General features: G+C 62.4%; 99 protein-coding genes, 4 tRNA genes and 2 pseudogenes (1 of these 105 only partly in view). 56 read left to right on the top strand and 49 right to left on the bottom strand.

The genetic code is table 11. The annotated features are described in order from the left end of the window. Window positions 1-118 (top strand): DNA translocase FtsK (locus VB618_RS19830; RefSeq protein ID WP_442931833.1); only part of this gene is annotated, 118 nt, incomplete at its 5' end. Between the two features lie 80 nt (window positions 119-198). On the opposite strand, the gene VB618_RS16785 is transcribed toward VB618_RS19830, so the two are convergent. Further along, window positions 199-606 (bottom strand): DUF1236 domain-containing protein, encoded by a 408-nt coding sequence (locus VB618_RS16785; protein WP_329797862.1) that lies wholly within the window; start codon window positions 604-606, stop codon window positions 199-201. Between the two features lie 183 nt (window positions 607-789). Between VB618_RS16785 and VB618_RS16780 the strand changes: the two genes are divergently transcribed. The 8 genes from VB618_RS16780 to VB618_RS16745 all read left to right on the top strand — a co-directional run bounded on the left by VB618_RS16780 (window position 790) and on the right by VB618_RS16745 (window position 8,198). After that, window positions 790-1,548 (top strand): SDR family oxidoreductase, encoded by a 759-nt coding sequence (locus VB618_RS16780; protein WP_329797861.1) that lies wholly within the window; start codon window positions 790-792, stop codon window positions 1,546-1,548. Between the two features lie 203 nt (window positions 1,549-1,751). Then, a complete protein-coding gene (locus VB618_RS16775; RefSeq protein ID WP_329797860.1) occupies window positions 1,752-4,652 on the top strand; it encodes a penicillin-binding protein 1A in 2,901 nt (966 codons plus the stop codon). Then, window positions 4,652-5,692: a hypothetical protein gene (locus tag VB618_RS16770; protein ID WP_329797859.1), complete on the top strand. Its 1,041-nt coding sequence runs from the start codon at window positions 4,652-4,654 to the stop codon at window positions 5,690-5,692. Before VB618_RS16775 ends, VB618_RS16770 begins: the two co-directional genes overlap by 1 nt. Before the next feature lie 531 nt (window positions 5,693-6,223). Beyond that, window positions 6,224-6,727: a peptide deformylase gene (locus tag VB618_RS16765; protein ID WP_329797858.1), complete on the top strand. Its 504-nt coding sequence runs from the start codon at window positions 6,224-6,226 to the stop codon at window positions 6,725-6,727. Between the two features lie 35 nt (window positions 6,728-6,762). Continuing rightward, window positions 6,763-6,987: a hypothetical protein gene (locus tag VB618_RS16760; protein ID WP_329797857.1), complete on the top strand. Its 225-nt coding sequence runs from the start codon at window positions 6,763-6,765 to the stop codon at window positions 6,985-6,987. A 149-nt stretch (window positions 6,988-7,136) separates the two neighbouring features. Further along, a tRNA-Asp gene (locus tag VB618_RS16755) sits at window positions 7,137-7,213 on the top strand. Window positions 7,214-7,347: 134 nt separating this feature from the next. Further along, the gene (locus tag VB618_RS16750; protein ID WP_329797856.1) at window positions 7,348-7,605 is read left to right on the top strand and encodes a hypothetical protein; all 258 of its coding nucleotides are present in this window, start codon (window positions 7,348-7,350) and stop codon (window positions 7,603-7,605) included. Window positions 7,606-7,766: 161 nt separating this feature from the next. Then, window positions 7,767-8,198, top strand: a complete 432-nt coding sequence (locus VB618_RS16745; RefSeq protein ID WP_329797855.1) for an RNA polymerase sigma factor region1.1 domain-containing protein — start codon at window positions 7,767-7,769, stop codon at window positions 8,196-8,198. Window positions 8,199-8,219: 21 nt separating this feature from the next. On the opposite strand, the gene VB618_RS16740 is transcribed toward VB618_RS16745, so the two are convergent. Together VB618_RS16740 and VB618_RS16735 are read right to left on the bottom strand one after the other, a co-directional pair. Further along, complete coding sequence (locus tag VB618_RS16740; protein WP_329797854.1) at window positions 8,220-9,362, bottom strand: DUF882 domain-containing protein; 1,143 nt, start codon at window positions 9,360-9,362, stop codon at window positions 8,220-8,222. A 160-nt stretch (window positions 9,363-9,522) separates the two neighbouring features. Next, on the bottom strand, window positions 9,523-10,230 hold the full coding sequence (locus VB618_RS16735; RefSeq protein WP_329797853.1) for a L,D-transpeptidase: 708 nt from the start codon (window positions 10,228-10,230) through the stop codon (window positions 9,523-9,525). A gap of 143 nt (window positions 10,231-10,373) precedes the next feature. Between VB618_RS16735 and VB618_RS16730 the strand changes: the two genes are divergently transcribed. Then, entirely contained in the window at window positions 10,374-10,838 is a 465-nt protein-coding gene (locus tag VB618_RS16730; RefSeq protein ID WP_329797852.1) for a DUF2726 domain-containing protein, read from the top strand. A 2-nt stretch (window positions 10,839-10,840) separates the two neighbouring features. Here VB618_RS16730 and VB618_RS16725 read toward each other — a convergent pair whose 3' ends face one another. From VB618_RS16725 to VB618_RS16700, 6 genes are all read right to left on the bottom strand, one after another. After that, window positions 10,841-11,851, bottom strand: a complete 1,011-nt coding sequence (locus VB618_RS16725) for a ribonuclease Z (protein ID WP_329797851.1) — start codon at window positions 11,849-11,851, stop codon at window positions 10,841-10,843. 40 nt (window positions 11,852-11,891) lie between these two features. Beyond that, window positions 11,892-12,377 carry a DUF411 domain-containing protein gene (locus VB618_RS16720; RefSeq protein ID WP_329797850.1) on the bottom strand — a complete coding sequence of 162 codons (486 nt, stop codon included), beginning with the start codon at window positions 12,375-12,377 and terminating at the stop codon, window positions 11,892-11,894. Between the two features lie 91 nt (window positions 12,378-12,468). Next, window positions 12,469-12,768 carry a hypothetical protein gene (locus tag VB618_RS16715; RefSeq protein WP_329797849.1) on the bottom strand — a complete coding sequence of 100 codons (300 nt, stop codon included), beginning with the start codon at window positions 12,766-12,768 and terminating at the stop codon, window positions 12,469-12,471. A 125-nt stretch (window positions 12,769-12,893) separates the two neighbouring features. Then, window positions 12,894-13,277 carry a CopM family metallochaperone gene (gene copM / locus VB618_RS16710; protein ID WP_442931828.1) on the bottom strand — a complete coding sequence of 128 codons (384 nt, stop codon included), beginning with the start codon at window positions 13,275-13,277 and terminating at the stop codon, window positions 12,894-12,896. Between the two features lie 34 nt (window positions 13,278-13,311). Further along, the gene (locus VB618_RS16705) at window positions 13,312-13,809 is read right to left on the bottom strand and encodes a DUF4396 domain-containing protein (protein WP_329797848.1); all 498 of its coding nucleotides are present in this window, start codon (window positions 13,807-13,809) and stop codon (window positions 13,312-13,314) included. 10 nt (window positions 13,810-13,819) lie between these two features. Then, window positions 13,820-14,032 (bottom strand): heavy-metal-associated domain-containing protein, encoded by a 213-nt coding sequence (locus tag VB618_RS16700; protein ID WP_329797847.1) that lies wholly within the window; start codon window positions 14,030-14,032, stop codon window positions 13,820-13,822. A 207-nt stretch (window positions 14,033-14,239) separates the two neighbouring features. On the opposite strand from VB618_RS16700, the gene VB618_RS16695 reads away from it, so the two are divergent. Together VB618_RS16695 and VB618_RS16690 are read left to right on the top strand one after the other, a co-directional pair. Further along, window positions 14,240-15,130 (top strand): MYG1 family protein, encoded by an 891-nt coding sequence (locus VB618_RS16695; RefSeq protein ID WP_329797846.1) that lies wholly within the window; start codon window positions 14,240-14,242, stop codon window positions 15,128-15,130. Window positions 15,131-15,158: 28 nt separating this feature from the next. Further along, on the top strand, window positions 15,159-16,073 hold the full coding sequence (locus VB618_RS16690; RefSeq protein WP_329797845.1) for a histone deacetylase family protein: 915 nt from the start codon (window positions 15,159-15,161) through the stop codon (window positions 16,071-16,073). Between the two features lie 3 nt (window positions 16,074-16,076). On the opposite strand, the gene VB618_RS16685 is transcribed toward VB618_RS16690, so the two are convergent. The 5 genes from VB618_RS16685 to VB618_RS16665 form a co-directional block, all read right to left on the bottom strand. Beyond that, window positions 16,077-17,009, bottom strand: a complete 933-nt coding sequence (locus VB618_RS16685) for a pseudouridine-5'-phosphate glycosidase (RefSeq protein WP_329797844.1) — start codon at window positions 17,007-17,009, stop codon at window positions 16,077-16,079. After that, entirely contained in the window at window positions 17,006-17,959 is a 954-nt protein-coding gene (locus VB618_RS16680; RefSeq protein WP_329797843.1) for a carbohydrate kinase family protein, read from the bottom strand. The genes VB618_RS16685 and VB618_RS16680 overlap by 4 nt, the downstream gene beginning before the upstream one ends. Window positions 17,960-18,035: 76 nt before the next feature. After that, a complete protein-coding gene (locus VB618_RS16675; protein ID WP_329797842.1) occupies window positions 18,036-19,478 on the bottom strand; it encodes a family 43 glycosylhydrolase in 1,443 nt (480 codons plus the stop codon). Between the two features lie 66 nt (window positions 19,479-19,544). Further along, window positions 19,545-20,645, bottom strand: a complete 1,101-nt coding sequence (locus VB618_RS16670) for an alginate lyase family protein (protein ID WP_329797841.1) — start codon at window positions 20,643-20,645, stop codon at window positions 19,545-19,547. Window positions 20,646-20,738: 93 nt separating this feature from the next. Further along, a complete protein-coding gene (locus VB618_RS16665) occupies window positions 20,739-21,854 on the bottom strand; it encodes a tlde1 domain-containing protein (protein WP_329797840.1) in 1,116 nt (371 codons plus the stop codon). A 155-nt stretch (window positions 21,855-22,009) separates the two neighbouring features. Between VB618_RS16665 and VB618_RS16660 the strand changes: the two genes are divergently transcribed. From VB618_RS16660 to VB618_RS16650, 3 genes are read left to right on the top strand one after another with little or no spacing between them, the layout of a single operon-like run. Then, complete coding sequence (locus tag VB618_RS16660) at window positions 22,010-22,435, top strand: YeeE/YedE family protein (RefSeq protein ID WP_329797839.1); 426 nt, start codon at window positions 22,010-22,012, stop codon at window positions 22,433-22,435. A gap of 3 nt (window positions 22,436-22,438) precedes the next feature. Further along, window positions 22,439-22,897: a YeeE/YedE family protein gene (locus tag VB618_RS16655; RefSeq protein WP_329797838.1), complete on the top strand. Its 459-nt coding sequence runs from the start codon at window positions 22,439-22,441 to the stop codon at window positions 22,895-22,897. Between the two features lie 43 nt (window positions 22,898-22,940). Beyond that, window positions 22,941-23,852, top strand: coding sequence for an MBL fold metallo-hydrolase (locus VB618_RS16650; protein ID WP_329797837.1), 912 nt, complete (start codon window positions 22,941-22,943; stop codon window positions 23,850-23,852). A gap of 328 nt (window positions 23,853-24,180) precedes the next feature. On the opposite strand, the gene VB618_RS16645 is transcribed toward VB618_RS16650, so the two are convergent. Next, window positions 24,181-24,660, bottom strand: coding sequence for a cupin domain-containing protein (locus tag VB618_RS16645; RefSeq protein ID WP_329797836.1), 480 nt, complete (start codon window positions 24,658-24,660; stop codon window positions 24,181-24,183). Window positions 24,661-24,942: 282 nt separating this feature from the next. Between VB618_RS16645 and VB618_RS16640 the strand changes: the two genes are divergently transcribed. Then, on the top strand, window positions 24,943-25,683 hold the full coding sequence (locus tag VB618_RS16640) for a hypothetical protein (protein ID WP_329797835.1): 741 nt from the start codon (window positions 24,943-24,945) through the stop codon (window positions 25,681-25,683). An 872-nt stretch (window positions 25,684-26,555) separates the two neighbouring features. Here VB618_RS16640 and VB618_RS16635 read toward each other — a convergent pair. Next, complete coding sequence (locus VB618_RS16635) at window positions 26,556-28,022, bottom strand: calcium-binding protein (protein ID WP_329797834.1); 1,467 nt, start codon at window positions 28,020-28,022, stop codon at window positions 26,556-26,558. Between the two features lie 180 nt (window positions 28,023-28,202). Then, entirely contained in the window at window positions 28,203-28,643 is a 441-nt protein-coding gene (locus tag VB618_RS16630; RefSeq protein ID WP_329797833.1) for a DUF1801 domain-containing protein, read from the bottom strand. A gap of 223 nt (window positions 28,644-28,866) precedes the next feature. Between VB618_RS16630 and VB618_RS16625 the strand changes: the two genes are divergently transcribed. Then, window positions 28,867-29,610, top strand: coding sequence for a hypothetical protein (locus VB618_RS16625; protein ID WP_329797832.1), 744 nt, complete (start codon window positions 28,867-28,869; stop codon window positions 29,608-29,610). On the opposite strand, the gene VB618_RS19825 is transcribed toward VB618_RS16625, so the two are convergent. From VB618_RS19825 to VB618_RS16610, 4 genes are all read right to left on the bottom strand, one after another. Further along, window positions 29,561-30,040, bottom strand: coding sequence for a DUF488 domain-containing protein (locus tag VB618_RS19825; protein WP_442931832.1), 480 nt, complete (start codon window positions 30,038-30,040; stop codon window positions 29,561-29,563). The genes VB618_RS16625 and VB618_RS19825 overlap by 50 nt on opposite strands. A gap of 75 nt (window positions 30,041-30,115) precedes the next feature. After that, entirely contained in the window at window positions 30,116-30,541 is a 426-nt protein-coding gene (locus VB618_RS16620; RefSeq protein WP_329797831.1) for a hypothetical protein, read from the bottom strand. A 51-nt stretch (window positions 30,542-30,592) separates the two neighbouring features. Beyond that, window positions 30,593-31,540, bottom strand: a complete 948-nt coding sequence (locus VB618_RS16615; protein WP_329797830.1) for a toll/interleukin-1 receptor domain-containing protein — start codon at window positions 31,538-31,540, stop codon at window positions 30,593-30,595. A gap of 361 nt (window positions 31,541-31,901) precedes the next feature. Continuing rightward, on the bottom strand, window positions 31,902-35,600 hold the full coding sequence (locus tag VB618_RS16610) for a vitamin B12-dependent ribonucleotide reductase (RefSeq protein ID WP_329797828.1): 3,699 nt from the start codon (window positions 35,598-35,600) through the stop codon (window positions 31,902-31,904). Window positions 35,601-36,291: 691 nt separating this feature from the next. Between VB618_RS16610 and VB618_RS16605 the strand changes: the two genes are divergently transcribed. Both VB618_RS16605 and VB618_RS16600 read left to right on the top strand, forming a co-directional pair. Then, on the top strand, window positions 36,292-36,705 hold the full coding sequence (locus VB618_RS16605) for an NADH:ubiquinone oxidoreductase subunit NDUFA12 (protein WP_329797827.1): 414 nt from the start codon (window positions 36,292-36,294) through the stop codon (window positions 36,703-36,705). A 26-nt stretch (window positions 36,706-36,731) separates the two neighbouring features. After that, complete coding sequence (locus VB618_RS16600) at window positions 36,732-36,959, top strand: hypothetical protein (RefSeq protein ID WP_329797826.1); 228 nt, start codon at window positions 36,732-36,734, stop codon at window positions 36,957-36,959. Window positions 36,960-37,014: 55 nt separating this feature from the next. Here the strand turns inward: VB618_RS16600 and VB618_RS16595 are convergent, their stop codons facing one another. From VB618_RS16595 to VB618_RS16575, 5 genes and pseudogenes are all read right to left on the bottom strand, one after another. Next, window positions 37,015-37,935, bottom strand: a complete 921-nt coding sequence (locus VB618_RS16595; RefSeq protein ID WP_329797825.1) for an aldo/keto reductase — start codon at window positions 37,933-37,935, stop codon at window positions 37,015-37,017. Between the two features lie 5 nt (window positions 37,936-37,940). Further along, window positions 37,941-38,564, bottom strand: coding sequence for a hypothetical protein (locus tag VB618_RS16590; protein ID WP_329797824.1), 624 nt, complete (start codon window positions 38,562-38,564; stop codon window positions 37,941-37,943). Window positions 38,565-38,672: 108 nt separating this feature from the next. Beyond that, window positions 38,673-39,227: pseudogene (locus VB618_RS16585) on the bottom strand (DUF899 family protein); the annotation flags it as partial. A 48-nt stretch (window positions 39,228-39,275) separates the two neighbouring features. Then, window positions 39,276-40,052 carry a VOC family protein gene (locus tag VB618_RS16580; protein ID WP_329797823.1) on the bottom strand — a complete coding sequence of 259 codons (777 nt, stop codon included), beginning with the start codon at window positions 40,050-40,052 and terminating at the stop codon, window positions 39,276-39,278. Between the two features lie 11 nt (window positions 40,053-40,063). Further along, a complete protein-coding gene (locus VB618_RS16575) occupies window positions 40,064-40,417 on the bottom strand; it encodes a DUF1428 domain-containing protein (protein ID WP_329797822.1) in 354 nt (117 codons plus the stop codon). 72 nt (window positions 40,418-40,489) lie between these two features. Between VB618_RS16575 and VB618_RS16570 the strand changes: the two genes are divergently transcribed. Continuing rightward, on the top strand, window positions 40,490-40,945 hold the full coding sequence (locus tag VB618_RS16570) for a MarR family winged helix-turn-helix transcriptional regulator (RefSeq protein WP_329797821.1): 456 nt from the start codon (window positions 40,490-40,492) through the stop codon (window positions 40,943-40,945). Between the two features lie 137 nt (window positions 40,946-41,082). After that, window positions 41,083-41,697, top strand: coding sequence for a DUF2155 domain-containing protein (locus tag VB618_RS16565; protein ID WP_442931823.1), 615 nt, complete (start codon window positions 41,083-41,085; stop codon window positions 41,695-41,697). Here the strand turns inward: VB618_RS16565 and aat are convergent. From aat to VB618_RS16535, 6 genes are all read right to left on the bottom strand, one after another. Then, the gene (gene aat, locus VB618_RS16560) at window positions 41,694-42,368 is read right to left on the bottom strand and encodes a leucyl/phenylalanyl-tRNA--protein transferase (protein WP_329797820.1); all 675 of its coding nucleotides are present in this window, start codon (window positions 42,366-42,368) and stop codon (window positions 41,694-41,696) included. The two genes, VB618_RS16565 and aat, sit on opposite strands and share 4 nt — an antisense overlap. A gap of 58 nt (window positions 42,369-42,426) precedes the next feature. Further along, window positions 42,427-43,029, bottom strand: a complete 603-nt coding sequence (locus tag VB618_RS16555) for a class I SAM-dependent methyltransferase (RefSeq protein WP_329797819.1) — start codon at window positions 43,027-43,029, stop codon at window positions 42,427-42,429. 83 nt (window positions 43,030-43,112) lie between these two features. Then, entirely contained in the window at window positions 43,113-44,474 is a 1,362-nt protein-coding gene (gene accC / locus VB618_RS16550; RefSeq protein WP_329797818.1) for an acetyl-CoA carboxylase biotin carboxylase subunit, read from the bottom strand. Window positions 44,475-44,482: 8 nt separating this feature from the next. Next, window positions 44,483-44,965 carry an acetyl-CoA carboxylase biotin carboxyl carrier protein gene (accB, locus tag VB618_RS16545; protein WP_329797817.1) on the bottom strand — a complete coding sequence of 161 codons (483 nt, stop codon included), beginning with the start codon at window positions 44,963-44,965 and terminating at the stop codon, window positions 44,483-44,485. A gap of 27 nt (window positions 44,966-44,992) precedes the next feature. Then, the gene (gene aroQ / locus VB618_RS16540) at window positions 44,993-45,460 is read right to left on the bottom strand and encodes a type II 3-dehydroquinate dehydratase (RefSeq protein WP_329797816.1); all 468 of its coding nucleotides are present in this window, start codon (window positions 45,458-45,460) and stop codon (window positions 44,993-44,995) included. Window positions 45,461-45,670: 210 nt separating this feature from the next. Then, on the bottom strand, window positions 45,671-46,450 hold the full coding sequence (locus VB618_RS16535) for a DsbA family protein (protein WP_329797815.1): 780 nt from the start codon (window positions 46,448-46,450) through the stop codon (window positions 45,671-45,673). A gap of 276 nt (window positions 46,451-46,726) precedes the next feature. Between VB618_RS16535 and VB618_RS16530 the strand changes: the two genes are divergently transcribed. After that, complete coding sequence (locus tag VB618_RS16530) at window positions 46,727-47,908, top strand: pyridoxal phosphate-dependent aminotransferase (RefSeq protein WP_329797814.1); 1,182 nt, start codon at window positions 46,727-46,729, stop codon at window positions 47,906-47,908. A gap of 128 nt (window positions 47,909-48,036) precedes the next feature. On the opposite strand, the gene VB618_RS16525 is transcribed toward VB618_RS16530, so the two are convergent. Next, the gene (locus tag VB618_RS16525) at window positions 48,037-50,712 is read right to left on the bottom strand and encodes an Rne/Rng family ribonuclease (RefSeq protein WP_329797813.1); all 2,676 of its coding nucleotides are present in this window, start codon (window positions 50,710-50,712) and stop codon (window positions 48,037-48,039) included. 651 nt (window positions 50,713-51,363) lie between these two features. Between VB618_RS16525 and VB618_RS16520 the strand changes: the two genes are divergently transcribed. The 4 genes from VB618_RS16520 (at window position 51,364) to VB618_RS16505 (ending at window position 57,154) form a co-directional block, all read left to right on the top strand. After that, entirely contained in the window at window positions 51,364-52,566 is a 1,203-nt protein-coding gene (locus VB618_RS16520) for an N-acetylmuramoyl-L-alanine amidase (protein WP_329797812.1), read from the top strand. A 110-nt stretch (window positions 52,567-52,676) separates the two neighbouring features. Beyond that, a complete protein-coding gene (locus tag VB618_RS16515; protein ID WP_329797874.1) occupies window positions 52,677-55,121 on the top strand; it encodes a penicillin-binding protein 1A in 2,445 nt (814 codons plus the stop codon). A gap of 176 nt (window positions 55,122-55,297) precedes the next feature. Then, window positions 55,298-56,426, top strand: a protein-coding gene (prfB, locus tag VB618_RS16510; protein ID WP_329797811.1) for a peptide chain release factor 2 whose coding sequence is annotated in 2 segments (ribosomal slippage) — window positions 55,298-55,366 and window positions 55,368-56,426 — 1,128 coding nt in all. Because the reading frame shifts where the segments join, the coding sequence is not laid out codon by codon here. 65 nt (window positions 56,427-56,491) lie between these two features. Further along, window positions 56,492-57,154 (top strand): hypothetical protein, encoded by a 663-nt coding sequence (locus tag VB618_RS16505; protein ID WP_329797810.1) that lies wholly within the window; start codon window positions 56,492-56,494, stop codon window positions 57,152-57,154. Between the two features lie 109 nt (window positions 57,155-57,263). On the opposite strand, the gene VB618_RS16500 is transcribed toward VB618_RS16505, so the two are convergent. Both VB618_RS16500 and VB618_RS16495 read right to left on the bottom strand, forming a co-directional pair. Then, complete coding sequence (locus VB618_RS16500) at window positions 57,264-58,775, bottom strand: matrixin family metalloprotease (protein WP_329797809.1); 1,512 nt, start codon at window positions 58,773-58,775, stop codon at window positions 57,264-57,266. 87 nt (window positions 58,776-58,862) lie between these two features. Continuing rightward, window positions 58,863-59,330 carry a peroxiredoxin gene (locus tag VB618_RS16495; RefSeq protein WP_329797808.1) on the bottom strand — a complete coding sequence of 156 codons (468 nt, stop codon included), beginning with the start codon at window positions 59,328-59,330 and terminating at the stop codon, window positions 58,863-58,865. 228 nt (window positions 59,331-59,558) lie between these two features. On the opposite strand from VB618_RS16495, the gene VB618_RS16490 reads away from it, so the two are divergent. Further along, window positions 59,559-62,957 carry a YhdP family protein gene (locus VB618_RS16490; protein WP_329797807.1) on the top strand — a complete coding sequence of 1,133 codons (3,399 nt, stop codon included), beginning with the start codon at window positions 59,559-59,561 and terminating at the stop codon, window positions 62,955-62,957. 4 nt (window positions 62,958-62,961) lie between these two features. Here VB618_RS16490 and tyrS read toward each other — a convergent pair whose 3' ends face one another. Then, the gene (tyrS, locus tag VB618_RS16485; protein WP_329797806.1) at window positions 62,962-64,224 is read right to left on the bottom strand and encodes a tyrosine--tRNA ligase; all 1,263 of its coding nucleotides are present in this window, start codon (window positions 64,222-64,224) and stop codon (window positions 62,962-62,964) included. A 281-nt stretch (window positions 64,225-64,505) separates the two neighbouring features. On the opposite strand from tyrS, the pseudogene VB618_RS19820 reads away from it, so the two are divergent. Together VB618_RS19820 and VB618_RS16480 are read left to right on the top strand one after the other, a co-directional pair. Beyond that, a pseudogene (locus VB618_RS19820) lies at window positions 64,506-65,138 on the top strand (matrixin family metalloprotease); the annotation flags it as partial. Window positions 65,139-65,192: 54 nt separating this feature from the next. Beyond that, window positions 65,193-67,178, top strand: a complete 1,986-nt coding sequence (locus VB618_RS16480) for a calcium-binding protein (protein WP_329797873.1) — start codon at window positions 65,193-65,195, stop codon at window positions 67,176-67,178. Window positions 67,179-67,279: 101 nt separating this feature from the next. On the opposite strand, the gene VB618_RS16475 is transcribed toward VB618_RS16480, so the two are convergent. Next, window positions 67,280-67,936, bottom strand: coding sequence for an alpha/beta hydrolase (locus tag VB618_RS16475; RefSeq protein WP_329797805.1), 657 nt, complete (start codon window positions 67,934-67,936; stop codon window positions 67,280-67,282). A 234-nt stretch (window positions 67,937-68,170) separates the two neighbouring features. Between VB618_RS16475 and VB618_RS16470 the strand changes: the two genes are divergently transcribed. The 6 genes from VB618_RS16470 to VB618_RS16445 all read left to right on the top strand — a co-directional run bounded on the left by VB618_RS16470 (window position 68,171) and on the right by VB618_RS16445 (window position 74,812). Further along, window positions 68,171-69,343: a cysteine desulfurase family protein gene (locus tag VB618_RS16470; RefSeq protein ID WP_329797872.1), complete on the top strand. Its 1,173-nt coding sequence runs from the start codon at window positions 68,171-68,173 to the stop codon at window positions 69,341-69,343. Between the two features lie 69 nt (window positions 69,344-69,412). After that, complete coding sequence (gene sufB, locus VB618_RS16465) at window positions 69,413-70,885, top strand: Fe-S cluster assembly protein SufB (RefSeq protein WP_329797804.1); 1,473 nt, start codon at window positions 69,413-69,415, stop codon at window positions 70,883-70,885. Between the two features lie 122 nt (window positions 70,886-71,007). Beyond that, entirely contained in the window at window positions 71,008-71,760 is a 753-nt protein-coding gene (gene sufC, locus VB618_RS16460) for a Fe-S cluster assembly ATPase SufC (RefSeq protein ID WP_329797802.1), read from the top strand. Window position 71,761: 1 nt separating this feature from the next. Next, complete coding sequence (gene sufD, locus VB618_RS16455) at window positions 71,762-73,075, top strand: Fe-S cluster assembly protein SufD (protein WP_329797801.1); 1,314 nt, start codon at window positions 71,762-71,764, stop codon at window positions 73,073-73,075. A gap of 118 nt (window positions 73,076-73,193) precedes the next feature. Further along, window positions 73,194-74,429 carry a cysteine desulfurase gene (locus tag VB618_RS16450; protein WP_329797800.1) on the top strand — a complete coding sequence of 412 codons (1,236 nt, stop codon included), beginning with the start codon at window positions 73,194-73,196 and terminating at the stop codon, window positions 74,427-74,429. An 86-nt stretch (window positions 74,430-74,515) separates the two neighbouring features. Then, the gene (locus VB618_RS16445; protein ID WP_329797870.1) at window positions 74,516-74,812 is read left to right on the top strand and encodes an SUF system Fe-S cluster assembly protein; all 297 of its coding nucleotides are present in this window, start codon (window positions 74,516-74,518) and stop codon (window positions 74,810-74,812) included. A 139-nt stretch (window positions 74,813-74,951) separates the two neighbouring features. On the opposite strand, the gene VB618_RS16440 is transcribed toward VB618_RS16445, so the two are convergent. Further along, the gene (locus VB618_RS16440; RefSeq protein WP_329797799.1) at window positions 74,952-75,716 is read right to left on the bottom strand and encodes an SDR family oxidoreductase; all 765 of its coding nucleotides are present in this window, start codon (window positions 75,714-75,716) and stop codon (window positions 74,952-74,954) included. 218 nt (window positions 75,717-75,934) lie between these two features. Between VB618_RS16440 and VB618_RS16435 the strand changes: the two genes are divergently transcribed. Continuing rightward, the gene (locus tag VB618_RS16435) at window positions 75,935-77,149 is read left to right on the top strand and encodes an FAD-dependent oxidoreductase (protein WP_329797798.1); all 1,215 of its coding nucleotides are present in this window, start codon (window positions 75,935-75,937) and stop codon (window positions 77,147-77,149) included. On the opposite strand, the gene ybaL is transcribed toward VB618_RS16435, so the two are convergent. Continuing rightward, window positions 77,048-78,943 carry a YbaL family putative K(+) efflux transporter gene (gene ybaL / locus VB618_RS16430; protein WP_329797869.1) on the bottom strand — a complete coding sequence of 632 codons (1,896 nt, stop codon included), beginning with the start codon at window positions 78,941-78,943 and terminating at the stop codon, window positions 77,048-77,050. The genes VB618_RS16435 and ybaL overlap by 102 nt on opposite strands. A gap of 172 nt (window positions 78,944-79,115) precedes the next feature. Between ybaL and VB618_RS16425 the strand changes: the two genes are divergently transcribed. Next, window positions 79,116-79,496 (top strand): HesB/IscA family protein, encoded by a 381-nt coding sequence (locus tag VB618_RS16425; RefSeq protein WP_329797796.1) that lies wholly within the window; start codon window positions 79,116-79,118, stop codon window positions 79,494-79,496. A gap of 3 nt (window positions 79,497-79,499) precedes the next feature. Then, on the top strand, window positions 79,500-79,895 hold the full coding sequence (locus VB618_RS16420) for a TfoX/Sxy family protein (protein WP_329797795.1): 396 nt from the start codon (window positions 79,500-79,502) through the stop codon (window positions 79,893-79,895). Here VB618_RS16420 and VB618_RS16415 read toward each other — a convergent pair. Beyond that, the gene (locus VB618_RS16415; RefSeq protein ID WP_329797794.1) at window positions 79,888-81,393 is read right to left on the bottom strand and encodes a DEAD/DEAH box helicase; all 1,506 of its coding nucleotides are present in this window, start codon (window positions 81,391-81,393) and stop codon (window positions 79,888-79,890) included. The two genes, VB618_RS16420 and VB618_RS16415, sit on opposite strands and share 8 nt — an antisense overlap. Window positions 81,394-81,579: 186 nt before the next feature. Here VB618_RS16415 and VB618_RS16410 point away from each other — a divergent pair, with 186 nt between their 5' ends. Together VB618_RS16410 and VB618_RS16405 are read left to right on the top strand one after the other, a co-directional pair. Then, a complete protein-coding gene (locus VB618_RS16410; protein ID WP_329797793.1) occupies window positions 81,580-82,278 on the top strand; it encodes an alpha/beta fold hydrolase in 699 nt (232 codons plus the stop codon). Between the two features lie 310 nt (window positions 82,279-82,588). Further along, window positions 82,589-83,227 carry an outer membrane protein gene (locus tag VB618_RS16405; protein ID WP_329797792.1) on the top strand — a complete coding sequence of 213 codons (639 nt, stop codon included), beginning with the start codon at window positions 82,589-82,591 and terminating at the stop codon, window positions 83,225-83,227. 637 nt (window positions 83,228-83,864) lie between these two features. Here the strand turns inward: VB618_RS16405 and glnA are convergent. Together glnA and VB618_RS16395 are read right to left on the bottom strand one after the other, a co-directional pair. Further along, on the bottom strand, window positions 83,865-85,274 hold the full coding sequence (gene glnA / locus VB618_RS16400; protein WP_329797791.1) for a type I glutamate--ammonia ligase: 1,410 nt from the start codon (window positions 85,272-85,274) through the stop codon (window positions 83,865-83,867). A 69-nt stretch (window positions 85,275-85,343) separates the two neighbouring features. Next, window positions 85,344-85,682 (bottom strand): P-II family nitrogen regulator, encoded by a 339-nt coding sequence (locus tag VB618_RS16395; protein WP_036352735.1) that lies wholly within the window; start codon window positions 85,680-85,682, stop codon window positions 85,344-85,346. Between the two features lie 180 nt (window positions 85,683-85,862). Here VB618_RS16395 and VB618_RS16390 point away from each other — a divergent pair, with 180 nt between their 5' ends. Beyond that, the gene (locus VB618_RS16390; RefSeq protein WP_329797790.1) at window positions 85,863-87,350 is read left to right on the top strand and encodes an NAD(P)H-hydrate dehydratase; all 1,488 of its coding nucleotides are present in this window, start codon (window positions 85,863-85,865) and stop codon (window positions 87,348-87,350) included. On the opposite strand, the gene VB618_RS16385 is transcribed toward VB618_RS16390, so the two are convergent. Next, window positions 87,343-88,689, bottom strand: a complete 1,347-nt coding sequence (locus VB618_RS16385; protein ID WP_329797789.1) for a multicopper oxidase family protein — start codon at window positions 88,687-88,689, stop codon at window positions 87,343-87,345. The genes VB618_RS16390 and VB618_RS16385 overlap by 8 nt on opposite strands. A gap of 170 nt (window positions 88,690-88,859) precedes the next feature. Here VB618_RS16385 and VB618_RS16380 point away from each other — a divergent pair. From VB618_RS16380 to VB618_RS16350, 7 genes are all read left to right on the top strand, one after another. Continuing rightward, a tRNA-Leu gene (locus VB618_RS16380) sits at window positions 88,860-88,944 on the top strand. Between the two features lie 115 nt (window positions 88,945-89,059). After that, window positions 89,060-90,427, top strand: coding sequence for a trigger factor (tig, locus tag VB618_RS16375; protein ID WP_329797868.1), 1,368 nt, complete (start codon window positions 89,060-89,062; stop codon window positions 90,425-90,427). A 77-nt stretch (window positions 90,428-90,504) separates the two neighbouring features. Beyond that, entirely contained in the window at window positions 90,505-91,137 is a 633-nt protein-coding gene (locus tag VB618_RS16370) for an ATP-dependent Clp protease proteolytic subunit (RefSeq protein ID WP_329797788.1), read from the top strand. A 225-nt stretch (window positions 91,138-91,362) separates the two neighbouring features. Continuing rightward, the gene (gene clpX, locus VB618_RS16365) at window positions 91,363-92,631 is read left to right on the top strand and encodes an ATP-dependent Clp protease ATP-binding subunit ClpX (RefSeq protein ID WP_329797787.1); all 1,269 of its coding nucleotides are present in this window, start codon (window positions 91,363-91,365) and stop codon (window positions 92,629-92,631) included. 227 nt (window positions 92,632-92,858) lie between these two features. Continuing rightward, on the top strand, window positions 92,859-95,288 hold the full coding sequence (gene lon / locus VB618_RS16360; RefSeq protein WP_329797786.1) for an endopeptidase La: 2,430 nt from the start codon (window positions 92,859-92,861) through the stop codon (window positions 95,286-95,288). Between the two features lie 193 nt (window positions 95,289-95,481). Further along, window positions 95,482-95,760: an HU family DNA-binding protein gene (locus tag VB618_RS16355; protein WP_329797785.1), complete on the top strand. Its 279-nt coding sequence runs from the start codon at window positions 95,482-95,484 to the stop codon at window positions 95,758-95,760. A gap of 81 nt (window positions 95,761-95,841) precedes the next feature. Further along, window positions 95,842-95,917 (top strand) — tRNA-Val (locus VB618_RS16350). A 36-nt stretch (window positions 95,918-95,953) separates the two neighbouring features. On the opposite strand, the gene VB618_RS16345 is transcribed toward VB618_RS16350, so the two are convergent. The 4 genes from VB618_RS16345 to VB618_RS16330 all read right to left on the bottom strand — a co-directional run bounded on the left by VB618_RS16345 (window position 95,954) and on the right by VB618_RS16330 (window position 98,219). After that, the gene (locus VB618_RS16345; protein ID WP_329797866.1) at window positions 95,954-96,460 is read right to left on the bottom strand and encodes a DUF1003 domain-containing protein; all 507 of its coding nucleotides are present in this window, start codon (window positions 96,458-96,460) and stop codon (window positions 95,954-95,956) included. 297 nt (window positions 96,461-96,757) lie between these two features. After that, window positions 96,758-97,369, bottom strand: a complete 612-nt coding sequence (locus VB618_RS16340) for a DUF4142 domain-containing protein (protein ID WP_329797784.1) — start codon at window positions 97,367-97,369, stop codon at window positions 96,758-96,760. Window positions 97,370-97,618: 249 nt separating this feature from the next. After that, window positions 97,619-97,696, bottom strand: a tRNA-Pro gene (locus VB618_RS16335). Between the two features lie 100 nt (window positions 97,697-97,796). Beyond that, window positions 97,797-98,219 (bottom strand): DUF2141 domain-containing protein, encoded by a 423-nt coding sequence (locus tag VB618_RS16330; protein WP_329797783.1) that lies wholly within the window; start codon window positions 98,217-98,219, stop codon window positions 97,797-97,799. 221 nt (window positions 98,220-98,440) lie between these two features. Here VB618_RS16330 and VB618_RS16325 point away from each other — a divergent pair, with 221 nt between their 5' ends. Both VB618_RS16325 and VB618_RS16320 read left to right on the top strand, forming a co-directional pair. Beyond that, window positions 98,441-99,391: an ABC transporter ATP-binding protein gene (locus VB618_RS16325; protein WP_329797782.1), complete on the top strand. Its 951-nt coding sequence runs from the start codon at window positions 98,441-98,443 to the stop codon at window positions 99,389-99,391. Continuing rightward, the gene (locus tag VB618_RS16320; RefSeq protein ID WP_329797780.1) at window positions 99,388-100,593 is read left to right on the top strand and encodes an ABC transporter permease; all 1,206 of its coding nucleotides are present in this window, start codon (window positions 99,388-99,390) and stop codon (window positions 100,591-100,593) included. Before VB618_RS16325 ends, VB618_RS16320 begins: the two co-directional genes overlap by 4 nt. A gap of 24 nt (window positions 100,594-100,617) precedes the next feature. Here the strand turns inward: VB618_RS16320 and VB618_RS16315 are convergent, their stop codons facing one another. Together VB618_RS16315 and VB618_RS16310 are read right to left on the bottom strand one after the other, a co-directional pair. Beyond that, entirely contained in the window at window positions 100,618-103,002 is a 2,385-nt protein-coding gene (locus tag VB618_RS16315; RefSeq protein WP_329797779.1) for an AI-2E family transporter, read from the bottom strand. A gap of 148 nt (window positions 103,003-103,150) precedes the next feature. Beyond that, window positions 103,151-104,122 carry a threonine ammonia-lyase gene (locus VB618_RS16310; RefSeq protein ID WP_329797778.1) on the bottom strand — a complete coding sequence of 324 codons (972 nt, stop codon included), beginning with the start codon at window positions 104,120-104,122 and terminating at the stop codon, window positions 103,151-103,153. A gap of 160 nt (window positions 104,123-104,282) precedes the next feature. On the opposite strand from VB618_RS16310, the gene argE reads away from it, so the two are divergent. The 6 genes from argE to VB618_RS16280 form a co-directional block, all read left to right on the top strand. After that, a complete protein-coding gene (argE, locus tag VB618_RS16305; protein ID WP_329797777.1) occupies window positions 104,283-105,437 on the top strand; it encodes an acetylornithine deacetylase in 1,155 nt (384 codons plus the stop codon). 150 nt (window positions 105,438-105,587) lie between these two features. Next, entirely contained in the window at window positions 105,588-107,186 is a 1,599-nt protein-coding gene (locus VB618_RS16300; RefSeq protein WP_329797776.1) for an ABC transporter substrate-binding protein, read from the top strand. A 104-nt stretch (window positions 107,187-107,290) separates the two neighbouring features. Beyond that, window positions 107,291-108,271 carry an ABC transporter permease gene (locus VB618_RS16295; protein WP_329797775.1) on the top strand — a complete coding sequence of 327 codons (981 nt, stop codon included), beginning with the start codon at window positions 107,291-107,293 and terminating at the stop codon, window positions 108,269-108,271. A 10-nt stretch (window positions 108,272-108,281) separates the two neighbouring features. Further along, window positions 108,282-109,238: an ABC transporter permease gene (locus VB618_RS16290; RefSeq protein ID WP_329797774.1), complete on the top strand. Its 957-nt coding sequence runs from the start codon at window positions 108,282-108,284 to the stop codon at window positions 109,236-109,238. A 14-nt stretch (window positions 109,239-109,252) separates the two neighbouring features. Beyond that, window positions 109,253-110,245, top strand: a complete 993-nt coding sequence (locus tag VB618_RS16285) for an ABC transporter ATP-binding protein (protein WP_329797773.1) — start codon at window positions 109,253-109,255, stop codon at window positions 110,243-110,245. Then, window positions 110,242-110,318, top strand: the 5' end (the start) of a protein-coding gene (locus tag VB618_RS16280; RefSeq protein WP_329797772.1) for an ABC transporter ATP-binding protein. Its footprint extends 928 nt past the window's final position; 77 of the gene's 1,005 nt are visible here — the first part of the coding sequence; the start codon lies at window positions 110,242-110,244; its stop codon lies off the right edge, out of view. The genes VB618_RS16285 and VB618_RS16280 overlap by 4 nt, the downstream gene beginning before the upstream one ends.

The following is a 110,318-nucleotide window of genomic DNA, read 5'->3' as shown; positions in this document are numbered from 1 at the left end:
CGGCTACAACCGGGCGGCTTCGCTCATGGAGAGGATGGAGCAGGAGGGCATCGTCGGACCCGCAAACCACGCCGGCAAACGCGAAATCCTGATGACCCACCTGGATATGGACGACTGATCCGGAAAAAGATCGAAATCAAAAGAAAAGGCGGCTCGCGAGAGCCGCCTTTTCTGGTTTTCTGAGGATGTTTTGTCTGATCACTCGATGACCTGAACCACCGTCCGGGTCTGCGGATCGACCAGCACGGTCTGATCGTTCACGACCGTGTAGCTGTAGTTGGTCCGCAGGCCGACTGTCGGCGGAACGGAATAGAGCCTGACGCGCGGCGGCAGAGGCTGGCCGACGACCACCTCCTCGGAAACGCGGATCGAGGGGCGACGCTCGGCGACCACATAGCTGCGGACGCGGGTCGATTCATCGGCACTGAGGACGCTTCCCGCCGCCGCACCGGCGACACCGCCGACCACGGCGCCAACCGGGCCGCCAACGATGGCACCCGTGACGGCGCCGCCTGCGGCGCCCGCAGTCGTGCCGCTCTGGCAGGCAGCGAGGGGGAGAGCCAGAAGAGTCAAGAGAGCAGCCGAGTTTAGGACATGATTGCGCATGACGGATTCCTTTCCGAGTAGCACCATGCGAACGCGGGACAGCTTAGCTGGTTCCCTTAAAGCTTAGGGGCGGTACCAGGCATGAGGTCGAAAACTGTGCTTAGCTCCTGGGTGTGTCCTTGCCGATCCTGCCTCCAGATGCATCTCTCATGTCAGACGTGGCCGTAGATTAAGGAGAGCATGATGGCGGAACGCTCCAGCATTGCAATCGTGACGGGAGCCGGAACCGGCGTGGGCAGAGCCATCTGTGAAGGCCTCGTAAAGGCCGGCTACACCGTCGTGATGGCGGGGCGGCGGCGGGAGGCTCTCGAAGATGCCGCGCGCGGGATCGGTGGCAATGATCGCTCCGTCCTTATCGTGCCGACCGACGTAACGGATCCTGCCTCCGTTGCAGCTCTCTTTACCGCCACGAAAAAGGCTTTCAGCAGGCTCGATCTTCTCGTCAACAATGCCGGCATCGGCTCACCCGCCGTACCGCTAGAGGAGATTCCCTTCGAGCAGTGGCAGGCGGTGGTGGCTACCAACCTCACCGGCACGTTCCTCTGCACGCAGGAGGCCTTCCGGATCATGAAAGACCAGAGCCCGAGGGGCGGGCGGATCATCAATAACGGCTCGGTTTCGGCCTATGCTCCGCGCCCGCTCTCGGCACCCTATACGGCGACGAAGCATGCGGTCCTCGGGCTGACGAAATCGACCTCCCTCGATGGACGTGCATATGACATCGCCTGCGGCCAGATCGACATCGGCAATGCGGCGACCGACATGACCGCGAGAATGACCGAGGGCGTCCTGCAGCCGAACGGCACGGTGGCGCCGGAGCCCAGGATCGACCCCAAGCACGTGGCCGATGCGGTGGTCTACATGGCCGGCCTGCCGCTCGATGCCAATGTTCTCACCATGACCGTCATGGCGACGAAGATGCCCTTCGTCGGGCGTGGGTGAGACACATTGCCGTGACCGCAACGGCTGCATCTGGGATGTAAGCTCGGCCGCCCCATTTCCTTCGTATGGCCGGTCTAAAAGAGCCGCGATGTACGGCTTCCATTCATCTGGGCTCGGGCAGGGTTCGTCCCGGCAGCCGAGGCGCGGATCGTTTGTGTGCGCCGATGATCTTCTCGTGGGGTGAATGATCCGATGATGGCGGAATGAGCGCAATCCTCGTCAAGATTTTTGCAACGGCCCTGACCTTGAGCCAGGTTCTCGTCGATCCGGAGACGGTCAAGACGAGCTTCGATCCTATTCGGGATCAGGGTGAAGTGGTGCAGATCCTCAAGAGCGGCTGCACCCACATGCGCCGGGCCTTCGACATCGAGGACATTAATCTCGACGATCTCATCGCCACTGCCATGGATGACCCGCAGGCGGTCACGGGGGACCTGAAGGTCCTGCAGGGGCTGAGCTTCAACGATCTGCACGCGAGCTACCGTCAGTTCTGTAAGGGCGAGACGGTCGAGCCTTCGCCGGTCGATCTTGGCGAGGTGATCTCCTATTACAATGCCGCCGTGGCCGGGCTGCCCGATGCCGGGAAGCTGAAGGGTCTCAAGCTTCCAGGGGTCAGCGTGGTCCTGGACGCGAATGGCAAGCGCTTCGCCGAAGTCTTCGAGCCGGACCACCGCCGCATCTGGGTCTCCTTGGCGGATATTCCGCAAAGCGTGCGGCAAGCCTTCGTGTCGGCAGAGGACAAGCGCTTTCACCAGCATCGGGGCATCGACGAGCGCGGCGTGATCCGCGCCTTCATGGGCAATATGGCCAATCCCGGACGTCCTGCGGGTGGTTCGACCATCACCCAGCAGGTGGCGAAAAACCTGCTCGTGGGCGACGACGTCACCTACGACCGCAAGATGCGAGAGATGATCGTGGCCTCGCGCATCGAGCGGGTGCTGAGCAAGGCGGAGATCCTCGAAATCTACCTCAACTCGATTTATCTCGGTCGCTCTTCCTGGGGTATCGAGATGGCGGCGCAGAGTTATTTCGGGAAGAGCGCCAAGGCTCTCTCAGTATCCGAGGGGGCTCTACTCGCAGGCCTTGCCAAGGGACCGAACTACTACAATCCCGACACGAAACCCGAGCGCGCCCAGGAGCGGATGGCCTATGTGCTGAGCCGCATGCAGGAAGACGGCTTCCTGAAGCCTGAGCAGGTGCAGCAGGCGGTCGCCTCCCTGCCTAGCCGGCTGGCCCATGAGCGCACCAGGCGCACGATGGGCTTCCACTTCGTCGACCATGTCAGTCGCGATGCCCGCACGCTTGCCGGTATCGAGAGCCTCACTGCAGGCGGCTATACGGTGCGCACCACCATCAACGTGGCCCTGCAGCAGGAGACGGAAGCCGCCCTACAGGAAGGGCTTGCCCGCTATGAACTGAACATCGGGCGGCAGCGCTACCAAGGTCCTGAGGCCAATATCGCCGAGGCGGTGAAGACGCTCGAAGGCAGCAAGGATCCGGCTGCTACGACACCTGCTTGGAGGCGTACCCTGGAGGCAGTGCGCCTGCCGCTCTACGACATACGCTGGCATGCAGCCGTGGTGATCGAGAAGGGTAAGGATCGGAAGACCGGCACGAACGTCCTGCGAGTAGGGCTCGCTGATGGACGTGTCCTGCCGCTGAATGCCTGGGAAGCGGCCCGACGGGAACTCAAGCTCTACGATGTGGTGCGCGTTCAACCCGTCGAGCAGAAGGGCAAGGGGACCGTTCGTGCCGACCTGAGGGCGCCACCCTCCGTGCAGGGCGGGGCCGTCGTTCTGGAAAACAGGACCGGCCGCATCCTCGCCATGACGGGCGGTTTCTCCTATCCCCTGAGCCAGCTCAACCGGGCGACCCAGGCTCACCGTCAGCCGGGTTCCGCCTTCAAGCCGCTCACCTATCTTGCGGCTCTGTCGAAGGGATTGCAGCCCAATACGCTCATCTGGGATGCCCCTCTGACCCTGCCGCCTGTGAGTGGTGAGGCGGGCGCGAGAGCGGGCGATTCTTGGAGCCCGAAGAACTTCGATGGCGGACGTTCCGGCATCATGACCCTGAGAAGGGCGCTTGAGAACTCGAAGAACCTGGTTACGGCGCGACTTCTCGACGGCGCTATCGAGCCCTCACCGGAGGAGAGCCTCAAGCGGGTCTGCGAACTCGCCATGGAGGCGCAGCTCTATCTGGAATGCACGCCGCATTATCCGTTCGTGCTCGGTGCGCAGCCTGTGCGGATGCTCGATCTCGCAGCTTTCTATGCGGCGATTGCCAACGAGGGCGCCATGCCGGTGCCCCATGCCATCGAGGCGGTGGAGCAAGGTGGGCAGATTGTCTACAGCCGCAAGGCGCGCCAGCTGACGCGACTGGGTTCTGCCGACGCTGCCGCCTTCTATCAGTTGAAGACGATGCTTCAAGGTGTGCTGGAGCGCGGCACGGCGCGTTCCCTGAAAGCGCTCGCGCCCTATGCCGCCGGCAAGACGGGTACCTCCGACAACGAGAACGATGCGTGGTTCGTGGGCTTCACCAACGACGTCACGATTGCCGTGTGGGTTGGGCATGACAATGCCGAGGGCAAGCGCCGCACGCTCGGGCGTGGACAGACGGGCGGCAAGGTAGCGGCTCCCATTTTCCAGTCGATCCTCCAGGCGGCCTGGGACCACCATGCACCGAAGGCTGCCCTCAGCCCGCCCTCGCCGCAGGCGGCCAAGCAGCTCATCGCCATGCCGATCGATCTCAACACCGGCGACCGGCTGACAGATGGACGCAAAGGCTTCATGGAGCATTTCCGCCTGAACTGGTTCGGGCGCCTTGCCGAGACGCAGTTCCGCCTCGTTCCGCAATCGGAAGTCTATGCTTTCCGTAACCCGGATCCCTGGAGCGACGGGGAGGAGCGGGGGGGACCGGATTATTATGAGGACGGTCCTTACGCTCAGGGCCCCGGCTGGCTCGAAGCTCCGCGCCAGCATGCTCCTCCCGCACGCCGCCAAATCGAGCCGGAACGCGGCTTCCGCTGGTGGTGGGAGGACGAGGCGCCCCGCAGACCCAGGCGCGTCGATCCGGATTATCTCTGGCGCAACGGACAGGTTTACTGATGGCATTGCAGGTTTTCGTCAGGCGATCGCTGATTGCCGCTGCGGCTCTTTTTGTATCCGTTGGAGGATTGGCGGCGGAGGAGTTCCGGATCGAGGAGGTGCCGTCCGTCACAGTCATTGCTCCGACAAAGCTGAAGCCCAAGACCATCGTGTTCAGCGATCACCGGGACGACAAGCTGACCGATGCCGGAACCGGCTTGATCCGCTTCGAGGATTGGGGCCGTGAGAGGTCCGTGCAGAAGCAGTTCCTGAGCCTCTTTCCCGGCTATGCAGAGCCGGCCATCAAGGTCTCGGTGCACGGCATTCCGAAAACCTACACCGAGAAGCTCCACATGTATGTGGTGGAAGCCCGCTTCCTGATCGGCAAGGCGCCGGGTTCCGTCGACCTCGCTCGGTTCGCGCGTCTCGACACGCTGGAAAAGATCGACCCGTCGATCAAGCACCGGCGCATCTCGGCCGAGCAGGCGGCGCCGCAGGTGGATCCACAGAGCGCCCATAACCGCCACCAGAGTCGCCGCTGGTGCGAGGCTCCTGCGAGCCTCTGCATCGAGTCCCGCTATCCGCTCGAAGGCAAGCTGCCGGTCGGGATCCGGCTGGCCAACAAGCTGGAGGAGGGCGGCAAGAAGATCTCGGAATTCATGGAGTTCCAGACCGAGATCCGTGTGCTGCCGGCGGAGGAGGTCGACCGTGCCGGTCTCACCAAGCTTACAGCATTGGAAGCGCCCATTGCCGGGGTGCTGGAGCAGACGATCTTCAGCGTGAACCAAGTGATGCAATTCGGAAAGCTGCTCGCGATCCTTCAGGAGCATCCTGCCGATCCGAGCAGAACCGTCGCGACGGTTTTCATGGCGCTGGCCGTCGAGACGGATGTGCTGGAGCGCAAGAAAGAGTTCGAGAACGTTCCCGTGCTGCGCAATCTCATCCCGGCTCAGGTGCTGATGGGCAAGAGCTCGTTCAATTCCGGCAATTCCATCAGCGCCGGCCTTCCCGACTATGCCCGAAACCGCATCCGCTCCATTGCCGACCTGATCGAGCGGTAAGCTGGATTTGGTAGGCCCCAGGACAGAAAAAGCCCCGTTCGAAACAGGCTGAACGGGGCTGCAAGTGTGCGGAGGCGACAAGGGGTTGCGGGGAATGGTGCCTCCGTACCAAAACAAGCGTTCATCTTGTTCAAGGTTCCTTGCCGTTCCTCATTCTCGAACCTTGGCGGGCATCAAATTTCCTTGATTGCGCCACGATTGAGGCTCTGACTGACTTTCCTGGCTCTCCTGGGAAGGTGTGGTCGAACGCCGCAGGCGCGTAACAACCTCGTCCCGCGGATGTTTGAGCCGGGCAGTCTGCGTTTCTTCCTCCCGAACTTGCCTTCCTCGGCTCCAACCGGGGAAGGCTTTTTGCTGAGATCTGAGGACAGCGCTGCTGTCTCACCTCCTGCAAGTCTCGACGGCAGGCTCCAGCTTGGTTCTTCTTCGTGCAAGGCCCAGGACGTCTACAAAATCGAGGTGCTTTGGCACGGCGGTCGCTATAAGTAGCTGAGCGTCGACCTTCCCCTGTTGCGTTTCGAGAGCTATTGCGTGGCTGTCCGTCAGATCATTCGCTTCCCCCATCCCTGTCTGCGCCAAAAGGCCGAACCGATCGTCCATATCGACGACGAGGTCCGGGTGCTGGCAACGGATCTGACGGAGACGATGCATGCCGCACCCGGCATCGGCATCACGGCTGTTCATATCGGGGTGCTGCGACGGCTCGTGGTGATCCAGCTGCAAGGCCATGCCGAGCCCCACATTTCCGTCAATCCGGAGATCGTCTGGTCCTCCCCGGAGATGATCCGGCATATGGAGGGAAGCGTCTCCATGCCGGGTGTCAACGACGAGATCGAGCGTCATGCCCGCGTGAGGGTGAGATATAGGGGGCTGGACGATCAGGAGCGCGAGGAGGAAGCGGAGGACCTGATGGCTGTCTGCTTCCAGCACGAAATCGATCAGCTCGATGGCATCTTCTGGGTCGACCGTCTATCGAAGTTGAAGCGGGACCGTTTGATCAAGCGGTTCGACAAGCTGCAGCGCACCAGGCCTTGATGGTGGGGCCGCGCCGATAATGGAGTTCTGGGTACGTGGTTGAAGTCTATCGCATCGAATCCGTCGCCTCCGAAGAGGCCGGCGGCGGCACCATCCGCCGGATCCTGGTCCGCACCGATTCCCTCGAAAAGGCGAAAGAGCGGGCGCTGAAGGTGTTTTCCCTCGCGCGGCGGCCTCAATCCCGCGATCCCGAGATCGAATCCGTCCGCGTGCTCAATGGAGCCGGCTACGAGGTCTTCTCGATCAGCACCAGGGACTGACGTCTCCCGCGAAGGAAGCCGTTCCCAGCGTGGCGCCGTGCCTCCTGGGGATAAGACAAACACCATTTGACAGCATGCCCGATCATCGGTACGAGCGCGCCTCCATCGCGAGAAACGCCCCTCTTGGGCATGTGATGGATGAGAAATGCGCGGGCGTAGCTCAGTCGGTTAGAGTGCCGGCCTGTCACGCCGGAGGTCGCGGGTTCGAGCCCCGTCGCCCGCGCCACTCTCCCTCAGGCTGCAGCAGACGGCCTGTCATCCCGTCGGTTAAAATGCCTGCTTCATCTCGGTTGGCTAGCCTTCCGAACAGCTACACGAGCAGCGCGGGACAACCAGTTCAGGATCTTGTATGGTCTCGGCATGAGCAATGATATTTCCGAAATCCGCGAGCAGCTGTCCGACCAATGGCAGAAGGTCGCCATCGACCTGATCCGCAAAGGGCTTCCCGCCGACACAGTCTTCGAGACCCTCCTGACCGTGGGATTGGCAGGTCAGGTGGAACTGCATGGCAAACACTTCATGGCCGGCAAGCTCGTTGCGATCGCCGAGCAACTGTCCGAACAGGTCAGGCGTGAGAAGGAGGCTCTCGAGGAAGCCTCCATGGCGACGAAAAACTAGATTCTGTCGTTCCTGACGGCTCGCTGGGGCAGCTTCTTCAAAATTCCACCAGAGACGTTTTCCCATTGCAACGTCTAAGGCTATTGCCGCGTTAGCTCAGCGAACCTTCGAAGCGGCCTCGGCTGCTTCTCCGCCCAACAACCATAATGGGGTGGTGCCTCATGCAGCAGGCGCTCGACAGCAATACCCTAGACCGCTTGATCACCCTGGGACGCCAACAGGGACAACTGACAACTCTGGATCTTGAGGCGAATCTGCCCATCCATTCCATGAGCGCGGAAGATATCGCCTTGATCGTGGTTCATCTCGAGGAATCCGGTGTCCCGGTTGAGCTGGACGACAGCCTGATGGCGCCAAATCCAAAGCCAGCGGCGGCTCCAACGAGGAGCGCCGAGATTATTCCGTTTCCGGATCGCGCCGCCGCCAGCCAGATAAAGAAGCGGACTGCTCCCCTTCAGAAAGCAGCCGCCGTCCAGGCGGCGGAGCCCGCCTTCGTCCAGCAGGAGAAGTGTGCAGCCCATTGGGCAGTCGCCATGGGGGGGCTTCTCGTTCTGGCCCTGATGGTCGGGGCTCTTACCCTCTTCGGCATTTGATAGGCTCGAAGAATTCGGCTCCTAGAGCTCGGCTTCCGTCTGCCCGACAATGGGCAGCGGCTTGACGGCCGGCCCAGTGAACTGCGTCACAGTCAGCTCATGTCGGCTGCGGGCGGTGAAGCCCAAATCCAGGAAGGCCGTGCGAGGGTCGAACAGGGCCTTGACTGCCGCCTTCTCATCATAGCCCAGGATGGGTTCCGGTCCGGGAACTCTTGCCGGAGGCGGAAGGATCGCCGAGATCGCATCCGATATCTGATCGGGCAGGGTGGCACTGGCGAGCCTGATCTCCTTCGGACGCTGTGGCGGAAGAGGTGCAGGCGCTATAGGGGTGGCGATGCTCTCAGGATCGGCGGAAGCCACCAGGGTAACCGGGCTCTCTTGCGAAGGCGGCTGCTGCGGCACCGGCTGAGCATCCTTCCGACCGAACAGATTGGCCAGAACACTACCGATGGACGGGCCACTTCCCGCCGAGGCTTGCGTCGCCAAGGCGCCATTACGAGCCAAGACCTCGGCCTTCGCCATCTCATAACCGGGAAGCGGTTTGCCATTCGAAGGCAGGTGCAAGGTCTTCCCGTCCGGGAACAGCTGCACCAATTGCTGCTGCGTCATGCGCGGCCAGGCGCGCACACTGCCTGTATCCACATGAACGAAGGCGGAGGAGGCGTAATAGCCCACGCCGCCATACTGCATCTTCATGGCAATCGCCCTTAGGCGACCGGTCTCCACGTCGGGCAGTCGGATGTCCATGGCTTTGCCAAGCATATGCTGGCTGTGCTCCGCCACGCCGCTGGACCGGCGGCGGAGAGCCCCGTTGGTTTCCGGTGAGCGATAGGCGGAAATGATGTTGATGGGCTGCGAAGAGCCGGATTCCCGGTAAACCTCCCAGAGAATGTCGAACAGGCGGGCGTCCATCTGTGCCGGCTTTTCGACCCGCCAGTCGCGCAGGAACCAGTTGAGCTGACTCAACGCGCCCTCGTCGATCCGGCCATTCCGACGGAAGGTGACGGTCAGGCTCTCCTTTGTATGGGTATGGAAGAAGCTGAGCGTGCGGGTTTCGCCAAACGCAGCCGCCCCCTGCATGGGGGCCGAGGCAAATGTCAGGAGGGCAGAGGCTGCGGCCGAGAGGCCGATGATGGAACGAAGGGCGTTCCCACGTTCGGACAAGCGGCCGTACTTCGGCCCAGTGACCGTTTTCCATCCGCCAGCCGACCGCCTAGATCGGGCGAAGATTCCCGCCATGGTTCGTAAGTTCCCGCGTCCCCAAGCGACGTGTGATCGTTAACCATGGCAAAAATAGGCACAATGAGTGCCTATTTGCTTAATCTCAGGAGCGGGCGGCGGTTTGATCGCGCCTCCCTCGTCCGGATGGCGCGTTCAGAACGACGACCTTTGTGCCCGCTGGCGTGTGGTCGTAGAGATCGATCACGTCCTGGTTGATCATGCGGATGCAGCCGGACGAGACATTGGTGCCGATGGTCCACGGCTCGAAGGTGCCGTGGATGCGGTAGAGTGTATCCTTGTTGCCCTGCCAGAGGTAGAGGGCGCGGGCACCCAGCGGATTCCCCGGCCCGCCGGGCATGCCGGGGCCACCTTGCAGTTCGCCCATCTGCTCCAACAGCTCAGGCTCGCGTGCGAACATCTCTTTAGGCGGGTACCAGTCGGGCCATTCCTGCTTGTTCTTGATGGTGGCAGCACCCGACCAACCGAAGCCTGAACGACCCACACCGACACCGTAGCGCACCGCCATGCCGTCACGCATGACGAGATAGAGATACCGGCTGCGGGGATCGACCACGATGGTCCCAGGGGCTTCCGTGGTGTCGTACTGCACCACCCGCCGGAGGTAGGCCGGATTGATCCGCGAGAGCTCGATGCCGGGAATAGGATAGAGATCGTCGTCGACGGGTCCGTACATGCGCTGATAAGCGGACATGTCACGCAGCGACTGAGCGAAGGTGCGGCTGGACTGCAGAGTGACTCCTGCGGCAGCGGCTGACGCTCCAAGCAGGAAGGTTCGGCGGCTGAGGTCCATTGTGCTCTCCCCTATGTTCTTTAACTCGACAATAAGAAGACGCAGGAACATGCATGCCGGTTTCATGCTAGCTGCTATGCTTCACCGGCAGACGAACCTTAACCGTTCAGGTTTGAGCGAGTGCGGGGCAGGGGCAGAGCGGAATGAGGATCGAAGATATCTCGTGGTCATGGCTGGCAGGCGTTGCCGTGCTCGGCATCGTGCTGGTGTTCGTCCTATTCCTGACCCGGAAGCCGCGCTATCGCCGCGCTGCGATCATGACCGAGAACGAGCGGGAGTTTTACGGGCGCCTTCTCGCCGCCTGTCCCGACTGCCAGATCTGGCCGCAGGTCCCGATCCTCGCGCTGGTTCGACCCGATGCCAAGGAGGGCAGCCGCGCCTTCTGGATGGCGTTCAAGCGGATCTCGAACACCCGCGTCGACTGGGCAATCGTCCAGGACATGGAGGTGATTGCGATCGTCGAGCTGGACGACCGCTCCCATGACGCCCGCAAGGATGCGCAGCGCGACAGGATCCTAAAGTCCTGCGGCTATCGCGTCGTCCGCTTCAGTTCCAGCCGCAGACCCGATCCACGGCAGATCCATGAGGCGATCTTTCCTGCCGATTAAGCTCAGGTCGGAATAGCCGAACTGTCCGCCGCGCCGAAGCTCTCGAACAATTCGGTGCGCAAAACATCGGGTTCGGACAAGTAGCGTGCCGAATGGTGGAAAGGCGTGACATGCCGGACGCCAGCCTCGCGGGCGAGCACTCCGGCCTCCAGAGCCGTTAGGTGGCGGGACGCCACGGCCAATGAGCGGTCGCATTCCAGAAACACCGCTTCGATGAAGAGTTGATCGGCTTTGTCCGCCAGGCGGAGGATCTTGGACCGGTTGTCTGCATGGGGAGCAGCGTCGGTCACGTAGGCGACTACCTGACCGGGAGCCACCCGCAAGGCGCGATGCTTCAGATCCCCCAAACAGATGGTTCTGCCGTCCGAATTTTCGACAACGTGATCATCTGGCAGCCCAAGACGCACTGCCCGTTTCGCCTCGTTCAACCACGGACCCGGGGCGAGATCCATTTCGGTCAGCACGCCTCGCCAGACATTCACCTGCAGCACCTCTCGCAGGGCGAAGGCCAGGGACGGGATGCCGTGGTCGAGAGCAACGGCTTCGATTTTGAACTCATCCTCCATCCAGGCCATGCCGTCCGGAAATGCGGGTGGCTCGATCTTGCGGCGAGTAAAAGCCTCACGGGCATGGAACTCGGCAGCCTCCGTCAGGCGCGAGCCATCGTAATCCATTGCACGCAGGCAGAAATCGACCGAGTTCTCGTCGAGGAGATTCCACGTGAAGCTTCGGATGCGATGTTCGACCTGCTCCGCAAAGCCCGGTGGGCCGATGAGTGTCAGCGGGGATGTGCGGTGAAGGCAGAGGCGGAACAACCGGTCGAAACCGGCGATGTGGTCCACATGGGTATGCGACACGAAGACGTGGCTCACCCGCAGTAACTCGCGGGACGAGAGGTGGCTGACATCGCCCAGGTCGAACAGAATGGCGCGGCGGCCATAGCGGAAGTCGAGGTAAAGGCCCGGATCGCTGAAGGGATCGTTCACGAGGCGGGGTTGAACAAGCCAACTCATGCCGGGCCAACGGCGCGAATCTCGGAGTGTTCCCGATCCGTCAGGCTTCGCGACCGCCGGTGTAGCGTGCGTAGGTCCGCTGCCCGGAGGGGCCGAACAGGACCACCTCGTAGGTGTCCGGCTCCACGCCCTCGACCTCCATGCCGGGTGATCCGACAGGCATCCCGGGAACGGCCAAGCCCCTGCCATCCGGCTTCTCAGCCAGCAGACGCTTGATCACGGCTGGCGGGACATGCCCCTCGATCACATAGCCGCCGATCTCCGCCGTATGGCATGAGGCCAGGGCCTCGGGTACGCCGAGGCGAATTTTCAGACGGTTGATCTCAGAGGATTCGACCACCTCAACGTCGAAGCCGGCCGCCCGGACATGCTTGACCCATCCGGTGCAGCAGCCGCAGTTCGGGTCCTTGGTCACCACCATCTTCTGCAGGGTTTCAGCCGCGAGAGGAGTTCGTGTCATCACCAAGGTAGACGTGGCGAGGCCTGCAAGCAGCGCCCGTCGGCTGATCGGCAGGTTTGGACCCATGGAAGTCTCCTCCTGTGGGTCGGTCCGGAGCATCCGGACCGACAATTCTTAGGCCTTACCGTATCAGCAGAGCTGTCGAACCTTCAGGGGTTTAGCCCTCATCGTCCTCATCGGGATCGGTCACATCGACCAGGAACATGATGTAGGGACCTTCCTCCTCATCATCATCCTCCTCGTCCTCGTCAAAATCGGCTCCCTCGAACTCAGTCTTTTCCTCTTCCGTCGCCGGCCTGATGTTCAGGCTGGCAATGCCGTCCCAAAGAGGAGCGCCTTCGCTCTCGAGCACCTTGAGGTCGTCCTTGAACTCCTCGCTCATGAGGAGTTCGCGGGCTCCTTCCTCATTGGCATTGGTAATGGCAACAGGCTTGTCGCTGATCGTAAGCGTGAACATCGTTCTTCCTTTCCATTCGCCCGCAGGGGATCTTCACTAACGCTTCACCTGCTTGTTCGTGGCAGCACCCTGATACAGGGGATCGGGAGAAAAGCCATCGCCGGCCATCGTGGATCTGGGCGAAACTACTGAACGCCCTTGCTTTTGAGCCAAGTCTGCATCTCGGCAATCTCCCGCTCCTGCTCGCGGATGACGTCCTGGGCCCATTTGCGGACCTGCTCGTCCTTCGCGTGCTGGAGAGCGACCTTCGCCATGTCGATGGCACCTTCATGATGAGGGATCATGCTGCGCACGAAGTCGATATCGGCATTGCCGCTGAAGGCGATGTCCATGTTCTTGTGCATCTTCTCGTTGGCCTGCCGGTAGCCCTGGGTTGCGGGCATATCGGGCGTCCTCGCCGCCTGGGCGGGAGTGGAGTGGCCGAAATGGCCGCCGTGGGCGCCCTGGGCGGCTGCAAGGGTTGGCAGGACTACGATGGCTGTGGCCAGCGCGATAGTGCGATGATTCATGATGTTCTCCTGAAGTTGGATCTACGATGTAGGATCAATGTCCGTGAAAGGAATGCACGACGGCATGGCCCCGCCCGCGGGCAATCAGCCAGCGGTTGAGCGGGAAGGCGAAGGCGCCGGCGATCAGCAGGGCCACGGCAAGGCTCCCCCAGAAGAGAAGGCTCATGAGGCCCGCATCCATCGCGCCCGGAATGACCAGCATGATCAGATTGTCCACAATTTCCATGATGGTGATGGAGGCCGTATCGGCCGCAAGGGCCAAGCCCAGCGACGTGCGGAAGGGCAGACCACTGCGGAGCAGGGGCAGCATGGTCAGTCCGTAACCGAACAGGAACGCAAGGGCGACAGCTAGGATGATCGTCTGGGCCGTTCCCCAGCCGAGAGCAGTTCCGATCACGAAGCCGAGGACCTCGCCAATGGCACAGCCTGTCAGGCAATGGATCGTTGCGCTTAGAGCAGTCCGGTTCAACGTGCTCCGGGTTGATGCAGCATGATGTTGATTGTGGTGGTGGACGTGAGCTTCGGCGTTCATCGTCGCCTCCTCACAGGTTGGAATGGGCAAGAGGCTGAGCCGGGTAGCCACCATGGCTCAGAGCGTCCAAAAGCGACGTTTCGCTCTTCGTGGAGGCCACTCTGATGGTCCAGGTCTCTAGATCGGCCTCGACCTGGGCCTGAGGGTCCAGGGCCAGGATTGATCGAGTAATGGCGCGAATGCAGCCGCCGCAATTCATACCTGGAATGTTGAAAACGAACATGATCGGGGTCCTTTCGTCTCAGGGTCCCAAGATCTGTAGGCGTTCCCACGATGGTAAGGTCAAGCGGCTTGGACAGGCTCGTTCGAGATTTATCCTGAATGAGCATAAAGGATTGGTCTGGAACGGCTTATCTTCAGCGAACAGCTCTGCTATCGCGGGTTTATTCACGATTGATATAGAGTAGCCGACGCTGGTCGGAGGAGAGCGATGCGGATAGTCACCCATAGCGGCACGTTCCATGCCGATGATGTTTTCGCCTATTCCGTGCTGCGCGATGCCCTGGGTGCATTCGAGTTTGCCCGGACCCGCGACATGGCGCTGATCGATTCAGCCGACATCGTCTTCGACGTGGGTGGGATCTATGATCCTGCCCAGGGCCGTTACGACCACCACATGCGGGATCTCCCGCGACGGGACGACGGGACGCCCTACAGCTCGGTTGGCCTGATCTGGCGCGACTATGGGCGCAAGGCCCTGCCTCGGCTTGTGCCGGGGATCAGCGAAGACATGCTGGATTCAGTCTGGCAGGACATCGATGCGGCCTTCATCCTGACCATCGACCAGGCCGACAACGGGGTTGCCACAGCGAGTCAGGGCCATCTTGGGCTGCTGGTCGAAGCCTTCAACCCGACTTGGGACAGTGGGCAATCCTATGAGGACGCTTTTCTCGAGGCCGCGGCTTTCGCCTGGGGAATCGTGGTCGGGGCGGCCGGCCAGGCCCATGCCGAGGCCAAGGCTCTTTCCCTTGTAATGGCCGCTGCCAGGCAGGCGCGGGACCCCCGCGTAATCGTTCTCGACCGGAAGCTGCCTTGGGAGAAGGCAGTATTCGAAGGCGACCTGAGTGATCTCCTCTTTGTGATCTATCCGAACGAGGATCTGACCGCCTGGTACTGCCGCACCATCCCGCCCGAACCGAACTCATTCGGTCAGCGACTATCGCTGCCCGAGGCTTGGCGCGGCCTGCAGGAGGCGGAGTTCTCAAAAGCCGCAGGGATCGACGACGGCGTCTTCTGCCACCCGAGCGGCTTCATCTGCGGGGCGCGCTCCCATGAATCGGCGGTGCGGCTTGCGGAGAAAGCCCTCAGCGGCGGCCGCTAGCCGGCACCTCATCAGCAGAGGCTAAGCCATGAAGCAGGTGCCTATCGTCTCCCATACGGCATACGTGGCCTCGCTTCCCGACGATCATCGCTTCCCGATGCTGAAATATGGGCGCTTGGCGGAAGTGCTGGCACAGAAGGGCCTTGCTCCCAACGGTTTCGTTGTGCCGGAGGAGGCCTCTGCGGATCTGATCGCCCTGACCCATACGCGCGCTTACGTGGGTCAGGTTTTCGCCTGCTCGGTGCCGCGCGAGATCGAGCGGCGCATCGGTCTCCCAGTGAGTGAAAGCGTCGTCCGCCGCGCCCGCGCGTCCGCTGCCGGGACGCTGCTTGCGGCGCAGCTTGCGCTCCAGCATGGCCTTGCCGGCAGCACCGCCGGAGGCTCCCATCACGGGCAGAGGGAAACCGGAGCGGGCTTTTGCGTCTTCAACGATGTCGCCATCGCGGCCAAGGCGCTGAGGGCGGACCGCGCGATCCAGCGGGCGCTCGTCGTGGACCTCGATGTCCATCAGGGCGATGGCACCGCGGACTGCCTGCGCGACGAGCCGGATCTCTTCACCTTCTCCATGCATGCGGAGAAGAACTATCCCGTGCGCAAGATCCCGAGCGATCTGGATATCGGCCTCCCGGACCACATGGAGGACGATGCCTATCTTGAGGTCCTGACGGCCCATCTGCCGCGCCTTCTCGATGCGCTTGAGCCGGATCTCGTCTTTCTGAATGCCGGCGTCGACCCGCATCGCGACGACAAGCTGGGACGGCTCGATCTCACAGACGAGGGTCTGCGCCGCCGGGACTCTTACGTGATCGAGCAGGTACGCAGCCGCGACATCCCCATGGTTGCCGTGATCGGCGGCGGGTACTCCAGGGACATCGACATCCTAGCCCGGCGGCACGCCATCGTGTTCGAGGCGATGGCGGCATGGAGCGAGGTGAACGGGTGATCCTTACGCTTCCGGACGAGCGAGGGACGCGGCCAGCCGCGCGGCGAGCGCCGCGTTGTTCTTGACCAGCGCAATGTTGGTAGCGAGGCTTCGCCCGCCGGTTTGTTCGAAGAGGTACGACAGGAGGAAAGGCGTCACGGCCTTCCCGGAAACGCCGCGGGTCTTCGCCTCCGCAATTGCGGCATTGATGAAGGCGCTCATTTCGCCTGCCGGAATCTCGTCGGTACTCGGCACGGGATTGGCCACGAGAACGCCGCCGCCGAGGCCGAGCGCCTCCTTGGTGCGGATCAGGTCGGCGATGGCCTCGTGCGTGTCGAGGCGCAGGGGAACGGGCAGCTCGCTCGTGCGGCTCCAGAAGGCCGGGAAGCGATCCGTTCCATAGCCTACCACCGGCACGCCGCGCGTCTCGAGGTATTCGAGCGTCCGCGGCAGGTCGAGGATGGCCTTCGCGCCAGCGCAGACCACCGCCACGGGAGTGCGTGCGAGTTCATCGAGATCGGCCGAGATGTCCATGGTGGCCTCGACGCCCTGATGGACTCCGCCGATGCCGCCGGTCGCAAAGACCCGGATGCCGGCAAGATGGGCGCAGATCATGGTCGCAGCAACGGTCGTCGCGCCATGGCGCCTGGAAGCAACCGCATAGGGGAGATCGGCCCGGCTCAGCTTCATCACGTCCTTGGCGGTTCCGAGCCAGTCGAGTTCCGCATCCGAAAGCCCGATCTTGATGCGTCCCTCGATGATCGCGATCGTTGCCGGCACGGCTCCGTTCTCGCGCACCACCGCCTCCACCTCACGCGCTGTGGCGACGTTCTGAGGGTGGGGCATGCCATGGGTGATGATCGTGGATTCGAGCGCGACGACGGCCTCACCCGCAGCCAGAGCCGATTGAATGTTGGGAGCGATATCGAGAAGACGGCTGGCGATGTCGCGGTTCATGAGGGCTCCCGTTCAAACGTTGGGTCGGCTCTAAGGGACAAAGTGGTTTCCAGCAAGACGAAGGACAGGTCGGGCCGGACGCTCGCCGTGCTCTCCACTGTGAGCGCCGCGGCCGCCGTGCCGAGGCGGGCGGCATCGGTGAGAGAATAGCCCTTCAGGAGCGCCACGAGCGTGGCAGCAATCAGAGCGTCTCCAGCACCTGTCGCATCGCTGATCTTCGCACGGACGGCGCCGACCTGACGGGTTCCCGATTGGTCCGCCGCAATGAGGCCGGCTTCGCCGAGAGTCAGGACGACACACTCGGCGCCGTAGGCACGAAGACGCACGGCAGCCTCCTCTGAGGTTGCTTCGGGTTCGCCGAGATAAGCGCGAGCTTCGTCGAGGTTGAGGAACAGCAATCCGACACTGGTGAGATCCCGCGGAAGGCGCGCGACCTTTGGTGTCGAAACGGCGTCAATGGCTAGCGTGAGCGACTGCTTGCGAGCGATGTCGACAAGGGCGTGCAGGGTCTCGGACGGCAGGTTGCAATCGGCAAAGAGCCAGCCTGTCTGAGAATCGAGTTTTATCTTGCTCAGCAGGGCAGGGGTCAGCTCATCGAAGATTGCCATGTTGGCCAAGCCGAGTGCCAATTCACCATCGGGCTGCAGGACGGCCACGTACTCCGCCGTGGCATGCGCGTTTGAGGTCGCCATGAATTGCGTCCCGACGCCGAGGCGTTCGAGGTCGTCGAGCAGTGAGCGCCCGTTATCGTCCTTCCCAAGGATCGAGGCCAGTGAGACCATCACGCCAAGCCGGGCGATATTCTCCGCGACATTGCGGGCCACGCCGCCGAAAGAGCGTTCGGATATGACAGGATTGGAGGTTCCCGGCCGGATCGCGCCCAGCGCCTGGTATTTCCGGTCGACGGCCGCACCACCGATGCAGAGCACCCTGCCGATCCCCGTCTCCATGCCTCGACCTCGTGCTTTCGCTACATGCCAGGCAGACGATATGCCGAATTGCGGACGGAGCCGCAATGGCATGGGATCATTGTGTAGAAGTGGGTCTCAGGCCCACGCTCCCCTCGCTGAAGGCGAGCGGCACCGTGAGCAGGGCACGGAACTTCTTGTAGCCCGCCTCTCCCGGAAAGAAGGCGTGGAGGAAGAGCCAGGGTGCTCCGTCAGGCCCCCGAGCAACGGAAGGATGGCCCGGACCGAGCCATTCTGCCGATGAGCGCAGGAGCGGCTGCTCCACCTTCCGGTAGGGCCCGAGAGGCGAGGCGGCCATGGCGACGCCGGTGCCATATTCCGGCGTCGAGAAATCATTCCCTGAGTAGAACATGTAGAAGGATCCTTCATGCTCCAGCACCCAGATTCCCTCGATCAGATGCGCCTCCCAGGCCTGATCGTTTTCAAGTAAGACCACCCGCTCGCCCATGAGGCGGCGCGTGCGAGGGTCGAACTCCTGGGCGAAGACCGGCGTGCGCAGCGCTGCGAGAATCTCGCGGCCTGGCTGTTTGATCTCGTCAGGAGCATCACCGGTGAGCAGAGCCTGAAGCCGCTGCCGGAAACCCGAAAAGTCCTCCACCACTGCCTCGATCAGCACCTGCTGCACGAGAAACCGCTCCATGGGCTCCAGCGTCTGCACCCAGGGCCAGAGCGTGAGCGCGAGCGACGCGGTGCGCTGATCCTCTACTGAGGGCAGCAACGATGCGACATGGCTTGGGTGCTCATGGAAAAAGGCGCTGAGCAGCGCCGGCCAGACGTCGTTCGAATCCTCTTTCCAGAACAGGAAGGTGCGACCCTCCCGTGTGACGAAGAGATGGGCATCGATCACGCCGCCGCCGATGAGGGGGGCATCGTCGGTCTCGAATGGCCCCTCCGGCCGGGCGGACCATGCAAGACCGATGGCGAGCGATCCATTCTTTTCCCGCGCAGAGAAACACACGAGATACTGATCGCCGGCGATATGCATTTCCGGGGCCCAGTAGTCGCTGACGTTCAGCCCGTCCGCAGCCCACGAAGGCTTTCGCCCTTCCGGGAAAACGAAGCTCACGGGCTCCCAGGATTCCAGGCTTCGAGAGCGCAGGATCGGAAAGGAGTTGGGTGCATCGTTGGAGGTGGCAAACAGATAATACCAGTCGCCGTCCCCCGTGCGCTGCGCCGGTACGAAGGTGACAGCCGGATCGCCATAGCCATACCAGATGTCGGGTGAGATGTTCCTGTCGAGGAGCACCCGATAGGGCGCCTTGAAAGCCGGTGCCATGCTTTCCTGGCGATTGCGGGGAAGGCGGGTGCCGAAATCACGAGCGATCCTCTCGAAAAGGTCGAGATAGTCGCTCTGCTCCCACCCTGACAGCTCGTAGCGGCGGGTGATCCGTGCTTGCGTGGCATGATCGGCTCCAGCTATCTCAAAGGCGGATCCTGCTGTTCGCGGCGTGAGGCGGACACTGAATGAGTAGGGTGCTGCCGGTGAGGACTTAAGGATCATGTCATACCCAGCGCTGTTCATCCTGCAGGGATTTGATGGCCGTCAGATCATGAAGGCATAAAACCCTCACTCAGCACCATGAAACAGCAGCGTCGTGTTGCCGCCGATTTCGCTCGAGCTTGTCGGGCGCTTCCTCGTCAGCACGGCCTCGGCCTCGGGTGAGGGGCGGTGGCTCTGATGGATTTCGAGCCAGGCAATGCGCGATGACGGCACTCCACCGTCGCCCGGATAGGCCTCCTGCTTGGTGCCGGTGGCCTTCTCGAAGAAGGCTGGATCATCAAGAGAGGTCAGCACCCTGTCTACCAGCCGCTGCAGGGCTCCGCCATGCTCGGCGTAAAGATCGATCCCCTGGCTGCGCGCCAGCTCGGCAGTGGCCACCAGAGGATCGGCGGCGAAGATATGATAGTCGCGGGCTCGTTTGCCACGTTTCATTTCGAGCGGCAGGGTGCCGTCGGGCGTGATCTGCGCAAGGCCGATGCGGGCGCTGTCGAAGCCCCATCGGGTGAGTTGCTTGTCGTTTGAAGCCACGCCGGCAGCCGCAGCGCCCAATCCAGCCCAGTAACGGTGATTGTTCCGGCCGGACGTCCCCTTGTTCTTGTCCATGGGCCCGACGAGCTGCTGGCCCAGAGTCTTCAGCCAGCTTTCGACCCTCATCTTCTGATCGTTCGCGAGGCCCGGCGCGTTGCGGATCTGCATATAGGCCAGTGCGAAGCCACTGAGAGCTCGGCTCAGATTGAACTGCGCCTGCTTCGAGCGCATGTCGGTCATGGCGTTCACCGAGGCCCAGGCGTCGAGCCAGGTGAGTGCGCAGGCCGCGGCGGCGGGGTTCTTCGGGTTCGACCTCACATAGGCGTTCGCAACCTTGACTAGGTTGCGTCCATAGGCGCGCAGCGGCTCGACGGCTTCCGAGTAGCTTTCCTCCGCATCCTCATCGATCATCGCACGCTGGGTGTCGTCCTGCTTATACTTGCTCTGTGTGTCGAGGGTGATCACGGGTGCGTCCGGTGTGTCGCACTCGTATTTGGGTTTGGACTGAACATTATCCTTGCCAGGTGCCGGCACGAAGTAGCCTGGACTCTGAGCCTGGGTGGTGCTCATGGATGCGGCAAGCAGGAACGTGGCAACGAAGGATGGCCGCAGCACATATTGCGCGGCAACCCGCCTCATTGCTGATCTCATATCCCGCATCAACCCGCTCCTCCTATACTGCCGTCCGTTCAGGAACTAGGCGCATAGGGCCACAAGGCCAGAGGCGAGCTCTCAGATCGCGCGGGCGAAGCGGCGAGGCTGGGCAGTGCGGTTGCCGGCCATCGGAGGCAGCAGATCCTGTCCGCGGCCCGCGGTCACGATCAGGCGCTTCACTTCTCCCCTGAGATAGGCCTGCAGGAATTTGTCGTAATCCTTGAAGGAGACGCAGCCGTTCGAATCTCCGCGCGGGCCGAGCAGGTAAGTGTGAGCGAGGATGCCGTCGCGGCCATAGATGGCAGGGCTGCCGCCCACCGGGTTCAAGCGGATGGCGCGCACGCCATGGAAGAGCGCCTCACGCTCTGTGAGGATGTAGGTTCCCGGCGGCGTCGAGCCTTTCATGCGGACGTTCACGTGGCGCGGATTGTCCATCATGTTGCCGAGGCCGGAATGCGCCTCGAGCTTCTCACCGTTCGGCATGTGGACCGTCTGGGCAACGATGTCATAGACGGCGGTGCCTGGGCTCGCGAGATTAGTGCCGGGGCCGAAGCGCGCGGTCGGCGCGATGCTGCCCGTACCGCGATCCAAAGCCGCATAGCTGAGAGCCGCATCCGGCGGGCTGGCCGGGCGGATGCCGAAGAGCTTTTCGATGAAATTGCGATTGTCAGCCGACGCAACGGCCGGCGCTGCCAAAACGCGAGGCGTCATGGCGGTCGGCGCGCTCGCCACCTGGGAGGATGCAGAAGGCTTCGGAGTCCGCCGGTCCGCCGGTCGCGGGACCGGCAGGGGGGCCATCATGGGTATTGGGGCGACCGCCTGGGCGATCTCCAAGGGCGGAGCCGGGATCGTCACAGGCTCCGGAGGAGCGATGCTGGCCTCACGCTGCACGGGCGAGCGGAATCCCGGCTGGATTGGAGAGCTCTGCTTGAAGGCGAGGGCACCCTGGCTCAAGGTGGGCTTCGGATTGATCAGAGCCGGGTCTAAGGACAAAGCGGTCTTCAGGGGCTCAGGCGCTGGACTTGCAGCAATGCCAGCCACTTGCGCGTCAGGTGCTGTGCCGCCGGACCGTTCGAAGTCGACGAAGAGGGCCACGGGGCTGAGCGAAATCGCCACGAGGAGAGCCGTCGGTAGCAGGCTGCGGTTCCGGCGGAGCGGGGCGCGGCGAAGGGACTGATAAGGCTTATGCGCCATGATAAACTCTACGCAACAACTCGCGCTTCGCACGATGCACCAGAGACCAGTGATCAAATTCAGAGGTGCAACGTGAAGGCGATACTCTCACTGACACTGATTGAACGACATTCTGGTTAAGATCAGGATAATCCGCAGATTGACCGGAGGCCGCCATGGAAAACTTCACCCCCGCATCCGCCCTCATCGGCGGACTTTTGATCGGCGTATCGGCTGCCCTGCTCCTGGTGCTGAACGGGCGTATTGCCGGCATCAGCGGCATCCTCGCAGGGCTGCTCCAGCCTGCTTCCGGCGAGACCGGCTGGCGCATGGCTTTCCTTGCCGGAACGCTCGCTGCGCCCTTCGCCTATCTCGCCTTCGGGGGCGCTTTGCCGGCTGTTGCGATTGAGGCATCCCTGCCTGTCGTGGTTGTCGCGGGGTTGATCGTCGGCTTCGGCACACGCCTCGGGGGAGGCTGCACCAGCGGGCATGGTGTCTGCGGCGTCAGTCGGGTGTCGCCGCGCTCCGTCGTGGCGACCCTGGTCTTCCTGACAACCGCCATTGCGACCGTTTTCATCGCCCGTCATGTCATTGGGATGTGAGCCATGCCACTGATCCTCTCCACCTTCGCGTCAGGTCTCCTCTTCGGCCTAGGGCTCATCGTTTCACAGATGGTGAACCCGGCCAAAGTGCTGGCCTTTCTCGATGTTTTCGGCAACTGGGATCCGAGCCTCGCCTTCGTCATGGGCGGTGCGGTTGCCGTCTCGGCTCTGGGCTATTGGATCGCGCGGCGCCGGGGCGCTCCCGTCTTGGCGCCGCGCTTGGAGATCCCGACCCGCCGTGATCTCGATCTCCGTTTGGTCACAGGTGCCGCATTGTTCGGCATCGGCTGGGGCCTTGTGGGATTGTGTCCGGGCCCGGCTTTGGTCGGGTTGACGTTCGGCCCTGTCGCGATCTTCGCCTTCGTTGCCGCGATGATCGCCGGAATGGCACTTTTCCGCGTCTTGCCGGCCCGATGGCCACAGGTCACTTTCCGCAAGGCCGTTCCCGATCTAGACGGTTGAGACCCCGGTCCTATCATCTGCACCATGCTGAGGAGTTCCTGCCATGCCAGCCGTGACCGCGTTCTCCCTGCACGGGCGTCCCATTGTCAAAGGGTTCTATGAAAGGCGCACCGGCAGCGTGCAGTACGTGGTCGCGGATCCCGCTACGAAACGCTGCGCCATCATCGATCCGGTTCTCGATTTCGAACCGAAGTCCGGTGCGACGGCAACGGCCTCGGCAGACGAGCTTCTCGCCTATATCGAGCAGCAGGGCTACAGGCTGGAATGGATTCTCGACACGCATCCGCACGCCGACCATTTTTCGGCCGCCGGATACCTAAAGGATAAGACAGGCGCACCCACTGCCATCGGTGAAAAGGTGGTGGAGGTCCAGAAGCTCTGGAAGGAATTCTACAACTGGCCCGACAGCTTCCCGACGGACGGTTCGCAATGGGACCGCCTGTTCGCGGATGGCGAGCGGTTCAAGATCGGCAACCTGGACGTGGAGGTGATGTTCTCCCCTGGCCATACGCTGTGCTCGATCACTTATCTGGTGGGCGATGCCGCCTTCATTCACGATACGCTCTTCATGCCTGACAGCGGGACGGCTCGGGCCGATTTTCCAGGCGGTTCGGCTAAGGCACTCTGGCACAGCATCCAGCGCATCATGGCGCTTCCCGACGACACGCGCCTCTTCACGGGCCATGACTACATGCCGAACGGGCGGGCGCCGCTGTGGGAGAGCGCGGTGGCTGAGCAGCGCCGGGAGAACAGGCATTTGATGAGCGCGACGACAGAGGAGGAATTCGTGGCCCTGCGCCAAGGACGTGATCACGAGCTGCCCATGCCGAAGCTCATCCTGAATGCCCTGCAGGTGAATATCCGCGGCGGCCGCCTGCCGGAGCCGGAGAGCAATGGCAGGCGCTACCTCAAGATCCCGCTCGATGCCCTGCCGCATGCGCCATGGGGCGATTGAGGCTCAAGACGTCGCAGGTTGAAAGGTGGCGGATGACTGCGTTTCCACCCCTTGCGGACGGCATTTCAATCACCATATTAGACTGACCCAGCGGACATTGTTGTGGACTTCGAAACGCGGCGGGCGTCACCGCCTGCTTTCGATGAGGCCGTGTCAGGACGGATGTAATCCGGCATGACCTGTTCCTGCGCTCGCCTGACGATGCGAGTGCCCGTCTGGACCCGATCAGCCCAGGCCCGTAGCAGGCGAGGCGAGAGATGCGAAGGCATCCCACCCGTTCGCCCCGGAGCCTGGGCTTTTTCATGTCTCCTGTTGGCCGCCGCTGTCTCTATTGCGACTTGCGCGGATCGTCTGCCGGATTGACATAGGCGATGCCCCAAGGGCCGCGCGTGCTCAGCTGCACCACTGTTTCCTGGTTGACGTGCACGTAATGCTGGGTTCCCGGCGCCATGGCGATAACGCCGCCGGCATTGATGGCTTTCATCTGCGCAGGGGCGGCGCTCGCCCCCATGCCGATGTTGAACTCGCCGCTGACGACGGTAACCACTTCATCGACCGGATGGGTATGGGCCGGGATCTTGTAGTTCGCTGGGAATTTCAGCCGCATCACGAACATGCCATCCTTCGCAGGATCCCCGTAGAGGACCGACATCTGTGCCCCTTTGGGAAGGGACGGAGGTCCATCCTTCCAGGTGATATCGCCGGGATTGGCCATGACATGTTGGTGTTGCTGCTGCGCGAAGGCGGGTGTGAGGATGAGGAGAAGAGCCGAAGCGCAAGTGACTGCTTTTAGTGTGAAGAGCTGCATCGCGACCTCCCGAAAAGGGTGATGTGGCGAACGCATACAAGGCGGCCAGGAACGGATATCCGCCGCTGGGGAAAGGCTCTGCCTCTCGTGGCCTGTTGTCAAGAAAATGCGTGCAATCTCAGGTGCCCACGGTGAGTTCGGATGTCAGCCGATCGTTGACCTGCCCTTCGACAGTCGCTCGGCTCCGACGCCGCCTGCAACATCTTCACGCGGGACGGTTCACCTCGACGCGTCTTGCCGCTACAGACCTGAGAGCGATTCACACGAGGCGGCCGATACGGAATGTCTACCTGGCGAGACGAGAAAAATCAGAAGGCCCAAGCCCGGCTCGAAAAACGCCTCTCTGCGCTCTTTCCACCTTTCGTGCTCGCCCACGCGCTGCGGCAGCCGCTCACTCCGCCGACCCAGCGCCGTGCGGTGGAATCCTACTGGCGGCATCGGCCGCTCCTGGCCGACCGGCTGGCGCGGGCGCTCGCCGCGAAGAGCGGCCAGCCTGCGGGCTGGCAGTGGCGCCTCGGGTCCGACAAGGAGACCGGCCTGCCGCTCACCTTCCGCATGCCGCCGGCACCGTACCGGGAGGCGGCTTTCTCGCGCGGGCCGGGGCATTGCTGCGTGTGCGGGCAGCCGGTCTACCGGCTGGGGTGGCACCGCGACCTCTGGGACGATGGCAAGCCGAACCGGAACGCCACTTGGCATGCGGCCTGCGTGGTGGCCTGGCAGCTCTGGAGTGCTCCGCCAGATCATCTGCGGGCGCTCAAGTTGCGCCAGAAGCGCAAGTGCACCACCACCGGCCGCCGGCTGCTGAAGACCGCCGAGGTGGACCATCGGGTCCCGCTCTTCGCCGTCTGGTCAGAGCATCGCTCGAAGCCCTGGCCGGAACTGCTCGCCTTCTGGGGCGCGCCCAATCTCCAGGTGATCAACAAGGCGGCGCATCTGGAGAAATGCGCCGATGAGGCGGCCGAGCGGGCGACCCGGCGCGCCGCTCCCGGGACGGGGAGCGGCGTTGAGGAGACGGGGCCTTAAGGCACAGGTCCGGTCGTTGTGCCGGAAGCAGGCAGACAGGGCAGCGGACGTCCGATCCAGTTCATGATGAAACCTCGTGCAATGAATGGCTGAAAAGAAACGCTTTGGGATAAAGGCATGGCCTTGCGGGCTCAGGAGCCGTCGCGGCTCCGAGCCTTCTCAAGGCAATCGAGGGTGGCGCGAATGGCAGCCCGGCTCGATGATGGATGGTGATAGGGAAGAGCCGGAGTGCCTCTTCGCGCACGGCTTCTTTAGGCGTTCAAGCGGTGCCCGCCCGGTGACCGTTCAAGGCGTGATCCGTCTGCTCGACGGGGGCCTTGAACCGATTCCGACCACCGGCACACAGCCTGGGCCTCTCGTCGGCACGGCGTGCGAGGCCATGCCACGAGACCGTGTCTGCTCCCACACTGCGACGCCTCGCGAGCGCGCCCCTCGATAGGAACAGATCTACCAAACCTTATAGCCGAGCTTGCCGCAACTGTCAAGAACAAAAAGAGAACATTCACCCATCGCATCATGGCCTGACTTGTGCCGGCCATCCGCGTCTCTGGAATACAGGAAGCTCAACTCACCGTTTAGGTGCGATGCCTCAATGACTCTTGATCATCAGAACATAGACCGCGAGAACCACGCCGATCAGCATGACGGCGTACAGGGACTGGGAGAGCATCAGAGGATTCCCAGGATCACGCCTGCGCAGAACAGGAATGCCAGACTGGCCACAGCAAGCGCTTCGCTCTCATAGGAGATGTAGGACTTGATCCTCAGCATCATGGCACCCTCCTGGGTTCCCCTCACTATGCGCGCATGGGAGCGGGAAAGATACGTCGATCCTTGAGAGCCGGCCTATGCAGGCCTTGCGGGGCGAAGCCTCAGACCACGAAGAAGTCCTTGTAGGTCAGCGAGGCCTTGATCCGTAGGCTGGCAATCTCCACCGCCTTGCCCGCACCCGAGCCGTCGGCGTCGTAGAAGAGCACGCCCTTCTTCTGGTCATAGACGACGTAGTCGTTCGCATCCTTGGCCTTGTCACCCACGGTGAAGTAGTCTTTCTTCAGAGCCGCGGGCTTGTCCTTGGTGCCTGCCTTGCCGAGCTTCTTGAACACCTTGTTGTCGAGCCAGATCGAGTCGTATTTCGTGCTGAAATCCGAGATCGTGTCCATGCTGGCCTTGCTCGGCTTCGTGTCGAACACGAAAGTGTCCCGGCCGCCAAAGCCCACGAGCATGTCCTGGCCGGCCTTGCCGTAGAGAATGTCGTTGCCGCCGAGGCCCCAGATCACGTCCCGTCCGCCAGCGCCGATGAGAACGTCCGCCATGGGGCCGCCCGTCGTGCCGCGGCCATTCGCGTCGTAGACGTTGTAGAACTTCGTGTAGGCGCTTGTCGTCCGCCCGCCTTCATCGACGGCCGTGAACTTCAGGGTCTCGATGCCGCTCCGGGGAAGCATATGGTCCTGGAGATCCACCGTGACGGCCTTCAGAACGGCGCTGATCACATCCTGCGTGACGGAGCCGTAGAACTTGATGCCCAGCCCATCGGGCTCGTTCTCCGTATAGCCGACCTGTACGCCGTCGACCGCGATGGTGATCCTGCCGAAGTCGCCGAAGACCATGACTCGGTCGGTGTTGGCGATGGCGAACTTGCCGGCTCCAGATAGAGGATCGGTATTTTCGATTCTGACCTCGCGGATCGGGCCGAAATCGTCCGCGAGCTGGATCGAGCCCGTCGGGTCGAGCGACACGGGTTTGCTGTTGCGGATCTCGCGCGGGCCTGGATCGACGCCGCTGACCGTCGGGGCGTTGTCCACGCTGGTGCGACCGCTCGCGTCCGTCACGCGGTCGAAGCCCTGTTTGTGGAACGCGCGAATCTCGGCATCCGTCAGGGTGTGCCCTTGAACGACCAGATGGTCGTTCTTCGTGATCTTCGCATCGAGCAGCATGGCGACGGCGAGGTCGTCCACTGTGACGGTCACATCGCTGTCGTAGAGATGGATCCCGGTGATGTTCGCGAACGAGACGTTGCGCGTGTCGATGGCCGTGCCGGTGAGGAAGAGGAAGTTGCGGTCGCCCACGCCGCCGTCGATCAGGCTCAGGCTCTGGAGCTGAGCCGCGCTGAGATGGATCCGGTCGAGAGCTACCGAGCCCATGACCGTCTCGAAATTGATGAACCGAGCGGGAGCCGCGTTGTTGCCCCAGCCGTTCATCACCCGCGTGAGATAAAAATCGCCGCCGCCGTTCAGGTACAGCGTATCATTGCCGGCAAGGCCGTCGAGCGTGGCGCCCGGCAGCTCGGCTGCCGTGACCGTGATGATGTCGTTTCCGTTGGTTGCGGCAGTCAGTGCCATGATGGAAGCCCCGGCAATAGTATTGGTTGTGTCCCGTTCAGGACATTTGTCCTTGACGTTGTAACGAAATCACAGGCGTTCTGCCAAGGGGCTGCGCCCGTTTACCGCAGCGTCTCACGTCGGATGAGTTTCAGGGGAGGCCGAGGCGGGGAGGGGCGCCTGTCACGGCCAGCTTGGCGCTCAGGCGCCGGCGCTCTTCGGGCGCTTGGCGGTGTTCAGGGCAGCGGCGGCCTGGATGAGGGTTTTGAAGGCTTGCTCGTCGAGGGCTGCGCCCTCGTGGATGTCGATGGCGCGGCGGGTGTTGCCCTCGAGGCTGGCGTTGAAGAGGCGGGACGGGTCGTTCAGCGAAGTGCCCTTGGGGAAGGTCAGCTTCACGGCGCTTTTGTAGGTCTCGCCCGTGCAGATGATCCCGGCCTTCTCCCATACCGGAACCCCGCGCCACTTCACCGCCTCGACCACATCGGGCAATGCCTGCCGGATGAGCGCCCGGACCCGCGCCAGCGTCTCGCCGCGCCAGTCGTTCAGGTGCTGGATGTGCGCGTCGATCTGTTGGGAGGGGGAGGGTGGTTCGTTCTGTGATGCGCTGGATATCGTCTGCATGGTTACTAAGGTCTTTGTCATGCTGTCGCGCCCTGGAGAATGCCGATCCTTAGCACTAACAAAATGGTGGGGACAAAGCCAACTTCTACAATGCAATTACATTTCTTGATCGTACAATCAGAAGTGGATCGGCGGCGTAATTGGCACTACTACAATGGCTTCGAGACAAACACGCATCCTCATTCTTTGTAAAACTTATCCCTCGCCAAGTGGGAAGTACTCTGAGACATCGTGCGTTGCTGGCATGGAGGAGGATGGCCAGCTCATCCGGCTCTTTCCTGTTCCCTTTCGGCTTATCGGCGATGGTAAGCAGTTCAAGAAATGGCAGTGGATTAGCGCTCGGGTAGAAAACGCCCGCAAGGACCGAAGACCTGAAAGCCACAATATATATGTCGACACCATCTCTTTCGACGGTGATCCCTTGCCGACCAAGTATGAATGGCAAGCCAGAAGGGAATACCTAGATAAGCTTCACATCTTCGATGATTTTGCGGCATTAGATAACGCACGCGAGACTAGTGGGTTGACTCTGGGCCTATTGCGTCCTTCACGGATCTTAGGTCTCGATATCACCCCTGTAGATAATCCCGACTGGACGGATGAAGAAAAACAGAAGCTGATCCAACATCAGCAACAAGGTGGGTTGTTTGATGCCACCGACTCCAAGAGCATATCAATGCTCAACAAGTTGCCGTTTGATTTCCATTATCGGTATGCCTGCGAAGTTGACGGAATCTTACGCGAGTACCGGCACAAAATTGCAGATTGGGAGGCGGGCGCACTTTTTTGGAACTGCTACTATGCAGACCGTCAAAATTGGGAGGGGGCCTTTCGTGCCAAGATGGAGAAAGCTCTGCCTGCCGCTGACTTGATGTTCTTGATGGGTACAATCCATCGCTTTCCGAGTCAGTGGCTAATCGTGAGCCTCATCTATCCACCTAAGCTGCAGCCCCATGCACCACGTCAGGGATCGTTGTTCGACTTGTAAGATGGATGACCCGGAGATCGCTGATTTTTGCAGCCGCGCGCGCGACGTAAGTGCGATGGCACCGGGCGTGATCAGTTTCAAAACAGATTAGGCATGACGTTGAGCTTTTTGCTATCTCTACAAGCTCGCTTACAGCGTTCTTCTGGCTTTTGAGATGACTGAGAAAGCCACGAGTATAGTTCATCCAGTCTCCATCAGCCTTATAAAGATCACGTACAGGTTTTGGGCATCCCAGCTGTGGCATGTGGATATAAATCATTCCGGCATTCTGCAGAGCTGTAGAGAATGCAGTTTTCGAGAATCCCGGTTTTCGCGACAGGGGATTGGCTCGGACATCAAGGATCGTATCAACGCCCACAGATTTGAGACGCGCAATGAATACTTCTAAGGACAACCCCTCGTAGCCGAAAGTGAAGATTCGTTTCCCCATTGTGGGTCCGTTCATAGAAACTCGATTATCGGCCTAATAATCTATAATTGTGGCTTAGTTCAAGCGTGCGAGCATCTAAACCCATTGATTGCTATAGATTGTTTGTCTCAACACCCGAACGGCAAAGATCGCCATTCTTTCAAGCTCACATTCATAATTTTCAGGCCGACTCAGAAGCTCTTGATCATCTAATGGGTCTGAAATGTGCACCCATTTATTTCGGTACCGTCGGAGGATTTGAAGATCGTTCTTTAGGGAAGCCTGCAAAGGAGCCCCCTCAATCAACTGGTACAACGTGCCCTTGGGTGATGCAGCGTACTCAGCTCGAAGATATGTTTCTATGCCAGCTACTGCAGTGATGATTGTAGCAAGATGGGCACCTGCCGCAAACGCGATGTCAGCATCTCGAACGATAAAGGTGCACCATTCGGAAAATGTTGCCCCTCCCTTCAGGATCTCGTCATCTAAATCATTGAGGAATTGCCAGCGATCTTCTTCCACAGTCAGAAATCCTCGATGTCGATGGCCAGTACGCACCCAGCCATAAAAGCTTCAGCGCGATTTATCTTGCAGGGGTCTCATGAGCATCGACCAAAAATACTCGGCAGCACCTTCATACGTTAGGTGGCGTTCTCCTCGCGAACTCCAATCCCCCATGCCGAGAGCCTTGAAGTAGAGGCCTTGCTCATCCATCTCGACATCCAGACTTTCATTGTAGCTGCCATCATCAATGCGATCATTCGAGGAAAATGAAATCCCCGTTTCAAACCGCCCGCCGAGCTGAATCTTGCATCGCGAAACTGCTTCGCCTTGACGGTAGATAACAGCTGTGAACCTGTTCGCGTCGATTTTCCGAAAGGTTGTTTCTATTCCTTCGTTTCTGCGTTCAAGTTCCTGAAGAGAGTTTTCAAAGAACTTCGACATGAAGGAAAAACCTTCATCCAAGAAGCGGTCCTTGTCCGCTTCTGTGAAAGTTTTTGCTAGACGCAAGTTGCTAGAGCGTGTTGCTTGGGTGGCGGATTTTGTGATGAGTTTCTCACGTATTGGCGCGTCAGGAGTAGATTTTACCTTCGGAAGAGCATCCTTAATTTTCTGCACAACATCAAGAAAGGCTTCATCTAGATCTGGCCATTTCTTGACAGGCAGCGCATCCTTTGGCGCCACAAGCAGCTTTCCAAAAGGTGCAGACTTCCAGTCGCAATGACGTAGAATGACGGGAATTACCTTGGCTTCTCCGGCAGCATGACGTTCCATCGCGCGCTTCACTTCAACATCGTAGCAATAGTCAGATGCGAGGAAATCAGGCGAGACAAGGAGCAGGATCACGTCTGCCTTCTCGAGTTCGGAGCGTATGCTGTTATCGAGCTCGCTACCGACGACGATACGCCTATCGTGCCAGGCGTCGATTAGACCCTGCCGCTTAAGCATTGCGAGGTGAACCTCAAGGCGGTCACGAAGATCTTCATCTTTATGAGAATAAGAAAAGAATACGGTCGACAAACTGCTCTCCTAGGATGCGGGTCTGCTTAGCTATTTCCGAGTGGGCTCCTCAATGAGGAGCCCGCGTGATCACCAATCCTTATCAAGATCAGTCCGGTTGCATTTGGGGCAATGTGCTCTCCCAACATGCTCGCCTCGACGCTGAGCATCGCGAACCTCAGCATCGGTAAGGATTGTGACTTCGAACTTATTACCGCAGTTACTGCAGCGGTACTGAATGCGCATCGACATTGGAGGAGGTCCTATGGTTGGTATCCAGGTTGTGGGTTTATCAAGTTCAACCTAAACCTGGTGGTGATTCATCATTTGTTCCTTGCGTAAGAAAAACCCCGGAAGCGCATGGCTTCCGGGGCTCTTTATTTTACGAGCACCCCGTCGTCGATCCGCAGGTATCGCACTTCAGGCACGTCCCGTTGCGCACCAGCGTGAAGTTCGCACACTCAGGGCAGGATTCGCCGACATAGCCCTTCATCTTGGCCTCGGCGCGCCGGTCGGCGACGGACGGGGCCGTGAAGGCGAGCTTGGACATTTCGGCTTCGCCGACCGGCTGCTCCTGCGCGGCGGGCTGCGCGAGTTCAGCCTTGAGCGCGTTCGCACCAACGGTCATCCCACCCGTGCGCTGAGTAATGCCTGTGCCGCCGGCACCGCCGCCGGGGATGAGCATGAGGCGGTCGGAGTTGCCGCGCACGAAGCCGCGGGACACGACGGCGGTGGCCGGCGCGGGCTCTGGGGCCTTCGACTGGGCTTCGCCCTGGCCGATGGTGGTGGGGCCTGCTTCCGATGGGTCCACGTGGGCGAGGTCGTTGCGGCCGAGATAGGACACGGCGAGCTCGCGGAACACGTAGTCGAGGATCGAGGTGGCGGACTTGATGCGCTCGTTGCCCTGGACGAAGCCGGCGGGCTCGAAGCGCGTGAAGGTGAAGGCCTCCACGTATTCCTCCAGCGGCACGCCGTATTGCAGGCCGAGCGAGATCGCGATGGCGAAGTTGTTCATCATGGCCCGGAAGGCGGCGCCTTCCTTGTGCATATCGATGAAGATCTCGCCGAGGCGCCCGTCGTCGTACTCGCCGGTGTGGAGATACACCTTGTGGCCGCCGACCACGGCCTTCTGGATGTAGCCCTTGCGGCGATCCGGGATCTTCTCGCGGTCGCGGATCCGCTCGACACGCTCGACGATCCGCTCCACGATCTTCTCCGACACGTGGGCGGCCTTGGCGGCAGCCGGCATGGCGGCCAGCGCCTCGGCGGCGTCGTCCGCATCCTCGTCCTCATCGGCAATGAGGGCGGAGTTGAGCGGCTGCGAGAGCTTGGAGCCGTCGCGGTAGAGGGCGTTCGCTTTGAGCGCCAGCTTCCAGGACAGCATGTAGGCGTTCTTGCAATCCTCGACGGTGGCGTCGTTGGGCATGTTGATGGTCTTGGAGATCGCGCCCGAGATGAAGGGCTGCGACGCCGCCATCATGCGGATGTGGCTTTCCACCGAGAGATAGCGCTTGCCGATCTTGCCGCAGGGATTGGCGCAGTCGAAGACCGGGTAATGCTCCACTTTAAGGAAGGGCGCGCCTTCGAGAGTCATCGCTCCGCAGATGTGGATGTTCGCGGCCTCGATGTCGGCCTTCGAGAAGCCGAGGTGCGTGAGCAGGTCGAAGGACGGATCGTTGAGCTTTTCCGCCGGCACTTTGAGCGTGCCCGTGAGGAAGTCCTCGCCCAGCGTCCAGCGGTTGAACACAAACTTGATGTCGAAGGCCGATTTCAGGCCCTTTTCCACCGCGTCGATCTTGTCGTCCGTGAAGCCCTTGGAGCGCAGCGAGCCGGGGTTGACGGCGGGCGCCTGCTTCATAGAGCCGTGGCCGACCGCATAGGCCTCGATCTCGGCGATCTCGTGTTCGCGGTAGCCCAGCGCGCGCAACGCATCCGGCACGGCGCGGTTGATGATCTTGAAGTAGCCGCCGCCGGCGAGCTTCTTGAACTTCACCAGGGCGAAGTCGGGCTCGATGCCGGTGGTGTCGCAATCCATCACAAGGCCGATCGTGCCCGTGGGGGCGATCACGGTGGATTGCGCGTTGCGGTAGCCGTTCTTCTCGCCGAGCTCGAGCGCCTTGTCCCAGGCGGACTTGGCGTGAGCGACGAGGTCCTGGTCGGGGCAGGAGGCGTGATCGAGCGGGACCGGGTTGACGGCCAGGCCCTCATAGCCCTGAGCCTCGCCATGCGCCGCGCGGCGATGGTTGCGGATCACGCGCAGCATGTGCTTCGCGTTGGCCTTGTAGTTCGGGAACGGCCCGAGCTCACCGGCCATCTCGGCCGAGGTCGCATAGGACACGCCGGTCATGATCGCGGTGAGCGCGCCGCCGAGCGCACGGCCGGCGTCGGAGTCGTAGGGCAGGCCCATGGTCATGAGCAGGCCGCCGATGTTCGCGAAGCCGAGGCCCAGCGTGCGGTACTCGTAGGATAGCTGCGCGATCTCCTTGGACGGGAACTGCGCCATCATGACGGAGATTTCGAGCACCACCGTCCAGAGGCGGCAGGCATGCTCGAAGGATTCCGCGTCGAACTTGTGGTTCTTGCGGTCGAAGAACTGGAGCAGGTTGGCGGAAGCGAGATTACACGCCGTGTCATCCAGGAACATGTATTCCGAGCAGGGGTTCGACGCCCGGATGCGGCCACCGGCAGGGCTGGTGTGCCAGTCGTTCATGGTGGTGTTGAAGTGCAGGCCGGGATCGGCGGACGCCCAGGCGGCATGGCCGATCTGCTCCCACAGGTCGCGGGCCTTCAGGGTCTTGATGACCTTGCCGTCCTTGCGGGCGGTGAGGTGCCAGTCCGCGTCGTTTTCCACCGCGCGCAAAAAGTCGTCGGTGAGCGAGACGGAGTTGTTGGAGTTCTGGCCCGAGACCGTGAGATAGGCTTCCGAGTCCCAATCCGTGTCGTAGACCGGGAAGTCGATGTCCGTGTAGCCCTGCTTGGCGAACTGGATGACGCGCTTGATGGAATTGTCCGGGATCATGACCCGGCGCGCCATCTTGATTTCCTTCTTCAGAGCCGGGTTCTTCTCCGGATCGAAGCAGGCATCGCCCTCGGCCTCGCAGTTCACGCAGGCCTTCATGATGGCCTTGAGGTGCTTGGCGGCGAGCTTGGAGCCGGTCACAAGCGCGGCGACCTTCTGCTCCTCCTTCACCTTCCAGTCGATGTAGCTCTCGATATCCGGGTGATCGACATCGACCACCACCATCTTGGCGGCGCGGCGCGTGGTGCCGCCCGACTTGATCGCGCCGGCAGCCCGGTCGCCGATCTTGAGGAAGCTCATGAGGCCGCTTGAGCGGCCGCCGCCGGAGAGCTTTTCGCCCTCGCCGCGCAGCTTGGAGAAGTTAGAGCCGGTGCCGGAGCCGTACTTGAACAGGCGCGCCTCGCGGACCCACAGGTCCATGATGCCGCCCTCGTTGACCAGATCGTCCTCGACGCCCTGGATGAAGCAGGCATGCGGCTGCGGGTGCTCGTAGGACGACTTGGACTTGGTCAGCTTGCCGGTCTTGTAATCCACGTAATAATGGCCCTGGCCGGGACCGTCGATGCCATAGGCCCAGTGCAGGCCGGTGTTGAACCATTGCGGGGAGTTCGGCGCCACCATCTGGTTGGCGAGCATGAAGCGCAGCTCGTCATAGAAAGCCTGGGCGTCTTCCTCGGACGAGAAATAGCCGCCCTTCCAACCCCAATAGGTCCAGCAGCCGGCGAGGCGGTCGAAGACCTGCTTGGAGGAGATCTCGGAGCCGATGCGCTGATCCTCAGGCAGAGAGGCGAGAGCGGCCTCGTCGGGCACGGAGCGCCACAGCCAGGACGGGACGTCGTTCTCCTCCACCTTCTTCAGGCGGGCCGGGACGCCGGCCTTGCGGAAGTACTTCTGGGCCAGCACGTCTGACGCCACCTGGCTCCAGGTCTCCGGCACCTCGATGTTCTCGAGCTTAAAGACCACCGAGCCATCCGGATTGCGGATCTCGCTCGTGGCGAGCCGGAAGGCGAGGGAGGAATAAGGCGATTGGCCGGTTTTCGTATAACGCCGCTCGATCCGCATAGGTCACATCCTAAGTATCAGGGACAAACGTCCCCGTGGCCGCGATTTGCCCCGCAGCTCATCAGCCCACAATTATTGTTCGACGCCCCAACGATCCGCTCTTTCGGATCGCCCACGCAACACGCCTGAGTTACGGCCCCGGTCGGGCGTCACAGGTGGCGCGGCAACGGAGTTGCCACGGGCTCTGACGCCTGCTCTGGGGAATGTTCAACCGGCCCTTTCAGGCTGGTCGCCGGTCTCTGGTCGGCACCCCGGCAAGCTAGTCGTGTTGCGAGCCTCACGTCAAGAACTAGTGTCGTGGCTTACAGTTCCGAACTACATGTTGTGTGTAGCTGTGGGAATTGTGGATAACAATTGGCCCTCCGGCTAAGCCTCTCAGACTCCTCTGAGAATCCGTTCCCGATTTTTGCAATGGCCAAGCTTCGCCGGCTTAAGACCACACTTCGAGTCATGCTTAACAGGTGGTCGATGTTGTGCCGGCGCATCAATCCCCAGTCGTCCCTCGGAGCGGCCGCCGGGGCCCCAGCTGAGCCCGAAATGGCCTGATTGCGCGAAATTCGGCGCCCGCCGCTGGGGAAGGGGTGAGTCGGAGAATCAGTGCGGGTTTTCGCGCCCGGGAAGGCTGGACTTCGCGGAACTCAGCGGCCATATTCCGCGCAACCTCACGAACCCCTCCGGCGGCGGCAGTAGCATGAAAGAGTTTTTCACCCAGTTCTTCACCTGGTGGAACGGACAGACCCTCGGCACCCGGTTCTTCACCTGGCGCAAGGGGCAGTTCGTGGGCACGGACGAGTTCGGCAACACATACTACCGCTACACGCAGGCGCAGGCGATCGACTCCAATGTGGGCGCCGAGCGCCGTTGGGTTGTCTATAACGGCGATGCCGATGCCTCGAAGGTACCGCCCGGCTGGCGCGCCTGGATGTGCCATAATGGCGACGTGCCCCCGAGCGAGGAGAGCTACCGGCCGCACTCCTGGGAAAAGCCCTATGTGCCGAACATGACCGGCACGACTCAGGCCTACCGGCCGCAGGGGTCTCAGCTCGGGACCGGACAGCGCCCCGCCGCCACCGGCGATTACGTGCCGTGGACGCCGGGGGAGTGAGGCCGTCAGAGGCCTCCTGACCCGTTATGCTCAAGAGAACCCAAGCCCGCACTTGCATCGAGTGTGGCCTGCCTTATGACCACCCGGATTTCGTCTATCATGCCGGTCGGGTCGAGAGCGGCCCGGCCTATTGGTCGGAACGCGGGCTTCTCTGCTCGCATGCCTGCTCGACGGCGCATTTCGAGAGGCGTGTGAAGGCAGGCGATCCGATGATAGAGCCGGCGCCCAATCCGCTCGAGCAGGATTGGTCCTGAGAGACTGGCCGATAACGGATCTGGCGCATGTTTCCCTCCCCCTTGTGGGGAGGGATTAAGGGTGGGGGTGTAAGCGCCATCCTGGTTTGGGTTCTGCGCCGACACCCCCACCTCCAACTCCTCCCCACAAGGGGGAGGAGGGTTCGCGCGCTTTATGAGCCAGACTCTTGAGGCCCCTCAGGAGGACGAGATGTCGAGCCTTGGCCGACCGATTCCGGAAGGCACTCACGTTCTGCGCAAGATGCGCGACCTTTCCGGTTCCACTGAGGATCACGGCCCTGGGCAGTCGTTCTTCGATGTACCGGAACGCGGCCGCTGCCGCCTCCTCGAAGGGCTGCCCCGCCAGCAGGCTGCCCATGGCGAAGGGACGGTTGACGATTGCGGTGCGGCCGCTCGCTTCCAGTTTGGGAAGCAATGGGGCCATGTTCGTGCTCGACATGTTCAGGGGAAACTGCAGGGCATCGTATAATCCGCTTTCCAGCGCGAGCCGCCCTGCTTCCACATCGCTGACGCTTGCACCGAAGACCGTGACCCCGCAGCGCCTCGCATAATCCATTGCGGCGATCACATCAGGATGGGTGACGACATCGCTCGTCGCCTTGTGGATCTGCAGAACATCAATGGTTCCGAGAAGCGAGAGAGAGCGGTCGATGCTTCGGACCAGCGCATCGCGGCTGTGATCGACAAAGCTGGAATTGCGCTCGAAGTCCCAATGCTCTCCCGCTTTCGTCATGATGGTCAGCCCATGCCTGACAGATGGCTCAAGGGTGGAGAGAAAGCGGCCCAACCGGGCTTCGCTCTCCGCATAGGCCGGGGCTGTGTCAAAAATAGAGATGCCTAGTTCCACAGCTTTGGCGAGGAGAGTTTGTGCCTCGTTTTCGTCCGGCGGCGCACTTTGGGTGACACCCCATGCGCGGCCAATCGAGAGCAGGCCAAGGCCAAGCTTGAGGCCAGGTTCGGTGAGTTTGTGCAGCATCCGATCTACCCGGCTGGCTTCGGATGGAAATAGGATTGTTGCCTGATGACCCCTTCCGAGAAGAGCCCAAAAGCCTGGATGACGCAGCCGGTTGGAACATCGATATTGCGAGCGACGCCCGAGCCTTTGAGGACCGCGCCGCGCTCGTCCGGTTCAGGATCGCGATAGGTCCCGCCGTCACCCAGGGTGCAGTTCTGGCAGCGGATGGGTCCGACGATCTGCGCACCGCGACCGACCCGATTGGACAGGATGAGAGATCCTCCGCCCAGAAGGCGCGCCCCGTCACCGATCTCGATCAGATCTCTCGCTTCAGCCTTGAGGGTAAAGCCGCCTTCTTCGCCGATCTCGGCACAAGCTCCGACCTTGATCGATCCGCCAGAGGCAACAAGCCGGCTTCCTGGGAAAAGCTGCGTGTCATCGCCGATGACGATATCGCCGCCTTCCAGAACCTGAAGAATGACGCCGGGCCAGAGGATCACTCCCTTTTCGAGTCGGGTATCCGATGACACCAGGACCGAGGCTGGATCCGGGATTACAACACCGCGATGCGCAAGAGCGGCGGTTTCGGCGATCGGCAGAAAGCCCAGCCGCTGACGGGCCTCATCGCTTGGAATCTGGACGTCTCTCATGCAGATATCTTGGCTCCCATGTCGCTCGCACGCCTGGAAGCTTAGCCGATCAATTCTGATCCTGAACAGCCCAACGAAATATTAGAGCGTTGATGCTTTTGTGAGAGGCTACGCCCCGTAATTCAGCTTCGGATACCAGTCCGTGTCGCGACCCTCGGGCGTCATGTCGAGCACGTTCCACAGAGGGGCGAGGTCCGGGGCGCCCCGGGGATCCTGGCCGGGATCGGCGGAATCGCCGGTCATCTCGCCGCTCCAGAAGTGGCGGATGGTGCCGTCGCGGCGGGTGAAGACGTTGAAGCTCGGGATCTCCGATCCATCGTCCAGCACGCCGTGATAGTCGCGCGAGTAATTGCCGTTGAGATCGGTGTAGAGCCGCAGGTTCGTCCAGCCCCGTTCCCGCTTCCAGGCGATCAGCCGCTCGATCGGGGAGCGCGCCACGACGGCGAGCGCCATGCGCTGCTGGATGTCGGCACCGTTGCCTTCGAGTGCACCGAGCAGGTTGGTGCACATGGGGCAGGGCCGCTCGCGCTGCGGGCCGAACATGTAGCTGTAGACGGCGAGCGACTGCTTGCCGCCGAAGAGGTCGGCGAAGCTCACTGGGCCGTTCTCGCCCTGGAAGCGATAGTCGCCGATCACCTCGCCGCCGAGCGGCGCGCGAGTTCTTCCGCGGGGACAAGCGTATCGGACATGGGATGCTCCTCGGGGATCGGCTTATGACTTACGCGGGCCGACGAGGCCGAACAGGGCGCCCTGCGGATCGCTGCCGACGATGATGAAGACGTTGCCCGGCACTTCGGCAGGTCCGTAGTGGATCGCGCCGCCGTTGCCCGAGACAGCCTGTGCGGCAGCATCGATATCCTCGACGCCGAAATAGAACGTCCACAGGGGCGGCGGCCCATCGGGCGTGCGTTTCATCACGGCCCCGATGGTGCGGCCGCCATGATCGATGAACTGGTAGTCGCCCATCTCGCCCATGGGCATGGCGTCACCCTTCTCCCAGCCGAAGCGGGAACGGTAGAAGGCCAGCGCCGCTGCCGGATCGCTGGTGGCGAGTTCGTTCCAGTTGCAGTGTCCGAACTTGCTCTGGTCGAATGCCGTGCTCGTGCCGTCCACCGCGCCACGCATGATGTAGAACATCACCCCTTGCGGATCGGAGAGCATGGCGAAGCGTCCGACGCCGGGAATGTCGGTGGACGGCATATGCTGTGTGCCGCCATCCCGAACGATGTCGGCAGCCGCCGCATCGACGTTCTCGACGGCCACGTAGCCGAGCCACATGGGGCGCATTCCTGCGCTCTCAGCACCTGCAGGGAAGGGCATGAGCCCGCCCACATCCGCGCCGTCGATGCCGAAGATCCGGTAACCCCGGTCGGAGCCTTCCATCGACCGGCTCTGCCAGCCGATCACCGCGCCGTAGAAGCGGGCAGCCGCGTCGGTATCGTTGGTGAGCAGTTCGTACCAGATAAAGTCGCCGTGCTGATTGGCCATGGCATCGCTCCTTATACGTCGAGGATCGGCATGAAGCCGCCGAAGATCATGCGCTTGCCGTCAAAGGACATCTGCTGGCCCATCGCCTCCATGCGCGGATCGGTCATGATCTTCTGTTGGGCAGCGTCGCGAACTTCCTTGGACGGGTACTCGATCCAGCTGAACACCACGACCTCGTCGTCCTTGGCCTGCACGGCGCGCCGGAAGTCGGTGAGCTTGCCGTCCGGCACGTCGTCACCCCAGCACTCGACCATGCGGGTGGCGCCGAACTCCTTGAACAGGGGCGCGGCCTCGGCCGCATGCTTGCGATAAACTTCCTTCTTGTCGGCCGGAACGGCCAGCACGAATCCATCGACATAAGCCATCGCATTTCTCCCTTGCCCTGAGGCGCTCTCATGTTCTCTTGACAAATAAGTTGATATCAACATAAATGGGGCATGTCAAATGAGCGAGAGACCTCTTTTGAAACTACCCATCTGGTGCGTGACACCTGCCTGTGCCTGCATGCGCAGCGGGCGGCCCGTGCCCTGTCGCGACGCTTCGATGAAGCCCTGCGCCCGGCAGGGATCACCTCCGGCCAGTTCTCCCTGCTGAACGCCCTCAACCGTCCCAATCCCCCGCCGATCGGCCCTGTCGCGCAGTTGCTGGCAATGGACCGGACCACCCTGACCGCCGCCCTGAAGCCGCTCGAGCGGGATGGGCTCGTAACCATTACCCGCGATCCGGACGACCGCCGCAGCCGGCTGCTCGGCCTTACAGATAAGGGGCGGGAGGTGCTGGCCGCGGCCGTGCCGATCTGGCGCGATCTCCATGCCGCCATCGAGGCAGGTCTGCCGGTGCTGGAGCCGGAGGCCCTTCGCGGCGCCCTCAGGTCGCTCTCGCAGGCGGGCTGAATTTCGGGGCAGGGCCCTATCTTCCGGCTTGCCCTTTTTCCATCATGGTTCACGTGCTATCGCGTTGCCGAACTGACAGCGGGTGCGGCCAGGCTCGGCCGGACGGGAAACGCCAAATCGAACTTGGCTTGGACAGCATGATGAAACTCGGATGGACGCGGGCGGCCCTGGTGTTCGCATCGCTTATCGGCGGCCTCGGTGCGGCGCAGGCGGACAGGATCAAGAATCCCACGGCCGTTTTCTCCGGCTTGGACAAGATCACCGGGCGAATCGTATCGTTCGAGGTGGCTGTGGATGAGACCGTCCAGTTCGGCGCGCTCCAGGTGACGGCGCGAGTCTGCTTCACCAAGCCGCCCACGGAAACCCCGAACACCACATCCTTCATCGAGGTGGACGAACCCGGATCCGAGGGGAAAGGCAAGCGGGTCTTCTCGGGCTGGCTGTTTGCCGCAAGCCCAGGCCTGCACGGCCTCGAGCACCCGGTCTACGACATCTGGCTCGTAGACTGCAAAGGCGGCACCGAGGTGATCGCGGAGCCCAGGGAAACACCCGAAGAACTGCCCCCGATCCAGGATGCAGCCCGCGGCCCGAACGATCCGGCGCGGCCCGGCGACATCACGGCCCCGGCCGGAGGCACTGCCCCGCGTCCGCCTGCTGTCGAGACAGCACCGCTGCGCCAGCCCGCCCCTCAGCGCCAGCAGCCCGCCCGGCGTCCGGCAGCCCCGATCATCAATTCAGATCGTCCGAACTAAGGGGCGGCAATTGCGGCGAGCACTTCCTCGCCGCTGATGCTCCTGTCCAGCGGCCAGGCATTCCAGTCGGCCGCATGCTCCATCGCGTTGCGCAGCATCTGCTTGTAGACCCGCCGGGGGACCTCGGTGGCGCCGAACTGCGCCAGGTGCGAGGTCACGAACTGCGTGTCCAGCAGCGAGAAGCCGCCTCGGCGCAGACGTGCCACGAGATGCACGAGCGCAACCTTCGAGGCATCGCGCTCCTTATGGAACATGCTCTCGCCGAAGAAGGCGCCGTTCAGCCTGACCCCGTAAAGGCCGCCGACAAGGCGGCCCTCCTGATAGACCTCCACCGTGTGGCAGTAGCCGGCATCGAAGAGTTCGCCATAGAGCTCCCGGATCCGCCGGCTGATCCAGGTCTTCTCCCGGTCCGCGGCAGGCGCGGCGCAACCGGCGATCACAGCGTCGAAGTCCTGGTCCACCCGAATCTGGAAGACATCGGAACGGACGGTGCGGGCGAGGCGCTTTGAGATGTGAAAGCCATTGAGGGGAATGACCCCCCGCTCGCGGGGTTCGACCCAGAACAGGGACGGATCGTCCGCATCCTCCGCCATGGGAAAGATCCCAGCCGCATAGGCTTTCAGCAGGATGTCGGGCGTAATCTCGTTTGCGTGGTCGGGGGAGTGGGACATTCACCAACTTGTCTGACGTTCGGGCTGTCCTTCAAAATAGGATACGCGGAACGCTAAGTCAGACCGGTGTCAGATAGATTCTGCCGAGTTCCTTCATCTCGTCATCGGTTTTGGGCATTTTTGTCGCCAAGCCCCACAGATCGTACCTTTTCGGACGTCTCAGTCCGACGAAGTTGGCGAAGCCGGCTCTGACACAGGCATCTCCGAGAGATTTCAGCGTGAAGCCCGTGTGGTGGGCCATGTAGAGATTGCCATCGGCCATCGCAGGCCTGAATCCGTACAGCATGTCGAGGGGCGCGACCGGTCCTCTGCCGCTGGTATACATGGGCGTCTCGATGTCCCCTGAGGCCAAGCGCTCGCCGATGGTTTGAAGATCCGGACAGGTGAGGATCACGAACCCGTCGGGCTTGAGGACACGGCGCATCGCATTCAGGGCCAATGGCACTTCGTGCGGGTAGAGATGCTCGATGTTGTGAGCCGAATAGACGGCGTCGAAGCTGTTCGATTCGACCTGAGACAGCTCAGGAAGCTTGTCGACGAGATCCGGCTTCACGCTCTCGTCGATGTCGAGCGTTACCTCCTCCCATTCGGACGAGGCGAAAGCCTTGACGGTCTGATGTTTACGCTTCGGGCCGCAGCCCACATGAAGAAAGCGAGGCATGATTTCCATGACCTCGCCTTCAATGACGGGGCCCCTGTTCTGTTGCAGCCAGAATAGCGGGCCCGATATCTTATAACAAGCCGTTACGCCTGCTCGTCTCCGAGCCCGCCGGTCTTCAGGAAGTTCTCCAGCCAGTGGATGTCGTACTGGCCGTTCTGAATCTCCGAGTTGCGCACGAGGGTGCGGAAGAGCGGGAGCGTGGTGTCGATGCCGTCGACCACGAACTCGTCGAGAGCCCGGCGCAGGCGCATGAGGCACTCGTTGCGGGTGCGGCCATGGACGATGAGCTTGCCTACGAGAGAATCGTAATACGGAGGGATGCGGTAGCCCTGGTAGGCCGCCGAGTCGACGCGCACGCCGAGGCCGCCCGGTGGGTGGAAGTAGCTGATCGTGCCGGGCGAGGGACGGAAGGTCGAGGGATGCTCGGCATTGACGCGGCACTCGATGGCGTGGCCATCGATCCTGACATCTTCCTGCCTCACCGAGAGCGGGTGGCCTGCCGCCACGCGGATCTGCTCGTTCACCAGGTCGATGCCGGTGATCATTTCGGTCACCGGATGCTCAACCTGGATGCGGGTGTTCATCTCGATGAAGTAGAACTCGCCGTCCTCGTAGAGAAACTCGATGGTGCCGGCACCGGCATATTGCAGTTCCTGCATGGCCTTGGCCACGACGCCGCCGATGCGTTCGCGCATTTCGCCATTGAGTGCAGGCGAGGGGCCTTCCTCCCAGACCTTCTGGTGGCGGCGCTGCAAGGAGCAGTCGCGTTCGCCCAGATGAATGGCATTGCCCTTGCCGTCGCCGAGCACCTGGATCTCGATGTGGCGCGGCTTCTCGAGATACTTCTCGATATAGACCGCATCGTCGCCGAAGGCCGCCTTGGCCTCGGTCTTGGCGGTCTGAAGCGCATGGATGAGATCCTCCTCCGTGCGCGCCACCTTCATGCCGCGCCCGCCGCCGCCGGCGGCAGCCTTGATGATGACGGGGTAGCCGATCTCCTTGGCGACGCGCTTGGCCTCGTCGTCATCGGTGATGCCGCCCTCGGAACCGGGCACGCAAGGGATGCCGAGGCGCTTGGCTGTGCGCTTGGCCTCGATCTTGTCGCCCATGATGCGGATGTGTTCCGCCTTGGGGCCGATGAATGCGATGCGGTGATGCTCCAGCACCTCCGCGAAGCGCGCGTTCTCGGACAGGAATCCGTAGCCGGGGTGGATGGCATCGGCGCCGGTGATCTCGCAGGCGGCGATCAGGGCCGGGATGTTGAGATAGCTGTCGCGGGCGGCCGGCGGGCCGATGCAGACGCTCTCGTCGGCAAGGCGCACATGCATGGCGTCCGCATCGGCGGTGGAATGCACCGCCACGGTGGCAATGCCGAGCTCCTTCGCGGCGCGCAGGATGCGCAGGGCGATCTCGCCTCGGTTGGCAATGAGGATCTTATCGAACATATCGCGCCTTACTCGATGACGAGGAGGGGTTCGCCGTATTCAACAGGGGTTCCGTCTTCGACATAGATGGCCGTCACGGTGCCGGCGCGGGGCGCCACGATCTCGTTGAAGGTCTTCATGGCCTCGATGAGCAGAACCTTGTCGCCGGCTTGAACCTTGGAGCCGATCTCGACGAAGTCCTTCGCATCGGGGGAAGGCTTGCGATAGGCGGTGCCGACCATGGGCGAGAGCACGGCGCCCGGATGGGCTGCGGAGGCCTTCGTGGCGGCCTCGGCAGCAGCTGCGGCGGACGGCGGCGGTGCCACGACCGGGGCGGGGGCATGATGAGCCGCAGGGTGCGCCACCGGAACGGTGACAGCGGCGGTGACCATGCGTGCCACGCGGATGCGAAGGTCGCCCTTCTCCACTTCGATCTCGCTGAGATCCGTGTCGGCGATCAAATTCGCCAGCTCGCGGACGAGATCAGGATCGAAAGGGTTTTCCTTGGCCATGGGGCTTACCTCTGCTTTTTTGAGGAATTAGTGCTGGGAGGGTTTCGCCGGGCGGGCCCGCTCGGCCATCACCCGGTGAACCGCTTCCAGGCCGAGCAGATAGCTCATGGGCCCGAAACCACAGATCACGCCGACGGAGACGGGCGCTATGAGCGAGCGATGGCGAAAGCCCTCGCGAGCATGAACATTCGAAAGATGAATCTCGACCGTCGGAGCGCCGCTGCCGGAGATGGCGTCGCGGAGCGCGATCGAGGTGTGGGTGTAGGCGCCGGCATTGATGACGATGCCAGCACCCTGAGCTCCGGCCTCCTGGATCCAGTCGACCAGATGTCCCTCATGGTTCGACTGGCGGAAGGTGACCGCTGTCCCTAAGGCCTCGGCCTTCTCGCGCACGAGCTTCTCGACGTCGGCAAGCGTGGTGCTGCCATAGATCTGAGGCTCCCTGCGGCCGAGCAGGTTGAGGTTGGGTCCGTTGAGGACGAAGACGGTGGTCATCGGATAAGGAGCATTCCTTGAAGCTCCGTCAGGCGGAGCCGAAACGCCCTCTTAGCCAAAAGGCGGGCAGGGGGGAAGGGGAAAACCGGGGCTTTCCCAAGCTTGGCGGGGGTTCCTGAGGGGAAGAGGGGACTGTTTGGGTTCGGAGCAGCGGGTTTCACTGTCATTCCGGGCCGCGCAGCGGAGCCCGGAATGACAGGGTGAGTTGGACTAACCGCAACTCGCCTTGCCGCACTGGCGGACATTGTCCACGAGCTGCTTCAAGGGCTCCAGGCCAACAGCGCCCGGAATAATCGTCTCGCCCACAACGAATGCGGGGGTCCCTGAGAGGCTCAGCTTGTCGCCCAGAGCCATGTTCTCCTGGAGCGCGTTGCGGATCTCAGTGCTCTCCACGTCCTTCTGCAGGCGTCCCATGTCCACGCCCATCTCCTTGGCGACCGTCATGGCGCGCTCGCCGTTGACGCGGCCGCGGGTGTCCATGACCTTCACATGGTAGTCCAAGAGCTTCTGGCCCTGGAGCTGGTTCTTGACCGCGAGCGCCACGCGGCTCGCCTCGACGGAATCGGGCCCGAGAACCGGGAAGTCCTTCAGGACCACGCGGAGCTTGGGATCACTCTTCATGAGGGTCTGGACGTCCGCCAGCGCCTTCTTGCAGTAGCCGCAATTGTAGTCGAAGAACTCGACCAGGGTGACGTCGCCGGATGGGTTGCCGACTACATAGGAGTGCGAGGCGTTGAGGAGCGACTGCCTGGTTTCCTTGACGGCGCCGGCCTGGGCCACCTGCTGCGCCTCCGACTGCCGCTTCTCGAGCTCGGCGATCACCTCGGTCAGGACCTCCGGGTTCTTCAGCAGATAGTCCTTCACGATCTCGCCGATGGCCTGCTTCTGCTGGTCGTTGAAGACCGCGCCCTGCGCCATTGCGGCGGGAGCCATGGCCAACGTGCCGAGCAGGGCCACAGCCTGGCCGATTTTGAGAAGCGAAGAGCGCATATCCGGTCCTTTGCGGAGAATTCTTCAAGACAAGTCCGGTCCTTAAGCTTGGTTCAAGGCGGAGTTGAGACTCGTCTGTTCGTCCGCGAGTTAGCGGCTTGGGATGCGCGGCGTCAAATCACGGGTTTGTATTGCATCTCTCCTCGTCATCCTCGGGCTTGTCCCGGGGATCCACGTCTTTGCCGCCCTAGGGACGTGGGTGGCCGCAACAAGTGCGGCCATGACGGGAGAAGTTGGTTCTTGAGACCGCTCCTCCAACGCGATACGAGCCTGCCTATGACCAAATTACCCGCTAATCTCCACCAGCCCCTCATCGCGCGCCGTATGGACCGCGTGGCCTCGTTCCTCGCCATGGACGTGCTGAGCGCGGCCGCCGCCAAGGAGCGGCGCGGGGACAGTGTGATCCACATGGAGGTGGGGCAGCCCTCGGCGCCTGCGCCACGGGCTGCCCGCGAGGCTGCGAAGGCAGCCCTCGATCTTGGCCGCATCGGCTATACGGAGGCTCTCGGCATTTCGGCCCTGCGGGAGCGGATTGCCCTGCATTACCGAGACACCTATGGCGTGAGCATCGCGCCGGAGCGGGTGGTGGTGACCACCGGCTCCTCAGCGGGCTTCGTGCTGGCTTTTTTAAGCCTGTTCGATCCAGGACAGCGGGTGGCGATCACGGCGCCGGGCTATCCGGCCTATCGCAACATCCTGGAGGCGCTGGGCATCGAGCCGGTGACGATCCCACTCACCAAGGCGGACGGCTGGAGCATGACCGCCGAGTCCATCGCAAAAGCCCATGCGGAGAAGCCCCTGCACGGCATTCTGGCCATGAGCCCGGCCAACCCGTCCGGCACCATGATCGGCCGCAAGGCGCTGGCCGAGCTGGGTGAAACCTGCCGCCGCCTGGGATTGTGGTTCTTGTCCGACGAGATCTATCACGGCTTGACCTATGGCGAGCCGGCTTCGACGGCGCTCGCCTCGGACGAGGATGCGGTCGTGATCAACTCGTTCTCCAAGTATTACTGCATGACCGGCTGGCGTGTCGGTTGGATCGTGGTGCCCGACCGGCTGGTGCGGCCGATCGAGCGGCTGGCCCAGAACCTCTACATCTCGCCGCCCTACCTGTCGCAGGTGGCGGCACTCGCCGCCTTCGATGCCATGGAGGAGCTTGAAGCCGTCAAGGCAGGCTATGCCCGCAACCGCGCCTATCTCCTGGAGGAGCTGCCTAAGATCGGCATCACCGAGATGCATCCGGTCGACGGGGCCTTCTACATCTATGCCGACATCGCCCGCTTCACGAACGATTCCATCGGCTTCTCGAAGCGCATGCTGGAGGAGGCGGGCGTCGCCGCGACCCCGGGCCTCGACTTTGACCCGCTTGAGGGCTCGCACTACCTGCGCCTGTCCTTCGCCGGCTCCGAGAACGATTGCCGCGAGACCGTGGCGCGGCTGAAGGGGTGGTTGAAGTAGAGGATACGTTCCCTCCGCCGTCATGCCCGCACTTGTTGCGGGCATCCACGTTCTAGGACGGCAAAGACGGTGAACACACCAGTCCATAAGAAAAATGCCCGGCGTTGAGCCGGGCATTTCTTATTATCTTACGATCCGCTCAGGACCGACTTGGCCTTGGACCACCAGCCGGCGCGCTTCGGGCGCTCCGGGTCGGGCGGGGTCAGCACGACGGCGACCGGCTCAGGCTCGGGGATGACCGGTGCGGGGGCGGCAGGTTCCTCAGCCGCAGGCTGCGGCGGAGCCACGATGCGCTCTTCCTTGGCGGCTGGCTTGCGAGCCTCTGCCACGGGTTGTGCGTCTGCGGGGGAGGTCTCGACGGAGGCCGGTGCGGCTTCCGCCTGATCGGTGGCGGCGAAGCCTTCCTCCTGGGCAGACTCGCCAGCCTCGTCACGGCCGCGGCCTCGACCGCCCCGGCGACCGCGACGGCGACGGCGTCCTGCGCGGTCGTCGTCGGATTCGCCGGCCTCAGCCGGTGCCGCCTCGGTTCCGGAGGTCTCGGCTGCTGCCTCTTCGTCGGATTCGCCTTCAGACTCGTCACCTTCGGCGCTCTCGTCGCCCTGGTCCGATCCAGCGGAGGCGTCGCGGTCACGACCCCGACGACGGCGACGGCGACGACGGCGGCGGCGGTCGCCCTCGCTTTCACCCGGTTCGCCAAGCTCCTCGCCGGCAGCCTGGGTGTCCTCTGCGGTCTCCTCTTCCGTCTCGACCTCATCCTCCTCGATGGGTTCGTCGATTGGGAGGATGCCGTCGATCTGGACGCCGGTCGCGGCCGACTTGTGCTCCAGCTTGAGGGCCGGGTCGCCGCGGTCGATGGCGTAGGTCGTGTGCCCTTGCAGGGTGTCGTCGGCCACGATGGAGATCGCGACGCCGAAGCGGCTTTCCAGCTCGCGCAGGTGAATGCGCTTCTGGTTCAGGATGTAGAAGGCCGCTTCCGTCCTGGTGCGGACCACGAGGTTGTAGGCGGAGTTCTTGATGAGGGTTTCCTCGATCGAGCGTATCACCTGCAGGGCGACGGACGGCGTCGAGCGGACGAAGCCGGTGCCGGCGCAGTGCGGGCAGGGGATCGAGGAGGATTCGAGCACGCCCGTGCGGATGCGCTGACGCGACATCTCGAGGAGGCCGAAGGGCGAGATGCGGCCCACCTGGATGCGCGCGCGGTCGTTCTTCAGGCTCTCGTTCAGCTTCTTCTCGACAGCGCGGTTGTTCCGCTTCTCCTCCATGTCGATGAAGTCGATGACGATGAGGCCGGCAAGATCGCGCAGGCGCAGCTGGCGGGCGATCTCCTCGGAGGCCTCAAGGTTCGTGCGAAGGGCTGTGTCCTCGATATTGTGCTCGCGGGTGGAGCGGCCGGAGTTCACGTCGATGGATACGAGCGCTTCCGTCGGGCTGATGACGAGATAGCCGCCGGACTTGAGCGTCACCACGTTCGAGAACATGGCGTCGAGCTGGGCTTCGACCCCTAACTTGGCGAAGAGAGGCTGCGGATCGCGGTAGGGCTGGACCAGCTTCGAATGGCTCGGCATGAGCATCCGCATGAAGTCCTTGGCCTCGCGATAGCCCTCCTCGCCGGCGACCATCACGTCCTCTATATCCTTGTTGTAGAGGTCGCGGATGGCGCGCTTGATGAGGGAGCCTTCCTCATAGACGAGCGCGGGAGCCGCGGAGCTGAGCGTAAGCTCGCGCACGCTCTCCCACAGGCGCATCAGATATTCGTAGTCGCGCTTGATCTCGGGCTTGGTGCGCGAGGCACCGGCCGTGCGCAGGATGATCCCCATTCCCTCGGGCACCTCCAGCTCCTGGGCGATCTCCTTCAGGCGCTTGCGGTCGGCCGCATTGGTGATCTTGCGCGAGATGCCGCCGCCCCGGCCCGTGTTGGGCATGAGCACCGAATAGCGCCCGGCGAGCGACAGGTAGGTGGTGAGCGCCGCGCCCTTGTTGCCGCGCTCTTCCTTGACGACCTGGACCAGCAGGATCTGGCGGCGCTTGATGACTTCCTGGATCTTGTACTGCTTGCGCGGTGTGCGGCGACGCTGGGGAAGATCCTCGATGGCGTCGTCACCGCCAAGCTGCTCGACGATCTCGTGCTCTTCCAGGTCCTGATCGTCGTCTTCGTCTTCTTCATCCTCGTCGGACGATTCCTGATCGTCTTCGGTCGAGCGGGCCTCAGCCTCGTCCGAGCCATCTTCGTCCCGAGCAGGATCGACATGCGCCGATGCCTCGATGGCTTCGACGGCAGCCTCCTCGGCGTCCTCGGCTGACGCGAAGGCCTCAGGCGCTTCCACATGCTGAGTTTCGTTCGTCTCGCCGGCCTCCACTTGATCGGAGCCGTCTCCCTCGTGAGCCGCCTCTACCGTGCCGGCCTCAGCTTCGGTCGAGACGATGGTCTCGCTGTTCTCGGCGCGGCGCGGCGAGGAACGGCGGCGACGCCCGCCGCGGCTGCTGCGGCGCTCCTCCTCGTGTTCCTCCTCGCGATGGGCTTCAGCCTCGGCTTCGAGCAGAGCCTGCCGGTCAGCGACCGGGATCTGATAATAATCGGGATGGATTTCGCTGAAAGCGAGGAACCCGTGGCGGTTTCCGCCGTATTCCACAAAGGCCGCCTGGAGAGACGGTTCGACCCGGGTGACCTTGGCGAGATAGATATTCCCGCGCAACTGCTTCCGGTTAGCGGATTCGAAGTCGAATTCTTCGACCTTCTGACCACGTACCACCACGACCCGGGTTTCTTCCGGGTGTGAGGCATCGATGAGCATCTTGTTTGCCATGTTGAACTCTCGACATGGCGATCGAGGGCAGGACCTGAGGCAGGGGCCGCATTGTGGGCGGTGAGGCACGCCGCCGGTGAAGGCGACGAGCTGGAGTTGCGTTCGGGGTGCTGTCGATCGCCATCGTGCGCCGCAGATGGGCGCATTCTGGGTTGAATTGGGCCGGCACAGGGCCGGAAAGGGTGGTGTTGGGGCGTGCGCGAAGGGATACGCGCGATTCGAACGATGCAGAAACGAAGGTCATAGCTGACTTCGCGTGTGCAACCATTCGAGACGGCCCTTTCGTAGATATCGATGGGCCGGGTGAACCGTCCATCGGCGAGTGGCGACGGAAGTCGCCCTGTGATCCTGCCCGTGAGCCTGTCGAGGGTGAGGCGGTCCCTGAAGGATCGGTCAACACAACCGTCTCCCTCGGAGCTGCCGTCAGATTCGGCCATGCCGGACGGGATCAAGATCATTACAGATTGAATGGGGCATTTGGCAAGATGCTGTCTCACTGTGCCATGAATGCAACAGAGTCTCAGTAAAGTGCCGCCCGGCGTGAGGTTCCGTTAACCAAACGCTGCCTATGAGTATAGGAAAAGGACGCTCGAAACTCAGCGATCAGCAATGCCTCTTTCCCTGTTCATACGCCTTTTTGGCGCGTGTCTCGTGGCGGTTCTCCTCGCCGCCGGGGTGGGGCGTGCGTGGGCGGCGGGAGACGGCGCGAAGCCCGCAACCCCGATCGTGGCGGCTGCCGCCGCGATCGAGACGGACGGGGTGAAGACGCGGTTCAAGGTGACCCTCTCGAAGCCGGTGACGGCGCAGGTCTCCCTCATGGAGCGCCCGGACAGGCTCATCATCGACCTGCCGGAGGTCGCCTTCCACCTCCCGGCGGATGCCGGCCGCAGCAAGGAGGGGCTCATTGCTTCCTACCGCTTCGGGCTTTTCGCGCCTGGCCGCTCGCGCGTGGTGATGGAACTGGCGCAGCCCGCAATCGTCTCTGGTCTGACGACCGCGCCCGACGCCACGGGAGCAGCCACGATCCTGACTATCGAACTCTCCCGTGTCGACCGGGATGATTTCCGCAAGGCAGCGGCAGGAAGTTCCCCTCCGGCGAAAGACGGTCCTGCGCCGGTCGTACAGGCGGCCAAGGACGCCCGGCCGGTGATCGTGATCGATCCCGGCCACGGCGGAATCGACCCGGGTGCGGCGGCCTCCTCGGGGAGCGTGGCCGAGAAGGATCTGGTGCTCTCCTTCGCCCAGCGGCTGAAGAAGAAGCTCGAGGAAAGCGGTCGCTATAAGGTGCTTCTGACCCGCGACCAGGATGTGTTCGTCTCCCTCGGCGACCGGGTGCGCGCCGCGCGGGTCGCTCAAGCCGATATCTTCATCTCGATCCATGCGGACTCGATCTCAGGCGGGCAGGAGGTGCGGGGGTTGACGGTCTATACCGGAGCCGAGCGAGCCTCCGACGCCGATTCCGCCCGTCTGGCGGACCGCGAAAACAAGGCCGATGCGGTGGCCGGTATCGAGTCCGGCGACATGCCGGACGACGTGTCCGACATCCTGATGGACCTGACTCTCCGGGAAACCCGCGGCTTCTCCCACGGCTTTGCGGCCCGCCTCGTGGGCGAGTTCGATTCCGTTGCCCGCCTCAACAAGAACCCCCACCGGCAGGCCCGATTCCAGGTGCTGCGGGCGCACGATGTTCCGTCCGTTCTTGTCGAACTTGGCTATCTGTCCAGCCAAAAAGACTTAGATTTGTTGATGTCCGAGGAATGGCGGGCCAAGATGGTCTCGGCCATGTCGGTCGCCGTGGATCGTTTTTTCGCTACACGGTTCGCCCGGAGAGGCGCTGCCGCAGTTTTACCATAGATAGGGTGTGGATACCCGTAGCGGGGGCGCGATTCATCGGCTAACGAGGGTCCGCGTTTCAAGATTGACATAAACGGGCGCCTGAAGGCGCCGTCATGGAATACCTTCGGATGCGGTTTGTCCTACGATTTTTCGGCTTTCTCTTCAGCGTTGGAGCGATCTTCTTCCTGATCGGCGCTGTCGGGCTCGCCTATGGATTCTGGTTCTATTCGAAGGACTTGCCGGATCACGCTCAGCTTGAGACTTACGAGCCGCCGGTGATGACCCGCATCCACGCGTCTGATGGCAGCCTGATCGCCGAATATGCCCGTGAGCGCCGACTCTATGTGCCGATCGACTCCGTGCCCAAGCTTGTTATCGGAGCCTTCCTGTCGGCCGAGGACAAGAATTTCTACAAGCATCCAGGCATCGACCCGGAAGGGCTGATGCGTGCTGTCGTGATCAACCTGCGCTCGGGCGGGGCGCGAGAGCAGGGCGCCTCCACCATCACCCAGCAGGTCGCCAAGAACTTCCTGGTCGGCAACGAGCGCAGCTACGAGCGCAAGATCCGCGAGGCGCTGATCGCGCTGCGCATGGAATCGACCTTCTCGAAGGACAAGATCCTCGAGCTCTATCTCAACGAGATCTTCCTCGGCACCCTGACCCCGGGGCGCAATCTGCACGGCATAGCCGCCGCGGCGCTCGACTATTTCGGCAAGTCGATTCACGAGCTGACCATCGCCGAGGCCGCTTACATCGCCGCTCTGCCCAAGGGGCCGAACAATTACCATCCGTTCCGCCAGCGCAAGGCTGCCCTTGAGCGCCGGAACTGGGTGATCGAGCGCATGGCCGTCAACGGCTATATCTCGCAGGAAGCGGCAGCTGAGGCCCAGAAGGAACCGCTCAACGTCAAGCCCAGGATGGTCTCGCCGAACAGCATCGCGTCGGGCTATTTCGCCGAAGGCGTGCGCCGCGACATCGCCGAGCGCTACGGCGAGGAATCCCTCTACGAGGGCGGCCTGCTGATCCGCTCGACCCTCGACCCCAAGATGCAGGCCATGGCCCGCAAGGCCCTGGTGGATAACCTGGTGCGTTTTGACGAAGCGCGCGGCTGGCGCGGCGCCCAGCAGAAGATCGATCTGGCCGGCCGCGAATGGGGCTTGGCCCTGTCCGAGGTGCCGATTCTCGGTGACATCCAGCCGTGGCGCCTCGCGGTCGTGCTGGAGGTTGCGCGCGGGCAGGCCAAGGTCGGGCTGCAGCCCCGGCGGGAGGCATCCGGCCAAGTCGTGAAGGAGCGGGAAACCGGCACCGTCACGGCTGAGGGCGCTCGATGGACCCGGCGCACCGTGGACAAGGCCGTCGCTGTCGGCGACGTGGTCTATGTGGAGCCCCTGGCGGACAAGGAAGGCCAGTTCCGCCTGCGCCAGATCCCCGAGATCTCCGGCGCCATCGTGGCCATGGATCCGTACACGGGCCGCGTTCACGCCATGGTGGGCGGCTTCTCCTACGACCAGAGCGAGTTCAACCGGGCCATCCAGGCGATGCGCCAGCCGGGCTCCTCGTTCAAGCCGATCGTCTACGCGACGGCCCTCGACAACGGCTATACGCCCTCAAGCACGATCATGGACTCGCCCTTCGTGCTCGACATGGGGCCGGGCCAGGAGGCATGGGCGCCGAAGAACTTCGACGGAAAGTCTGCCGGACTGCGCACGCTCCGCTATGGCGTCGAGCACTCGAAGAACCTGATGACGGTTCGCCTCTCGAACGAGATCGGGATGCCGATGGTGGCCGAATATGCCCGCCGCTTCGGCGTGTCCGACGACATGCTGCCGCTGCTCTCCATGTCCCTGGGGGCCGGCGAGACGACGGTCATGCGTATGACGGCTGCCTATTCCATGTTCGTCAACGGTGGCCGGCGCATCAAGCCGACCCTGATCGATCAGATCCAGGACCGCAACGGCCGGACGATCTACCGCCACGACGACCGCAAATGCGCGAACTGCAATGCCGAGAAATGGGACGGCGGCGCTGCGCCCAAGCTCACGGAAAACCGCGAGCAGGTGCTCGATCCGCTGACCGCCTATCAGATGACCTCGATCCTCGAAGGCGTGGTCCAACGCGGCACGGCCCAGACGGTCAAGGCTGTCGGCAAGCCGCTCGCGGGCAAGACCGGCACCAGCAACGACGCAAAAGACGTGTGGTTCATGGGCTTCTCGCCCGATCTCGCAGTCGGGGTGTTCCTCGGCTACGACCAGCCGAAGTCGCTCGGCAATGCGGCAACGGCAGGCCAGTACGCCGCGCCGGTGTTCCGCGACTTCATGCAGATGGCCCTGAAGGACAAGCCTGCGACGCCGTTCCGCGTGCCTGCTGGCATCAAGCTCATCCGCGTCAACGCCTCGACCGGCACCCGCGCCGGCGGCGAGGGTGGAGGCACGATCCTCGAGGCCTTCAAGCCGGGACAGTCTCCGCCCGAGTTCGTGGCGCCCGAGCCGGAGGAAACGCCGCAGGTCGAGTACCAAGGCGCACCGGGGGCTCCCCGGCAGGCGGGAGGGGCGGCACCCGGCGGATTGTACTGACCGGCAGCCACCGCCATATCGGCACCATCTACATCATGCGAAGCGGAAGTCCTGAGGCCAAGCCGCAGGACTTCCGTGGAACAGCTCATGCAGGCCGGCATCTCAAAGTGCATTCCCCTTTGAGGTCCGATGCTCTAAGACGCCGTGATCACAGCCAGGACAGAACGAACGGAACAATGCGCGCCGAAATCCAACATCTCGTAGAAGAGACCAAGCAGTCAGTCGGGCTGCTGAGGAGGCATCTTTGACTGGGATACAGCCCAGCGCCGCCTCGCGGAACTGAACGCCCAGGCCGAAGATCCCAACCTCTGGAACGACGCGGAGGCCGCGCAGAAGATCATGCGCGAGCGCACCTCGCTCGAAGACCAGATCTCTGCCGTGAAGCGTCTCGACCAGGAGCTTGAAGACGCCATCACGTTGATCGAGCTCGGCGACGCCGAGGACGACGAGGCCACGATCAAGGAAGGCGAGGAAGTCATCCGCGCCCTCCAGGCCGAGGCCGCCCGCCGTCAGGTCGAGACCCTGCTCTCGGGCGAGGCCGATGCCAACGACACCTATGTGGAAGTGCATTCGGGCGCCGGCGGCACGGAAAGCCAGGACTGGGCCAACATGCTCCAGCGCATGTATGCCCGCTGGGCCGAGCGCCGGAAGTACAAGGTCGAGCTTCTCGAAATCACCGACGGCGAGGAGGCCGGCATCAAGAGCGCCACGCTCCTGATCAAGGGCCTCAATGCCTATGGCTGGCTCAAGACCGAGTCCGGCGTGCATCGCCTCGTGCGCATCTCTCCTTACGACTCGAACGCCCGCCGTCACACGAGCTTCGCGTCGGTATGGGTCTATCCGGTGGTCGACGACCGCATCAACATCGAGATCAAGGAATCCGACTGCCGGATCGACACGTTTCGCTCCTCGGGTGCGGGCGGCCAGCACGTGAACACCACCGATTCGGCTGTGCGCATCACGCATATCCCGAGCGGCATCGTGGTGGCCTGCCAGCAGGAGCGCTCCCAGCACAAGAACCGGGCCACTGCCTGGAACATGCTGCGCGCCCGCCTCTACGAGGCCGAGCTGAAGAAGCGCGAGGAGAAGGCCAGTGCGGAGGCGGCAGCCAAGACCGACATCGGCTGGGGCCACCAGATCCGCTCCTACGTGCTGCAGCCCTACCAGATGGTGAAGGACCTGCGCACGGGAACCCAGTCGACCGCTCCGCAGGACGTGCTCGACGGCGACCTCGACCCCTTCATGGAAGCCTCGCTCGCCCAGCGCGTCTATGGCGGCGCCGATGAGGTCGAGGATATCGATTAAGACGGCTCTTTCTGCGGTCGCAGTTCTGTTGCTAAGGTGCAGGACTGCGACCGCGGAACCGTTTCATGAAGCAGGACAAAATCGATATTCAGGGTCGCGATGGCGTCTCCATCCCGAACAGCCTGATCAGGCTGGATGAACGAAACTCTCGTCTTGCGGTGTTCTTTCCGGGACTGACCTACCGCAACACCATGCCGGCGCTCTATTATCCACGGCAACTTCTGCTGGCGCGCGGCTATGACGTCCTCTCAGTCAATTATACCTACGATCAAATCCCCGAGTTCATGGGATTGCCCGAGGAGGGCAAGATCGCCTGGATTGGAGCCGATGCCCGGGCTGCTATGGCAGCTGTGTTCGCTCTTGGACAATATGAGCATTTCACCCTCGTCGGGAAATCGCTGGGGACCGCTGCGATGGCGGCGGTTGCTCCTGATGAGCCCAAGCTGGCTTCCGCCGATCTCATCTGGCTGACACCAGGCTTCAAAACCCACGGTGTGCTCGAAGGCATGGCACGCTGTCCCCAACGGTCTCTTATCGTGCTGGGCACAGAAGACCCGCATTACGAGGAGAAATATGTCGAGGCAGCCCGCGCCAGAGGAGCGGAGGTCATCCTGCTGCCCGGTTTCGACCATGGGCTCGAAAAACCGGGGCACGTCGCCGATTCAGTGGCAGGCATGCACAGTATTATCGAGCAAATCTCGAACTGGCTTGATGCTTCCCCGCGATAATTGTTCTTGTCCATCAGGCCATTGGCAGGCGTGCAGGATAAAGTTGGGACCATCAGTTGAAACAAAAAGGCCCACTCGATCGAGTGGGCCTTTGCCATCGCGGTCAGATCTACACGATTAGGAAGTCGTAGGAGTTGATCGTCACCGTTTGCGTGAATTGCGCAAAGCGCAAAGCAGCATTGGGGCCGGAGCCGTCTGGATCATAGGAGAGGGATCGTCCGTTGTAGTCGAAGAGGATCCTGTCATCCGCCTCCACGGCGATTACTCCTTCCACGAAGGCCTCATAGAGCAAGACGCCTTGCGTGAGGGTGGTGAAGACCGTCGAGGACAGGACGATCGTATCTGAATCCCAGCCGTTGTCGAAATCAACGATCCAGTCGATGTTGTCGACGCCGTTGAACCAGGTATCGAAAACGAACCGATCGCTGCCTTCGCCGCCTGTCAGGACATCGTTGCCTGCGCCGCCCTGGAGCGTGTCGTTCTCGAAACCACCATCCAGGTTATCGGCGCCGTCGCCACCTTGCAGGATGTCGTTGCCATCTCCTCCGCTCAGGATGTCGTTGTCGATGTCTCCGTTCAGAGTGTCATCGTCATCCCCGCCGTCCAGATTGTCGCTGCCTGCGCCCCCGTGCAGGGTGTCATTGCTTCCATCACCCTTGAGGACATCGTTGCCGAAGTCACCGTATAGGGTGTCATTGCCATACCCGCCACCGAGGTTGTCGTTGCCTGTAGCGCCCTGCAGCAGGTCGTCGCCGATTCCACCTCTCAGAACATCGTCGCCGGAGTCTCCATACAGATCGTCGTCGTCCTCTCCGCCGCTCAGGACGTCGTTGCCACTTCCCCCGTACAGAAAGTCATCTCCGGCAAAACCGTAAAGCTTGTCGTTCCCGTTGGCGCCTTTGATGATGTCTTTAGCGTTGACGCCATAGATGGTGTCCGCCTTGCTCTTGCCGATCTGAGACAGCGTTTCCTTGGTCTTGCTCCAGCTCCATTTCGCCACTTGGCGCCCATCCTGCGAAGGGTTGCCGTAGAGGGCGCGAATAGCCTCTATGTCTAATGCCCCGAGTTGGACGGCCCCCATTTTGAGATCGGCTCCCGTGTAGCTCATGACGGTGTGCTTGACGTTGTCGAGGTCTGAGCCCAGCAGCTTCTTGTTGTGCGGCATCTTGTGGAAGGGATGCTTGAGGCCCAGCGCGTGACCGATCTCGTGAAGGATCACATAGAGCTTGAAATTGTAACTTTGCGAGAGTTCCGAGCGGTAGCGGCTGTTCAGGTAGATGTTGCCGCCGCTTTCATATCGCTCTTGGTCCGTCCAACCGTCGAAGCTGTCTCGGGTGAGTTCCGGGAACTCGGCCCAACCGCTGGCGTCCTGCCAAGTCCAATCCCACTGGAACTTCAGTTCTGCATCACCTTTCTTGACCTCGAGAAACCGAATGCCGCAGGCATCTCCCCACATCTTCAAGGCTTTCTGCGCCATGGCCTTGTCAGCGGCGCCGAATTTCGACGCCCCCCAGGACAAAGTGTTGAAGCTATAGGTGAGGAAGATGGGCTTCTTGCCGGTCTTCAGCGAAGAGTAGGCGTTCCAGCTCTGGCCGGAGAGAATGGCTGTATGGTTGGACATCAGGGATTTCTACTCAGGCTGGATGGGCTGACGGATAATGTTACTATGGAATATTGTCATATGTGGCCGCAATGAGCCATCCTGTCGCTAGCGGAGCGCCTGGGCGGCCTTCAGCACCTCCTCGGCATGGCCCGGCACCTTCACTTTGGTCCAGAACTGAGCGATTGTGCCGCCCCGGTCGATCAGCACTGTGGTGCGCTCGACGCCCATGTACTTGCGGCCATACATGCTCTTCTCCACCCAGACGCCGTAGGCCTGCAGCATGGCCGTGGCCTCGTCGGACGCGAGGGTGAAGTCCAGGCCATACTTGGCACGGAACTTGTCGTGGCTCTTCAAGCTGTCGGGCGAGACACCCACGATTTCCGTATCTGCAGCCGCAAACTCGGCTTTCAGTGACTGGAAGTTCTGGGCCTCCAGGGTGCAGCCGCTGGTGTCGTCCTTCGGGTAGAAGTAGAGCACGACCTTGCGGCCCTTGATCCCGTCGAGGCCGATCTCCCGACCATCTGTCGCAGGCAGGAGGAAGGCCGGAGCCCTGGTTCCAATAGTAAGGGACATGAAACGCCTTCCTTTTGGCGGAATGTACTGTTTGGAAACCTCTGGTGTGCACGACTGAAGGGGAAACAGTCGCGGGATGCTCCCGAGGCGGTTAAGGTCACACCTCTTGATTCCCTTGAATGGCGCCCATGCGCAAGAACCGGATCGTCAAACATCACAAGAATGAAGTTACCCTTTCGTAACACGTTGTCCCGGCGAGACCCGGCCAAGCGAAACCTATTTCGGCGCGTGTTACGTGGCACTCTCTATGTGAAGCTCGGGTTGCTTGTATTCCTGACTGCCGCCTTCGGTCTTCTCTACCTACGCCTGTCGGCTGCTCCCATGAGCTTCGGGCGCCTGCCCGAGCGGGTCGCGGAGGCGCTGGCGGCCCGGATCGGGCCCGGCTGGAATGTGACGCTGCGCAATACGGCGATCGAGCTGCATGACGGCTCGCCGGCACTCCGGGCGAACGGCCTCGATATCCGAGCCCCCGGCGGCGAGCTCGTGCTCCGGGCGCCCTATGCCATCCTGAGCGTGGACCTAAGCTCGCTGCTGACGGCCAATCTTCAGCCGAAGGCCGTCGAGGTCCGAGACCTGCAATTGAGGGTCCGGGTGAACCGGGACGGCTCGCTCTCCTTCTCGCCCGTGCAAGAGACCGAAGGGGAGAGCGCCCAGCCCACCTCCGCCGTACCGGAGCCCTCCAAGGAGGCGGCTGCGTCGATGGCCCGTGACGTCAACGGGCCTTCTCCCGTGTCCGGTACCGTCGGATCGCTGCTCGAACTCATCGTCGGTCCCGGAAGCGTTCTGAACTCCCTCAACCAGGCCCAGCTGACCAATGCGCGCTTGATCTTCATCGATGCGGACGGTCGCGAGCGGGCGCGCTACAAGCGCGTCGACGCCGCTTTCGACTGGACGGAGAACGGCGGGCGGCAGTTCGCCGCAACGGTCGAGGGACCGCAAGGGCCCTGGCAGCTGAACGGCGATGCCACGGTGGAGGGCAAGGATTCATACCGGGCCAGCATCGTGGCCGAGCGGGCGCCGATCACGGATATTTTGCTGCTCTCCGGAGCCTCCGACGTGCCTGCGACTACGGATCTTGAGTTCTCAGGCCGGTTCGACATGGCTTTTGCCGACGGGCGGGTCACGGAACTGAAGACGCGGCTCGAGAGCAGTCCCGGCACGATCCAGATCCAGGATCCGGATACATCTCCGTTCCCGGTCGAGAAGGCTTTTATCGAGGCGCATTGGGACGAGCCCGCGAAAGCCCTTGAGCTCCAACGCATCGAGGCGAGGGGCGGGGAGACGAACCTGCGCCTGCATGGCCGCCTGCAGGCGGCCAATGGGAACAACCCCTGGCGCCTGAGCCTGGGGGGGCGGGACATCACTTGGTCGGGAGCTGCCGCTGGGGACAGGCCTTTGCAGGTCAGCGAGTTTACGGCCGATCTCTCCGGACACGATGGTGTCAGGATCAACGGCATCACGTTAAAAGGCCCGGAGCTGTCCGCCCGCGTCAGCGGCCTGTTGGCAGCTACTATCGATCCGAAGGCGCTGAAGCTGGACGTTCAGGCCGAGAAAACCGAGATCCGCTCGGCCCTGCGGGTTTGGCCCGAGGCCGTAGCGCCGCCGGTCCGGCGGTATCTGGTGTCCCGTCTGAAGGCCGGGATGCTCGACTCTATCGAACTCAAGGTAGCGATGACCGGTGCCGACATCGAGAAGGCGTTGACCGGAGGTCCGACACCCGATGAATCCCTGAAGATCGATTTCGCGGTTTCCAATGGCACGTTGCAGGTCGACGAAGGCCTCCCGCCGATCTCTGGCATGAACGCGACCGGTCAGGTCACCGGAACAAAGGTCCTCGTTCGCGCTCCGACCGGGCTCGTTCAGATGGCGAGCAATCGGTCCCTGTCAGCCTCCGAGGGCGCCTTTGTCCTGGACAATTACTGGAACGACGCTGGGGCGGCGCGCATCGATTTCCGCCTCACCGGAGGCGCAGACGGTTTGGGCGCGCTGCTGCTGGAGCCGCGGATCAAGGAGATCGCGGGGTTCAACATCGATCCTGCTACCATGAAGGGCAAGACGGATCTGCGAGTCGGCATCGGCCTGCCCATCCATGCTATCCCTGAGTTCAAGGACCTGCCGCTGAAGGTCGGCGGAACGATCGGCGATTTCGGCGTCGACGGTTTCTTCGGCAAGGATCGCCTGGAGGGCGCCGACCTGACCATCGCCTATGATCGGGGCGATCTCTCCGTCAAAGGCAACGGCAAGCTCGCCGGCAGCGCGGCTGCTATCGATCTCCAGAAGAACCGGCAGGGCGGGCAGGCCAGTGTGGCCTTCTCCCTCGACGAGGCCGCCCGCAATCGGCGCGGGTTGTCCTTCGGCTCACAGCTCACCGGCACCGTCGGTCTCAAGGCAAGCCTCCCTTTGGGCGAGAATGCGCCGTCCGTCATCAATGTCGAGGCGGACTTGGCCAAGGCCGGCATCGATCAGCTCGTGCCGGGCTGGGTGAAGCCGGTCGGCAGGCCGGGCAAGCTCACCTTCACTATGGTCGATGGGCCGACAAGCGAGATCCGGGATCTGCAACTCGACAGCGGCAATGTCCAGCTGCGGGGCCATGCTACGCTTAACAACGAGGGCGGCCTGGACAAGGCGGAGCTCTCGACCTTCAAGCTCTCACCCGGTGACGACATGCGCGCTCAGATCGAGCGCTCCAACGGGGTCTACAAGGTCACGATCCGGGGCAATGTGGGCGATGCGCGGCCTTTCGTGAAAGGCGGCGGCACAACTCCCTCAAGCGGGCGCAACGGGGCGACGAGTAAGGACATCAAGGATTTCGACCTCGACCTGAGCCTCAACATCCTGACCGGCTTCAACGAGGAGGCGATCACAAACGCCTCCGTCAAGGCGTCCATGCGCAAGGACAGCCTGCGCCAGCTGGACCTGAAGGGACGCCTCGGCGCAACCGACATCCTCGGTCGCACCATTCCTCAGAGCGGCGGCAGTCCGGTGGTGATCATCCAGGCGGAGGATGCGGGCGCGCTCCTGCGGTTCACCGACATCTACAAGCGCATGTCGCGCGGCAATCTCATCCTGCAGCTCTCCACGGGAGACGAGCCTCAGGCCGGGCATGTGATCATGCACTCCTTTGCGCTCGTCAACGAACCGGCCCTGCGCCGCATCATCCCGACCCAGACCCAGGTCGTCGCTGGGCGCGACCAGGCCGGAAAACCGCAACTGGTCCGCGTGGACGTCAATGAGATTCAGTTCACCAAGGCGCGGCTCGAGTTCACGCGTACGTCAGGTCGTCTCGACTTCAAGGACGCGGCCATATGGGGCAACCAGATCGGCTTCACCCTGGGCGGGTTCATCGACTATGCCCGCGACCGTCTCGATGTCTCGGGAACCTTCGTGCCGGCCTATGGGCTCAACAACGTCTTCGCCCAGGTGCCGCTGTTCGGACCGCTGCTGGGCGGCGGACAGAACGAGGGGCTCTTCGCAGTCAATTTCCGCCTGAACGGGCAGGCGAGCGCACCGTCTTTGTCGGTCAATCCTCTCTCGGCGGTGGCTCCAGGCTTCCTGCGCAAGCTCTTTGGCGTGGGAGCCGAGAGGGAGCCGCAAACAGGATCGCTGCCGACGGCTTCCGATCGTTAAAGGCTTATACGGCGCGAAGGAGAACGTGCTTCTTCTTGCCGAAGGAGAGCTTGATCACGCCCTCAGCTGTGACATCCGACAGGCTCAAGGTCCCGCGCTCGTCCGAGACCGTCTGGTCGTTGACCTTGAGGCCGCCGCTCTTGACCTGACGGCGCGCCTCACTCGATGACGGCAGCAGCTTGGCGTAGTCAGGCCCGAAGGCCGCCAGCACGCCAAGCCCGCCTTCGAGCACGTTGGACGGGATCTCGACCGTAGGCAGGCTCTCCGCCAGCGCGCCCTGCTCGAATGTCTTGCGGGCAGTCTCGGCCGCAAGCTCCGCGGCTTCGCGGCCGTGGAGGAGGGCGGTTGCCTCCGTGGCGAGAACCTTCTTGGCCTCGTTGATATCGGCGCCCTGGAGTGCCTCGAGCCGGGCGATCTCATCCATGGGCAGGATCGTGAAGAGCTTCAGGAAGCGGCCCACATCCGCATCCTCGGTATTGCGCCAGAACTGCCAGTAATCGTAGGGGCTCAGCATGTCGGCGTTGAGCCAGACCGCCCCGGAGGCCGTCTTGCCCATCTTTGCGCCCGACGCCGTCGTCAACAGAGGGCAGGTGACGGCGTAGAGCTGCGGCGTGCCGAGGCGGCGGCCGAGATCGATCCCGTTGATGATGTTGCCCCACTGATCCGAGCCGCCCATCTGCAGGATGCAGCCGTAGCGCTTGTTAAGCTCCACGAAGTCGTAGGCCTGGAGGATCATGTAGTTGAACTCCAGGAACGACAGCTCGTGCTCCCGGTCGAGGCGCAGCTTCACGCTGTCAAAGGACAGCATCCGGTTGACGGAGAAGTGCCGGCCTACATCGCGCAGGAACTCGATGTAGTTGAGCTTGGTGAGCCACTCGGCATTGTCGACCATCATCGCATCGGCCTTGCCGTCGCCGAAGGAGATGAAGCGCGAGAAGACGGTCCTGATGCTGTCCTTATTGGCCTCAATCTGCTCGACGGTGAGCAGCTTGCGGCTCTCGTCCTTGCCCGAAGGATCGCCCACCCGGGTCGTGCCGCCGCCCATGAGGGTGATCGGCTTTCCGGCGCCGGTCTTCTGCAGCCAGTGCAGCATCATGATCGAGAGCAGATGTCCCACATGGAGGGACGGGCCGGTGCAATCATAGCCCACATAGGTGGTGAGCCGGTTTTCGAGGGCAGTCGTATCCACCCCCTCGAAGTCCGAGGTCTGGTGAATGAAGCCCCGCTCGGTGAGCACCTTCAGGAAGTCGGAATTTGGCGCGTTCATCGCGTCTCTCTCGATCGATCTTGGTCAGAAGTGAAGCGGTCCTGTACCAGCTTCGACACAGGATTTCACGATTTTTTGCTGGCGCTGGGAGCTTGTCTCTTAGGACTCTGCCTGACGGCCCCGCTATGCATACAACTAGAGCATGATTGCGCAGTGATGCTTAGACTGCCGCTAATCGTACACTTTTCATAGACTTTTAATCCTATTATTTGTATAGTTTATTGACAAAGCTGGGCCGTACCATATGCTAATGTAATATTATTAAATTAAGGTAGTCTCCCATGTCATGGTTCTCGGATGCTGTCAGAGGTGCAGGCGACTGGCTTGTCGGTGCGGTCGAGGACGCAGGCGAGTGGCTTGGCAATGCAGCCGACAACGCCTGGAACTGGATCTCCGACAATATTTCAGGTCTGCCTCTGAAGTTCTTCTCGGTCATGGGAACCCTCTTCCCATCCCATAATTTTTGGGGCGCGCAGTACTTCATACCAAATCACAGTGACGCTGACGTCAATGCTCTGATGACTGGTTCAAAGTGGAGCGGGGCGACCATCACGTATTCCCTGCCCGATTCTCGAGATGATTATGAGTGGGTTAACCCGAGTGCTTCTGGGTTCAAGCGTTTATCGTCTGAGAATGAAGATGCTGTTCACGCTGTCATGGCGTCTGTAGCGGGCTACGTGAATACTGGCATTGCCTATGCAGGTCGGGACGATGCGAACATTCAAGTAGCAGGGTTCCAGCCTGGTTCAGTGATTACCCGTAGCCACGGTTATTATCCCGGAGTGCCCGTATATAGCGGCGATACTTGGCTGGATACAGGGGCATATTCCAATTTCAAGAAGGGAACTGCCGCTTATCTGCTGACGATGCATGAGCTCGGGCATTCGCTCGGCCTGAAGCATTCTCACGATTCCGCAGACGGCTTGCCAAGGATGTCTGCCTTCCGTGACTCTACAGAGTATACGGTGATGTCATACAAGGACACCAAGGACGCCCCGCAGACGTTCATGCAGTACGATATTGCTGCTCTTCAGGCGATGTATGGTGCCGACTTCACCTCTAACAGCGGGAATACCAGCTACCGCTGGAATTCGACAACTGGTGAGATGTACATCGATGGCGTGAGCCAAGGAATGACAGAGAAGGCGCGGATCTTCCTGACGATCTGGGATGGTGGCGGTAATGACACCTACGATATGTCCAATTATTCCAGCGATGCGCTGATCGATCTTGCTCCTGGTGGAGTTTCACGCTTCACACAGAATAACCAACTCGCGGATAGAACAGACTATACCAAGGTTAACGGCAACGTTTACAATGCTTTCCAGTACAAGGGCGATAGTCGTTCGCTTATAGAAAATGCTATTGGCGGCAGCGGTAACGACAGAATTCTGGGTAATCAGGCCAACAACGTCCTTCAGGGAATGGATGGAAGGGACGAAATCCTCGGCGGTGCCGGCAGCGATACGCTGGAAGGTGGAGCAGGAGACGATGACCTTCTGGGTGGTTCCGGTGCAGACGTTCTGCGCGGCGGCATTGGTTATGATTTTGCGAGCTACTACCATGCGTCCGGAGCCGTGGTGGCCAACCTGTCGAATGCCGGTGCGAACACCGGCGAGGCGGCAGGCGACGTCTACAGCAGCATCGAGGCGCTGGGCGGCTCACGGTTTAACGACACACTGACCGGCAATTGGGACGGCAACAACCTCTACGGCCATGAGGGCAATGATAAGCTCTATGGTCTTGGTGGCCGCGACTACATCGTCGGCGGTGGTGGTGACGACGTGCTCGAGGGTGGCGCTGACGGCGACTGGCTGATCGGCGGCGCCGGCACCGACTTTGTGGCCTACACCACGGGGGTGACCGCCAACCTGTCCGATGCATCGCAGAACACCGGTGAAGCTGCTGGCGACAGCTACGAGGGCGTCGAGGGTATCTACGGCTCGAACTACGCCGACCGGCTCACCGGCAATGCCATCAACAACACCATCTATGGCGGCTGGGGCGAGGACATGCTCTCCGGCCTCTCCGGCGACGACCGGCTCTATGCCGGCGACAGCAACGACAATCTGGTTGGCGGTGCAGGGGCTGACGTGCTCGATGGCGGCAACGGCTTCGACTATGCCGAGTACCACACGGCGACATCCGGGGTGGTGGTCGACCTGCTAAACGCATGGCGCAACACGGGCGATGCCGCCGGCGACAGCTATGTGTCGATCGAAGGCCTCAGCGGCTCGGTCTACAACGACGAGCTTGTCGGCAGCCATGCTGCCAACGAGCTCTATGGCAATGGCGGCTGGGATTCTCTGGAAGGGCGCGGCGGCGGCGACTGGATGTATGGCGGGGCCGGCTATGACTTTGCCACCTACTACTCGGCCACGGCAGGGGTGACGGCGAACCTGTCGAATTCGTCCGGCAACACCGGCGACGCCGCCGGCGACATGTACTTCGAGATCGAGGGCCTGGGCGGCTCGTCCTATGCCGACGTGCTCACCGGCAATAGCGGCTACAACGAGTTGTTCGGGCACTGGGGCAATGACATGCTCGATGGCCTTGGCGATGGCGACTACCTATCGGGCGGCGAGGGCAATGACCTCTTGGTCGGTGGCGCGGGCTCGGATTGGCTCACCGGCGGCAACGGCTCGGACACCTTCCGCTTCGATACAGCCTTGAGCGCGTCGAACGTCGACATTGTCAACGACTTCACGACAGGCTCGGATGTCTTGCAGTTGACGCGCAACACATTCACGGCCTTTGCCAACCAAGCCTCGGTATACTCCTGGCAGTTCACCTACGGGTCTGCGGCCACGACCTGGGACCACCGTCTGGTGTACAATAGCGCGACGGGTGCCCTGTCGTACGATACGGACGGTGTGGGCGGCGCGGTTCAGATACAGTTTGCCACGCTCGGCAAGGGGCTGGCCTTGTCCGCCTCCAGCTTCGCCCTGCTCTGACTGTAAGCGCTAGGCTGGAAGATCAAGTCACGGACAAGCAAAGGGCCGGCGCCACAAGCGCCGGCCCTTTGCTGTTGGGACCTTGGAAATAGACGGCAGATCTATGCTGCTTCCTCGGCATTGCCGAGGCGCTTGTTCAGATACTCGTCGACGGACACCATCAGCTCGTCGACCTTGCCGTCGAAGAAGTGGTTGGCGCCCTCGATCACAGCGTGTTCGAGTTTTACGCCCTTCTGGGTCTTCACCTTCTCGATGACGCTGACCACGTCCTTGACCGGAGCCACGCGATCTTCCGAGCCGTGCACGAAGAGGCCGGAGGATGGGCAGGGGGCAAGGAACGAGAAGTCGTAGCGATTTGCCATGGCGGCGATAGAGATGAAGCCCTCGATTTCCGGGCGGCGCATGAGGAGCTGCATGCCGATCCAGGAGCCAAAGGACACGCCGGCAATCCAGCAGGCGCGAGCATCCGGATTCATCGACTGGGCCCAGTCGAGGGCAGAGGCGGCATCCGAGAGCTCTCCTTGGCCGTGGTCGAAGGCGCCCTGGCTGCGGCCCACGCCGCGGAAGTTGAACCGCAGGACCGAGAAGCCGCGCTTCGCGAAGTCATAGTACAGATTGTAGACGATCTGGTTGTTCATCGTCCCGCCGAATTGCGGGTGCGGGTGCAGGATGATGGCGATGGGAGCGCCCTTTTCCTTGGCAGGCTGATAGCGCCCCTCGATGCGACCGGCAGGACCCGTAAAGATGACTTCAGGCATAGACGCGAACCTCTTGCTCACCTCCCTATCAGGAGAGGGAAAACCTGTGACGACCTTGACTTCAGGCCGCGGATCCTCATAAAAGAACCCTTAGAACTATTCTAAATTGTTCCAATGTTTCATTTGATCCGGGTGGCTTCGGCCCTCGGACGAGACATCGGACAGATGTGGTTGCGGTGCTTTAGCACGGCAACCAGGGTCGATTGCAAGAATTTCGTGAGGCTCACGACAGCTATGGCGGCAAGCCAGCGCACATATCTTGACCATAATGCAACCTCGCCCCTGCGGCCGGAGGTGGCCGAGGTCGTGCTGCGCGCCTTCCAGCTTCCCGGAAATGCCTCTTCTGTTCATGCCGAGGGCCGCGCCGCCCGCGCCGCCATCGAGAGGGCCCGCGAGCAGGTGGCCCGTCTCGTGGGCACGAGGGCGAAGAACGTCGTCTTCACCAGTGGCGGAACCGAAGCTGCGAATCTCGTTCTGACACCGGGGTTCAGGCGTTTGGGTCAGAACGGCGCGGTCAAGCTCCTGGTCGGAGCGACCGAGCATCCCTGCGTGCTAAGCGGACACCGCTTCCCGGCGGCCTCAGTCGAAATCATCCCGGTGGATTCCAACGGGATCCTCGACCTGACCTGGCTCGAAGCTCACCTCCAGAAGGCTGGCGATGAGCTCGCCCTGGTCACGATCCAACTGGCCAACAACGAGATCGGCGTGCTCCAGCCGGTGGCCGAGGCGGCTCGGCTTGTTCACGAGCACGGTGGCCTGATCCATACGGATGCCGTGCAGGCTGCCGGCAGGATCCCGTTCGGCATGGCCGAGCTCGGGGTCGATGTGCTCACCCTCTCGGCCCACAAGATCGGCGGGCCGAAGGGAATCGGCGCTGTGGTCCTCGCCTCCGACCAGTTCGAGATTGCCGAGAAGCTGATCCGGGGTGGCGGACAGGAGAAGGGTTTCAGGGCCGGCACGGAGAACGTGGCGGCCGTTGCAGGCTTCGGCGCTGCGGCCGAGATCGCTTTGGCGAGCTTGGAGCAGGAGGCCGGACGGCTTCGGGCCCTCAGGGACGAGGCCGAGACGCAGGTCCGCCGGATCGCCCCGGATGCGGTTGTTGTGGGTGCGCAAGCTGAGCGGTTGCCTAATACCTTGGCCTTTGCCATACCCGGCCTCAAGGCTGAGACGGCATTGATCGCCTTCGACCTGGCAGGGGTGGCCCTGTCCTCCGGTTCGGCCTGCTCGTCCGGAAAGGTCAAGCGGTCACATGTGCTCGACGCCATGGGCGTGGAGCCGGCCCTCGGCGAGGGCGTTTTGCGCGTGAGTTTGGGGTGGTCGACCACGAAAGAGGACGTGATCCGCTTTGCGGAGGCGTGCGAAAGAGTGGTCGGCACCTTATATAAGCGGAAGGCGAGCGCAGCCTGAAAAGGCCTCGCTTCGCATTCCAGGTCATCAACCCGCGGTCCTTGAAACCGTGAGCGGTGGGAGAGACACATGCCTGCAGTGCAGGAAACGATCGATCAGGTCCGTCTGATTGACGTCGATCAGTACAAGTACGGCTTCGAGACCGAAGTCGAAATGGAGAAGTCCCCGAGGGGTCTCTCCGAGGACGTGATCCGCTTTATCTCGGCCAAGAAGGGCGAGCCCGAGTGGATGCTCCAGTGGCGTCTTGATGCCTATAAGCGCTGGCTCACCATGAAGGAGCCGAACTGGGCGCGGGTGTCCTACGACAAGATCGACTACAACGACATCTATTACTACGCCGCGCCGAAGATGAACCAGGCGCCGAAATCCCTCGATGAGGTCGACCCGGAGATTCTCAGGACCTATGAGAAGCTCGGCATCCCGCTGCGCGAGCAGGAGATCCTGGCTGGCGTCGAGCCTCAGCGCCGTGTCGCCGTGGACGCGGTGTTCGATTCCGTGTCGGTCGCCACGACCTTCAAGGCAGAGCTCGCCAAGGCCGGCGTGATCTTCATGCCGATCTCAGAGGCGATCCGGGAGTATCCTGACCTCGTTCGCCAGTACCTCGGCACGGTTGTGCCGGTGACGGACAACTTCTTTGCGACCCTGAACTCGGCGGTCTTCACGGACGGTTCGTTCGTCTACATCCCACCGGGCGTGCGCTGCCCGATGGAGCTGTCGACCTACTTCCGCATCAACGAGAAGAACACGGGCCAGTTCGAGCGGACCCTGATCATCGCCGACAAGGGCTCCTACGTGTCGTACCTCGAAGGCTGTACGGCCCCGAAGCGCGACGAGAACCAGCTTCACGCTGCGGTTGTCGAGCTGATCGCGTTGGATGATGCCGAGATCAAGTATTCCACGGTCCAGAACTGGTATCCGGGCGATGCTCAAGGGAAGGGCGGCATCTACAACTTCGTGACCAAGCGCGGCGATTGCCGGGGCAAGAACTCGGTCATCACCTGGACCCAGGTGGAGACGGGTTCCGCGATCACCTGGAAGTACCCATCCTGCATCCTGCGCGGCGACAATTCCCGCGGGGAGTTCTACTCGATTGCCGTGTCGAACGGCATGCAACAGGTCGATTCCGGCACCAAGATGATCCATCTGGGCAAGAACACCAAGAGCCGGATCATCTCGAAGGGTATTGCGGCCGGCCGCTCCGAGAACACCTATCGTGGCCTGGTCTCGGCCCACCGCAAGGCGACCGGCGCGCGCAACTTCACGAACTGCGACTCGCTCCTCATCGGCAACCAGTGCGGCGCGCACACGGTGCCTTACATCGAGTCGAAGAACGCCACTGCCGTGTTTGAGCACGAGGCAACGACATCGAAGATCTCCGAAGATCAGATGTTCTACTGCCAGCAGCGCGGCCTCTCGGCAGAGGAGGCGACGGCGCTCATCGTGAACGGCTTCGTGAAGGACGTGCTGCAGCAGCTCCCCATGGAGTTCGCGGTCGAGGCGCAGAAGCTGATCTCGATCTCGCTGGAAGGCTCGGTCGGTTAACGAACAAGCGTCATCCCGGACGTTGCGGAGCGACGAGCCGGGATCGCGAAACCCAGTTTAACTCGGATAACGATCCCGGATCGGCTTTCAGCCGTCCGGGATGACGTGAATGGAATTGTAAGATGCTCGAAATCAAGAACCTGGTTGTCCAAATCGAGGACAAACGCATTCTCAACGGCCTCAACCTCACCGTGAACAAGGGCGAGGTGGCTGCCATCATGGGCCCGAACGGCTCCGGCAAGTCGACCCTGTCCTATGTGATCGCAGGCAAGGAGGACTATGAAGTCCTCGACGGCGAGATCCTGCTCAACGGAGAGAACGTGCTGGAGATGGAGCCCGACCAGCGCGCCGCTGCCGGCATTTTTCTGGCGTTCCAGTACCCGCTGGAGATTCCCGGCGTCGCCTCGATGACCTTCCTGAAGGCCACCCTTAACGCCCAGCGCAAGGCCCGCGGTGAAGCGGAGCTGACCACCCCGGACTTCATCAAGCGCGTGAACGCTGTTGCCACACAGCTCGAAATCCCGAAGGACATGCTCAAGCGCGCGCTGAACGTCGGCTTCTCCGGGGGTGAGAAGAAGCGCATGGAGATCCTGCAGATGGCGCTGCTTCAGCCATCCTTCTGCATCCTGGACGAGACCGATTCAGGCCTCGACATCGATGCCCTACGCATCGTGTCCGAGGGTGTGAATGCGCTCCGTTCGTCCGACCGCGCCTTCCTGGTCATCACTCACTATCAGCGCCTGCTCAACCACATTGTGCCCGACACGGTGCACGTGATGTCGTCCGGCCGCATCGTGAAGTCGGGCGGCAAGGAACTGGCGATCGAGCTCGAGGCCAACGGATATGCCGATTACCGGGACAGTGAGGCCGCTTAACATGGCTGATGTCACCCTCATGAAGACGCCGGCGGAAACCGCGCTGGCGCAGGCTTTCGAGAGCGCGAAGACGAGCCTGCCGGGTCAGGCCGAGTCGCGCGCCCAGGCCTTCGAGCAATTCACCCAGCGGGGCTTGCCTCACCGCCGGGTGGAGGAATTCAAGTACACCGACCTTCGCGCCATGATGCGTGAAATCGCGCCTTTCGCCGGCATTCCTCCCGCGGACGAGGCGAGGGCGGCCCTGGCCGGCGCGAAGGCGCTTGCGGGTGTCGAAGCGCTGCAGGTGTCATTCGTGAACGGCCACTTCGTGCGCGAGGCGGTGGACTTCCACAATCTGCCCGAGAATGTCGAGATCGTGCCGCTGACGGAGGCGCTCGCCGACAACCACGACTGGCTCGCGAAGCTCAGCCCCGTGAAATGGGCGAGCGACAACCCGGTCTATCAGCTCAACACGTCCTTTATGGCCGACGGGGTGATGATCCGGATCGCCGGTCCGGTCGGGACGCCGGTGCACCTGCGTTTCGTCACCTCTGCGGCTTCGGCCGTTGCCACCGCCACCCGCATCCTTGTGGTCGTGGAGGAGGGCGCCTCGGTGACTCTGCTCGAAACGCACGAGAGCACCGACGGCGCCAACCACCAGCCGAACGATGTGGTGGAGATGATCGCGGGCGACCGCACCAACGTGCAGCACGTGCGGGTCAACGCCGAGGGCGACAAGGCACTGGCTCTCTCCACGCTTGCCGTCAAGATCGGCGGGGACGCGATGTTCAACAGCATCAACGTAGTGGCGGGTTCCGCGACCTCGCGACACCAGGTCTTCACGATTCTGGACGGCGAGAACACCAACCTGCGCGTCAATGGCGCAACCATGCTGAAGGGCCTTCAGCACGCGGACTCGACGCTGGTGGTCGAGCACGCGGCGCCCCATTGCGAGAGCCGCGAGTTGTTCAAGACCGTCATCGACAACGAGGCCACCGGCGTCTTCCAGGGCAAGATCATCGTTCCGCATCACGCCCAGAAGACCGACGGCCGCATGATGTCGGCGGCGCTCCTCCTGGAGGAGGGCGGCTCCATGAACAACAAGCCGGAGCTTGAGATCTTCGCCGACGACGTGCAGTGCGCCCACGGCGCTACCTGCGGCCAGCTCGACGAGGATCTCCTGTTCTACCTCATGGCCCGCGGCCTGCCGAAGAAGGAGGCCGAAAGCCTCCTGGTCCAGGCCTTCCTGGGCGAGGCCCTGGAGTTCGTCGAGAACGAGACCGCCCGCGAGGCGCTCATCGGCACGGTCGAGGGCTGGTTGAAGGCGCGAGCATAACCCTCCTCGTCATGCCCGGCCTTGTGCCGGGCATCCACGTCTTTGCTTCGCGCCGATGTGGGAAGACCTGGATGGTCGGGACAGGCCCGGCCATGACGGTAGAGAAACGGTTAGGCCGATGAACATGCAAGTGAAGCCATACGACATCGAAGCCGTCCGGGCGGAGTTCCCGATTCTGGCGAGCCAAGTCTATGGCAAGCCGCTTGTCTATCTCGACAGCGCCGCCTCGGCCCAGAAGCCGCGGGCAGTGATCGACGCCATGGTCAACACCATGGAGACGGGCTACGCCAACGTTCACCGCGGCCTGCACCACATGGCGAATGTGGCGACGGAGGGGTTCGAACGCGCTCGCGAGACGGTACGGGAGTTCCTCAACGCCGGGTCCATCGACGAGATCGTCTTCACCAAGTCGGCCACGGAAGCCTACAACCTGGTGGCGGATTCCTTCGGGCGCATGAATATCGGGGAGGGGGACGAGATCATCCTCTCCATCATGGAGCACCATTCCAACATCGTGCCCTGGCACCTGCTGCGCGAACGCAAGGGTGCGGTGATCAAGTGGGCGCTGGTGGACGATGAGGGCAACTTCCTCGTCGAGGAGTTCGAGAAGCTTTTTTCGCCCCGCACCAAGATCGTGGCCATCACCCACATGTCCAACGTGCTCGGCACCGTGACGCCGATCAAGGAGATCATCCGCATTGCCCATGCGCATGGCGTCCCGGTGCTCGTGGATGGCGCGCAAGGCGCGGTGCATCTCCAGGTGGACGTGCGCGACCTCGATGCGGATTTCTACGTCTTCACCGGCCACAAGGTCTACGGACCGACGGGGATCGGCGTCCTCTATGGCAAGCGCGAATGGCTCGAGAAGATGCCGCCCTACCAGGGCGGCGGCGAGATGATCCGCGAGGTACGCCAGGACGCGATCACCTACAACGACCCACCGCACCGTTTCGAGGCGGGCACACCACCGATCATCGAGGCCATCGGCCTTGATGCGGCGCTCCGCTTCATGATGGAGCTCGGCCGGGAGAACATTCAGGCTCATGAGGCGGCGCTCTCGGCCTATGCCCATGAGCGCCTGGGGGCCATGAACTCGGTGCGCATCATCGGCCGGGCCAAAGGCAAAGGCGCGATCATCGCCTTCGAGATGAAGGGTGCCCATGCCCATGACGTTGCCACTGTGATCGATCGGCAGGGCGTGGCCGTGCGGGCCGGCACCCATTGCGCCATGCCGCTGCTGGAGCGCTTTGGGGCGACATCGACCTGCCGGGCCTCGTTTGGCCTCTACAATACCATGCAAGAAGTCGATAAGTTGGCGGACGCCCTGCAGAAGGCGGAAACCCTGTTTGCTTGAAGGATGAACCTGTGAACGACCAATCCCCATCCAACGCGCTGCAGGTGTCCCCTGGCTCCGCGATCCCGCCTGAAGAGCTCGACCGCATGACGGACGACATCATCGCGGCCCTGAAGACCGTCTATGACCCCGAGATCCCGTCCGACATCTACGAGCTCGGCCTGATCTACCGCGTCGACATCGATGACGATCGCAATGTCGCCATCGACATGACCCTGACGGCGCCTGGCTGCCCCGTGGCCGGCGAGATGCCGGGATGGGTCGAGAACGCCGTCGCCACGGTGCAGGGCGTCCAGAGCGTCAAGGTCAACATGGTCTTCGACCCGCCGTGGGACCAGAGCCGCATGTCCGATGAGGCGCGGGTTGCGCTGGATATGTGGTGAGGGCGTCGACGGATCATATCGCTCATTTGCGTCATGGCCGGGCTCGTCCCGGCCATCCACGTTTTGGAGCCTTCAAGACGTGGATCCCCGGAACAAGTCCGGGGATGACGAGGAGGTCAATTTAATCCCTGCCGGCGGGTCACGTCCGGTTGATGGACACGCCTCCGTCGACGAGGAGCGCCGTGCCCGTCGTGAAGCTCGATGCGTCGGAGGCAAGGTAAAGCGCCGACCGGGCGATCTCCTCAGGCCGGGCAATCCGCTTCAGGGCGTAGAGGCCCTCGACAAACGCCTTTGCTTCGGGCGTGCTGATCCAGGCTTCGGCCAAAGGCGTGTCCGTGCCGCCTGGCAGTAAGGCGTTGACGCGGACGCCCCGTGGGCCGAATTCACTGGCGAGAGACTGGGTGAGGCCGATCAGCCCCGACTTGCTGGCAGCGTAGGAGGCTGCCCCGGGGAATCCTGCCGTGTAGCCGACGAAGGTCGAGGTGAAGATCACGGAGCCACCTCCGCGGTCGAGCATCGCCGGGATCTGGTACTTGGCACCCAGAAAGGCCGCCGTGAGATTGACCGCGAGAGTCTCGTTCCATCCTGCGAGCGAAACGCCCGGTGTCGGCCCCATCTCGCCATTCATACCGGCATTATTAAAGGCGATGTCGAGGCCACCGAAATGGTGGATGGCTGTCTCGACGAGTTGGTGAGCCAGCTCCTCATCCTTGATACTGCCTGCCACGGCAACGGCGCGCCCGCCTTCCGCCTCGATCTCGGAGACCAGGATGTTCAAAGCATCCGAACGCCGTGCGGTGACGATGACGTTTGCACCTTCGCGTGCGAACAGCCGGGCCGTTGCGTAGCCGATGCCTGAGCTGGCGCCAGTCACAATGGCAGTTTTGTTCTTCAATGTCGTCACAGGTGAGTTCCTTCTACAATCGAGCCGATTGCTCAGACCTGGGATCTCAAACTTCACCTCGGGTTCCGACCCGTTTCCTGCGCCCGATTTCTGTGATGCAATAGGGCGTCGCCTGAGCCACTGCCCGAAAGAGCCCCCATTTTGGACATGGAGGGAGCGGCTATGGTCGCAAGGCGACTGATGGCATCGGCAAGCATCTGCAGGAGATATTGATAAGCATGCCTCAAGCTCCTGAAACCCTCCACGTTCGCTGCTGCATCGTCGGAGGTGGACCTGCCGGGATGATGCTCGGGTTTCTGCTGGCGCTGCAGGACGTCGAGGTGCTGGTCCTCGAAAAACATGCGGACTTCCTGCGCGATTTTCGCGGCGACACCATCCACCCGTCGACCCTTGAGGTCATGCACGAACTCGGGCTGCTCGACGAGTTCCTGGCCCGGCCGCACCAACGGACGCAGACGGTGAGCCTTGTGGTCGGCGGCGTGCCGCTGACGCTCGGCGACTTCTCGCATCTGCCGACCCGCTGCAAGTTCATCGCCTTCATGCCGCAATGGGAGTTCCTCGACTTCCTGGCCGATCACGCCAACGAGTATCCTCACTTTAAGCTGCGGATGCAGGCAGAGGTGACGGACCTAATCGAGGAGCAGGGTAGGGTGACGGGTGTGCGAGTTTCCACACCCGAGGGTCCTCTTGAGGTGCGGGCAGATCTCCTGGTGGCTGCCGATGGCCGTCGCTCCGTCGTGCGTGAGAAGGCTGGCCTTGAGGTGCTGGATATCGGTGCGCCCATGGATGTGCTCTGGATGCGGGTATCGAAGCACCCCGGCGATCCGAGCCAGCTGCTCGGGCGCATCGAAGCCGGGCAGATGCTGGTGATGATCGACCGGGGCGACTATTGGCAATGCGCCTACCTGATCTCGAAGGGCTCGCTGGAGCGCCTCAGGCAGGAGGGGTTGCCGGCCTTCCGCGCGAAGCTCGCGAGGGTTGCTCCCTTTCTGGCGGATCGCCTCGAGGAGCTGCAATCCTGGGACGATATCAAGCTTCTGACGGTCGCGGTCGATCGGCTAAAGCAATGGTACAAGCCGGGGCTGCTCTGCATCGGCGATGCGGCCCATGCCATGTCGCCCGCAGGCGGGGTGGGTATCAATCTTGCGATCCAGGATGCGGTCGCAACGGCCAATATACTCGGACCCCATCTTAAGCGCGGTGCTGTAGAGCCTGAGCAACTCGCTCTTGTGCAGAGCCGACGCGAATGGCCGACACGGATGACCCAAAGGCTTCAGGTGCTGCTCCAAAACCGACTTATTACGCCGGTTCTCAACAGCAAGGCGCCCGTCTCACCGCCCTGGCTCGTCCGCCGGCTGGCGCAATGGCCCCTGTTTCGGCGTATCCCCGCCCGCATTGTCGGCATCGGCTTCCGCCCGGAGCACGTGCGCTGACGACTTCACCAGATCGCGGCTCGGCCCCGTTTCGTCTTGATCGCCGTCCAAGATGTCATCCGCTTCCTCGACCGACGACAGCACCGGTTCGCGTGGAGCGTCGGGCACCGTGGCGACCATGGCGCGGGCGATTTCCTGCTCACCCATAACGATCCTGGTCGCGCCGTATTTCATCAAATGCTCCTCCTGAGCGAAGGAGTGGGCACGCACGATGATCGGCAGATCAGGGTTGATCCTGCGGGCCTGCTCGACGACCTGGCCGCTCTCGAACGCGTCGGGAATGGCTACCAGGAGGCAACGGGCCTGCCCGATGTTGGCAGCCGCAGCGACTTCCGGATCGGCCGCATTGCCGACGATGACTTCAAGGCCATCGTTCTGCAGGTCGGCAACCTGTTCCTTGTTGGTCTCGATGACGAGGAGGGGAGCCCCGATCGACGCCATCTTGCGGCTGATGTACTTGCCGACCCGGCCATGACCGACGAGGACCACGTGATCGGTGAGAGACGTAACGGGGAGTGGCTCGCGCGCGGCGTCCGCGGCCGCCTTCTCCGCTGCAAGTGCTTCCTTCTCGGCTGCGACAGCATCAGCCTTCGCCTGTGCTCTGATGGTTTCCCGCTTTGCAAACCACCGATCCAGCAGCGTGAAAAGAAACGGATTCATCAGGATCGACAGGATCGCGCCAGCAAGTATGAGGTCTCGCCCCTCCTCAGGCAGGATCCGAAGACCGACGCCCAAGCCTGCGAGAATGAAGGAAAACTCGCCGATTTGAGCGAGGCTTGCAGCGATGGTGAACGCGGTCGAGTTGGGGTGGCCGAAAAGCCTGACGATGGCGAAGGCCGCCAGCGACTTGCCTACGACGATGATCAAGAAGGTCGCAACGACCGGGCCGAAATCGTTGATCAGGATCATCGGGTCGAACAGCATGCCGACCGAGACGAAGAACAGAACCGCGAAAGCGTCCCGCAGGGGTAGGGTCTCGGAAGCAGCCTGATGGCTGAGTTCCGACTCACTCAGCACCATGCCGGCGAAGAAGGCTCCGAGCGCGAAGGACACGCCGAACAGTTCCGCCGCCCCGAAAGCAGCCCCTAGGGCAATAGCCAGGACGGCCAAGCGGAAGAGCTCCCGTGAACCGGTATGCGCCACATAGTGGAGGATCCATGGGATGACCCGGCGCCCCACGATCAGCATGACGGCCACGAAGGCAATGACTTTGCCGAGGGTGAGACCCAGCGAGATCGCGATGGATTCGAGATCAGCCGATGTGCCTGAGGTCGTACCTGCGAAGGCCGGCAGCAGCACCAGCGTTAGCACCATGGCCAGATCTTCGACGATCAGCCAGCCGACGGCGATGTGGCCGCGTTCGGTCTCAACAAGGCGGCGCTCCTGCAGCGCCCGCAGCAGCACAACCGTACTGGCCACCGAGAGAGCTAGGCCGAAGACGAGGCCCCCGCTGATGCTCCACCCCATCAGCCAGGCCAGGCCCATGCCCAGAGCCGTCGCGCTTGCGATCTGCACGACGGCGCCCGGAATGGCGATAGCGCGGACGGAGAGAAGATCTTTCAGCGAGAAATGAAGACCAACGCCGAACATCAGCAGAATCACGCCGATTTCCGCCAACTGGTTGGCGAGACCCTGATCCGCTACGTAGCCGGGGGTAAAGGGACCGGCGAGCACGCCAGCCAGCAGATATCCGACGAGAGGAGAAATCCGGAACCGATGAGCAAGTGCGCCTAGAGCAAATGCCATGACGAGACCGACGACGATGGTGGATATCAGCGGCATGTGATGCGGCATCGGCTCTCCTGTGATCGGCATGGTTTTTCGGGATGATTCTTCCGATATGATCGACCTCAGCCGTTGGGGCAGCCCTCATTGGTCTCGACGTTTGGCCTTTGACCCCTTATCTATTCATCATGTGAACTCGTTCTGCCCGGGCCTTGAACCCGGCTGTCAGGAGAGAAGGCTTATGGCTCTACCCGGCTTCAAGGTCGTCACCTTGACCGACGCGGCGTCAAACCGCGTCAAGGACATCATCAGTAAGGCGGACCGTCCCATTGTCGGCGTGCGCGTCGGCGTGAAGAATGGCGGCTGCGCCGGCATGTCCTACACGATGGAATATGCGGAAAGCGTCAACTCTCTCGACGAGGTGGTCGAGGACAAAGGCGTGACCGTACTCATCGATCCCAAGGCTGTGCTGTTCCTGCTCGGCACCGAGATGGACTTTCAGACGAGCAAGATGTCGTCCCAGTTCGTCTTCAACAACCCTAACCAGACCTCGGCCTGCGGCTGCGGCGAATCCGTCGCCATCACGCCCGCGACGCCGAACACATTGCAGTCGGCGGAGTAAGGCATGGACGCCGAGGCCATTCGCGAGATCTTCCGCGGCTTCGGTCCTGTTCAGATTCGTCGGATGTTCGGCGGGCAGGGGATCTACCAGGGCGAGCTGATGTTCGCTTTGGAAACCGGCGGTGAGCTGTACCTCAAGGTGGACGAGGACAGCGTCAAGGTTCTCCAGGAGCTGGGCTCCCGGCCCTTCACAGTCGCGATGCGGGGTGGCCGCACGACCCTCACCAGCTACTGGCTCATGCCGGAATCGGCCCTGGATGATCCCGACGAAGCGCGTGACTTCGCGATCATGGCTCTAGGCGCGGCCCGTCGTGCCAAAGTCCGCAAAAACACCAAGGCGGCTGCGGCCAGGAAAGCCTCGAAGAGACCTCGGAAGACTGCGTCTGAGCCCGCTACTTAGCCTTTTTGACTGTCACCGGCCGCATGAGGAATGCCGGAACGTGATCGCCGAGGCCGACGACGCGCTCGTCGTCATCCTCCCGCCTGGAGCGATCCTGATAGCCACGGTCCGCCGCCTGGTCGCGCTCAGGCCTGTCCCGGTCACGCCGGGGAGGGCGATTCGGCTGCTCCTCTCGCGGAGCCGGAGCCGAGCGTGGAGCCGGAGCCGAGCGTGGGACCGGAGCTTCTTCTCGTGCTGCTTCAGCAGGCTCCTGGGATCGTTCCGAGGACCGTACCTTGACCTTGCGGCCACGGGACCGTTCCTCGCCCCGTTCACCGCGCTCACCACGCCCACCGCGACGGCGGGAGGAGCCCTCTGATTGCGGACGCTCTGCGAGTGTCGGGCCTTGCCATTCGACCGGTTGGCCGATCAGCTTCTCGATAGCCGTGAGAGACTTCTCATCGCCCGGACCCACGAGCGTGAAGGACTGACCTGAGCGTCCGGCCCGGCCCGTGCGGCCGATGCGGTGAACGTAATCCTCGGCGTGGTGCGGAATGTCGTAGTTGAACACATGGCTGACCGCCGGGATGTCCAGGCCACGGGCAGCCACATCGCTCGCTACCAGGATGGGCATTTCGCCGGTGCGGAAGCTGTCGAGAGCCGCCATGCGGGCGTGCTGATCCATGTCGCCATGGAGCGCAGCCGCCGCAAAACCGTGCTTCTGCAGGGAGCGGTGAAGAGTGGCCACATCGCGCTTGCGATTGCAGAAGACGATAGCGTTCTGCAGATCCGTAGCGTTGCGGATCAGGTCGCGCAGGGTCTCGCGCTTCTCGAAATCCTCGCGGCCCGTCGACACAAGGCGCTGGGTAATCGTCGAAGCCGTCGAGGCGGCGCGGGCTACCTCCACCTTGACCGGGTTGTGAAGGAAGGCGTCGGCAAGGCGCTGAATCTCCGGCGGCATGGTCGCCGAGAAGAACAGGGTCTGCCGGGTAAAGGGCACAAGCTTCACGATGCGCTCGATATCCGGGATGAAGCCCATGTCCAGCATGCGGTCGGCCTCGTCGATAACGAGGAGCTCGACCCCTGTGAGCAGGAGCTTGCCGCGCTCGAAGTGATCGAGCAGGCGGCCGGGGGTCGCGATCAGCACATCGACGCCCCGGGTGATCTTGGCATCCTGATCGCCGAAGGACATGCCGCCGATGAGGAGGGCAACGGAAAGCCGGTGATTGATGCCGTACTTGTCGAAGTTGTCCTCAACCTGGGCGGCGAGTTCGCGCGTCGGCTCGAGGATGAGCGTGCGCGGCATGCGGGCCCGGGCACGGCCCGTCTCCAGCAGGGTAAGCATCGGCAGGGTAAAGGCCGCTGTCTTGCCTGTGCCGGTCTGGGCGATGCCCAGCACGTCCCGGCGGGCGAGCACGTGGGGAATGGCCTGAGCTTGGATCGGCGTCGGCTCCGTATAGCCTGCGCTGGATACGGCCTGTTGAACTTTCTCGCTAAGTCCGAGTTCGGCGAAGGACATGAATTCTCATTACCGTTGGGGCTGGGCGCGCTCTACAGTGCCGGCCGCGCTCTACGGCAACAAACAGGCGCGAAACTGGTTTCACCTGAGGCTCTTGCTCAAGATTAAGGAGTGGCCGGACCATAAGAGAAGCTATGCGCTTGTCAATCCAGGCGAACTTGCCGAGGGATCCTTGAGGAACATTTGATGGCCGAAACACTCGTTTTGATTCCCGGTCTGGCCTGCACCTCCCGCCTCTTCGAGCCGCAGGTTGCCGCTCTGGGGTCCGAGCGCACGATCCTGGTCGCGGATCATACCCGCGATGATTCGATTCCGGCCATCGCGGCCCGCCTCTTGCGTGAGGCGCCTGAGCGTTTCGCCGTCGCCGGGCTCTCGATGGGCGGGTACATTGCCCTGGAGGTGATGCGGCAGGCGCCGGAACGGGTGGCGCGGCTGGCCCTGCTCGACACGAGTGCCCGCCCGGACTCGGTGGAGGCGAGCCAGGATCGCGAGCGGCTCATTGCCTTGGCTCAGGCTGGCCGCTTCGAGGACATTCATTCCAGGCTCTGGCCGCGCCTTGTCCATTCCGACCGTCAAGCCGATCAGGATTTGCAGGAGGTGGTCATCGGCATGATGCGGGAGACGGGAGCGGAGGCCTATATCCGCCAGCAGCGCGCGATCATGGCACGCGCCGACTCGCGCCCGAACCTTCCAGGCATCGAGGTTCCAACACTGGTGCTCGTTGGGGAGGGGGATGCCATCATGCCGCCTGAGATCGCAAGGGAAATGGCCGAGATGATCGAGTGGGCATCCCTGGTCGTCGTGCCTGAGTCGGGACATCTATCGACCTTGGAGCAGCCCGAACGGGTGACTCGGGCTTTGAGATTGTGGCTGAACAAGGATTAACCACGATTTCGCCTGCCGCTTGCGGAGCTCCTCGCAATCATGGTCAATGATTGGTTACTGGTTGTTCATGCCACGAAAAGCCAAAATCTATTTCAAGATAAGCTACTGATAAAGCTATATTTTCAGTAATATCCAGGCGAGCCAGGCAGGCACTTGCTCTCGCCCCGATGGTATGAAAATCACAGGCTGGACAGGCAAGAGTTTGGCAAAATCACTGTTGGGATTTGGACTGTGGCAGGAAAGTGACAGACGAAGCGTCAGGTCTGAGCTAGAAGCTCTGCCACATCCTTCTAACAGACGGACCTAACCAATGAAAAAGATTCTCCTCTCTTCGGTTGCTCTTCTCGGCCTCGCCACCGGCGCTGTCGCCGCTGACCTTCCTTCCCGCCGCGCTCCGGCTCCGATCATTGCTGCTGCTCCGATCTTCACCTGGACCGGCTTCTACGTCGGTGTGAACGCCGGCTACGGCTGGTCGAACGACGACTTCGACGCCGTCGATTTCGCGGACGATGAGGACGACGGCGGCTTCGTCGGCGGCGCCCAGGTTGGCTACAACTACCAGATCGGCTCGTTCGTGGTCGGTCTCGAAGGCGACATCCAGTACGCCGACTTCGGCCGTGAAGGCGCTTTCGACTTCGACCGCGACGGCGATGAGGACGGCGTGCTCGAGTCCAGCGACTGGTTCGGCACGGTGCGTGCCCGCGCCGGTGTGGCTTTCGGCCAAGCCCTCATCTACGGCACGGGCGGCTTCGCCTTCGCTGACGATGCCACGGGCTGGACGGCTGGTGGTGGTGTCGAGTACGCCTTCACCAACAACCTGTCGGTCAAGCTCGAAGGTCTGTACGTCAACCTCGAGAACGACAACGACTTCGACTTCGCCGGCTTCGACGGCGAGACCGACTTCGGTGTGGTCCGCGCCGGTCTGAACTTCCGCTTCGGCACCTACTAAGACCTGTCGCTTCGGCGATACAGAAAAGGCCCGGGGAAACCCGGGCCTTTTTCGTTTGTCTGCAAGTCGAAAACTACTCGACGATCATCACGACCTTGCGGGTCTACGAGTTCATCGGAACGACGTCGTCGTTATAGACGAAGTAGCGGTAGCCCTTCACGGACGGAATATCCGAGACGATGGGCTCAGGGATGGACCGTAGTTCCCCGGAACCGTCGTGCCGACGGTCACTCGCTCCTTGATAGTCACCGGTGCCGTGGAGCCGAGCTGCTGGCGGATGACTGCGCACTTCTCGGGAGCGATTGTGACGATCCCGTCGTCTCGGTGGTCGTCGTGCTCACCGGGGTCTGAGCGCCAGCCGGGACGGCAGCCAGCAGGTCGACGGCGGCCACGTCGCAATCACAAAGCTTTTCATGGTTCAACCTCCCCTGAAGTGATTGGCTTCTCGGTTCATGGCGTGAACAATCGCCTGCTCACCTCGGGTCGAATAATTCAGAGCAGAACCAACCGTTCTCCTCCAGGAGACACTTCTGGTCTCCAGGCCAAGCTTGAGCTCCTGAAAAAACAAAAAAGCCGGAGCCAAAAGGCTCCGGCGAAGGAAGGCTGCGAATCCACAGCCGGGAGGAAAGGTGATCCGTTACACAGAGTAGTACATCTGGAACTCGACCGGGTGCGGGGTCATCTCGAACCGGGCGACCTCGGCCATCTTCAGCTCGATGTAGCTGTCGATGAAGTCGTCGTTGAAGACGCCACCGGCCTTGAGGAACCCGCGGTCCTTGTCGACGCTGGCCAGCGCTTCGCGCAAGCTACCGCAGACGGTCGGGATCTTCTTCAGCTCGCGCGGCGGCAGATCGTAGAGATCCTTATCCATGGCCGGGCCGGGGTCGATCTTGTTCAGGATGCCGTCGAGACCGGCCATCATGATCGCCGAAAAGGCGAGGTACGGGTTGGCGGTCGGGTCGGGGAAGCGGATCTCGACGCGCTTGGCCTTCGGCGAGGTCGTCCACGGAATACGGCAAGAGGCCGAGCGGTTGCGGGCCGAGTAGGCCAGCAGCACCGGAGCCTCGTAGCCCGGAACAAGACGCTTGTAGGAGTTCGTCGACGGGTTGGTGAAGGCGTTGAGCGCCTTGGCGTGCTTGATGATGCCGCCGATGTACCACAGGCACTCCTGGGACAGGTCGGCATACTTGTTGCCCGCGAACAGCGGCTTGCCGCCCTTCCAGAGGGACTGGTGCACGTGCATGCCCGAGCCGTTGTCGCCATAGACTGGCTTCGGCATGAAGGTCGCGGTCTTGCCGTAGGAATGAGCGACGTTGTGGATGCAGTACTTGTAGATCTGCATCTCGTCGGCCGTCTTCACGAGCGTGTTGAACTTCGTGCCGAGCTCATGCTGGGCGGAGGCCACCTCGTGGTGATGCTTCTCGACGGTGACGCCCATGGCCTTCATGGCCGCGAGCATCTCGCTGCGCATGTCCTGAGCGGAGTCGAGCGGGGGAACCGGGAAGTAGCCGCCCTTGGTCGGAATACGGTGACCGAGGTTGCCGCCCTCGTAAGGAGTGTCGCCGTTGATCGGCAGCTCGGCGGAGTCGAGCTTGAAGCCGGTGTTGTAGGGGTCGGCCATGAACTTCACGTCGTCGAAGATGAAGAACTCGGCCTCGGGACCGACATAGACCGTATCGGCGATGCCCGTGGACTTGAGATAGGCCTCGGCCTTCTTGGCAATGCCGCGCGGATCGCGGTTGTAGGGCTCGCCGGTGGCGGGCTCGAGAATGTCGCAGTTGATCGACATGGTGGAGGCCGCGAAGAACGGATCCATCTGGGCCGTCGTCGGGTCGGGCATGAGGGTCATGTCGGACTCGTTGATCGCCTTCCAGCCGGCGATGGACGAGCCGTCGAACATGATGCCGTCGGCGAACATGTCCTCATCGACCATCGACACGTCGAAGGTCACGTGCTGCCACTTGCCGCGCGGGTCCGTGAAACGGAAATCGACGTACTGAACGTCGTTGTCCTTGATCGCCTTGAGCACATCCTTGGCGGTCTGCATGGTCGTTAAGTCCTCTTCTGCCCTTGAGAGTAGTCCTTGGCCTTCAGGCCTTGGCTTGGAAAAGCGAGATTAGATCGCGTCGGATCCGGTCTCGCCCGTGCGGATACGAACGGCCTCTTCGACCGTCGAAACGAAAATCTTGCCATCGCCGATGCGGCCCGTCTGGGCCGCCTTGCGGATGGCCTCGATGGCGGCGTCCGCCATGTCGTCGTTGAGGACGATCTCGAGCTTCACCTTAGGCAGGAAGTCGACGACATACTCGGCGCCGCGATAGAGCTCGGTATGGCCCTTCTGGCGGCCGAAGCCCTTGGCTTCGATGACGGTGATGCCCTGAAGGCCGACTTCCTGGAGAGCTTCTTTGACTTCATCGAGCTTGAAGGGCTTGATGATGGCTTCGATCTTCTTCATCCCGTTCAACCGTTCTCGTTCGAGGTTTTGCTGCTTTTAGCACCAGCAGGGAGGAGCCTTCCATGGCCCCGTCGAGTCAAAGTCGCCCATTCTGCTGCCCTGCTGAGCATCTTCTGCTCAAAAGTTGTGCAGTTGCGATAAACCTCGCCAAATCCTCCAAAACGGCTCCATTTTGCTCCCATGACAGCCCCTGAACTCGTTCTGACACCCCATGAAATGAAGCAAGCCGATCGGGAGACGATCGAAAGCGGGATTCCGGGGATCGAACTTATGCGGCGAGCCGGACGCGCTGTGGCGGATGGTGCCGAAAAATTAGCCTCTCCAGGGGGCAGGGTCGTCGTGGCAGCGGGGCCAGGGCAGAACGGCGGCGACGGCTTCGTTGCGGCGGCCCTTCTGGCTGAGAGGAGCTACCGCGTGAGCCTCGGCCTTTTGGGTGCTCCCGATCGGCTGACAGGTGACGCTGCCGAGGCTGCCAAGGACTGGAAGGGTGAGGTCGGGCGAGTCGAGGACCTCTCTTTCCGCGAGGCCGATGTCATCATCGACGCGCTCTTCGGCACCGGTCTCACGCGCGATCTTGAAGGGGCTGCGCGTCTTACTGTCGAGCGCATGAACGCATCGGGACGGCCGATTCTCGTGGTGGACCTACCCTCCGGCATTGACGGCGACACCGGGGAGGTGCGGGGAGTGGCGGTCAAAGCCGCTCGGACCGTGACCTTCGCGGCCCGCAAGCCTTGCCATCTGCTGATGCCGGGGCGGGCCTATTGCGGCCCGGTCGAGGTGGCGGATATCGGGATCGGCCGCAAGGCGCTGGAAGCCAAGGGCGGCACGCTTTTCGCCAATGGTCCGGCCCTCTGGAATCATTTGCTGCCGAGGCCTGGGCTCTCCTCCCACAAATATGAGCGCGGTCACACGCTGGTCGCTTCCGGCGGCGCAACCCGGACTGGCGCGGCCCGGCTGGCGGCGAGAGCGGCCCTGCGGATCGGCTCCGGGCTGGTGACGGTGGCCTCGCCGCCGGAGGCGCTCGGAGTCAACGCGGCCCATCTCACCGCCATCATGCTGCGAGGCTGTGACGGGCCGGAAGGACTCAATACGATTCTGCAGGATCCGCGCTTCAACGCCCTGGTGCTCGGCCCGGCGCTCGGTATTCATGCGGGCACCCGCGCCATGGTGGCCGTTGCGGTCCATGCCCGGCGCAGCCTGGTGCTGGATGCCGATGCGCTGACCTCCTTCGAGGGGCTCGCCTCCGAGCTGCACGGAGCCTTCCGGTATGCGCCGACGGTGCTCACTCCTCACGATGGCGAGTTCAACAGATTGTTCAAGGAACACACGGATCTCCTTGATCCCGAGTCGAAACTAGAGCGGGCCCGTCGGGCTGCCATTTACACAGGCGCGGTGCTGGTGCTCAAGGGGCCCGATACGGTCATCGCCGCTCCTGACGGTCGCGCCGCGATCAACGAGAACGGCACGCCATATCTGGCAACTGCAGGATCGGGCGATACGCTCTGCGGTCTTATCGCAGGCTTAATGGCGCAAGGCGTACCTGCCTTTGAAGCAGCCTGCGCTGGGGTCTGGATCCATGCAGAGGCAGGGGCGGGCTTTGGCCCGGGGCTGATCGCCGAGGATCTGGCGGAGTTGGTGCCGGGGGTGCTGCGGGACCTGCTCAGGTAACCTCGATCCAAGTCCACAGGCCCGCATCGAACCGCTCCGCAACGGTCGAGGCCAGAAGCCACTTGCCGGGATTGTCCGCCACGAAAGCGATGCGAGTCGTCTTGTTCTCCGGCACTTGGATGGTATCGAGCCAATAGGGCTCCCAACCGTCGTCCAGGGCGTGCAACAGCCGGACGCTGTGGCCGTGCAGATGGAGCGGCTGCATGAAGGCGGTCTGGTTCATGAGCGTCAACACCACGGGGCTGCCGCGCTTTACTTTCACGAGCGGGGTACCCTTCGGCTGACCTGCGGCTCCGTTGATGGTCCATGGGGCGTTCGGCGTCTTCGGATCGCCCTTGATCATCACATCCTTGCGGGTGGCGTTCTGCAGCTTGATCGTGTCCGGCAGCTTCGTGTTCGCCGGCAGCGGGGCGACGGCGGGCAGGGCCGGGCGCATTTCGCCGGCGGTCGCAATTTCGAGGAGCGGAAGGCCGTCGCCGATCAGGGCCATGACGGCGCCGGTCGTTCCAGCCTCGGGGGCAAGGTCCACGAGCAGGTCGTAGCGGGTGCCGGGCGCGAAGGGCAGGGAGGCGCGCAGCGGCTCGAAGGTGCTGGTCGGCTGCCCGTCGATGGCGATCACATAAGCCTTCAGCCCATCGAAGCGCAGGCGCATGGCGCGGGCGTTGCAGGCATTGGCGAGCCGCAGCCGCAAGCGTCCGCCGGGAGGCGCCTCGATCCGTTGCGGCGTTGGCTTGCCGTTCACGCTGAGCCAACTCCCAAGCCGTCCAGCGGGGGCGGCTTCCGCCGACTTTTCAAAAGGCGCGAGTGAGCCGTCGTTGTTCAAGCCCCAGTCGTCGACCAGCAAGGCGAGGTCTTGATCCTGGTCAATCTGCGGGGGATTGGCCTCCTCCACGATCAGCAGTCCCGAAAGGCCGCGCTCCTGAGGCTCGGCGCTGCTGCCCAGCACGCAGGGGCGGATCAGGAATATACCGGAATCGGGCGGAGTGAGGCGGTATTCGTAGGAATGGCCGGGTGCTATCGGCTCCTGGGTTAGGCCTCCCACGCCATCCATGGCGTTCGGGCCGCGAACCCCGTGGAAGTGCAGGGACAGGGGCAGGGTGGTGTCGTTCCGCAGTCTCAGGCGCAGCTCGGCGCCCTGCCTGATCCGCATGACGGGAGCAAGCGAGCCGTTGAAGGTCCAGGCCTCGACCTCGCCGCTCGCATCCGGGCGGAGCCGCAGCTTGTTGGGGGCTGCCGTGAACTCCTGGACGGAGGAGCCTGCCTCCTGAGCCCAGCCTGCGCGGGGAAGCCCGGTCAGGGAGGTGGCGAGGCCGGCGGTGACGGCGCGGCGGGTAATCATGGGATGGCTCGCGAATGGCTCGAAGGTATCGTTACGGGTACAGCGTTGAACGTGAACGGCCAAGTTTGGTTGCCAACTGGCCGGACACGAACTTTTTTTGATGCACGCTTTCTCAACCATGCTATAGAGCCGCGTCCCGGAAGAGGGGCGCGTTCGCGCGCCGCTCCCGCGCGGGCGTGGCGGAATTGGTAGACGCACTGGATTTAGGTTCCAGCGACGCAAGTTGTGGGGGTTCGAGTCCCTCCGCCCGCACCAATCCCGTCAGGGTTGGATCCGGAGGCTCTGAGCGGCTCAGGTGACGGCATGACGCCGCATCGACCGGAGCCTGGATTTGAGATTCATATTCGAGTGGATGAAGGCGAATAATACCATGCAGGTGACGGAAACACTGTCCCAAGGCTTGAAGCGAGAGTTCAAGGTCGTGCTCCCGGCCACCGAGTTGGAAGAGCGCCTGAACAGCGAATTGTCGACCCTGAAGGACCGGGTTCGGCTCAACGGGTTCCGCCCGGGCAAAGTGCCGATGGGGCATCTGCGCAAGGTCTATGGCCGCTCCGTCATGGCCGACGTCATGCAGAACGCCGTCAACGAAGCCAACCGCAAGATTGTCGAGGACAACAGCCTGAAGCTCGCCAACGAGCCTCAGGTCCAGTTCCCCGAGAGCCAGGAAGAGGTCGAGAAGGCCATGGACGCCAAGGGCGACCTGGCCTTCACCGTGGCCCTCGAGGTCCTGCCGGACTTCGAACTGGCTGACCTGTCGGACGTGGCCGTCACGAAGCCGGTGGCCGAGATCACCGACGCCGAGATCACCGAATCGCTCGAGCGCATGGCCAAGCAGAACCGCTCCTTCGACACGAAGGACGGCGAGGCGGTGTCCGGCGACCGCGTGGTCGTGGACTTCGTGGGCCGCATCGACGGCACCGAGTTCGAGGGCGGCAACGGCCAGGACATCCGGGTCGAGCTCGGCTCCAACACCTTCATCCCGGGCTTCGAGGACCAGCTTCTCGGCCTCAAGGCGGGCGACACCAAGCTCGTGAAGGTCGCCTTCCCGGTGAACTACATGGCCGCTCATCTGGCCGGCAAGGACGCTGAGTTCGACGTAACCGTGAAGGAAGTCGAGGCTCCCGGCGAGCTGAAGATCGACGATGAGATGGCCAAGGGCTTCGGCATGGAGTCCCTGGACAAGCTCAAGGACGCGATCCGCGACGCAATCCGCAAGGATTTCGACACCCAGTCCCGCCGCAAGGTCAAGAAAGACCTCCTGGACGCCCTGGACGCCAAGTACAGCTTCGAACTGCCGCCGACCCTGGTCGAGCAGGAGTTCGCGGCCGTGTGGTCGCAGGTCATGGGCGACATGAAGTCGAACAACCGCACGTTCGAGGATGAGGAAACCACCGAGGACGAGGCCAAGGCCGAGTACCGCAAGATTGCCGAACGTCGTGTGCGTCTCGGGTTGGTCCTTGCACAGATCGGTGAGAAGTCCGATATCAAGATCTCCGACGACGAGGTGACTCAGGCCCTCATCGAGCGGGTCCGTCAGTACCCCGGCCAGGAGCGCCAGGTTTGGGAGTTCTACCAAAAGAACCCGCAGGCCCTAGCTGAAATCCGGGCTCCTCTGTTCGAAGAGAAGGTCGTCGACCAGATCCTGTCCCAGGTGAAGGTGAACGAAGAGACCGTCTCCAAGGACGCGCTCTTCAGCGACGAGGACGATGACGGAGAGAAATCCGGCAAGGGCGAGTAACGCTCCCTTAAGCGTCTCGTTGCTTGCATGAATTGGACGGCCGCGAATCTGCGCGGCCGAACTGGAGCAGTGAGACAATGAGAGATCCGGTAGCGCTCTTTAACAATACGCTCGTCCCGATGGTGGTTGAGCAGTCGAACCGCGGCGAACGCGCGTTCGACATCTATTCGCGCCTCCTGCGCGAACGGATTATCTTCCTCACGGGCCCTGTCGAAGACTACTCGGCCTCGCTGATCGTGGCGCAGCTTCTGTTCCTCGAGGCCGAGAACCCGAAGAAGGAAATCTCCTTCTACATCAACTCGCCCGGCGGCGTGGTGACCTCGGGTCTGTCGATTTACGACACCATGCAGTTCATCCGTTGCCCGGTCTCGACCCTCTGCGTCGGCCAGGCAGCCTCCATGGGCTCCCTCCTGCTGACCGCAGGCGAGAAGGGCATGCGCTTCGCCCTCCCGAACGCCCGCATCATGGTCCACCAGCCGTCCGGCGGCTACCAGGGCCAAGTCACCGACATCATGATCCACGCCCGCGAGAGCGAGGCCCTCAAGCGCCGGCTGAACGAGATCTACGTCCAGCATACGAGCCAGCCCTATGAGGCCATCGAACGGGCACTGGAGCGCGATAACTTCATGACCGCCGAGGCTGCCCAGGAGTTCGGCCTGATCGACCAAGTGATCGCCAAGCGCCCCGAGCCGGCTGCCACTCCGGTCTAACCCTTAAATCCTGGGGACAAATTCCTCCAGGGTGCGTCTTTTTGGCGTGCAATTCCGTTTCTATTGATCCCGTACTCTGCACGTGATTGCATGTGGATTCGGAACACGTGGCGATTTGATCGTTCAATTCTTAGCGACGGAACCTTTCGTTAGGCCCGTCGCTCATAAACTTAGAAGAAGTGCTGGGCCGGAAGGGCCGTCCCGGTGCGGATTGGAGATGTGATAATGACCAAGGCTGGCGGCAACGACTCCAAGAGCACGCTGTACTGCTCCTTTTGCGGCAAGAGCCAGCACGAGGTTCGCAAGCTGATCGCTGGCCCGACGGTTTTCATCTGCGATGAATGCGTCGAGCTCTGCATGGACATCATCCGCGAGGAGTCGAAATCGTCTCTCGTGAAGTCCCGCGACGGGGTTCCGACCCCGAAGGAAATCAGCCGCGTTCTGGACGATTACGTGATCGGCCAGGAGCACGCCAAGAAGGTGCTCTCGGTAGCGGTCCATAACCATTACAAGCGCTTGGCACACGCGACGAAGCACAACGACGTCGAGCTGGCCAAGTCCAACATCCTGCTGATCGGTCCCACCGGCTCGGGCAAGACCCTGCTGGCCCAGACCCTGGCCCGGATCCTGGATGTGCCGTTCACCATGGCGGACGCCACGACCCTGACCGAGGCAGGCTATGTCGGTGAGGACGTGGAGAACATCATCCTCAAGCTGCTCCAGGCCTCCGACTACAATGTCGAGCGGGCGCAGCGCGGCATCGTCTATATCGACGAGATCGATAAGATCTCCCGCAAGTCGGACAACCCCTCGATCACCCGCGACGTCTCGGGCGAGGGCGTGCAGCAGGCGCTCCTGAAGATCATGGAAGGCACCGTCGCCTCCGTGCCTCCGCAGGGCGGCCGCAAGCACCCGCAGCAGGAGTTCCTGCAGGTCGACACCACGAACATCCTGTTCATCTGCGGCGGTGCCTTCGCGGGCCTCGAGCGGATCATCGCCAGCCGTGGCAAGGGCACGTCCATCGGCTTCGCGGCCTCCGTGAGCTCCCCTGACGACCGCCGGACGGGCGAGATCTTCCGTGAGGTGGAGCCCGAGGATCTGCTGAAATTCGGTCTGATCCCCGAGTTCGTCGGCCGTCTGCCGGTCCTGGCGACGCTGGAAGACCTCGACGTCGACGCCCTGAAGACCATTCTGCAGGAGCCGAAGAATGCCCTGGTGAAGCAGTACCAGCGCCTCTTCGAGATGGAGAACGTCCAGCTGACCTTCCAGGACGAGGCCCTGACCATCATCGCCAAGAAGGCGATCGAGCGCAAGACGGGCGCCCGCGGCCTGCGTTCCATCATGGAAGGCATCCTGCTGGAGACCATGTATGACCTGCCGGGGCTCGATTCCGTCGAGCAGGTGGTGATCGGGCCCGAGGTGGTGGAGGGCAAAGCCAAGCCGCTCTTCATCCATGGCGAGCGCAACGATCAGGCCGCGAGCGCCAGCGCCTAAGGCGTTCGAGGGTTCCCTATGAAGCTATCCGTTGCGGGCCAACTTCTTGAAAGGAAGGGCCCGCAACGCCACATTATCTCTTGCGCCGGAGCTGTCCGCTCATCTCCCGAGGGAGGGCCCGGCGTACCGGATGCAGCCCATAAGAAGAGCCTGAGCAATCCGGTTATCCGTCTGAAGTCCAGCTCATGTGAGGGGATTTTCGGGCGCAGTCAAAAGGAAGTCACCTCATGACACAATCGAAGCCACGTCAGCCTGTTGTTCCAGGCTCGACCGGAACCTATGCGGTTCTGCCTCTGCGCGACATTGTTGTCTTTCCGCATATGATCGTGCCGCTCTTCGTCGGCCGCGAAAAGTCGATCCGCGCGCTTGAGGAGGTGGTCAAGGGGGATCGTCATATCCTTCTGGCAACCCAGATCGATGCGACGGATGACGATCCGGCAACGGAAGCGATCTACAAGGTCGGTACCCTGGCCAACGTGCTCCAGCTTCTGAAGCTGCCCGACGGCACCGTGAAGGTGCTGGTTGAGGGCGCGAGCCGGGCCAACGTGAAGACCTATACCCGCACGGACGAATATTACGAGGCTGAGGCCGAGGCCCTGCCGGACGCGCTTGGCGACCAGGTGGAGGCCGAGGCGCTTGCCCGCTCCGTGGTATCCGAGTTCGAGAACTACGTGAAGCTCAACAAGAAGGTGTCGCCGGAGGTCGTGACCGCGGTGACCCAGATCGACGAGCCCGCCAAGCTCGCCGACACTATCGCTTCGCATTTGGCCATCAAGATCGCCGACAAGCAGGCGATTCTGGAGACGCCGACGGTTGCCCAGCGCCTGGAGAAGGTGCTCGGCATGATGGAGAGCGAAATCTCGGTTCTCCAGGTCGAGAAGCGGATCCGCACCCGCGTGAAGCGTCAGATGGAGAAGACGCAGCGCGAGTACTACCTCAACGAGCAGATGAAGGCGATCCAGAAGGAGCTCGGCGACGACGAAGGTCGCGACGAGCTGGCCGAGCTCGAGGAGAAGATCGAGAAGACCAAGTTCACGAAGGAAGCCCGCGAGAAGGCGATGGGCGAGCTCAAGAAGCTCCGCCAGATGTCGCCTATGTCGGCGGAAGCGACCGTCGTGCGCAACTATCTCGACTGGCTGCTCGGGATTCCGTGGAATCGCCGCTCGAAGATGAAGAAGGACCTGAAGGCCGCGCAGGATCTGCTCGATTCGGATCATTACGGTCTTGAGAAGGTCAAGGAACGCATCGTCGAGTACCTGGCCGTGCAGCAGCGCGCCAACAAGCTCACGGGCCCGATCCTCTGCCTCGTCGGTCCTCCCGGCGTGGGCAAGACCTCGCTCGGCAAGTCGATCGCCAAGGCCACGGGCCGCGAGTTCGTGCGCATGTCGCTCGGCGGCGTCCGTGACGAGTCGGAGATCCGCGGCCACCGCCGGACCTATATCGGCTCGATGCCCGGCAAGATCGTCCAGTCGATGCGCAAGGCCAAGACGTCCAACCCGCTCATCCTGCTCGACGAGATCGACAAGATGGGCATGGACTTCCGCGGCGACCCGTCGGCGGCCCTGCTGGAGGTTCTCGACCCTGAGCAGAACTCGACCTTCAACGACCATTACCTGGAGGTCGATTATGACCTGTCCAACGTGATGTTCGTGACGACGGCCAATACGCTCAACATTCCCGGCCCGCTTCTCGACCGTATGGAAGTGATCCGCATCGCGGGTTACACGGAAGAAGAGAAGGCCGAGATCGCCCGCACCCACCTGATCCCGTCATCCATTAAAAAGCATGGCTTGGCGGAGAAGGAGTGGAAGATCGGCGATGAGGCCCTCCTCATGCTGATCCGCCGCTACACCCGCGAGGCGGGCGTGCGTAACCTCGAGCGCGAGTTGGCCAACCTCATCCGCAAGGCCGTGAAGGAGATCCTGATCTCCAAGGTCAAGTCGGTGGAGGTCACGACCGACAACCTGCCGGAATTCCTTGGACCCCCGCGCTACCGCTACGGCGAGGCCGAGACCGAGGACATGGTCGGCGCGGTCACGGGTCTGGCTTGGACCGAGGTGGGAGGCGAGTTGCTGACCATCGAAGGCATCATGATGCCGGGCAAGGGCAAGATGACCGTCACGGGCAACTTGCGTGACGTGATGAAGGAATCGATCTCGGCTGCGGCGTCCTATGTCCGCTCCCGGGCCCTCGATTTCGGCGTCGAGCCGCCCATGTTCGACCGCCGCGACATCCACGTGCACGTGCCGGAAGGCGCGACGCCCAAGGATGGTCCCTCGGCCGGTATCGCCATGGCGACCGCTATCGTGTCCGTGATCACGAGCATCCCGGTCCGCCGCGATATCGCCATGACGGGCGAGGTGACCTTGCGGGGTAGGGTGCTGCCCATCGGCGGTCTGAAGGAGAAGCTTCTGGCGGCCCTTCGCGGTGGCATCAAGAAGGTCCTGATCCCCGAGGAGAACGCCAAAGACCTGGTCGATATTCCGGCGAGCGTGAAGAACGGCATGGAGATCGTCCCGGTCTCCATGATGGATCAGGTGCTCCAGCATGCTCTCGTGCGCATGCCCGAGCCGATCGAGTGGGACGAGGCCTCGGTTCTCAAGACGACGCCTAAGCCTGCTGTCGAGGATGACTCGACCGGAGTTGTGGCTCACTAAAGCCTTGACTTGACGTAACGGCAGGAGCCCCCGGATGTGAGTTCGGGGGCTTCTTTTTTGATAAAGAGTGCCAAAAAACGTCTTATTTCAGTCACTTCGGGGTTGCTTACGGACAAGCTTTGCGCCAAACGGGTGATCCCTGAAACGGTGGACCATTTCCTTTGCGGCTGCCGTGATCACTGGAGGATTTGACATGAATAAAGGCGAGCTCGTTGCGGCCGTCGCCGACAAGGTGGGCCTTTCGCGTGGCCAGGCTGGTGACGTGATCGACGCCGCCATCGAGGCGATCACCGGCGCTCTGAAGAAGGGCGACGAGGTGAAGATCGTCGGTTTCGGCACGTTCGTGGTGACCAACCGCGCCGCCGGCGAGGCGCGCAACCCGCGCACCGGCGAGAAGGTCAAGGTTCCGGCTTCCAAGACCCCCAAGTTCCGTGCAGGCGCTGGCCTGAAGGACGCCGTCAACACGAAGTAAGCGCTTTTTAGCGGTGTTCGCTTACGAAGAAGGCCAACGACGCTTGCGTTGTTGGCCTTCTGTTTTTATGTCAGGCCTGTCGGGCGGTTAGCTCAGCTGGTAGAGCATCGGTTTTACACACCGCAGGTCGGGGGTTCGAACCCCTCACCGCCCACCATTTCCCACGATAGTCTGATCTCCTTGAGGCGCCTCGTCAGGACGAGCCGTTCTCGTCGTCTTCCGTCAGTCTGTCGAGCACCTTCTCCGGTGCCACATGCTGTTCCAGCTCCTCCAGAGTTGGGTCGTTGGCTTCCTTGATGCCCAGATGCTCGGCGATGGCGCGGGTCAGGGTCAGAAGCCGCGTGATCTCATGTTCCGAGAGGAGGTTGGTCTGAAGGTCGAGTTCGGAGCGACGGTCCGCTTCTGCGGATGCGCGATTCTGGCTGATCAGGACGAATGTGGACAGGAAAATCGCCTCCACCGACGCGAAGGTCGCGAGGATCACGAAGGTCGGGTCGAAGACCGGAACACCGGGAATGATCCCGAGATTAGCCGTGACCCACCCGCCAACCAAGGCAAGATGCACGTAGACGAAGGCCATGCTGCCGCTGAAGCGGGTGATGGCCTGGGCAATCCGGTCCTGAAGACTGGCCTTTCTCTCTTCCTCTGCACGCTTGCCCCGCAGAGCGTCGATGTTCCGCTCCAGCACGGAGGCAAACATGTTCGGCTCGATGGGAGGGGTACTTGGGCTCTCACGCCGTGTTTTGGGTTCGGCCTGCCCGATGGACTTTGTCACGGCATCACGCTCCAAGCCTCGTTTCGGCTGGAGTCAAACGGCTGGTCAGCGCAAGAGTTCAGCAAGACAGGATCTGCTCGAACCATGGGATGGAACGCCGCACCTGATGCATGAAACAATCCGCTTTTCGGAGGGTTGGACAAGATCCCTCCAAGGATTGCTCCTGAGACTTGAACCCGCTCTAGCCTCGACTGGAGCGGGCTTTTTCTGTCGTCCGGCACCTCAGCGCACGGTTTTCTGCATCTCTTCGAGCATGGCGATATGCTCGCGAATATGCCCACGGACCATCTTGGCGACATTCATGTGCTCGCGGTTCTGAGGGTTCGACTGCAGGTAACGCTCCTGGACTTGCAGGAGGTCACGGTGACCCTGCAGCTGCGCTTCCAGATACATCTTGTCGAATTCGGCGCCGGCCTGTTGGCTCTGCATCTTCTGCATCATATCGCGCGCGCCAGCGTCCATCTGCATGGCCGATTGACCGGACTGGTTGCTTGCCGATCCCGTCGCGGCGGTTGCTCCAGGGTCCATCATGGAGCGCAGCACCTCCGAGAGGGTGGTCTGCTCCTGAACCTCGAAATTGGCGAAGCGCTTAAGGTCGTCATTGCGGACCTTGTTCATGGCGATGCGGCTTGATTCCAGAGCCACCATGCCGAGCTGCATGGTCTGCTGCATATGCTGCATGTTGGCTTGGCTCATCTGGCCGCCCATCCTGTTCGTGGGCATGCTGCCCGATGAGCCTGAGGGCATGGTACTAGGGGAGCCGCTCGTCTGGGCGAGGGCAGGGGCGACGACAAGCATGGCGGCCAAGCCACCGAGGAGGGCGCGACGATCCATCAATATCTCCTGCTGAACATCTCGGCTCGGCCGCGACACGCTGCAAGCGCTCGACTCTGGGCCGCCGTTGCGATGCGAACGCCATCAGGGAATCTTGGTTTCAGCTCGGCCGCAGGGGAATCAACGTCTTGTGAAGAGCGACAGGAAGAGCAGCCGAATATCGACCAGAGGTAAGATCGGCGCCAAGGGCATGGGGTGCTCTCCGGCGGTCGCCCTTGCGAGCTCTGTTCCAACGATCTTTGAAGAAAATGGTCGGAGCGAGAGGATTTGAACCTCCGACCCCTAGTCCCCCAGACTAGTGCGCTAACCGGGCTGCGCTACGCTCCGACGTCTTCAACGGCCTGTTTCAATTAGCTCCGGCGCTTGCGCTGTGCAACCCCTGAAATTCACTTTGGCGAAGACCCCGCCGAACCATGGAGAGAAAATCCTATCGCACAAGAGGCGAGCGGGCGATCCGGACCCTTGTGAGAGTGGAACCCGTGACGGTGATGCGCGCAGCCTCGAAGGAAGGCGGAGCGGTGCGGCCCGTACCGTTGCTGAAGCCATAAGGCTCCAGGGGAAGCCCTCTCGAATTCCGGTCAAGGTTGTTGTTGCCGTTCGTGTCCTGGAAGACGGCAATGGCATAGGACCCGTCCGGGACATCCTGGAACAGGACCTGGAACTCCGCCGCCGGAGGCTGCACATTCTGGCTGTAGCGGCAGGAGCCGAAATCCAGAGAGCCAGAGCAGATGCCGACCAGGACGGGACCCTGGCCGGGATCGGCGCCCTCCACCTGAACTGTCAGCGGGGCTGCCTTCACCCCGCTCGTGAGCATGAGAACACCGATCACTCCAATGATCGATCGAAGCATGAATGATACCTCTCGTGAACCGCGGCATCCTGAACGGACGGCCAGGATGAACTTGGCGCTAAGCTTCAAGATTGCGAGAGCCCCCATCATGTCCGGTGATCAGATGAGTGCGCGCTCTTCCCGAATCCGGAAACGAGGCTAGGTTGCAGACGAGAAGCAGCCTATCCGCACTCATCGTCTTTTCCCAGGAGACAGCCATCCCTGCGCGTCGGAACCTGTCGATGAAACAAGAGCCGGCGCCTGCGCACCCGGCGATTGCATGTCTGACCGGGGTTCATGTTCGGCTGGGCGCGCGCGAGGTTCTGCGAGGATTGAACCTATCCCTGCACCAGGGCGAGATCTTCGCCCTACTCGGGCGCAACGGGACAGGCAAGACGACCCTGATGCGTCTCCTCACAGGCCAGCTCCGGCCGACTTCCGGCGATGTGCGGGCGTTCGGCGGCGACCCCGGTCGGGAGGCGGCGCCTCGGCGGATGATGAGCCTGGTTCCGCAGGACATCGCCCTTTATCCGCGCCTGACGATCCGGGAGAACCTGGAGATCATGGCCGGAATGGCGGGACTGTCGAAGTTTGATATTCCCCTGCGGGTCGAAGAAGCTATGGCGCTGGTGCAGGTTGAGGGCCGTCGGCACGATTTGATCGACCATCTCTCCGGCGGATACAAGCGCCGGGCGAATATCGCCGCAGCCCTGCTGACGCGGCCCCGGCTCCTCCTGCTGGACGAGCCCACCGCCGGCGTCGATGTGGACGCTCGATTGTCCCTGCACCGGACCCTTAAGCGCCTGCGGGACGACGGCACCTCAATTCTGCTCACGACCCACGATCTCGACGAGGCCAGGGCCTTGGCGGACCGGATCGGCATTCTGGCATCCGGCCGGATGGCCGAGGAGGGGCCTGTCGCGGACATTCTCCGCCGGATGTTTGGGGATCGGCGTGAGGTCGTTGTGACCCTGAGCCGAGAGCCGGACGATAGCGTGAAGAGTGCTCTGGGGCGATTGGGGCTTGGGCCGACCGACAACCCGCTGGAATGGAACTCTTGGTCGACCGGTCTGGAGAGTTTCGCGTCCCTGCCAGCTGCGCTCCGGCGGCAGGGTGTCGATCTTCACGAGATTCGCTTGCAGGAACCGGGGCTCGAGCATGTGCTGGCCCATGTGGAAGGCGCGCGCTCATGATCTTTCCGGCGGCGCGCGTCATGTTTCTGACCCTGCTCAGGGATCGCGGCGCGCTGGCCATGGCGTTCGTGCTGCCGCCGCTCATTTTCGTGATCTTCGCGGCGATCTTCTCATCCGCCGGTGGCGACCAGCTCCGGCTTCATGTGGGGGTCGCCGATCTGGCGCGAACCCCCACGACCGCGCAGCTCGTTCAAGTGCTCGGTCAGGAGCCGACCCTACGCGTCACGTACAGTGAGGATGCTTCGGCGGAGAGTGTGCGCAGAATGGTCAAGGACGGCGCTGTCGATCTGGCGCTCATCCTCAGAAGCGATCTCAACGCGCGCGGTGCCGGAGCACCCGTTCTCCTCGTCACCCACGAGGCGCGGGCGATTGCCGGCGCGATCATGGCAGGCCACCTGCAGCGACTGCTCGCGGTCCATATGCCGGATGTGGCCTTCGCCCAGGTGCTGGCCGACCTGGAGGCCATCGGGGGGATCACGTCCGAGCAGCGCGTCTGGATCGACGAGACGTTCAGGGAGAAGGCGGACGAGACGCGCAGCGACCCGCGCATGCGCGATGCGGGGCTGGTGGCCAGCGAATCCGCCCTGCCGCAGAACGCCGGGTGGGCCGTGTCCTACTACGCGGGCGCCGTCGCGGTGATGTTTCTGCTTCTGGCCGCCGTACAGGGGGCAGTCGGGCTCATCGAGGAGCGACGGCTCGGCGTCTATGACCGCCTGCTGGCAGGGCCGCGCGCTATTGTGACGATCATCCTGGGAAAGTTCCTGTTCCTGGTTGCGCAGGGAAGTGTGCAGGCGGCGCTGGTCTTTGCCGCGGCTTATCTGCTCTATGGAGTCGATTTCATCGCCGCCTTCGGTCCGTGGCTCACGACGACCCTCGCAGTCGCCGCGGCGACATCCGGTCTTGCCCTGAGCCTGTGCGTGATCTGCTCTTCGCGCCAGCAGGCGCAGGTATTGTCCACCTTCGTGGTGCTCATCCTGTCGGCGGCCGGCGGCAGCATGGTTCCGCGCTTCTTCCTGCCGCCCTGGCTGCAGGAGGCTGGATGGTGGACGCCGAATGCCTGGTCGATCCAGGCCTATTCCTCGGCGCTCACACCGGGATCATCCTTCACGTCCCTGTGGACGGCCTGGGCCATCCTGATCGCCATGGCGGCAGGAGCGCTGCTCTTCAGCCTGGCGATCTCGCTTCGCCGCCGCTCGATCTGACGGCATGACATTCAGATCCTTCGTTCAGGACGATGCCTCCTGCTTCTGTCTCTGAGCTGACAGATGAGCGGGATCTCTCTCGGCGTCGTTCTTCGCGGAGTCGCGTTCGAGTTCAGCCATCAGGTCATCAGCCATCTGTTGCAGCCGGACGCGGTCCTCATCGGAGAACTCACGCGGCTCCATGTCGATGACGCACAGGGAGCCAAGGGCCAGCCCGGCAGAGGTGCGCAAGGGCGCTCCGGCGTAGAAGCGAATGCCCTTTTCGAGCACGAGCGGGTTGTTTGTGAACCTCGGATCCTTGGTCACGTCCTCGGACACGACCACCTCATCGGTGGCCACCACGTGGCCACAGACGGATTCCTCGCGTGGAACCTGCCGGCTCGCGTTGAGGTCCGGCGGCAGGCCCTGCGCTCCCGGCATGAGCTGCTGCTCGTCCGTAATCATCGACACGAGAGCGATCGGAGCACCGAACGCCTCGGCCACGCGTTTTGCGACCTCATCGAAGGAGTGACGGCGCCCTCCGGCAAGCCCCAGCTGCTGCATGGCGGCGAGCCGCTCTTGCTCGTTGTCGATGACGGCAGGCGTCCGGCTTCCACTCGTATCGGAACCGGCCTCCTGGTGCGCAACCCACGCACTGACTTGGTTGACGCAGACATCGAGCGACAGGATCGCTGCATCAGCGGACATCTGCCGGGCCATATCCTCCGTGTGGGTGCCCTGGGGAGGCGCGTTCCAGCAGCAGACAACCAGTTTCAGGTGAGGCGCCCGTCGGCGGAGGCGCCTGCAGATGTAGCGGGCGAAAACCTGAGGCTGCGGGTGGAGATAGGACAGGCAGACGACCTCGATTCCGGTGAGATCGAGCTGCGCCAAAGCACCCTCGGTCACCGAAATCGGCGGCAGGACTCGCGCTCCGGTTCCGTTTTCCTCCAGCACCTGGGCCAGCATTTCGGCCCCAGCCCGATCAAGTTCCGTACGACCTGCAATGCAGAGAACCGGTTTGCTCGGAGCGAAGGCGGACGCATCCTCGTCAGAGATAGCTGCGTCATCGGAGGATGGTGCTTTCTCCTGAATGTGGTTTTCGACCTCCCTCACCACACAGATGGCGGTGTTCGCGACAAGGCGCCGGTAGTTGGTGTCGGTGGTGCTGCGCTGGCGGTCATTTTCGGCCAGACGAAGGGCAGGGATGGCCACGTGGTCGTAGAACTCGCGGGAGGAATTCTCGTCCACGTAATCCTCGGCAATCTCAACGGCTTCTTCAAGATTTCCCGCCAGAAGGCGTTGGTAAAGGCGCTCCTCCGGCGCGAGAACCGGATCGCTGCCGAGGAGCACGCCCAGAAATTCCAGTTGCGGCACGTAACGGCCGATCACCACGAGGCAGACCGTCAAGGGTGTGGCGAGAAACAGTCCGACAGGCCCCCACAGACTGGTCCAGAAGATCGCCGCCATAATGATGGCGAGCGACGACAGGCCAGTGCTGGAGCCATAGAGCCACGGCTCGATGACGTTGTTGCTGACGAGTTCAGCCAGGAGGAAGAGGCCGATCACCCAAAGAAGCATTGACCAGCCGGGATCGACGGCGATTGCCAGCGCGATGGGAAAGAGCGCGGCCAGGAACGGGCCGAGATAAGGCACGAAGCGCAGCACAGCCGCCAGCATGCCCCAAAGGATGGCATTGGGAACGCCGATCAAATAGAGGCCGATGCCGATGGGAATGCCGTAGGTGAAGTTCACCACCATCTGCATCAGGAGATAACGGCTCACCCGTGCGGCCGCATCGTTGAGGGCCTGGGTGCTCTTCTGGAGATCGCCCGCGCCTGCGAGCTTGATGAAGCGGTCGCGCAGATCCTCCCGTTCCAGCAGGACGAAGATCACGAAGATGATGACCAGGCCCGCGGTGGCGAGAGGGGCGAGCAGTGGGCCGACGATGGTCTGTATGATTTCGAGCGGCTTGGCTTGCGGCGGCTCGATCCTGACCGTCACGGGCTCTTGCGGAGCCGGAGCGCTGCCGATGGTTGGCGGCACCGGCTGCTCGGCAGGCTTATCGTTCCCGGAGATTTCCTTGCTGAGATCCTGGATCGTCGTGGTGACCTTATCGACCACGCCGCCTCCAGGGGCAGAGGCCTGAAGGGATCGAATCTTCTCGGTGATCGTGGTCTGGTAGCTCGGAAGGTTGTTCGCGAGCTGAACCAGTTGGCGGCCCACTACGAAGGCAATGCCGCCAATCAAGATGAATGCGAGGGTCACCGCAACGATGACGGCGGCGATCCTCGGAAGCTTCAGCCGCCTGAGCCAGTTCACCAGGGGTGTCAGGGCAAAGCTCAGAAGAATGGCCAGCGCAAACGGGATGAAGATGTCCTGGCCGAAATAAAGCCCGCCGATCGCCAGAACGATGCCGCCGACCGTGAACATCGAGGAGCTTGTAGGCGGCGGAGCCGGCTGAGGGGGAGGGAAAGCCGGGTCAGCCATGCACAGGTACTTTCCAGTTGAGCTGTTCTGCAGACAACTCGACAGCGTCGCGATGGATCCGAGACCTTAGCCCCTGGGCAATCGATGGGGCTTATGTTCCCTTCGAGGCTTGGCGCCACGCGTCGAGATCGTCCAGAGACAGGTTGGAGCCGCACAGCACGAGGCCGATCACGCTGTCGTCGGGCAGCGACGGAGCGACGGTTTCGGCCGCCGTCAGCACGCAAGCGGCGGCAGGCTCGCAAAGGAGCTTCTCCTTCTGCAGAAGCCAGCTCACATCGGCAATCACCGGTTCGTCCCCCACGAGAATGATCTCCTTCAGGAAGAGCTTGGCGCCGGCAACTGTCCTGTGAGTCGCGAACGGTGCGCCAAGGGTTCTAGCGATGGAAGTCGGGCGGATCGTGACCGGCTCACCGGCCTTGAGCGCTTCCGTCATGGTCTGCGCTCCGACGGTCTCGACGCCGTAGACCGTCAGCGAGGGCCGCTTTGCCTTCAGGGCCGCCGCAACCCCGGACATGAAGCCGCCCCCGCCGATGGAGACGAAGACGTGAGTGAGATCGGGGATGTCCTCCAGGAATTCGAGCCCGAGGGTGCCATGGCCCGCGATGATCGCCGGATCGTCGTAGGGATGAACGAACAACCGCCCCTGACGCTGGTAGTCTTCCGCTTTGGCGAAGGCCTCAGATGCGTCGTCGCAGAGTTCGATACGGGCGCCGTATTTCGTCGCGAGGTCGACATTGAACCGCGGCGTGACCTTCGGCATCAGCACCAGGGCGTCGAGGCCCAGCGTTCCCGCCACCCGCGCGACCGCGATGGCGTGGTTGCCACCCGACACCGTCACAAGCCCGCGCCGGCGCTCCTCGTCGCTCAAGGTCAGAACCTTGTTGAAGACGCCGCGCACCTTGAACGAGCCTGCGAGTTGCAGCGCCTCCATCTTCAGGGCCGTGCGCCGGCCGAGTCGCGCCGAAACCTCGGGGCTGTCGAAGGCCGGGGTGCGCCTGACCCGCCCGGCGATGCGGCTGCGGGCGGCTTCAATATCGGCAAGCGTGACGTCGAAGGTGGTCATTGTGTCTCCGTCGGAGCGGAAGTTGAGGAGGGGCGGGATCATGGTGGCGCGCGGCCTGCCGCGTCAACAGGCACGCCGGCGGTTGATGGATGATAATTCCGGCTTGACCGGCCGCACAGAGGGATCGGATGCTCATGCCTTTCCTTGGGAGAAGCACGACATGTCCTTATCGCCTCGTGAGATGCTCGCGCGTCTGGTTGCCTTTCCGAGCGTTTCAACGAGCAGCAATCTCGACATCATCGGCTTCTGCCGCGATTGGCTGAACAGCCACGGGGTGGAAAGCACCCTCGTGATGAGTCCGGAGGGCGACAAGGCCAATCTCTACGCCAGCATCGGCCCGCAGGTGGAGGGCGGGATCGTGTTCTCCGGCCATACGGACGTGGTGCCGGTGGAGGGGCAGAACTGGACCACCGATCCCTGGACGCTGACCGAGAAGAACGGCCGCCTTTACGGACGCGGCGCGACCGACATGAAGGGCTTCGATGCCCTCGTGCTGGCGCTGGTGCCCGAGATGGTGAAAGCGCCCCTGAAGCGGCCGATCCACATCGCCCTGTCCTATGACGAGGAGATCGCCTGCCGGGGCGCGCCTTCCATGGTGGACGCCATGGCAAAGTCGCTTCCAAAGCCTGCCGCCGTGATCGTCGGCGAGCCGACCCGGCATGCAGTCGTGACCGGCCACAAGGCCTCGGTGCAGCTACGCACCCAGGTGACCGGCTATGCGGTCCATTCGAGCCGTATCGACCAAGGGGTGAGCGCGGTCATGAACGCCGCCCGGCTGATTGCCTGGCATGAGGATGTGATGGAGGAGAACCGGCGCCGGGCTGATCCGGCCAACCCGTTCGAGCCGCCCTATACCACGCTTCATTGCGGCATGATGGCCGGCGGCAATGCCGCCAACGTGGTGTCTTCCTCCGCATGGTTCTTCAGCGACATCCGGGCCATCCCGACGGAGAGTCCGCGCGACTACCTGGAGCGCTACCAGGCTTATATTCGTGAGATGGTCGAGCCGCGGATGAAGGCGATCAGGCCGGAGACCGGCGTTGCCGTCGAGCTGATCGCCGAGGTGCCGGGGCTCAGGCCCGAGACGGACGGTGAGGCCGAACGCCTCATGCGCCGCCTCACCGGCGACAACGGCACCCATGTGGTCTCGTATGGCACCGAGGCCGGCATCTTCCAGCGGGCCGGCTGGTCCACACTCGTCTGCGGTCCCGGCGACATCGCTCAGGCCCACCAGCCGGACGAATATATCGAGATCGGCGAACTCGAAGCTGGCGAGCGTTTGCTGCGCCGCATCATCGGCGAGCTCTGTGCCTAAATGCTGAGCAGGGAGGTTCAAGACGGGACTAGACCGACAGCCACTTTCCTGCCTAACTTCATGCCCGACGGAAGGAACACGGCTGAAGCTGGACTTCCGACAAGAAGAACACCGCGCAAAGACGCGGAGCTTTCAGAGGAGAAAGACACGATGACCAAACGTACGAAATTCCTTGCCACCACGGTTGCGACGCTCATGGTCGGCGCAGCCCTGCCGGCGATGGCGGTAACCCTCCGCTATGCCAACCAGGGCGACCTGAAGTCGCTCGACCCTTATACCCTCAATGAGACCACCACCATCGCGCATCACGGGCACGTCTATGAGGGCCTGACGAAGCGCGGCAAGGATCTGGCCATTGTGCCAGGCCTCGCCGAGCGATGGGAGATCAGCGAAGACGGCCTCACCTGGCGGCTGTTCCTGCGCAAGAACGTGAAGTTCCACAATGGAAACCCGTTCAACGCCGATGACGTGATCTTCTCGGCCACCCGCGTGCGTGCGCAAGGGTCCAACTTCCAGACCCGCGTTCCGAGCGGCTCCGAATGGGTGAAGGTCGACGATCACACGGTCGACGTGAAGCTCAAGACCCCGAACCCGATCATGAACGCCCAGTGGGATACCTGGTACATCATGGACAAGGAGTGGGCGGAGGCGAACAACAGCGTTGCCCCGACACCGGCTGCTGCAACGACACCGAGCTTCGCCTCGCTCAATGCCAACGGCACCGGCCCGTTCAAGATCGAAAGCCATCAGCCGGGTGTGAAGACCGTTTTCAAGCCGCACAAGGAATGGTGGGACAAGGCCGAGCATAACCTGGACGAGATCGTCTTCACCCCCATCGCATCGGACGCGACCCGCGTGGCCGCGCTGCTCTCCGGTGAGGTGGACGTGATCGAGCCGGTTCCGATTCAGGATGTGCAGCGCGTCAACAGCAGCGCCAATGCGAAGGTGCAGGCGGGCCCCGAGCTGCGCACCATCTTCCTGGGCTTCGACCAAACCCGCGACGAGCTTCTGTTCTCCAACGTTAAGGGCAAGAACCCCTTCAAGGACAAGCGCGTCCGCGAGGCCTTCTACAAGGCCATCGACATCGAGACCATCAAGTCCCGCGTCATGCGTGACATGGCCGTCCCGTCGGCTCTTATGATCGCGCCGCAGCTCTTCAGTCACTCGAAGGACTTCGTCCGCCCGAAATCTGATGTCGAGGCGGCCAAGAAGCTCCTGGCCGACGCCGGCTATCCGAACGGCTTCGAGGTTGGCATGGACTGCCCGAACGACCGCTACGTCAATGACGAGGCGATCTGCCAGGCGGTCGTCGGCATGCTGGCTCGCGCGGGCGTCAAGGTGAACCTGATGGCTCAGCCGAAGGCGCAGTACTTCGGAAAGGTGCTGAAGTCCGGCAACTACAACACCTCGTTCTATCTGCTGGGCTGGACCCCGGGAACCTTCGACAGCCACAACGTGCTGTTCGACATCCAGGGTTGCCGCGACAACGCGCAATCGTCGCGGGGCGAGTCGAATCTCGGCAACTACTGCAACAAGCAGCATGACGAGCTGACCGACAAGATCCTGGTCGAGAGCAACAAGGAAAAGCGCGACCAGATGATCAAGGAAGCGTTCAAGATCTCGACTGACGACTATTCCTACATCCCTCTGCACCAGCAGGCTCTCGCCTGGGGCGTCTCGAACAAGGTGAACCTGGTTCAGCGCGCCGACAACCAAGTGCTCCTCTACTGGGCCCAGAAGAAGGACTAGTCCGCGCCTGATCGCATGTCCCGGGCAGTCCGCTGCTCGGGACAATTCATTCGAAGGCCCGGACGAGCAGGCTCGCCCGGCGCATAGCGATCAAGAGATTGTGCATGTTTGCTTTTGTCATCCGACGCGCCCTCCAGGCCATCGGCGTTCTTTTGGCCGTCGGCATCATATCGTTTGCGATGTTCCGTTTCGCCGGCGACCCGGTGAACCAGATCGTCTCCCTCGACACCCCCGCTGCAGAGCGGGAACAGGTCCGGCGCTCTCTTGGTCTCGATGACCCGGTTCCGGTGCAGTTCGCGCGCTACCTTGCTAGGGCTGCCCAGGGTGAGTTCGGCGTCTCTTACCAGTTCCGGCAGCCCGTCTCGGATCTCTTGGCCGAGAGGATGCCGGCCACCTTGGAACTTGCATTCTGCGCAACGCTCTTCGCCATCGGGTTCGGCGTTCTGATGGGCGTCTATTCGGGCCTGAAGCGGGACAGCTTCCTGGCCAAGGTATTCCAGACAATCTCACTGATCGGCATTTCGCTGCCCACCTTCCTGATCGGCATTCTTCTGATCTATCTCTTCTCCGTCATCCTCGGCTGGCTGCCGTCCTTCGGGAGGGGCGATACGGTTCGTCTCGGCTGGTGGTCGACGGGACTTCTCACTCTGTCGGGCCTGAAGGCGCTGATCCTGCCCTCCATCACCCTGGGGCTGTTCCAGATGACGCTGATCATGCGCATTGTCCGTGCCGAGATGCTGGAGGTGCTGCGCACCGACTACATCAAGTTCGCGCGGGCGAGAGGGCTCTCGACCCGTGCCGTCCATTTCGGGCATGCACTCAAGAATACCCTGGTACCGGTCATTACCATCGTGGGGCTGCAATTCGGCTCGGTCATCGCTTTTGCGATCATCACGGAAACCGTCTTCCAGTGGCCTGGCATGGGCCTCCTGTTCGTGCAGGCGGTGCAGAACGTCGATATCCCGATCATGGCGGCCTACCTGATGCTGGTGGCGCTCATCTTCGTCCTGATCAACCTCGCCGTCGACATCCTCTACACGGTCGTCGATCCCCGCCTGAGAACGTCCATCCGGCAGCCGGCCTGAGGAGGGAACCATGGCAGACGCAATCCAAGCGGCGCCCGCGCCCCACTCCGCACCGACATCCTGGGCCGGCCGCTTTCTCGACAGCGACGTCTGGGCAAGCTTCAAGCGCTCGAAGCTCACCATGGCGGCCGCCTTCCTGACAGGCCTCTTCATGGCCTCCGCCATTTTGGCCGGGGTGCTGTCGCCGCAAGATCCGTTCGACCCGGCGCAGCTGGAGCTTATGAACAGCCGGCTTCCGCCGATCTGGGATGCGGAAGGGCAGATGCCTTTCATGCTGGGCACGGATGAGCAGGGCCGCGACATCCTTTCGGCCATCCTCTACGGCCTGCGGATCTCGCTTACGGTCGGAATTCTTGGCGTCGCCTTTTCCGCTACTCTCGGGATCACCCTTGGGCTCGTCGCCGGCTATATCGGGGGCGCGGTGGATGCCATCATCATGCGCATCGCCGATGTGCAACTGACGTTTCCTGCCATTCTGATCGCTCTTCTCATTGATGGTGTGGTGAAGTCCGTTCTCGGTGGTCAGCTCGATGAAATGACCACCCTTTCAGTCCTTGTCTTCTCCATCGGCCTCAGCTTCTGGGTGCAGTACGCCCGCACCGTGCGCGGCTCGGTCATGGTGGAGAAGAACAAGGATTACATCGCCGCCGCCCGTCTCATCGGCCTTCCAGCGCCGGTGATCATGCTGCGCCACGTTCTGCCTAATGTCCTTGGTCCGGTTCTTGTGATCGCGACCATCAACTTGGCGCTTGCCATCATCACCGAAGCGACCCTGTCGTTCCTCGGCACCGGCATGCCGGAGACGATGCCGTCAATCGGCACGCTCATCCGCATCGGCAACAACTATCTGTTCTCCGGCGAATGGTGGATCGTGGCCTTCCCGGGCATCGCACTGGCCGTTCTCGTGCTCGCCATCAATCTCTTGGGTGATTGGCTGCGAGATGCGCTCAATCCGAAGCTGCGATGAGAGAGACGAAACCCATGGCTCAACCCGTCCTCTCCGTCCGTGATCTGCGCGTTGAGTTCGTCACGCGGCGCGGCATTCTCAAGGCCATCGACGGCATCTCCTTTGATATCGGCAAGGGCGAGGTGCTCGGCGTCGTCGGCGAATCCGGCGCGGGCAAGTCGGTGACAGGCTCCGCCGTCATCGGTCTCATCGACCCGCCGGGCCGCATCGCCGGCGGCGAGGTTCTGCTGTCGGGCATGCGCATCGACAACCTCCCGCCCGACGAAATGCGTCGGGTGCGTGGCAAGCGCATCGGCATGATCTTTCAGGATCCGCTGACCAGCCTCAATCCGCTATACCGGGTGAGCGAGCAGCTGGTCGAGACCATCCGCACCCATACCAATCTTTCAGCCTCTGCGGCCCGCAAGCGCGCCGTCGACCTTCTGGCGGAGGTCGGCATCCCGGCGCCCGAGCGACGGATCGATAGCTATCCGCACGAATTCTCCGGCGGCATGCGCCAGCGCGTGGTGATCGCGCTCGCTCTTTGCGCAGAGCCGGAGCTCATCATCGCGGATGAGCCGACAACGGCACTCGACGTGTCGGTGCAGGCGCAGATCATTTCTCTCCTCAAGCGCCTCGGGCGCGAGCACGGCACGGCCATCATGCTGGTCACGCACGACATGGGCGTGATTGCCGAAACCGCCGACCGCGTCGCCGTGATGTATGCGGGCCGCATCGCCGAGATCGGCCCCGTGCGGGATGTGGTGCAAAACCCGCTGCATCCCTATGCCAAGGGGCTCATGGGCGCGATCCCGTCGCTCGAGAACGAGACGGACCGCCTCGTGCAGATCCCGGGCTCAATGCCGCGCCTGTCGGCCATTCCGCCCGGCTGCTCATTCAATCCGCGTTGCCCCTATGTGTTCGACCGCTGCCGGGTCGAGCGGCCGGAGCCGATCCAGCACAGCGAGCATCGTGTGGCCTGCCATCTCTACGATCAATCTTCCGTCCGGTCGGAGGCCGTCGCGTGACCGAACGTTCCTTTGTCGAAGTCAAAGACCTGCGCCGTGAGTTCGACGTCTCAAAGCCCTGGCTCAACCGGGT

The organism is Microvirga sp. CF3062 (assembly GCF_036314045.1).
In the GTDB taxonomy this organism is placed as follows: domain Bacteria; phylum Pseudomonadota; class Alphaproteobacteria; order Rhizobiales; family Beijerinckiaceae; genus Microvirga.
Note: the sequence above shows the minus strand (reverse complement) of the source record. Positions and strands in the feature narration are given on the sequence as shown.

Bases quoted from the DNA above. Each gene is read 5' to 3' on its own strand.
- VB618_RS16785 (WP_329797862.1), bottom strand. From the start codon at position 606: ATGCGCAATCATGTCCTAAACTCGGCTGCTCTCTTGACTCTTCTGGCT.
- VB618_RS16595 (WP_329797825.1), bottom strand. From the start codon at position 37,935: ATGCTGCACAAACTCACCGAACCTGGCCTCAAGCTTGGCCTTGGCCTG.
- tig (WP_329797868.1), top strand. From the start codon at position 89,060: ATGCAGGTGACGGAAACACTGTCCCAAGGCTTGAAGCGAGAGTTCAAG.
- VB618_RS16605 (WP_329797827.1), top strand. From the start codon at position 36,292: ATGAAAGAGTTTTTCACCCAGTTCTTCACCTGGTGGAACGGACAGACC.
- VB618_RS16655 (WP_329797838.1), top strand. From the start codon at position 22,439: ATGCCACTGATCCTCTCCACCTTCGCGTCAGGTCTCCTCTTCGGCCTA.
- VB618_RS16410 (WP_329797793.1), top strand. From the start codon at position 81,580: ATGGCCGAAACACTCGTTTTGATTCCCGGTCTGGCCTGCACCTCCCGC.
- VB618_RS16285 (WP_329797773.1), top strand. From the start codon at position 109,253: ATGGCTCAACCCGTCCTCTCCGTCCGTGATCTGCGCGTTGAGTTCGTC.
- aroQ (WP_329797816.1), bottom strand. From the start codon at position 45,460: ATGACCACCGTCTTCGTCCTCAACGGACCCAACCTCAACCTGCTCGGC.
- VB618_RS16310 (WP_329797778.1), bottom strand. From the start codon at position 104,122: ATGACCACCTTCGACGTCACGCTTGCCGATATTGAAGCCGCCCGCAGC.
- VB618_RS16555 (WP_329797819.1), bottom strand. From the start codon at position 43,029: ATGCCTCGCTTTCTTCATGTGGGCTGCGGCCCGAAGCGTAAACATCAG.
- VB618_RS16695 (WP_329797846.1), top strand. From the start codon at position 14,240: ATGCGGATAGTCACCCATAGCGGCACGTTCCATGCCGATGATGTTTTC.
- VB618_RS16705 (WP_329797848.1), bottom strand. From the start codon at position 13,809: ATGAACGCCGAAGCTCACGTCCACCACCACAATCAACATCATGCTGCA.
- VB618_RS16445 (WP_329797870.1), top strand. From the start codon at position 74,516: ATGACGGACGACATCATCGCGGCCCTGAAGACCGTCTATGACCCCGAG.
- VB618_RS16420 (WP_329797795.1), top strand. From the start codon at position 79,500: ATGGACGCCGAGGCCATTCGCGAGATCTTCCGCGGCTTCGGTCCTGTT.
- VB618_RS16530 (WP_329797814.1), top strand. From the start codon at position 46,727: ATGACCAAATTACCCGCTAATCTCCACCAGCCCCTCATCGCGCGCCGT.
- VB618_RS16435 (WP_329797798.1), top strand. From the start codon at position 75,935: ATGCCTCAAGCTCCTGAAACCCTCCACGTTCGCTGCTGCATCGTCGGA.
- VB618_RS16670 (WP_329797841.1), bottom strand. From the start codon at position 20,645: ATGAGGCGGGTTGCCGCGCAATATGTGCTGCGGCCATCCTTCGTTGCC.
- VB618_RS16385 (WP_329797789.1), bottom strand. From the start codon at position 88,689: ATGATTACCCGCCGCGCCGTCACCGCCGGCCTCGCCACCTCCCTGACC.
- VB618_RS16735 (WP_329797853.1), bottom strand. From the start codon at position 10,230: ATGGACCTCAGCCGCCGAACCTTCCTGCTTGGAGCGTCAGCCGCTGCC.
- VB618_RS16685 (WP_329797844.1), bottom strand. From the start codon at position 17,009: ATGAACCGCGACATCGCCAGCCGTCTTCTCGATATCGCTCCCAACATT.
- VB618_RS16580 (WP_329797823.1), bottom strand. From the start codon at position 40,052: ATGGCCAATCAGCACGGCGACTTTATCTGGTACGAACTGCTCACCAAC.
- VB618_RS16330 (WP_329797783.1), bottom strand. From the start codon at position 98,219: ATGCTTCGATCGATCATTGGAGTGATCGGTGTTCTCATGCTCACGAGC.
- VB618_RS16640 (WP_329797835.1), top strand. From the start codon at position 24,943: ATGTCTACCTGGCGAGACGAGAAAAATCAGAAGGCCCAAGCCCGGCTC.
- VB618_RS16650 (WP_329797837.1), top strand. From the start codon at position 22,941: ATGCCAGCCGTGACCGCGTTCTCCCTGCACGGGCGTCCCATTGTCAAA.
- VB618_RS16405 (WP_329797792.1), top strand. From the start codon at position 82,589: ATGAAAAAGATTCTCCTCTCTTCGGTTGCTCTTCTCGGCCTCGCCACC.
- VB618_RS16750 (WP_329797856.1), top strand. From the start codon at position 7,348: ATGAGCAATGATATTTCCGAAATCCGCGAGCAGCTGTCCGACCAATGG.
- VB618_RS16390 (WP_329797790.1), top strand. From the start codon at position 85,863: ATGACAGCCCCTGAACTCGTTCTGACACCCCATGAAATGAAGCAAGCC.
- VB618_RS16345 (WP_329797866.1), bottom strand. From the start codon at position 96,460: ATGTTTGCCTCCGTGCTGGAGCGGAACATCGACGCTCTGCGGGGCAAG.
- VB618_RS16300 (WP_329797776.1), top strand. From the start codon at position 105,588: ATGACCAAACGTACGAAATTCCTTGCCACCACGGTTGCGACGCTCATG.
- VB618_RS16480 (WP_329797873.1), top strand. From the start codon at position 65,193: ATGTCATACAAGGACACCAAGGACGCCCCGCAGACGTTCATGCAGTAC.
- copM (WP_442931828.1), bottom strand. From the start codon at position 13,277: ATGAATCATCGCACTATCGCGCTGGCCACAGCCATCGTAGTCCTGCCA.
- VB618_RS16725 (WP_329797851.1), bottom strand. From the start codon at position 11,851: ATGAGTTGGCTTGTTCAACCCCGCCTCGTGAACGATCCCTTCAGCGAT.
- VB618_RS16600 (WP_329797826.1), top strand. From the start codon at position 36,732: ATGCTCAAGAGAACCCAAGCCCGCACTTGCATCGAGTGTGGCCTGCCT.
- tyrS (WP_329797806.1), bottom strand. From the start codon at position 64,224: ATGAACGCGCCAAATTCCGACTTCCTGAAGGTGCTCACCGAGCGGGGC.
- VB618_RS16645 (WP_329797836.1), bottom strand. From the start codon at position 24,660: ATGCAGCTCTTCACACTAAAAGCAGTCACTTGCGCTTCGGCTCTTCTC.
- VB618_RS16775 (WP_329797860.1), top strand. From the start codon at position 1,752: ATGAGCGCAATCCTCGTCAAGATTTTTGCAACGGCCCTGACCTTGAGC.
- VB618_RS16630 (WP_329797833.1), bottom strand. From the start codon at position 28,643: ATGACAAAGACCTTAGTAACCATGCAGACGATATCCAGCGCATCACAG.
- clpX (WP_329797787.1), top strand. From the start codon at position 91,363: ATGACCAAGGCTGGCGGCAACGACTCCAAGAGCACGCTGTACTGCTCC.
- VB618_RS16715 (WP_329797849.1), bottom strand. From the start codon at position 12,768: ATGTTCACGCTTACGATCAGCGACAAGCCTGTTGCCATTACCAATGCC.
- VB618_RS16610 (WP_329797828.1), bottom strand. From the start codon at position 35,600: ATGCGGATCGAGCGGCGTTATACGAAAACCGGCCAATCGCCTTATTCC.
- VB618_RS16680 (WP_329797843.1), bottom strand. From the start codon at position 17,959: ATGGAGACGGGGATCGGCAGGGTGCTCTGCATCGGTGGTGCGGCCGTC.
- VB618_RS16590 (WP_329797824.1), bottom strand. From the start codon at position 38,564: ATGAGAGACGTCCAGATTCCAAGCGATGAGGCCCGTCAGCGGCTGGGC.
- VB618_RS16315 (WP_329797779.1), bottom strand. From the start codon at position 103,002: ATGTTCACGGTCGGCGGCATCGTTCTGGCGATCGGCGGGCTTTATTTC.
- VB618_RS16565 (WP_442931823.1), top strand. From the start codon at position 41,083: ATGATGAAACTCGGATGGACGCGGGCGGCCCTGGTGTTCGCATCGCTT.
- VB618_RS16295 (WP_329797775.1), top strand. From the start codon at position 107,291: ATGTTTGCTTTTGTCATCCGACGCGCCCTCCAGGCCATCGGCGTTCTT.
- VB618_RS16780 (WP_329797861.1), top strand. From the start codon at position 790: ATGGCGGAACGCTCCAGCATTGCAATCGTGACGGGAGCCGGAACCGGC.
- argE (WP_329797777.1), top strand. From the start codon at position 104,283: ATGTCCTTATCGCCTCGTGAGATGCTCGCGCGTCTGGTTGCCTTTCCG.
- VB618_RS16500 (WP_329797809.1), bottom strand. From the start codon at position 58,775: ATGTCCAACCATACAGCCATTCTCTCCGGCCAGAGCTGGAACGCCTAC.
- VB618_RS16700 (WP_329797847.1), bottom strand. From the start codon at position 14,032: ATGTTCGTTTTCAACATTCCAGGTATGAATTGCGGCGGCTGCATTCGC.
- accC (WP_329797818.1), bottom strand. From the start codon at position 44,474: ATGTTCGATAAGATCCTCATTGCCAACCGAGGCGAGATCGCCCTGCGC.
- sufC (WP_329797802.1), top strand. From the start codon at position 71,008: ATGCTCGAAATCAAGAACCTGGTTGTCCAAATCGAGGACAAACGCATT.
- sufD (WP_329797801.1), top strand. From the start codon at position 71,762: ATGGCTGATGTCACCCTCATGAAGACGCCGGCGGAAACCGCGCTGGCG.
- VB618_RS16290 (WP_329797774.1), top strand. From the start codon at position 108,282: ATGGCAGACGCAATCCAAGCGGCGCCCGCGCCCCACTCCGCACCGACA.
- VB618_RS16415 (WP_329797794.1), bottom strand. From the start codon at position 81,393: ATGTCCTTCGCCGAACTCGGACTTAGCGAGAAAGTTCAACAGGCCGTA.
- VB618_RS19825 (WP_442931832.1), bottom strand. From the start codon at position 30,040: ATGGGGAAACGAATCTTCACTTTCGGCTACGAGGGGTTGTCCTTAGAA.
- VB618_RS16515 (WP_329797874.1), top strand. From the start codon at position 52,677: ATGCGGTTTGTCCTACGATTTTTCGGCTTTCTCTTCAGCGTTGGAGCG.
- VB618_RS16720 (WP_329797850.1), bottom strand. From the start codon at position 12,377: ATGGGTCCAAACCTGCCGATCAGCCGACGGGCGCTGCTTGCAGGCCTC.
- VB618_RS16570 (WP_329797821.1), top strand. From the start codon at position 40,490: ATGTCAAATGAGCGAGAGACCTCTTTTGAAACTACCCATCTGGTGCGT.
- VB618_RS16745 (WP_329797855.1), top strand. From the start codon at position 7,767: ATGCAGCAGGCGCTCGACAGCAATACCCTAGACCGCTTGATCACCCTG.
- VB618_RS16475 (WP_329797805.1), bottom strand. From the start codon at position 67,936: ATGCCTGAAGTCATCTTTACGGGTCCTGCCGGTCGCATCGAGGGGCGC.
- VB618_RS16675 (WP_329797842.1), bottom strand. From the start codon at position 19,478: ATGATCCTTAAGTCCTCACCGGCAGCACCCTACTCATTCAGTGTCCGC.
- VB618_RS16505 (WP_329797810.1), top strand. From the start codon at position 56,492: ATGAAGCAGGACAAAATCGATATTCAGGGTCGCGATGGCGTCTCCATC.
- VB618_RS16660 (WP_329797839.1), top strand. From the start codon at position 22,010: ATGGAAAACTTCACCCCCGCATCCGCCCTCATCGGCGGACTTTTGATC.
- VB618_RS16635 (WP_329797834.1), bottom strand. From the start codon at position 28,022: ATGGCACTGACTGCCGCAACCAACGGAAACGACATCATCACGGTCACG.
- VB618_RS16690 (WP_329797845.1), top strand. From the start codon at position 15,159: ATGAAGCAGGTGCCTATCGTCTCCCATACGGCATACGTGGCCTCGCTT.
- VB618_RS16625 (WP_329797832.1), top strand. From the start codon at position 28,867: ATGGAGGAGGATGGCCAGCTCATCCGGCTCTTTCCTGTTCCCTTTCGG.
- VB618_RS16340 (WP_329797784.1), bottom strand. From the start codon at position 97,369: ATGGATCGTCGCGCCCTCCTCGGTGGCTTGGCCGCCATGCTTGTCGTC.
- VB618_RS16425 (WP_329797796.1), top strand. From the start codon at position 79,116: ATGGCTCTACCCGGCTTCAAGGTCGTCACCTTGACCGACGCGGCGTCA.
- VB618_RS16325 (WP_329797782.1), top strand. From the start codon at position 98,441: ATGAAACAAGAGCCGGCGCCTGCGCACCCGGCGATTGCATGTCTGACC.
- VB618_RS16665 (WP_329797840.1), bottom strand. From the start codon at position 21,854: ATGGCGCATAAGCCTTATCAGTCCCTTCGCCGCGCCCCGCTCCGCCGG.
- VB618_RS16495 (WP_329797808.1), bottom strand. From the start codon at position 59,330: ATGTCCCTTACTATTGGAACCAGGGCTCCGGCCTTCCTCCTGCCTGCG.
- VB618_RS16355 (WP_329797785.1), top strand. From the start codon at position 95,482: ATGAATAAAGGCGAGCTCGTTGCGGCCGTCGCCGACAAGGTGGGCCTT.
- VB618_RS16770 (WP_329797859.1), top strand. From the start codon at position 4,652: ATGGCATTGCAGGTTTTCGTCAGGCGATCGCTGATTGCCGCTGCGGCT.
- VB618_RS16525 (WP_329797813.1), bottom strand. From the start codon at position 50,712: ATGGCAAACAAGATGCTCATCGATGCCTCACACCCGGAAGAAACCCGG.
- VB618_RS16575 (WP_329797822.1), bottom strand. From the start codon at position 40,417: ATGGCTTATGTCGATGGATTCGTGCTGGCCGTTCCGGCCGACAAGAAG.
- aat (WP_329797820.1), bottom strand. From the start codon at position 42,368: ATGTCCCACTCCCCCGACCACGCAAACGAGATTACGCCCGACATCCTG.
- accB (WP_329797817.1), bottom strand. From the start codon at position 44,965: ATGGCCAAGGAAAACCCTTTCGATCCTGATCTCGTCCGCGAGCTGGCG.
- ybaL (WP_329797869.1), bottom strand. From the start codon at position 78,943: ATGCCGCATCACATGCCGCTGATATCCACCATCGTCGTCGGTCTCGTC.
- VB618_RS16450 (WP_329797800.1), top strand. From the start codon at position 73,194: ATGAACATGCAAGTGAAGCCATACGACATCGAAGCCGTCCGGGCGGAG.
- VB618_RS16320 (WP_329797780.1), top strand. From the start codon at position 99,388: ATGATCTTTCCGGCGGCGCGCGTCATGTTTCTGACCCTGCTCAGGGAT.
- VB618_RS16535 (WP_329797815.1), bottom strand. From the start codon at position 46,450: ATGCGCTCTTCGCTTCTCAAAATCGGCCAGGCTGTGGCCCTGCTCGGC.
- VB618_RS16370 (WP_329797788.1), top strand. From the start codon at position 90,505: ATGAGAGATCCGGTAGCGCTCTTTAACAATACGCTCGTCCCGATGGTG.
- sufB (WP_329797804.1), top strand. From the start codon at position 69,413: ATGCCTGCAGTGCAGGAAACGATCGATCAGGTCCGTCTGATTGACGTC.
- VB618_RS16470 (WP_329797872.1), top strand. From the start codon at position 68,171: ATGGCGGCAAGCCAGCGCACATATCTTGACCATAATGCAACCTCGCCC.
- VB618_RS16730 (WP_329797852.1), top strand. From the start codon at position 10,374: ATGAGGATCGAAGATATCTCGTGGTCATGGCTGGCAGGCGTTGCCGTG.
- VB618_RS16395 (WP_036352735.1), bottom strand. From the start codon at position 85,682: ATGAAGAAGATCGAAGCCATCATCAAGCCCTTCAAGCTCGATGAAGTC.
- glnA (WP_329797791.1), bottom strand. From the start codon at position 85,274: ATGCAGACCGCCAAGGATGTGCTCAAGGCGATCAAGGACAACGACGTT.
- lon (WP_329797786.1), top strand. From the start codon at position 92,859: ATGACACAATCGAAGCCACGTCAGCCTGTTGTTCCAGGCTCGACCGGA.